Annotated in this window: 82 protein-coding genes and 1 tRNA gene (2 of these 83 running past the window's edge); 21 read left to right on the plus strand and 62 right to left on the minus strand. The window is 53.9% G+C overall.

Annotated elements, in window-relative coordinates; translation table 11 throughout:
- Together MKY64_RS18540 and ilvD are read left to right on the plus strand one after the other, a co-directional pair.
- Nucleotides 1-777, plus strand: the 3' portion of a protein-coding gene (locus MKY64_RS18540; protein ID WP_340954945.1) for an acyltransferase family protein. 264 nt of this gene lie to the left of the window's left edge; only the last 777 of its 1,041 coding nucleotides appear in the window; the start codon falls outside the window, past its left edge; the stop codon is at nucleotides 775-777.
- Nucleotides 778-1,036: 259 nt separating this feature from the next.
- Nucleotides 1,037-2,722, plus strand: a complete 1,686-nt coding sequence (ilvD, locus tag MKY64_RS18545; protein WP_036722581.1) for a dihydroxy-acid dehydratase — start codon at nucleotides 1,037-1,039, stop codon at nucleotides 2,720-2,722.
- Between the two features lie 210 nt (nucleotides 2,723-2,932).
- Here the strand turns inward: ilvD and MKY64_RS18550 are convergent, their stop codons facing one another.
- Complete coding sequence (locus MKY64_RS18550; RefSeq protein WP_036722582.1) at nucleotides 2,933-4,303, minus strand: polysaccharide deacetylase family protein; 1,371 nt, start codon at nucleotides 4,301-4,303, stop codon at nucleotides 2,933-2,935.
- A 223-nt stretch (nucleotides 4,304-4,526) separates the two neighbouring features.
- Between MKY64_RS18550 and MKY64_RS18555 the strand changes: the two genes are divergently transcribed.
- A complete protein-coding gene (locus MKY64_RS18555; RefSeq protein WP_340954947.1) occupies nucleotides 4,527-5,768 on the plus strand; it encodes an AI-2E family transporter in 1,242 nt (413 codons plus the stop codon).
- Here MKY64_RS18555 and MKY64_RS18560 read toward each other — a convergent pair.
- From MKY64_RS18560 to MKY64_RS18590, 7 genes are all read right to left on the minus strand, one after another.
- On the minus strand, nucleotides 5,717-7,534 hold the full coding sequence (locus MKY64_RS18560; RefSeq protein WP_340954949.1) for a peptidoglycan D,D-transpeptidase FtsI family protein: 1,818 nt from the start codon (nucleotides 7,532-7,534) through the stop codon (nucleotides 5,717-5,719). The genes MKY64_RS18555 and MKY64_RS18560 overlap by 52 nt on opposite strands.
- A gap of 525 nt (nucleotides 7,535-8,059) precedes the next feature.
- Nucleotides 8,060-10,129, minus strand: a complete 2,070-nt coding sequence (locus tag MKY64_RS18565; protein ID WP_340954951.1) for a methyl-accepting chemotaxis protein — start codon at nucleotides 10,127-10,129, stop codon at nucleotides 8,060-8,062.
- Nucleotides 10,130-10,258: 129 nt separating this feature from the next.
- Nucleotides 10,259-11,284 (minus strand): glycoside hydrolase family 130 protein, encoded by a 1,026-nt coding sequence (locus MKY64_RS18570; RefSeq protein ID WP_340954952.1) that lies wholly within the window; start codon nucleotides 11,282-11,284, stop codon nucleotides 10,259-10,261.
- A gap of 67 nt (nucleotides 11,285-11,351) precedes the next feature.
- Nucleotides 11,352-12,185: a carbohydrate ABC transporter permease gene (locus tag MKY64_RS18575; protein WP_340954953.1), complete on the minus strand. Its 834-nt coding sequence runs from the start codon at nucleotides 12,183-12,185 to the stop codon at nucleotides 11,352-11,354.
- A gap of 4 nt (nucleotides 12,186-12,189) precedes the next feature.
- Nucleotides 12,190-13,071 (minus strand): carbohydrate ABC transporter permease, encoded by an 882-nt coding sequence (locus MKY64_RS18580; RefSeq protein WP_036722590.1) that lies wholly within the window; start codon nucleotides 13,069-13,071, stop codon nucleotides 12,190-12,192.
- A 106-nt stretch (nucleotides 13,072-13,177) separates the two neighbouring features.
- The gene (locus MKY64_RS18585) at nucleotides 13,178-14,554 is read right to left on the minus strand and encodes an ABC transporter substrate-binding protein (protein ID WP_340958119.1); all 1,377 of its coding nucleotides are present in this window, start codon (nucleotides 14,552-14,554) and stop codon (nucleotides 13,178-13,180) included.
- A 309-nt stretch (nucleotides 14,555-14,863) separates the two neighbouring features.
- Nucleotides 14,864-15,628 (minus strand): response regulator, encoded by a 765-nt coding sequence (locus MKY64_RS18590; RefSeq protein ID WP_340954955.1) that lies wholly within the window; start codon nucleotides 15,626-15,628, stop codon nucleotides 14,864-14,866.
- Nucleotides 15,629-15,883: 255 nt separating this feature from the next.
- Between MKY64_RS18590 and MKY64_RS18595 the strand changes: the two genes are divergently transcribed.
- Together MKY64_RS18595 and MKY64_RS18600 are read left to right on the plus strand one after the other, a co-directional pair.
- Nucleotides 15,884-17,113 carry an AGE family epimerase/isomerase gene (locus MKY64_RS18595; protein ID WP_340954957.1) on the plus strand — a complete coding sequence of 410 codons (1,230 nt, stop codon included), beginning with the start codon at nucleotides 15,884-15,886 and terminating at the stop codon, nucleotides 17,111-17,113.
- Nucleotides 17,113-18,288, plus strand: coding sequence for a glycoside hydrolase family 130 protein (locus tag MKY64_RS18600; protein ID WP_340954958.1), 1,176 nt, complete (start codon nucleotides 17,113-17,115; stop codon nucleotides 18,286-18,288). Before MKY64_RS18595 ends, MKY64_RS18600 begins: the two co-directional genes overlap by 1 nt.
- Before the next feature lie 139 nt (nucleotides 18,289-18,427).
- Here MKY64_RS18600 and MKY64_RS18605 read toward each other — a convergent pair whose 3' ends face one another.
- The 12 genes from MKY64_RS18605 to alaS all read right to left on the minus strand — a co-directional run bounded on the left by MKY64_RS18605 (nucleotide 18,428) and on the right by alaS (nucleotide 33,600).
- Nucleotides 18,428-19,489 (minus strand): LacI family DNA-binding transcriptional regulator, encoded by a 1,062-nt coding sequence (locus tag MKY64_RS18605; protein WP_340954960.1) that lies wholly within the window; start codon nucleotides 19,487-19,489, stop codon nucleotides 18,428-18,430.
- Nucleotides 19,490-19,537: 48 nt separating this feature from the next.
- Complete coding sequence (locus tag MKY64_RS18610) at nucleotides 19,538-20,854, minus strand: ABC transporter substrate-binding protein (RefSeq protein ID WP_445671705.1); 1,317 nt, start codon at nucleotides 20,852-20,854, stop codon at nucleotides 19,538-19,540.
- Nucleotides 20,851-22,749: a cache domain-containing sensor histidine kinase gene (locus MKY64_RS18615; protein ID WP_340954964.1), complete on the minus strand. Its 1,899-nt coding sequence runs from the start codon at nucleotides 22,747-22,749 to the stop codon at nucleotides 20,851-20,853. Before MKY64_RS18615 ends, MKY64_RS18610 begins: the two co-directional genes overlap by 4 nt.
- Nucleotides 22,750-22,983: 234 nt before the next feature.
- On the minus strand, nucleotides 22,984-25,182 hold the full coding sequence (locus tag MKY64_RS18620; RefSeq protein ID WP_340954966.1) for a methyl-accepting chemotaxis protein: 2,199 nt from the start codon (nucleotides 25,180-25,182) through the stop codon (nucleotides 22,984-22,986).
- Nucleotides 25,183-25,527: 345 nt separating this feature from the next.
- On the minus strand, nucleotides 25,528-26,850 hold the full coding sequence (locus MKY64_RS18625) for a peptidase U32 family protein (RefSeq protein ID WP_036722597.1): 1,323 nt from the start codon (nucleotides 26,848-26,850) through the stop codon (nucleotides 25,528-25,530).
- A 258-nt stretch (nucleotides 26,851-27,108) separates the two neighbouring features.
- Nucleotides 27,109-28,041: a peptidase U32 family protein gene (locus MKY64_RS18630; RefSeq protein WP_339254849.1), complete on the minus strand. Its 933-nt coding sequence runs from the start codon at nucleotides 28,039-28,041 to the stop codon at nucleotides 27,109-27,111.
- Nucleotides 28,042-28,088: 47 nt separating this feature from the next.
- Nucleotides 28,089-29,135 (minus strand): endolytic transglycosylase MltG, encoded by a 1,047-nt coding sequence (gene mltG, locus MKY64_RS18635; protein WP_200869505.1) that lies wholly within the window; start codon nucleotides 29,133-29,135, stop codon nucleotides 28,089-28,091.
- Nucleotides 29,136-29,317: 182 nt separating this feature from the next.
- Nucleotides 29,318-29,623, minus strand: a complete 306-nt coding sequence (locus MKY64_RS18640; RefSeq protein ID WP_036722601.1) for a DUF1292 domain-containing protein — start codon at nucleotides 29,621-29,623, stop codon at nucleotides 29,318-29,320.
- A complete protein-coding gene (locus MKY64_RS18645) occupies nucleotides 29,616-29,924 on the minus strand; it encodes a DUF1292 domain-containing protein (RefSeq protein ID WP_036696606.1) in 309 nt (102 codons plus the stop codon). The genes MKY64_RS18640 and MKY64_RS18645 overlap by 8 nt, the downstream gene beginning before the upstream one ends.
- A 13-nt stretch (nucleotides 29,925-29,937) precedes the next feature.
- Nucleotides 29,938-30,354: a Holliday junction resolvase RuvX gene (ruvX, locus tag MKY64_RS18650; protein ID WP_200869510.1), complete on the minus strand. Its 417-nt coding sequence runs from the start codon at nucleotides 30,352-30,354 to the stop codon at nucleotides 29,938-29,940.
- A complete protein-coding gene (locus tag MKY64_RS18655) occupies nucleotides 30,354-30,629 on the minus strand; it encodes an IreB family regulatory phosphoprotein (protein ID WP_036696603.1) in 276 nt (91 codons plus the stop codon). The genes ruvX and MKY64_RS18655 overlap by 1 nt, the downstream gene beginning before the upstream one ends.
- Nucleotides 30,630-30,966: 337 nt before the next feature.
- The gene (gene alaS, locus MKY64_RS18660) at nucleotides 30,967-33,600 is read right to left on the minus strand and encodes an alanine--tRNA ligase (protein ID WP_340958121.1); all 2,634 of its coding nucleotides are present in this window, start codon (nucleotides 33,598-33,600) and stop codon (nucleotides 30,967-30,969) included.
- Nucleotides 33,601-34,107: 507 nt separating this feature from the next.
- Between alaS and MKY64_RS18665 the strand changes: the two genes are divergently transcribed.
- Nucleotides 34,108-34,184, plus strand: a tRNA-Pro gene (locus tag MKY64_RS18665).
- A gap of 110 nt (nucleotides 34,185-34,294) precedes the next feature.
- Here the strand turns inward: MKY64_RS18665 and MKY64_RS18670 are convergent.
- From MKY64_RS18670 to MKY64_RS18705, 8 genes are all read right to left on the minus strand, one after another.
- Entirely contained in the window at nucleotides 34,295-36,361 is a 2,067-nt protein-coding gene (locus MKY64_RS18670) for a family 43 glycosylhydrolase (protein WP_340954969.1), read from the minus strand.
- 30 nt (nucleotides 36,362-36,391) lie between these two features.
- Nucleotides 36,392-37,387 (minus strand): glycoside hydrolase family 43 protein, encoded by a 996-nt coding sequence (locus MKY64_RS18675; RefSeq protein ID WP_340954971.1) that lies wholly within the window; start codon nucleotides 37,385-37,387, stop codon nucleotides 36,392-36,394.
- Between the two features lie 70 nt (nucleotides 37,388-37,457).
- The gene (locus tag MKY64_RS18680; protein WP_036722606.1) at nucleotides 37,458-38,381 is read right to left on the minus strand and encodes a carbohydrate ABC transporter permease; all 924 of its coding nucleotides are present in this window, start codon (nucleotides 38,379-38,381) and stop codon (nucleotides 37,458-37,460) included.
- A gap of 12 nt (nucleotides 38,382-38,393) precedes the next feature.
- Nucleotides 38,394-39,332 carry an ABC transporter permease gene (locus MKY64_RS18685; protein ID WP_036722608.1) on the minus strand — a complete coding sequence of 313 codons (939 nt, stop codon included), beginning with the start codon at nucleotides 39,330-39,332 and terminating at the stop codon, nucleotides 38,394-38,396.
- Between the two features lie 81 nt (nucleotides 39,333-39,413).
- Nucleotides 39,414-41,093, minus strand: coding sequence for a hypothetical protein (locus MKY64_RS18690; RefSeq protein ID WP_340954972.1), 1,680 nt, complete (start codon nucleotides 41,091-41,093; stop codon nucleotides 39,414-39,416).
- Between the two features lie 116 nt (nucleotides 41,094-41,209).
- Complete coding sequence (locus tag MKY64_RS18695) at nucleotides 41,210-42,664, minus strand: response regulator transcription factor (protein WP_340954973.1); 1,455 nt, start codon at nucleotides 42,662-42,664, stop codon at nucleotides 41,210-41,212.
- Nucleotides 42,649-44,397, minus strand: coding sequence for a sensor histidine kinase (locus tag MKY64_RS18700; protein ID WP_340954974.1), 1,749 nt, complete (start codon nucleotides 44,395-44,397; stop codon nucleotides 42,649-42,651). Before MKY64_RS18700 ends, MKY64_RS18695 begins: the two co-directional genes overlap by 16 nt.
- Before the next feature lie 177 nt (nucleotides 44,398-44,574).
- The gene (locus tag MKY64_RS18705; RefSeq protein ID WP_235191752.1) at nucleotides 44,575-45,993 is read right to left on the minus strand and encodes an MDR family MFS transporter; all 1,419 of its coding nucleotides are present in this window, start codon (nucleotides 45,991-45,993) and stop codon (nucleotides 44,575-44,577) included.
- Between the two features lie 115 nt (nucleotides 45,994-46,108).
- Between MKY64_RS18705 and MKY64_RS18710 the strand changes: the two genes are divergently transcribed.
- Nucleotides 46,109-46,702: a TetR/AcrR family transcriptional regulator gene (locus tag MKY64_RS18710; RefSeq protein WP_051477801.1), complete on the plus strand. Its 594-nt coding sequence runs from the start codon at nucleotides 46,109-46,111 to the stop codon at nucleotides 46,700-46,702.
- Nucleotides 46,703-47,069: 367 nt separating this feature from the next.
- On the opposite strand, the gene MKY64_RS18715 is transcribed toward MKY64_RS18710, so the two are convergent.
- Together MKY64_RS18715 and MKY64_RS18720 are read right to left on the minus strand one after the other, a co-directional pair.
- Nucleotides 47,070-51,050, minus strand: a complete 3,981-nt coding sequence (locus tag MKY64_RS18715) for an endo-1,4-beta-xylanase (protein ID WP_340954975.1) — start codon at nucleotides 51,048-51,050, stop codon at nucleotides 47,070-47,072.
- 212 nt (nucleotides 51,051-51,262) lie between these two features.
- A complete protein-coding gene (locus MKY64_RS18720) occupies nucleotides 51,263-52,648 on the minus strand; it encodes an MATE family efflux transporter (protein ID WP_340954976.1) in 1,386 nt (461 codons plus the stop codon).
- 202 nt (nucleotides 52,649-52,850) lie between these two features.
- Between MKY64_RS18720 and MKY64_RS18725 the strand changes: the two genes are divergently transcribed.
- Nucleotides 52,851-53,030, plus strand: a complete 180-nt coding sequence (locus MKY64_RS18725) for a hypothetical protein (RefSeq protein ID WP_036722620.1) — start codon at nucleotides 52,851-52,853, stop codon at nucleotides 53,028-53,030.
- A gap of 474 nt (nucleotides 53,031-53,504) precedes the next feature.
- Here MKY64_RS18725 and MKY64_RS18730 read toward each other — a convergent pair whose 3' ends face one another.
- The 9 genes from MKY64_RS18730 to MKY64_RS18770 form a co-directional block, all read right to left on the minus strand.
- A complete protein-coding gene (locus tag MKY64_RS18730; protein WP_340954978.1) occupies nucleotides 53,505-55,973 on the minus strand; it encodes a glycoside hydrolase family 88/105 protein in 2,469 nt (822 codons plus the stop codon).
- Nucleotides 55,973-57,169: an FG-GAP-like repeat-containing protein gene (locus MKY64_RS18735; protein ID WP_340958123.1), complete on the minus strand. Its 1,197-nt coding sequence runs from the start codon at nucleotides 57,167-57,169 to the stop codon at nucleotides 55,973-55,975. Before MKY64_RS18735 ends, MKY64_RS18730 begins: the two co-directional genes overlap by 1 nt.
- A 112-nt stretch (nucleotides 57,170-57,281) precedes the next feature.
- Entirely contained in the window at nucleotides 57,282-58,082 is an 801-nt protein-coding gene (locus tag MKY64_RS18740) for a polysaccharide deacetylase family protein (protein ID WP_340954980.1), read from the minus strand.
- 77 nt (nucleotides 58,083-58,159) lie between these two features.
- The gene (locus tag MKY64_RS18745) at nucleotides 58,160-58,855 is read right to left on the minus strand and encodes a DUF1961 family protein (RefSeq protein WP_340954981.1); all 696 of its coding nucleotides are present in this window, start codon (nucleotides 58,853-58,855) and stop codon (nucleotides 58,160-58,162) included.
- Between the two features lie 107 nt (nucleotides 58,856-58,962).
- Nucleotides 58,963-61,716, minus strand: a complete 2,754-nt coding sequence (locus MKY64_RS18750; RefSeq protein WP_340954982.1) for an exo-rhamnogalacturonan lyase family protein — start codon at nucleotides 61,714-61,716, stop codon at nucleotides 58,963-58,965.
- Nucleotides 61,717-61,835: 119 nt separating this feature from the next.
- Nucleotides 61,836-64,202, minus strand: a complete 2,367-nt coding sequence (locus MKY64_RS18755) for an AraC family transcriptional regulator (protein WP_036722624.1) — start codon at nucleotides 64,200-64,202, stop codon at nucleotides 61,836-61,838.
- Between the two features lie 90 nt (nucleotides 64,203-64,292).
- Complete coding sequence (locus MKY64_RS18760) at nucleotides 64,293-65,903, minus strand: extracellular solute-binding protein (protein ID WP_445323315.1); 1,611 nt, start codon at nucleotides 65,901-65,903, stop codon at nucleotides 64,293-64,295.
- A 33-nt stretch (nucleotides 65,904-65,936) separates the two neighbouring features.
- Complete coding sequence (locus tag MKY64_RS18765; protein ID WP_036722627.1) at nucleotides 65,937-66,821, minus strand: carbohydrate ABC transporter permease; 885 nt, start codon at nucleotides 66,819-66,821, stop codon at nucleotides 65,937-65,939.
- Nucleotides 66,822-66,837: 16 nt separating this feature from the next.
- Nucleotides 66,838-67,809 carry an ABC transporter permease gene (locus MKY64_RS18770; RefSeq protein WP_036722630.1) on the minus strand — a complete coding sequence of 324 codons (972 nt, stop codon included), beginning with the start codon at nucleotides 67,807-67,809 and terminating at the stop codon, nucleotides 66,838-66,840.
- A 520-nt stretch (nucleotides 67,810-68,329) separates the two neighbouring features.
- Between MKY64_RS18770 and MKY64_RS18775 the strand changes: the two genes are divergently transcribed.
- Nucleotides 68,330-70,318, plus strand: coding sequence for a beta-galactosidase (locus MKY64_RS18775; protein ID WP_340954984.1), 1,989 nt, complete (start codon nucleotides 68,330-68,332; stop codon nucleotides 70,316-70,318).
- A gap of 421 nt (nucleotides 70,319-70,739) precedes the next feature.
- On the opposite strand, the gene MKY64_RS18780 is transcribed toward MKY64_RS18775, so the two are convergent.
- Nucleotides 70,740-71,900: a methyl-accepting chemotaxis protein gene (locus MKY64_RS18780; protein WP_340954985.1), complete on the minus strand. Its 1,161-nt coding sequence runs from the start codon at nucleotides 71,898-71,900 to the stop codon at nucleotides 70,740-70,742.
- Nucleotides 71,901-71,917: 17 nt separating this feature from the next.
- On the minus strand, nucleotides 71,918-72,187 hold the full coding sequence (locus MKY64_RS18785) for a hypothetical protein (RefSeq protein WP_340954987.1): 270 nt from the start codon (nucleotides 72,185-72,187) through the stop codon (nucleotides 71,918-71,920).
- 318 nt (nucleotides 72,188-72,505) lie between these two features.
- Here MKY64_RS18785 and MKY64_RS18790 point away from each other — a divergent pair, with 318 nt between their 5' ends.
- The gene (locus MKY64_RS18790; protein ID WP_036722636.1) at nucleotides 72,506-72,691 is read left to right on the plus strand and encodes a hypothetical protein; all 186 of its coding nucleotides are present in this window, start codon (nucleotides 72,506-72,508) and stop codon (nucleotides 72,689-72,691) included.
- Nucleotides 72,692-72,733: 42 nt separating this feature from the next.
- Nucleotides 72,734-73,222: a YfbM family protein gene (locus tag MKY64_RS18795; RefSeq protein WP_339254809.1), complete on the plus strand. Its 489-nt coding sequence runs from the start codon at nucleotides 72,734-72,736 to the stop codon at nucleotides 73,220-73,222.
- Between the two features lie 1,030 nt (nucleotides 73,223-74,252).
- Here the strand turns inward: MKY64_RS18795 and tyrS are convergent.
- A complete protein-coding gene (gene tyrS / locus MKY64_RS18800; protein WP_340958126.1) occupies nucleotides 74,253-75,512 on the minus strand; it encodes a tyrosine--tRNA ligase in 1,260 nt (419 codons plus the stop codon).
- Between the two features lie 584 nt (nucleotides 75,513-76,096).
- Here tyrS and MKY64_RS18805 point away from each other — a divergent pair.
- A complete protein-coding gene (locus tag MKY64_RS18805) occupies nucleotides 76,097-76,678 on the plus strand; it encodes an LOG family protein (protein WP_340954991.1) in 582 nt (193 codons plus the stop codon).
- A 104-nt stretch (nucleotides 76,679-76,782) separates the two neighbouring features.
- A complete protein-coding gene (locus MKY64_RS18810; protein WP_340954992.1) occupies nucleotides 76,783-78,288 on the plus strand; it encodes an amidase in 1,506 nt (501 codons plus the stop codon).
- A gap of 115 nt (nucleotides 78,289-78,403) precedes the next feature.
- On the opposite strand, the gene MKY64_RS18815 is transcribed toward MKY64_RS18810, so the two are convergent.
- Complete coding sequence (locus tag MKY64_RS18815; protein WP_036725642.1) at nucleotides 78,404-78,838, minus strand: MarR family winged helix-turn-helix transcriptional regulator; 435 nt, start codon at nucleotides 78,836-78,838, stop codon at nucleotides 78,404-78,406.
- Between the two features lie 119 nt (nucleotides 78,839-78,957).
- Here MKY64_RS18815 and MKY64_RS18820 point away from each other — a divergent pair, with 119 nt between their 5' ends.
- Together MKY64_RS18820 and MKY64_RS18825 are read left to right on the plus strand one after the other, a co-directional pair.
- Complete coding sequence (locus MKY64_RS18820; protein ID WP_036696539.1) at nucleotides 78,958-79,413, plus strand: CBS domain-containing protein; 456 nt, start codon at nucleotides 78,958-78,960, stop codon at nucleotides 79,411-79,413.
- A 203-nt stretch (nucleotides 79,414-79,616) separates the two neighbouring features.
- Nucleotides 79,617-80,819, plus strand: coding sequence for an ROK family protein (locus tag MKY64_RS18825; RefSeq protein ID WP_036725643.1), 1,203 nt, complete (start codon nucleotides 79,617-79,619; stop codon nucleotides 80,817-80,819).
- Nucleotides 80,820-81,463: 644 nt separating this feature from the next.
- Here the strand turns inward: MKY64_RS18825 and MKY64_RS18830 are convergent.
- From MKY64_RS18830 to MKY64_RS18890, 13 genes are all read right to left on the minus strand, one after another.
- Nucleotides 81,464-82,471 (minus strand): glycoside hydrolase family 130 protein, encoded by a 1,008-nt coding sequence (locus MKY64_RS18830; protein WP_340954995.1) that lies wholly within the window; start codon nucleotides 82,469-82,471, stop codon nucleotides 81,464-81,466.
- Nucleotides 82,472-82,541: 70 nt separating this feature from the next.
- Nucleotides 82,542-83,378 (minus strand): carbohydrate ABC transporter permease, encoded by an 837-nt coding sequence (locus MKY64_RS18835; RefSeq protein ID WP_036725647.1) that lies wholly within the window; start codon nucleotides 83,376-83,378, stop codon nucleotides 82,542-82,544.
- A gap of 14 nt (nucleotides 83,379-83,392) precedes the next feature.
- Nucleotides 83,393-84,295: a carbohydrate ABC transporter permease gene (locus MKY64_RS18840; protein ID WP_076079689.1), complete on the minus strand. Its 903-nt coding sequence runs from the start codon at nucleotides 84,293-84,295 to the stop codon at nucleotides 83,393-83,395.
- Between the two features lie 108 nt (nucleotides 84,296-84,403).
- Entirely contained in the window at nucleotides 84,404-85,792 is a 1,389-nt protein-coding gene (locus tag MKY64_RS18845; protein ID WP_340954998.1) for an ABC transporter substrate-binding protein, read from the minus strand.
- Between the two features lie 171 nt (nucleotides 85,793-85,963).
- Nucleotides 85,964-87,595 (minus strand): response regulator, encoded by a 1,632-nt coding sequence (locus tag MKY64_RS18850; RefSeq protein ID WP_340955000.1) that lies wholly within the window; start codon nucleotides 87,593-87,595, stop codon nucleotides 85,964-85,966.
- Nucleotides 87,596-87,598: 3 nt separating this feature from the next.
- Entirely contained in the window at nucleotides 87,599-89,407 is a 1,809-nt protein-coding gene (locus MKY64_RS18855; RefSeq protein WP_340955002.1) for a cache domain-containing sensor histidine kinase, read from the minus strand.
- Nucleotides 89,408-89,852: 445 nt separating this feature from the next.
- The gene (locus MKY64_RS18860) at nucleotides 89,853-90,860 is read right to left on the minus strand and encodes a glycoside hydrolase family 130 protein (protein ID WP_340955004.1); all 1,008 of its coding nucleotides are present in this window, start codon (nucleotides 90,858-90,860) and stop codon (nucleotides 89,853-89,855) included.
- Between the two features lie 872 nt (nucleotides 90,861-91,732).
- The gene (locus MKY64_RS18865; protein WP_340955005.1) at nucleotides 91,733-92,989 is read right to left on the minus strand and encodes an SGNH/GDSL hydrolase family protein; all 1,257 of its coding nucleotides are present in this window, start codon (nucleotides 92,987-92,989) and stop codon (nucleotides 91,733-91,735) included.
- Entirely contained in the window at nucleotides 92,923-94,311 is a 1,389-nt protein-coding gene (locus MKY64_RS18870) for an FAD-dependent oxidoreductase (protein WP_340955007.1), read from the minus strand. The genes MKY64_RS18865 and MKY64_RS18870 overlap by 67 nt, the downstream gene beginning before the upstream one ends.
- Nucleotides 94,312-94,402: 91 nt before the next feature.
- A complete protein-coding gene (locus tag MKY64_RS18875; protein WP_340955009.1) occupies nucleotides 94,403-95,302 on the minus strand; it encodes a carbohydrate ABC transporter permease in 900 nt (299 codons plus the stop codon).
- Nucleotides 95,303-95,315: 13 nt separating this feature from the next.
- On the minus strand, nucleotides 95,316-96,215 hold the full coding sequence (locus MKY64_RS18880; RefSeq protein ID WP_340955011.1) for a carbohydrate ABC transporter permease: 900 nt from the start codon (nucleotides 96,213-96,215) through the stop codon (nucleotides 95,316-95,318).
- Between the two features lie 68 nt (nucleotides 96,216-96,283).
- Nucleotides 96,284-97,702, minus strand: a complete 1,419-nt coding sequence (locus MKY64_RS18885) for an ABC transporter substrate-binding protein (protein WP_340955013.1) — start codon at nucleotides 97,700-97,702, stop codon at nucleotides 96,284-96,286.
- A gap of 145 nt (nucleotides 97,703-97,847) precedes the next feature.
- Complete coding sequence (locus MKY64_RS18890) at nucleotides 97,848-99,071, minus strand: glycoside hydrolase family 130 protein (RefSeq protein WP_340955015.1); 1,224 nt, start codon at nucleotides 99,069-99,071, stop codon at nucleotides 97,848-97,850.
- Between the two features lie 230 nt (nucleotides 99,072-99,301).
- On the opposite strand from MKY64_RS18890, the gene MKY64_RS18895 reads away from it, so the two are divergent.
- Nucleotides 99,302-100,810: an FAD-dependent oxidoreductase gene (locus MKY64_RS18895; RefSeq protein WP_036725667.1), complete on the plus strand. Its 1,509-nt coding sequence runs from the start codon at nucleotides 99,302-99,304 to the stop codon at nucleotides 100,808-100,810.
- Here MKY64_RS18895 and MKY64_RS18900 read toward each other — a convergent pair.
- The 5 genes from MKY64_RS18900 to MKY64_RS18920 form a co-directional block, all read right to left on the minus strand.
- Entirely contained in the window at nucleotides 100,797-101,627 is an 831-nt protein-coding gene (locus MKY64_RS18900) for an AraC family transcriptional regulator (RefSeq protein WP_036725668.1), read from the minus strand. The genes MKY64_RS18895 and MKY64_RS18900 overlap by 14 nt on opposite strands.
- Nucleotides 101,624-103,255: a response regulator gene (locus tag MKY64_RS18905; protein WP_340955019.1), complete on the minus strand. Its 1,632-nt coding sequence runs from the start codon at nucleotides 103,253-103,255 to the stop codon at nucleotides 101,624-101,626. Before MKY64_RS18905 ends, MKY64_RS18900 begins: the two co-directional genes overlap by 4 nt.
- Complete coding sequence (locus MKY64_RS18910; RefSeq protein ID WP_340955021.1) at nucleotides 103,242-104,999, minus strand: cache domain-containing sensor histidine kinase; 1,758 nt, start codon at nucleotides 104,997-104,999, stop codon at nucleotides 103,242-103,244. Before MKY64_RS18910 ends, MKY64_RS18905 begins: the two co-directional genes overlap by 14 nt.
- A gap of 268 nt (nucleotides 105,000-105,267) precedes the next feature.
- Nucleotides 105,268-106,875, minus strand: a complete 1,608-nt coding sequence (locus tag MKY64_RS18915) for a GAF domain-containing hybrid sensor histidine kinase/response regulator (RefSeq protein WP_340955023.1) — start codon at nucleotides 106,873-106,875, stop codon at nucleotides 105,268-105,270.
- Nucleotides 106,876-107,024: 149 nt separating this feature from the next.
- Nucleotides 107,025-108,428: a transcriptional regulator gene (locus MKY64_RS18920; protein WP_340955025.1), complete on the minus strand. Its 1,404-nt coding sequence runs from the start codon at nucleotides 108,426-108,428 to the stop codon at nucleotides 107,025-107,027.
- 278 nt (nucleotides 108,429-108,706) lie between these two features.
- Between MKY64_RS18920 and MKY64_RS18925 the strand changes: the two genes are divergently transcribed.
- From MKY64_RS18925 to MKY64_RS18945, 5 genes are all read left to right on the plus strand, one after another.
- Complete coding sequence (locus MKY64_RS18925) at nucleotides 108,707-109,234, plus strand: hypothetical protein (RefSeq protein WP_340955027.1); 528 nt, start codon at nucleotides 108,707-108,709, stop codon at nucleotides 109,232-109,234.
- Nucleotides 109,235-109,456: 222 nt separating this feature from the next.
- Nucleotides 109,457-112,054, plus strand: coding sequence for a beta-L-arabinofuranosidase domain-containing protein (locus tag MKY64_RS18930; protein ID WP_340955028.1), 2,598 nt, complete (start codon nucleotides 109,457-109,459; stop codon nucleotides 112,052-112,054).
- Nucleotides 112,055-112,184: 130 nt separating this feature from the next.
- The gene (locus MKY64_RS18935) at nucleotides 112,185-113,039 is read left to right on the plus strand and encodes an AraC family transcriptional regulator (protein WP_340955030.1); all 855 of its coding nucleotides are present in this window, start codon (nucleotides 112,185-112,187) and stop codon (nucleotides 113,037-113,039) included.
- Between the two features lie 157 nt (nucleotides 113,040-113,196).
- Entirely contained in the window at nucleotides 113,197-113,793 is a 597-nt protein-coding gene (locus MKY64_RS18940) for a sigma-70 family RNA polymerase sigma factor (protein ID WP_340955032.1), read from the plus strand.
- A complete protein-coding gene (locus MKY64_RS18945) occupies nucleotides 113,732-115,039 on the plus strand; it encodes a DUF4179 domain-containing protein (RefSeq protein WP_340955035.1) in 1,308 nt (435 codons plus the stop codon). The genes MKY64_RS18940 and MKY64_RS18945 overlap by 62 nt, the downstream gene beginning before the upstream one ends.
- A gap of 136 nt (nucleotides 115,040-115,175) precedes the next feature.
- Here the strand turns inward: MKY64_RS18945 and MKY64_RS18950 are convergent, their stop codons facing one another.
- On the minus strand, nucleotides 115,176-115,343 hold the final stretch of the coding sequence (locus MKY64_RS18950; RefSeq protein ID WP_155991451.1) for a hypothetical protein. Its footprint extends 657 nt past the window's final position; only the last 168 of its 825 coding nucleotides appear in the window; its start codon lies off the right edge, out of view — the gene reads right to left on this strand; its stop codon occupies nucleotides 115,176-115,178.

The following is a 115,343-nucleotide window of genomic DNA, read 5'->3' on the forward strand; positions in this document are numbered from 1 at the left end:
CAGAGCCTTTACTCCCTACTTGACGCCTCCCTGTTTCATGTAAATAATATACAGCATTCCTTCTTCGCTCCTTATCTGCTGCTCTGGTTCCTGGCCAGCCACATCTGCTGGCGCCTGCTGATGCTGGGCATGAGCCGCTGGACCCGCAGCGCCCAGCTGGCCTTCGCTGTTACCGCAGGGGTGGCCGTAGGTTATCTGCAACTGGACGGGATCTGGTTCAGCATCAGCCGCACCTTTGTCTATCTACCTTTTTTTGTGATCGGGTACCATTTCTCCTTCGGGGCTTTCGTGAAGCTGTATCAGCGGTATGTCAAAAGCTTCGCCGCCGCCGCTTCGCTCCTGCTGCTCCTTGCTATCGGCCTGCTTGGCAGTAATCTCCCCATAGGCTGGCTATACGGCAGTATGACTTATATGCAGCTTGGCGCCCATGAATGGTACGCGGGTCTGTTCCGGCTCGCGGTCTATGGCCTGCAATTCATCGCTTCTCTGGCATTTCTGGGCCTGGTGCCTTACGGGTTAAGCCGCATGACCGGCCTGGGACGCCGGACCCTCTATGTTTTTCTGCTGCATGGCTTTGTGGTTCGCACGGCGGTGATTTCCGGATTGTATACCTATATCGGCAACCCGGCCGGAGCAGCGCTGCTGCTCGCCGGTGCAGTAGGATGTACAGTGCTGCTCGCCCAGCCTGCGGTCAGACGTCTGCTGAACCCGCTCGTGGAGCCGTCCGTAGAGTGGATGCTCTCCCTGCAGCGTGCCGCCATCCGGCGCTCTCTATAGAATGAAGCTGGCATTCTATATCAATTTGCCGAAGTCTATCCTATACGGAATAGGCTTCTTTCTGTATATTAGCCCAGACTTTACATGCGTGACCCCCCGACAAACTTCACACTGCCCGGTAGAAAAAACAGGATTTTTGTGATAGACTCTCTATTAACGTTCGTAACCAATCACCGCAGGGTACGTATATTTCGGGATTGCAATGCGTTAATGCGGCACTATATTCGCTTTACCAATATTGTTAGGGGGAAAAGTCATCATGGCAAACAAGAAAATGCGATCAGATATGATCAAAAAAGGCTTCGACCGCGCTCCTCACCGCAGCCTTTTGCGGGCAGCAGGCGTTAAAGAAGAGGATTTCGGCAAACCGTTCATCGCGGTCTGCAATTCCTATATCGATATTGTTCCGGGTCATGTGCATCTGCAGGAATTCGGCAAAATCGTGAAGGAAGCCATCCGTGAAGCCGGCGGGGTTCCATTCGAATTCAACACGATCGGCGTTGACGACGGGATTGCCATGGGTCATATCGGTATGCGTTATTCGCTGCCAAGCCGCGAGATCATTGCCGACTCTCTGGAAACGGTAGTATCCGCGCACTGGTTCGACGGTATGGTGTGCATTCCCAACTGTGATAAAATCACCCCGGGCATGATGATGGGCGCACTGCGCGTCAACATCCCGACAATCTTCGTCAGCGGCGGGCCGATGAAGGCCGGCGTAGACAGCAAAGGCAAGAAGCTCTCCCTCACTTCTGTATTTGAAGGCGTTGGCGCGCATCAGGTCGGCAAGATCAACGATGCTGAGCTGCTCGAACTCGAACAATACGGCTGTCCTACCTGCGGATCATGCTCCGGCATGTTCACTGCCAACTCCATGAACTGTCTGGCTGAAGCTATGGGCCTTGCGCTTCCGGGCAACGGCACCATCCTGGCCGTAGCCGAAGAACGCAGAGACTTCGTCCGCAAGTCAGCAACCCAGCTCATGGAGCTGATCAAGCTGGACCTGAAGCCGCGTGATATCGTAACCCAGGAATCGCTGGACAATGCCTTCGCGCTGGATATGGCAATGGGCGGCTCGACCAACACCGTATTGCATACCCTGGCACTTGCTCAGGAAGCCGAAATCGATTATCCGCTGGAACGCATCAACGAAGTAGCCAACCGGGTTCCTTACCTGGCCAAGCTGGCTCCGGCCTCCGATATCTTCATCGAAGATGTGGACCGGGCGGGCGGCGTAAGCGCCGTGCTGAACGAATTACTGAAGAAGCCGGGCGCAATCTTCGGCGATTGCATGACGGTTACCGGCAAGACACTGGCCGAGAATGTAACTGGCCATGAGATCCAGGATACATCTGTTATTCATACCATCGACAACCCCTATTCCCAAGTTGGCGGACTGGCTGTACTCTACGGCAACCTGGCTCCTGAAGGCTCCATCATCAAGGTGGGTGCCGTGGATGCTTCTGTTGGCGGCTATCACAAAGGACCTGCCATCTGCTTCGACTCTCAGGAAGAAGCACTGGAAGGTATCGCGAACGGCAAGGTCAAAGAAGGCCATGTAGTCGTTATCCGTTATGAAGGTCCGAAGGGCGGACCGGGCATGCCGGAAATGCTGGCGCCGACTTCGCAGATCGTCGGTATGGGCCTGGGCGCCAAGGTCGGCCTGATCACGGACGGACGGTTCTCCGGTGCCTCCCGCGGGATCAGCATCGGCCATATCTCGCCGGAAGCGGCTGAGGGCGGACCGATCGCTTTTGTAGAGGATGGCGATATCATTGAGCTGGACCTCAACAACCGCAAGATCGAGCTGCTGGTTGACGAGGAAGTGCTGGCGGTCCGCCGCCAGGGCTGGAAAGAATTCGAGCCGAAGGTGAAGACCGGTTATCTGGCCCGTTACTCCAAGCTGGTTACCAATGCAAGCAAGGGCGGCGTGCTGAAGATCTAATCGTTAGAGCCGCAGCCTTAAGCAAATGTTATGATGATATGAGCAGCACCAACCGCAAATTCGGTTGGTGCTGCTCTTTTTGCTGCAGGAATTGAAGCTTTGAGGAGAAGAATGTTGCATCATGTGCAGGAACTAAAAAACCGCCAGCCCAAAATAGGCCAGCGGAGATTGTAATCAATATAAGTGCGTTAAACTGCGTATGCTTCGTCGTCAATGAACTACCGTTGCTCCGGGAAGCTCAGCTTCAAGCGTTCGTTCCTCTTCGTGTACCCGCTCCACATGCTTGTGCGGAAGCTGACGGTTCATCTGGTCCAGAAGCTGCGATACCGGCATCAGTATCATCTTGGGTACCAGTTGGTCACTGCGTTCCTTAAGTCTTGCGCCGCCTGACGGATGAATCACACTCATGAGAATACTAAGGTAGAACTTGGTGCTGCTGGCGAACAGTCCGCTGGGCAGATCCAGTACGATGAAGCCGAACTTCTCCGGCCCGCGGTTGATCATGCTGACTCCGTAGAGCGCTTTGGCTTCAGCTAGCTCCACATCACCGCAAATCCGCTCGGCCAGCACCGGCAGATCCTTCTCCATCCGGCGGATCAGGCGGATCGCAAGCTGGGCAGTGGAACGGGAATGAACTCCCAGCTCGAATAGCTGCCTGTTATCGAAATGCAGCTCGATCACCTTGTCGCCCTTGCTTAAGGTCTCGCCATTATCCATGTGGACCGTTCTGCCCTGGTACTTGCGCAGCCGGTAATGCAGGAACGGGTCTTCCTGCGAGATTGTCTTGATCTGGAACAGCAGTTGAAAGAGCTTCTCCCAGCCCAGCCATAAACCGACAAGCAGCCGCTTGCCGAAGGACAAATGCGTGATCGGGGAGCGCTGCACCGCCTTGATCATCTCGTCAATTCGGACGCTGTGCAGTCCGCGCCGCTCGGCCTCGGCCAACATCCGCTCCAGCGCAATCAGCATATGCTCCGGTGCATTCGGATCAGCGCCGATCGTCGTACCGCAGTCATGCAGCAGCAGCACCTCCCCCGGGCCGAGCTTCGCAATAAGCTTCTCGGTCAGCTTCTCCGCTCCAAGCTTCTCCTTCCAGTCGCCGAACATCGCCGACCACAGCACAATCTGCACCTGACGGCGTTTGGAGAAGTCGAACAGGTTCACGATTCCCCAAGGAGGACGGTAATACGTGCTGCGCTCGCCGGTAATGGAGAAGATGATCTCGTCCGTCCGGTCAATCTGCTTCCTCACCGTGGCGGGACGCATCAGCCAGTTCGTTTTGTGCACATAATTATGAATTCCGATCAAATGCCCTTCGTCATGCATTCGCTTGATGATCTCGGGGTGCTGCTCCGCGTGCGAGCCAACGACAAAAAAGGTCGCCTTCGCATCGTAGCGTTTAAGCAGATCGAGCAGCAACGGTGTATAATGCGGGTCTGGCCCGTCATCAAAGGTCAGGCCGTAATCTGTACGCCCAATTCCTTTACGGAAGACACGATAACCAAATAAACGGCTGATCATACCGGGAATAAAAGCATAAAAGGTTGAGATATAAAATAGCCAGAGCAGCAAAGTCTGCATGTACAATCACCGCTTTTCCAGAGTTGACTTTGGCTCGCCTTACGTCTGTTAGGAGATAGATGTGATACGGCCAAGTAGAGTGAGTAGAAGCGACAGCTTTAAAAAACATCACCTCCTAGTTTAACACAGCTGCCAAAGAAATAGACGTTTTTTATTAAAATCGTGTACAATGAGTTGAAGTGCAGGTTACAAATTCATCTTCACAAAGGGGTCGTTTAAATCTATGCTGCCGCTGTACAGAAAATATTGGCGCACCTTTTTCGACATTGGGCTGCTTGTTCTAACCGTATATTTAGTGATGCTCGGCTTCAGTAAATTGTACCAGCTGGCTGCGCCGGTGTTCCTGTCCTTTTTTGTATTTCTGCTGATTGAGCCGCTGGCCCGCTTCCTGAACCGCAAGGGAATGGCCAAGCCCTTCGCCTCCGCGATCTCCGTGGTACTCTTCCTGGTCATCCTGCTGGGCGTCCTGTTCGGTGCCGGACTGCTGATTACGACCCAGGCGATTCACCTCCAGAATAATCTGCCCAAATATACATATGTGGTCCAGCAGCATTTCGCAGAGACTACGACCTATCTTCAGCACAAAATCGATTCACTTCCATCCGATGTGACAGATAAGCTGAACGGTTATTTCACAGATGCCACCAATATTCTCTCGAAGTGGATGGTCGCCTTCTTCAAATATATGGTCGGAGTGCTTGGCTCTTTCTCTTCCTTTATGGCTAATTTCGGGATTGCGATCATTCTCGCCTTTTTCCTCAGCATGGAGATTAAGGACTGGCGCCGAATTGCCCACGAGAAGCTGCCGAAAACGTTCAAGACGGCCTACGCCTTCCTGCAGGGAAATGTATTCAAGGCTATCGGTTCTTATATCAAAGCACAGATGATCCTGATCAGCATCACCTTCGTCATTATTCTTGCTGGCCTGCTGATTCTTCGGACGGGCAATGTACTCACCATCGCGCTGGTCTGCGCCGTGGTCGATCTGCTGCCGCTGCTCGGGGTACCTGCGGTGCTGATCCCTTGGATCATCTATCTGTTCATTGTTGGAAATACTTCGCTTGCTATCGGGCTCATCGTTCTGCTGGCTGTAGTAATGGTGGTTAGACAGCTGTTGGAGCCCAAAATCACAGGGAATTCGATCGGTGTCTCCTCTGCCTTCCTGATGCTCTCCTTCGTGATTCTGTCCTCCTCCCTGTTCGGGATAGCAGGACTCATTCTGTCGCCGATTCTGCTGATTCTCCTCAAGGAGCTGCTCCAGCAGGGATATCTCCAGCAGTGGATCTATCTGCCGCAGGAGGAGTTCGTCGTCTCGCCCTTCGCGGCCTCGGGAACCTCTACGGCAGGCGCTCCCGTAAGCAGCAGTCCTGCCGGGAATGCCGAGTCTAATGAGCAGCCTGCCGGTCCAGGCCCTCAGACCCCGGTTGATCCGCCTTCCAGCCCCGACAACAGCTCGAACACCTGACCGAACAGGCGGGTGGCGGCCTGCGGACTGTCTGGAGCCACATTCTCTATCGCCACAGACACCGCATATTTCGGATGGTCAACCGGACCATAGCCGATGAACCATTGATTGTTGCGCGGCGTGCCATGCACCAGCGTCTGGGCCGTGCCTGATTTGCCGGCGAGCGGCCAAGCTGCAGGCTTCAGCATCCGGCCTGTGCCCTCTGTGACTACACTGCGCATCATGCCCAGCAGCACACGGGCAGTGGCCGGAGCGATCCGCCCCTCCGGCGCTGGCGCCAGATGTCCCGGAAGCTCCTTAAGCGTCTGTCCATTGGCAAAAGCAACCCGCTGTAGAATCCGCGGCGCTCTCACCTCACCGCCATGCAGCAGTGTGACGACCAGATTCGCCGCCTGCAGCGGAGTGATTCGCACATCGCGCTGGCCGATCGCCGTCTGGACTCTCGCCCCGCCGTCATCCGGCAGGAGCGTGGTGAAGATGGTTCCCGGCTGCTCTCCGGCCAGCGGCCGGAGCAGCGGCAGACCGAGCGTATTCTCCGCCTGCCACCCGATGCTCCGGCCCAGTCCAAGGGCAAGGGCGGTAGCTTGAAGCTTCAGACCGCTCAGCCGCTCGGCCAGCGTAGCAAATACAGTATTACAGGACACGGCGAACCCTTGCTTAAGCGTAAGGGCGCCGTGTCCTTTGCCGTGGGGACATGACAATCCGTATTTCCCATATGCTCCTGCACAGAAGAAAGGCTCCTCCGGTGTGGTGAGCCCGGCTTCAAGTGCGGCAGCGGCCGTAACAATTTTGAAGATGGAGCCCGGAGCGGCCGCTTGAAGAGCACGGTTGTTCCATTCTCCCCCTTGCGGTGAGACCTGCTGCGGATTGTAGAACGGCAAGGAGACCATCGCTGCGATATCACCGCTCCGGCTGTCCATTACCACAATCGCCCCTTCCTTCACCCCGGCTTCCGCCGCCAGCTGCTCAATGCTCTCCTGAAGCTTCAGATCAATTGTGGTATATAGTGACAGCGGATAATAGGGGTTGCCCGGCGCCTTGACTGTGATCGGGCTTCCCGGAACCCGTTTGCCGCGCGCATCAACCTGGGCAACGGCCTCCGTGTGCCCCACGCCCTGCAGCAGCGGCTCCAGCGTCTTCTCCAGCCCGTCTGTGCCGGTTCTTGGAATTCTCAGTCCTGTAGGGGATTGAGTGACAGCTTCGCCTGAAGCTTCAGACAGATAGCCGAGCCACTGTCGGCCGGATGCAGAACCGTTATATCTGCGGGCAAAAGGCAGCGCCCGGACACCTTCAATCGCAAGCGCCTCCACTTCTCTGGCCTGCGGCAGGGTCAGGGCCAGCGGCCCCGTGCCTTGGCCGGAAGGCCAGAGCAACGGCTCCTTCAGCCCCAGCCGTCTTGCCTGCAGCTGGCTGTAGCTGACGCCAAGAATCTCCGCCAGACGGTGAAGCTGCTGGTCATCGTTATATTCACCTGCACCATGATGCCGTTGAAGCTCTTCCTCCGGCGGGAACAGTGCAGCGGTCCAGACCGTCTCTCCAGCCAGCGCCCTTCCGTGTTTGTCATACAGCCGTCCTCTTCCGCTGTCCAGCACCGTCTCCCGTTCACTTTGCAGCTCTGCCATCTGAGCTACTGTGTAACGGGTACCGCTTACTACACTATCCTTCAGCAGCAGCTGTACCCAGGCCAGCCTGATCATCAGGCCCGCCAGCAGCATACACAGGATCAGGCATCCCCAAAATATGCGTGTATGAATCAGCTTGTGCAAATTGCTATTCCTCCATCCAGTGGACTGAAAAACCTTGGCTACTAGCAGCTCATCAGATTTAAAAGTGTGAGAATCACTTTAACTAATTGCTTGCTGAGGGTTAGCAGCGCCCCGATTAGGTTCCAAGGGGGAGGCTTAATTGCAATCTGTACAACTAAATCGCCGGATATGCCGCCGAATCTCTGTTTAGTTGTATTTCGTGCAATTAAAATGCCTCTATACCTGGATTTTCGCCCATTCGGGCAAATTTAGTTGTATGGAATACAGTTAGGAGAGGCAGGCCTTCCTTTTAACTGTTTTTAGTTGCACCGAATACACTTATCTCTCATGGTTCGTTACAAACTGAATATTTAGTTTAATCCATGGGGTTCTTTACTTGCTAAAGGTGGCTTCCTTCCAGAATATGAGCTCCCTCGTTCGTTACACCGAGTCCTCCATTTTAAATCTGATGCTGTACTAGTATACCCAGCTCTAAAAGCAAAATAACCGCTTCCCATAAAGGAAAGCGGTCTGAAGAAGTTAGGCTCATACATTGAACTTGGATAATCGCTCCCGCAGTCTGGAGGAGGCATTCTCCAGCTTACTGGAGAGGGTAACCAGATATTCGCTTACATTCTCCTGTTCTCCGGTAAGGGAGGCTACCTCTTCAGAGGCGGCCGAGGATTCTTCGGCGAATGAGCTGACATTACCTATCGTCTCTGACAGGACCTGCTGCGAGTGGTTCAGGCCGTCAATCGAAGTAGATACCGAATCCAGCCTGGTAATCAGCTGATGCATCTGCCCCTGTACACTAATGAAGATCTCACTGGTGTTCTGAACATAGTCCATCTGCTCCCCGAACAGCGGCGCAACCTCGGACAAGGCGTCTACCGTCTCATGCATATCCCGCATGATCCGGTCCGTGATCTCGCCCACCACGGCAATCGAACGCTTGGACTGCTCCGCCAGCTGGCGGATTTCATCGGCGACAACCGTGAAGCCTTTGCCCGCTTCGCCTGCCCGCGCCGCTTCAATAGTGGCGTTCAGCGACAGGATATTGGTCTGTTGGGTGATGCTCTGCATGACCTCCAGCACCTGAATGACCGATGAGGCGGTATCCTTAAGCTCATTCACCTTAAGGACCAGCTTGCCTGTCCTGTCGCCAGTCTCTTGCGTTCTGCCCAGCAGCTCCTGCAGCTTGACTACCCCTTCCGCACTGGCTTGCTCCACGCTATGCGCAGTTCCGCCAATCTCATGGGCTACTGCAATGACAGCTTCCATCTTCTCCGAGATCTGAGCCGTCATCTCATTACCCCGGTCCGCCTCCAGTGAGAGGCTGCCGGCACCGCCGGCAATCTCTTCCGTGGCTGCGGCAATATCCTTCGCTGCCACCGCTGTGTCCCGCGAGGCATTGCCAAGGGCTTCCGCTGCTTCCGTAACCTCACGCGCGGTCTCATTGGTGTGGACGACCAGCTCTGTAATCTGCTCCATCATCAGGTTGAAGGAGCCGGACAGCTGGCCTATCTCATCACGGGTGACGACATCGGTGCGTACGCGCAGATCCCCATCTGCCCCCTTGACCATCAGATCCCGCAGACGTGAGAGCGGACGTGAGACCATCCGTACCATCCAGAGTCCTATCAGTACGGCAACGGCAGCAGCGGCGGCCACCGCTATGTAGGTTGTGTTAAGGATCCGTCCCGCATCCTTGGTCAGATTGCCGGAAGGCACCACACCGAGCAGTCTCCAGCCGGAGGTATGCAGCGTACCGTAGACCGCAAGAATGGATTTGCCCTTCTCATCCTTGGTCGGCAGGGAGCCGGAGGTGTCGCTTAATCCCTTGAACAGGGTTCCCCCCAGGCGCAGATAGGTGTCCGTCTCCTCTTGCTGGGAAGAGGCAATAAGCTCATCTGTGGCAGTCAGCAACTGGATATAGGAACCCTGACCCAGATCAACCATTTTCAGCTGGCTGTCAAGCTCTGTACTCTTAATATCGCAGACCGCCAGATAACCGGTGTGACCCGCTTCCGCCGCCACAGACTTAGCGAAACGCACCACTCCTTCAGCCTCTCCCTGCTTCAACGCTTCGGTAATCCACCGGCTCTGCGGCTTCTCCTGCAGCTGCTTGTACCATGCTGCATCACGGATAGCCGCTAGGAAATCATTATCCACTTCACCAGCTCCGGCTGCGGGCAACGCTTCATCCAGCGGAACCAGATACACTGCCTGCACGCCGGGTACAGCCGAGAGCCATTGATCGAGCTCCCCGTTAATCGTCGTGGACAGCTCTGTACGCTTCGCAGAATCTGCGGCAGCAGGGCCTGCCAGTGCGACCGCCTGCTGAATATCCTCATTGTAGAACAGCTGACCCAGATTATCTTCATAGCGCAGCAGGACGACATCCAGCTTCTCAGCCGTCTGCTCCACAGTCTGCTGATTAGCAGACAATGCATTGTTCTCAATCATATGTCTGGCCACAGCGTAAGAAATATAACCCAGAGACAGCACAATTCCCATGGTCGCGATGAAAAAAACCAGAAAGAGCCGCATCCCCAGCGACTTGGAGGGATGCAGCCGAGAAAGAATAGAGGTACTCCGAACTGTTGACCTGCTCAAAAAACCACCGCCAGATTCTATGTATTCTTGGTATTCATGACCCTATTCATGATATACCATCAGCTCCTTGGTGGCTGTGATTTTGTTGTATGCAGCAAATTACGTCAATGGCGGGCAGAGGATTCCGGCTTACATTCTGCCAGGACCGGCATCATCGCCAACCTCTTCATGAGTCTCGATAACGTAATTGACGATTTCCTGGACAGTGGTGTAGGCAACGCCGACATAGGTGTCCGCAGCCCCGTAATAGATGGCAATCCGGCCGGTATCCGCATCGCTGAGCGCAGCACAAGGGAAGAGTACATTGTTGACGAAGCCTCGTTCCTCATACCATTCTTCCGGGGTCAGCACGAAGTTCCGGGAGCGGTATTTCACTCTCGAAGGCTCATCTGCATCCAGAATCACAGCGCCCATGCTGTAGACGAGACCGTTGCAGGTCCCGGTAACCCCGTGATAGAACATCAGCCAGCCTTCCGAGGTCTCAATGGGCGCAGGTCCGCCGCCGATCTTGGTGCTCTGCCACCAGCCTTGTCCGCCCTTGGTCATAACATGCCGGTGCTTGCCCCAATACACGAAGTCCGGGCTCTCACTGAGGAAGACATCGCCGAACGGCGTATGTCCGCTGTCGCTTGGACGGGAGAGCATGACGAAATTGCCGCCTATTTTCTTCGGGAACAGTACACCGTTACGGTTGAACGGCAGGAACGGATTCTCCAGACTGACGAAGTGCTTGAAGTCCTGTGTCTTGGCAACGCCGATCGCTGCCCCGTAGAAATCCGTGCACCAGATGATGTAATACGTATCCTCCACCTTCACCAGACGGGGATCATATGCGTAACGCGGCATATACGGATGGCCTGCCTCGTCCTTGAATTGGATCGGCTGCTCATCAATAATCCAGTCCAAGCCGTCCGCGCTGCGGCCCATCCGCAGATGGGGGCGGGTCGTGTGATCCTCCACACGGAAGACTCCCAGGAAGCTGCCCTCGTAAGCGATCACCGCGCTGTTGAAAATACGGGCGACCCCCTTCGCCGGATTGCGCTTGATCACCGGATTATCGCTATGTCTCCAGACCGGATTGTCATTCCCGGCAGGTCTGTCCTGCCAAGGCATATTCGGCAGACTTTGGCTGGCCGTCAGTTTAACTTCTCTCATAATAGAATCCCTCCAATGATAGTTGCAGCAGCCGCTGCGGTGGTGTGTTGCTCCCCGGCTTGCCGCTTTATTTGACCGACCCTTGGGCGAAGCCGTTATAAATGTATCTTTGCAGCGCTACGAACGCGATCAGCGTCGGAATGATGGCGATCATAATCGCGGCGCAGATAACCTCCCACTGGGAGCCGTAGGGTCCTTTGAATTTGAACAGTGCGGTAGAAACGACCTGCAGGCTGCTTTTTGGCATATACAGGAACGGGGTATAGAAGTCATTGTAGATATTAACACCCTTCACGATGATCACCGTCACAATGGCCGGACTCAGCAGCGGAAGAATGATTCTCCAGTAGATCGTCCAGTAGGAGGCACCATCCAGCATTGCGGATTCATCCAGCGATTCAGAGATCGAGTCCAGGAACTGCATGAAGATATAGACAGCGATAATATCGGTCCCCAGATACATCAGAATCGGCGCCCAGCGGGTATTGAACAAATCCAGAGCATTGATAATCTGAAAAGTTGCTACTTGTGTAGTTACTCCGGGAATCAGCGTAGCCAGCAGAAAAGCCCCCATCAGCGCCTTACTGCCTCTGAATTTGAAGCGGGCCAGAATATAAGCCATCATCGAGCCGGTAAGCGTAGCGCCCGCAATGGAAATAAGGACGATAATGATCGTGTTCATGAAGCCGAGCAGCATGTTCCCGTCTACGAAGGCTTTGGTGTAATTGGTGAAATTCAGCCAGTTCTCGGGCAGGGTCAGCGGACCGGTTGAAGCGTATTCGGCATTGGTCTTTAAGGAGGCGAAGAAAACAACGACAATCGGGATCAGCGCCATCAGCGCACCCAGCACCAGGGAGAGATATTTGAAGAAGGCCGCCACGTTATATTTGAAGGTGTGCATCGCTCTATTTCTCCTCCTTGATCAGAATGCGCTGCAAGATCGTGACAAGCACCACAATACCAAGCAGTACCACAGCCATTGCAGAAGCCAGCCCCAGCTTGCTGTATTTGAAGGCCACATCGACGGTCTGGATGACAAAAGTGCCGCTGCCGTTGGAGCCGCCGGTCATCACGTACGGAATCTCAAACACACCGATCGCCCCGCTGACCGCGAGGATCAGATTGAGCTGCAGGATGCGCTTGATGCTTGGGATGATAATATGCCGGAACTGATGCCAGCGGTTAGCGCCGTCTATCTCCGAGGCTTCATAGATATCGCTGCCGATCGAGGAAATTGCGCCAAGGAAGATAATAAAGTTCATCCCCATATACCTCCATACCGAGGCAAAAGCGAGAGAGATGTTAATGAGCTGCGGATTCAGCAGCCATTTCTGTTGCAGCGCCCCGAGTCCAAGCAGATCAAGAATGGTATTAAGAGTGCCTTCCGGCTTGAAGAAGAACAGGAAGATGAACCCGATCGCCACACCGTTCAGCAAGGTCGGAAAGAACAGAATCCCCTTGAACCAGTTCTTCATCCGGACATTGAAGCTCAGAATCGTGGCAAAATAAAGCGCCAGCCCCATCTGGACAAAGGTGGCAAAAAAGTAATACAAGCTGACCTTGAATACGGCGAAGTACTCCGGCTTGGTAAAGATCGTCTTGTAGTTGTCAAAGCCGATATACTCCATATTTTTGCTTAGCCCGTTCCAGCTGGTGAAGCTGTACTGAAACATTTTAAACACAGGTAAATAGGAGAACGTCAGCAGCAGAACTACGGGTACTAGCGAAAATAAAAAGATGATCAAAATCCGTTGATTTTTATAGCTCATGTTAGACAATTTGGGCACTCTCCACACCTCCAGAAAACTTACTGCTCTTAAGTCCGCTTCCATCCCTGCAAAAGTGAAGGGGACTATGCCGTTACGGCATCTCCCCTTTCTTTTGTTCTTTAATTTACTTGGCAGTCACAATTTTGGCTCTGGCTGCTTTCCATTTATCATTCAGTTCTTTCATAATGTCATCATAGGATTGCTTGCGGTTGCCAATCGCCGCCTCGATAATTACTTTCTTGAAGTCAGGCTGCCAGAGACCGATTTCAGCTTCTTTATCAATGGCATCCACCCAGCCCTCTTCACCGGCTTTGGCTGGAGCAAGCGTGTCAAAGGTAATGTCAGTGCCTGCAAATTGCTTGAGAATTTCAGGCAATTCGGCTCCTTTTACCGGACTCATGCCCCCGCCTTCCACTGTCGGATAACCGGATTCATTGATGAACCAGTCTACCCAGGCTCTGGCGGCCTCTTTGTTTTTACTGTGAATGCTAACCCCCAGATTATAGTCGTCAGACAGAGGCACCAGGATCTTGTCGGCGTTGGTAGGGAATGGCATGAAGCCTATATCATCCGGGCTGGCAGCGAGCCCTTTGATCTGACCGATCGCCCAGGAGCCAAGCATCATGGTACCGATTTTACCGTTCGCCAGATCTGCCTTGGAGGATTCCCAGTCTGTTGTAGTAGGGTCCTCTTCAATCAGACCGTCTTTGGCCGCATCGTACATTACCTTGTACAGCTCGTAGTGCGGCTGGCCTGGAACGAAGTTATCGTCGGAGGCCACCTGGCCGATGTTGACATATTCACGGTCTCCGGCAACGGTAGCCAGATCCGCTTCCCACTGGGTCAGCGTCCAGCCCGCAGCATAGTTCGTGTAGAGAGGGACGGCATCCGTCTTCTCCTTGATGCTCTTCAGTGCGGCGGAGAACTGGTCAAAGGTTCTTGGAACCTCGGTCACTCCGGCATCCTTGAAGACCTGCTTGTTGTAGATCACGCCGGAGAAATTAACCGTAATCGGAATGCCGTAGGAAATCCCGTCTACTGTCCGCTCTTCCAGGCCTGTATATTGCTGCTCCAGGTCAGACTTTTTACCCAGCGGCTCGAAGAAGTCCGGCAGATCCTTAATCGCTACGCTGGTTGGCAGCAGCAGAACATCCCCGTAATCACTGGTGCTCATGCGGATTTTGATCTGATCCTCATAGTTGGATAAGGCTTCGAAATTCACTTTGATATTCGGATATTTCTCATTGAACTTGGCGGCGTAGTCTTTGAACACGGTATCCACGATATCCGTCCGCTGCGTAATCACCGTAATATCACCCTTGAGATCCTTGGCGGCATCTCCCTCTGGAGCGGCTGTTGACTCCGCAGTGGTACCTGTGTTGCCGCCTGCATTGGTTGCTGCCGCATTAGTGGCGTTATTGTTGTCAGATGCACAGCCGGAGAACAGCCCGGCCATCAGTGTCAGCGCTGCCAACCCGGTAACTGCTTTGGTTTTTTTCATCATATTTCTGACCCCTCTCTTCATTTAGAACGAAATAGGTTAATAACAAAACAATAACAATATGATCCGTTATTCCAATAAACAGAACTTAAATCATCCTGTCTTCACCTTGGATTCGTTTTTGTTATCGCTTACATTGCAATTATAGACCGTATAACCCCTCAAAACGATGGTTTCAATTGCTTTTTCTAGTCTTCAATTTGTTATTTTTGTTATATAAAAAATACAATAAAGAAAAACACTGCTCAATCACCTCTGGGGAGGTGAAGGGCAGTGCAAATGTGTTCGTATCATTCTAAGAGACGCATATCATGATCTGTACCGGCCTTTATACTCCTTGGGCGTCATGCCGCACATCTTTTTGAACAGCTTATTGAAATAGACCGGATCACTGTAGCCGACTTTGTCAGCAATCTCATAATTCTTCAGGTCCGGATGATGGAGCAGCATCTTCTTGGCCTCCACAATGCGGATGCCGATCAGGTAGTCCGTAATGGTCTGCCCTGTCTTATGCCTGAACAGCCTGCTGATATAACTCGCATTCATTCCCACGGCCTCAGCCAGCCGCTCAAGCTCGAAATTAAGCCCGTATTCCAGTTGAAGAATACTCTTCATCTGCTCTACCACATAATGCTCCCCGCCTTCAGAAGGCTGATGCAGCACTTCATCCGGGAGAGCAGCCGCAGGCGTCTGCTTAGTCGCTTCTACGCTTTTGAGCAGATCATATAATTGGGCCTTATCAATGGGCTTCAGCAGATAATCAAGCACACCGAAGCGCATCGCCTTACGGGCGTAGTCGAATTCACTGAAGCCGCTCAGTACAGCTATTGGCAACTGCTTGAGATGCGCTCTCGCCTCTTCAATCAGCTTGAATCCATCCATTCTTGGCATCTTGATATCTGTAATAAGAAGATCGATCTCTTCCAGGCTTAGCTCCTGCAGATGGTTCCAGGCCTCAAGCCCGTTGCCGTATGAGCCGATTACCCTGACTTCCACATCCATTCTGGAAGCAATCTTCTCAAGCCCGCGGCGAATCACTTCCTCATCATCCGCAATCATGATCCGGATTACCACCTTATCGCCCCCGTCATTTGATCCGCTATGATAGCGTTATCAATAATTATAAACTTTACAGATCCAATAGAAAATGTGTCCATATCCACTTTTATAGTCTTCAATTTACTTCATCCATTTCCCGCTTGAATTCCAGCCCGAAAAGGGTTATAACATGGTTATATATAGTTATTATTATACACTAACATAATAATAACAATTATAAAAAGACAACTCCCATACCAGCAAGCAATATTAAGGAGTGAACAGAACAGGATGAACAATGCAACCGAAGTGTGGCGCACCCGGCTGGAAGCTGAGCTGTTAGACAACATTCTCGGCTTCTGGATGAAGCAGACCATCGACGAAACTCATGGCGGCTTTATCGGTGAGATGAACAACCAGCTGCAGGTGATACCCGGTGCAGACAAAAGCCTTGTACTGAATGCACGGATTCTCTGGACATTTGCAAGTGCTTACAGAATCTATGGAACGGCAGAATATTTGACTATGGCGGAACGCGCCTATGATTATCTCATTCAGTATTTCACAGATCCCGAATTTGGCGGATTCTTCTGGATGGTGGATGAACACGGCGCTGCTTCCCAGCCTAAGAAGCAAATCTACGGACTCGCTTTTGTCATCTATGCCTTGGCTGAGTACCATCATGCCACCGGCCGGAAAGACGTCCTGCGCCAAGCAACCCAATTGTTCCATTTGATTGAGAAGTACGGTTATGACCCTCTTCACACAGGGTATATCGAAGCCTTGTCACGGGAGTGGGAGATGACCGATTCCCTAAGCCTCAGCGCGAAGGATATGAATGAGAAGAAATCCATGAATACGCATCTGCATGTACTGGAAGGGTACACCGGCTTGTACCGGGTGTGGAAGTCAGAGCTTCTTCGTAACAAGCTAACTGAGCTGATCGAAACCATGCTGGAGCATATTCTGGATTCGGACGGCAAGCACTTCCATCTGTTCATGGATGAAGAGTGGCGGGTGAAGTCAGAGCTTATCTCCTTCGGCCATGACATAGAAGGAAGCTGGCTGCTCTATGAAGCTGCGGAGACCCTTGGGGACGAGGAACTGCTTGGGCGTGTACGTAAGGCATCCCTGTCGATGGCCGAAGCTGCGCTGGCAGAGGGGATTGAAGTGGATGGCGGAATCTGGAATGAGGCCGATCGTAGCGGCTTCATCGATAAAGCCCATGAGTCCAGAGACTGGTGGCCGCAGGCTGAAGCCATGGTCGGATTCTACAATGCGTATCAGTTAACCGGAGATTCGCGGTTCCTGGAAGCCGCTGAGAACTCATGGAGCTTCACAGAGAAATATATTATTGATCATAAGCTGGGCGAGTGGCACTGGGGTGTAGATGAATCCCTGCAGCCGCTGGCTCATACTCCCAAGGTGAGCGCCTGGAAATGTCCCTATCATAACAGCCGGGCCTGCTTCGAGATGATTAGACGGCTTGGCGAACCATTACATGTAGAGGAGATTATTTAATGAGCACAATCTTTGAACAACGGAAGCAGGCGTTGACGCAGCGCTATGAAGCTCTCATCGGCCGCACCAATGAGAAGCTGCCTTACGGCAACGGTATTTATGACCGCTACAAGTATCCCCTGCTCACTGCGGAGCACGCCCCCCTGATCTGGCGTTACGACTTCAATGAAGAGAGTAACCCTTATTTCGCAGAGAGAATCGGAGTGAACGGCGTATTCAATCCCGGCGCCATTGAGCTGAACGGCAAATTCTACATCATTGCCCGTGTGGAAGGCCATGACCGCAAATCCTTCTTCGCTGTTGCCGAGAGCAGCAGCGGGGTGGACGGCTTCCGCTTCTGGGATCACCCGGTAGTGCTTCCCGAGACCGCAGACCCGGATATTAACGTCTACGATATGCGCCTTGTGCAGCATGAAGACGGCTGGATCTACGGCCTGTTCTGCAGCGAACGCAAGGACCCGGACGCTCCCCCTGGTGATTTGTCCAGCGCAGTTGCCCAGTGCGGCATTGCCCGCACCAAGGATCTCAAGACCTGGGAGCGTCTCGCCGATCTTAAGACCGGCTCCGCCCAGCAGCGCAACGTGGTCCTGCATCCAGAGTTCGTTGACGGCAAGTATGCCTTCTACACACGCCCGCAGGACGGGTTCATCGACGCCGGTTCCGGCGGCGGCATCGGCTGGGGCTTATCGGAGCAGATTGAGAACGCTGTTATCACCCGTGAGACGATTATAGACCAGCGCTTCTACCATACCATCAAAGAAGTGAAGAACGGTCAAGGCCCGGCCCCGGTCAGAACCCCTCTCGGCTGGCTGCACATCGCCCATGGTGTCCGGGGCACCGCTGCCGGACTGCGCTATGTGCTGTATGCCTTCTTGTCTGATCTTGCAGAGCCTAACCGCGTAACTCATGCCCCAGGCGGGCATTTCATTGCTCCGGACGGCGAAGAACGCGTCGGTGACGTATCTAACGTTGTCTTCTGCAACGGTATAATCGCCCGTGATAACGGCGAGGTCTTCATCTATTACGCTTCCTCCGATACCCGCATCCATGTAGCCACCACTACCATAGATCAACTGCTGGATTATGTCGTGAATACTCCTGAAGATCCGCTTCGTTCCTATGCTTGCGTACAGCAGCGTATCGCTTTGATCGAACGGAACCTGCAATTGAAATAACGCAAACAAGCGGAAACGGTACCGTCCTTTTAGAGGACGGTACCGTTTTAGCGAGAAATAGAAGGATAAGTTATCGTGTGCAACATATAAATTCTTATATTTAAGCTAAAGCTCCACTTTGTGGGGTTATTTTGCTGCTTCAAGCCCGGGGATTTCCCACAGAGTCGCGATGGACGATATCTGCGGAGATCAGAATTTTCTCCAGCGGTACAGCGGGATTCTGGATACGGTTCAGCAGCTTCTCTACAGCTGCCCGGCCCATAGCCTCCTTAGGAACATGCACGGTTGTAAGCGGAGTAACCCCCCGCAGGGAATCCTCGATATTGTCAAAGCCTGTGACCGAAATATCAGCGGGAATAGCAAGCCCGGCTTCCCGCAACACTTCGCTAACAGCAAGAGCGGTGAAGTCGTTCGCGCATACGAGCGCTGTAGGCAAGGTATCCGACTCTTGTCGTGCGGCGACCCAGCGTCTGAATTCTTCACGGAGCGCTTCGTCATACATCCCTTCCAGCAGCAGCTCATCATCGATAGCCGGGGTCTTCAGCTGACTCTCCTCCAGCGCGCTGCGGAACCCGATCCAGCGGTCACGGAAGCTGCGGGAGTAACGGATACTGCCGACAAAGTGAAATAACGTATGTCCGGTGCCAATCAGATGATTGACGAGCCGGGTCATCGAATCGATGTTATTCGCAAATACCGTATCACACGGAATTAAAGCATCCTCATGGTCGATCATGACCAGCGGAAGCCCGATCCGATGCACTTCTAGCAGCAGTGAGGTGGAGATCTGCCCAACTCCGATCAGACCGAGCAGGCCGTCCGGATTAAGGACATTTACGAAATTATCGGCCCGGTGCTCTGAGATGATCACCATGCCCAGCCCCTCCTGATCCAACGCCAGCGCAATGCCATCTACAATTTTCCCCCAATATAGTGAATCCTGGGTCTGAGAGCGGATATTGGGCATCAGCACCAGCACGGACTGCTTATTGCGGTCTTGCTCTCCAGACAGAGAACGGCGCTTGGGACTTTGCACATAGGCGTTTTTTTGGGTGAAATATCCAAGCTGAGAGGCGGCTTGAATCACCCGCTCACGGGTGGTCTCATTGACCCCCTCCTTGCCGGAGAGCGATTTGGATACGACGAACTTGGAGACCCCAAGATGATCGGCTATTTTTTGCATCGTTACTTTTTTGGCCACAACACTACCTCCAGAATTTGATCTTGCTTACTGCGCAGCCCCCGGCGGTTACGGGACAGACTGCTGACTCATGCGCGCTTCCTTCCATTTCGCATTCAACTGGTCAAAGGACTTCTGCAGATCCGGTGCCGCGAGCACATCCTGAATATAATCGCCCGACCAGAAGCTCAGCTTCGTCCGGTTCGCCAGATCAATGAAAGCATCCGTCTGCACCGTAGCCTCAACCAGCTTTGGGTGATAGGAGAGGAACTCGCTGTATTGCTGTAAAGCGGGTTCGTCCGAACCCTTCGCCGGAAGAAATCCCCAATCTCTCGAATACGACGTTTCTGTAATGAAATACTCCAGCCAAGCCATCGCAAGCTCTTTATTGCGGCTGTACCTGCTAACCCCCATGAACCAGTCGGGATTCAGCGCAGCATAGTGGACCTGGTGATTATCATAGGGAAAAGGAAAGAAGCCGATATCCTCCGGTGAAGCACCTGCATCCATAATCTGCCGGATGGTCCAGTTCCCCTGGAGATACATGCCCGCTTCTCCTCTGGCCAGCCTGGCTTTGGAGATCTCCCAGCTGTTGGAGAATAGCTGTTCCTCGACATAGCCCTTGGCCAGCATCGTCCTGGCAATTCCCAGAGCCTGCCCCCATTCGTTACCGATCTGCCAAGGTCTGTCCTCATGGACCATATCATTCAAATAATCAGGGTTACCCGTCATATAATTAACCAGGTTATTGCCCCACTCCCGCAGCGGCCAGACTGCCCCGTAATTCATATACAGCGGGATAATGCCCGCCTGCTTCAGCTTGGCACAGGCCGCGTAGAACTCATCCAGCGTCTGCGGTACCTGCTCAATTCCCGCCTGCTCAAAAGCCTTTTTGTTGTAGACGATTCCGCTCGTAGTCGTACCTGTAGACAGACCGTATCGCTTGCCGCCAAAGGTTGCAAAGGTCGTGAATCGCTCCTGCGCCGCCAGCTCCCCGCTCAAAGGCTCGAAGAAAAGCTCCAGCTCCTTCGCAGGCAGATTGACCGGCAGCAACAGCACATCCCCTGTATCCTTGGTGGACAAGCGGACCAGGATATCCGTGGCATAGTTAGACAGCCCCTCGAATTCCACATGCGCCTCAGGATACCGCTTCCTGAAATCATCCGCGTAGTCCCTGAAGGTCCCATTCTCAATCAGGTCAATCCGGTTCGTCAGCATCACAATGGTCCCGGACAGCCCGGAAGCCGCTTCCTCTCCGGCAGAAGCCGCCGGGACCGATGCCGGCCCTCTACTGCTCCAGCTGCTACAGCCGCTTGCCAGCAGGAGCAGCATTAGCAGCAGTACAGTATACACCGGAAAGCATACAATCCTCCATCTCAAGCTCATTCCTCCTTAAAAGGATCTTCCCTTCCATTCCCGGCGGCAAGCCCCGGCAGCGGTAATGACAAGATTACATCCGTCCCCTCGCCCGGCTTGCTGAACACCTCAATCCCATAGGCCGGACCGTAATGAAGCTGAAGGCGCTGGTGTACATTGGCCATGCCAATCCCTCCATTAATGCTCTTCTTCGGGGGGAGCTCGTGCCGGAGCCGCTCTCTTAACTTATCTAGTGTAACCTGATCCATTCCGCAGCCGTTATCATGGATATGGAACAGAAGCTTCTGCTCTGTATACTCACACTTGATGCTCAGCTGCATCCGGGACTTGGTATCATCCAGCCCGTGATAAGCAGCATTCTCAATAATCGGCTGAAACACCAGCTTAATCATGGAATAGCTGTCAAGCGCCTCTGGAACATCAATCGTCAGCTCAAATCTGCCAGGATACCGGCTGCCCAGCAGCTCCACGTAGTTACGCACATACAGCAGCTCCTGTTTCATCGTCGCCCAGCCGCTCAAGTCACTGGTGCTGTAGCGCAGAAGCTTCCCCAGAATGGAGATCATGTCAGCGGCTTCCACATCATCATTAATCTCTGCGGTCATCCGGATGGTTTCAAGCGTGTTATAGATAAAATGCGGATTGATCTGGCTCTGAAGCGCCTGCAGCTCCGCCTCCTTCTTCTGCTCCTCAATCTGATAAATATCCTGAATCAATTGACGAATACGGGCCAGCATCCGGTTGAATTGATGCCCCAGGAGACCAATCTCGTCACGGCGTTTAATGCGGAAGGTCACATCAAGGTCACCGTTCTGTACCTTTTTCATAAGCTGGATCATCTGGGTTAGCGGCTTGGTCAGGGCAAACGACAGAATGAGCGAAATGATCAGGGCCAGCACAATGATGATTAGAGTAGCGCCTATTGTTGCATTGCGGGTCAGCTTCACTCCACGGGTCAATTCGTCCACCGGTATGGAAATAATCACCTTCCAATTCGTCTTGGTTGAGCTTGAATAAATATTAAGCCGGTCCTTGCCGGATACGGTGTCATAAAAGCTCCCGGAGCTCCCTTCCGCAGCACGGAATAAGGAGGACCGGGAAATATCCGCAGTCAGCAGCTTCTGCTCACTGTCATAGATGACTTTGCCCGCTTGATCCACAAGGATAGATTTCCCCCGGGTCACCTTGTCCAGCTCCGCCACCTGATTCTCCAGATTACTGAAGTTAGCCTCCACTGCGATCAGGCCGGCTGGCTTCCATAGCCCGTCCAGAATGGGACGCACCACCGTAAAAGCATATCGGGTACTCTGCAAATTGCTTGTATATGCCTGTGTTCCCAACAGGGTCGCTTCTCCGCCGGAGCCCTTTACCTGCTCGCTCCAGAACCTGTAGCTCTGCTGCAGATCCAGCCGAACTCCCCCATCCTTGGCAGAATAATAACCATTCCCGTAGGCATCAAAAATATAGACCGAATTGGTTCCCCGCTTAATATTGTTAATAAATGATATATTCTCTTCGATGCCGCGCTGAATGGACAGCAGGAGATCCAAATCACCGGGAGCCACCTGAGCCGTGTCCTGCTTGCCTTCCATCATCTGCTTTTGCTCATAATAGCGGTTCGAGCGGATCAGGTTCTGCTTAATCTCATTGACGTAAGCGGGCATGGAAGAAATCCGTTTCATATCTTCTATGTAATCATCAATGGAATCCATCATCTGATCAATCAGCTTCTCGGAATAGGCGATCGTGTTCGCCTGGATGGATTCGGAATAGCTCTTGAAGCTGATCACACTGATGAAGGACAGCGGGAGCGTAATAATGACCAGAAATACCAGGAACAGCTTGCGCTCCATGGACATGTCCTCGATATAAGACCACCAGTTGTGATTGCGTGCTGCTCTCATTCGGCCTTCTCCCAGGTTCAAATTACATAACTAATCCAGCAAACAACAATAACAAAACCCTAACAAAACCATTATACGCATTCGCTTAAGGATGTACAAGGACCTATAACCCTGCAAGGCCAACTATGCCAAAACCCCAAAACATATAAATTCTTATCTGTTGAAAAGGGCGTCACGCAGCCAAATATCGGCTTGCGTGACGCCCTTGCTTCAGATCCGGAACGGTTCTGATGTTTATTTGATCGTAAACAGCGACAGCTTGCTCTCCAGCTGGGTGGAAGCCCCTTGCAGCTTGTTCGACAAGGCTACCAGATGGTCACTGACATTCTGCTGCTCACTGCTGAGGGATGCTACCTCTTCCGAGGTTGCCGAGGATTGCTGCGCTACCGCACTCACATTCCCCATAGCATCGGACAGCACACCCTGTGAATGGTTCAGACTGTCGATGGCCCCTGTTACAGACTCCAGACTCATAATGAAGTCTTCCATCTGACCCTTCACGGACACGAAGATCTCACTGGTACTCTTCACGGACACCATCTGCTGCTTGAACAGCGGAGCCACTTCAGACAGTACAGCAACCGTCTCATCCATCTCAGCTACGATCTTATCTGTAATTCCGGCGACCAGAGCAATGGATTGCTTGGATTGGTCGGCAAGCTGCCGGACCTCCCCTGCGACTACCATGAAGCCACGGCCGGCTTCGCCTGCTCTCGCTGCTTCAATCGTTGCATTCAGAGACAAAATATTCGTCTGCTGGGTAATATTCTTCATCACATCCAGCACCTTGATTACAGAATATACCGTTTCCTTGAGGTTGTTGACTCTATCCACCAGAGCAGAGGTCATTTCCCCTGTGCGTCCGGTCTGATCCAGCAGCTCTTCCAGCTGTACAGCACCCTGTCCGCTGGCTTCCCCAACTCCACGGGCTGCCTGATCCATCTCAGAGTTGGCTGCAATAACACTCTGCATCTGCGTAGCAATCAGGTCAGTCAGCTCATTGCCGCGCTCGGCTTCCTGGGCCAGACTTCCCGCACCACCGGCAATCTCTTCCGTGGCCGCAGCAATCTCCTTGGCGGAGATCGCCGTCTTGCGCGAGGCATCCCCCAGCTCACCCGCAGTCTCAAGGACTTCGCGGGCTGTATCTGTAGTCTGGGCTACCAGCTCCGTAATCTTACCCATCATCATATTGAAGGAGGCCGACAGCTGGCCGATCTCATCCTTCGAGACATACTGCGTGCGGACACTCAGGTTACCTTCGGCTCCCTCCAGCATCAGGTCCTTCAAGCGTGCCAGCGGCTTGGCGATCATCTGGACCATCCAGAAGCCGACAACCATAGCAAGCAGGGCTGCCGCTCCGGCAGCAAGGAAGGTGGTAAACAGAATCGGCGTGGCAGCTTGAACCAGTTCTCCGGTAGGAACTACACCGGCAAGCTTCCAGTCTGCCTTCTGCATCGGGTTGTATACAGCAAGGATATCCTGGCCGTTCTCATCCTTCGCTTCCGTGCTTTCATTGTTCACCTTGCTGTCCTTGATGAAATTCAGTACGGTGGCTTTGCCGTCCTCTTCAGGCTGCGAGGAAGCTACTACCGTTCCATCCGGGGCAACGAGTTGAATCCGCGAGCCATCGCCAAGCTCTACGCTCTTGAAGGCTTCTTCCAGGAGGGTGCTCTTCAGTTCCAGCATGACTACATATGAGGCATTGGAGCCCAGATTCTTAAGCGTTCTGACCATGGCCAGATTCTTGCCGCCGCTGCCTTCAACGGCTGTAGGGAACCAGTAGTTCTGGGCGGATTTGGCTTCTGCCGTATAATAAGGCTCATAAGAGCTTGAATTCTTGACCACGGTCTTGTACCATTCCTGTGCTCTCACATCATCGCCTGCGAGACCGGTGCTTCCGCTGGAGACGATCCCCATCTCAGGGTCCTCCGGAATAAGTGATATGGCGACGATATTGGCATCTGTTGTAGTCTGGCTGGACAGCTTCTTGCTGATCGCATCCGTAGCCACGAACTTATCATAGCTGCTCTTCGCTGAAGACAGCTCTGTCAGATTCGCCTGCATCTGTGTATCAAAATATAACTGAAGTGCGAGACTCTCATACTGCTTCAAGGTAATGTCCAGCTTCTCTGAGGTCTGAATAATCGTCTGCCGGTTCGCTTCAGACACATTATCTTTAATTGTATTCTTCGCTTTGTTGTAAGACAGAAGTCCTAAGAACAGGACCACCACCACGATAGAAGATAAGAAGATCAGGAACAGCTTCACCCCTACGGATTTGGTCGGGTTCACCCTTTTCACCTGGCGTAGCGAGCCGTTCAATACTGTCTTGTAATTTCTCTTCTCTGCCGTGTTGCTTGTTATCTGTGAAGCTTCTGTCTTCTGGGCCTTAGCCTTTTGTGTGCTCTTTGGCTTTTTACTGTTTTTCGCCACTTTTACCCTACTCTCCTTCGTTTTATCTGTCTTGTTGTCCGGATTGGGAGCTCCCATAACCATCACCTGCCTATCGCCTAGAATGGAAGATATATGTAAGCGTTACCTGCCCTATATATCGGCACAAAGTCTCATTTTTCTTAGCATTATTTGCAAATTGCTTCAATACTCATATATTTTTGTCGAATTGCATAGGCAATTTGATGCAAAATAACCCCACAAAGTGGAGCTTTAGCTTCGATGCTTAATCAGATACTTTGCGGGGGCCCCAAAACACCTCCTTTTTTAGCACGCAAAAAAAGGGATGCCCTTGTGTAAACGGGCATCCCTTAGTTTGTAAAGCCATTATTTTCGCTTGCGCATCATATCAAAATAAGCAACAGGCTGATCTACCTTCATCCGCACACGCTGAAGCGGGTGACGGGCCACATCCAGCGGATTGCCGGCCTCATCCCACAGCTCTCCAACGGTCTGCTTGAAGAAGGTGTCATCCGGGCCGAAGAATTCAACTTCCTGTCCCGGCTTGAAGTTATTGCGCTGCTGAACGAGCGCCATCCCGCTCTCTGCGTCATACTCCAGCACCAGTCCCGCGAAATCATACGGAGCCGCCTTCTCTTCCGGTTCATAGATGTGATCCTCATGGTCCGGTGTGTCGTAGAAGAAGCCAGTATTCAGCGGACGGTTAGCCGCCTTCTGCAGCTCCTCCAGCCATTCGGGCTTCAGTACATACCCTTCCGGGTCGGCCATGTAAGCATCTATGGCTTTGCGGTAGGCATTCACTACGGTCGCCACATAGTGAATCGATTTCATCCGGCCCTCAATCTTGAAGCTGTCGATCCCGGCTTCAATCAGGTCGGGAATACTCTCCAGCATACATAGGTCCTTCGATCCCATAGTGAACGGGTTATCCTCGGGCTGATGCAGCGGCAGCTGGGTAATTCCGGGCTGCAAGGCCTGAGGCGCCTCAGCTTGCTCCTCTTCGGATACCCAGTTCCCTTCGGGACGGGCATCTTCGAACAGATCATACTTCCAGCGGCAGGATTGGCAGCAGCCCCCGCGGTTGGAGTCACGGTCGGTGAAGTGGTTGGATAACACACAACGTCCGGAGTACGAGGAGCACATCGCACCATGGATGAAGCTCTCGATCTCAATATCCACATGCTGCTTGATCTCGGCGATCTCCTCCAGACTGGTCTCCCGGCCTAATACTACGCGCGGCAGACCTTCCTCCTTCCAATAGGACACTGCCTGCCAGTTGAGCGTGGACTGCTGGGTGCTTAGGTGCACCTCAAGACCCGGCACCAGGCGCAGGGCAGTATCGACAATCACCGGATCGGCTACGATAATCGCTGCAATTCCGGCCTCATATAAATTACGCAGGTATTCTTCAATCCCCGCGACATCTTCATTGTGAGCATAGATATTGGTGGCTACGAATACTTTGGCACCATATTTCTTGGCAAATTCAACGCCCTCGCGCATTTCCTCGAAGGTAAAGTTATCTGCGCCTGAGCGCAGGCCGTACTTTTGTCCTCCGATATAAACTGCATCCGCGCCATAATGCACGGCGAATTTCAATTTCTCTAAGTTTCCTGCCGGAGCCAGGAGCTCCGGTCTGTCCAGACGGTAACGCTTGCCCTTGAACTGGGGCTTGGTCATGGTTCCCATTCCTGTTCTCCTTTCGTTGTCTCATCTTCTGCAAGATTTAAAAGCATACATCGGGTGGTACACGCTGCTGCGGTGAATTTGGACTTTCGGCCGCTGTTAGGTTTGGATTTCTTCATTTAAGCTGCGGTCCGCAGTTGAAATCCAAACCTAAAGGCGGACGCTACCCGCTCCTGCAGTTCCAAATTCCCCTCCGCCGCTGAACCCAATGATGATGGGATAAACCTTACAAGAGCTGAGACAATACCTTTTATTTATATATTAATATACCTGCTCTTTATAGAAGAAGCCGAACGACAGTTCACGCTCAGGGTCCTGCAAGGCACGGACCTCGTCCAGCCAAGACTCCTCGAATGCATATTCAGCCGGATCAGCGGCGTAGACGTCCATGGCGTGACGGTAAGCCTTGACGACAGCCACATTATAAGCCACCGGCTTCAGCAGACCCTCGATCTTCAGGCTGTGTACGCCAGCTTTTAACAAGAAATGAAGATCCTCCAGAATGCAAATATCATCCGAGCTCATAATATGCGTACCGTTCTCGTCTTCATAGATCGGGAACTTCTCATTCGGACGCTCCGCTTCAATCAGGAACAGCCCGCGCTCCTTGCCCAGGCTTCCGCCATCGCTTGGACGGCCCTGGTGGGACATATAGCTTGCAACCAGCTTGCGCTTGGAATGATAGATATTCGTCATGCCATGTACCTGAACCTGGGCTTCCACTTCCAGATGAGGGACCATCTCGGTCATCTCATCCATATTCAGCTCGCGTGCCAGAACGACCCGCGTGGCTCCCTTGCGGCCCCAGTAATTGGCTGTAGCATAGTTGGTCGAGGTCATTTCCGCATTCCAGTGCAGCTTCATTCCCGGCGCTTCGGCTTTGACGGCCGCCAGTACGGCGGGATCACCGAACTCTACCCCATCCACACCCAGCTCGCCGATCGCCTTCACATAAGCCGGAAGCTCCTCCAGCATGGTATTTGGAATCAATCCATTGATGCTTACATATACCTTACCGCCCCGGGCATGTGCCAGTTTAACTACTGCGGCCGTATCTTCAAGTGTAAAATGTCCGGCAAGACGCATACCAAAGCGGTCATCGCCGACCAGCAGCGCACTCGCTCCTGCATCCAGCAGCGCTGCAGCTTCTTCCAGAGAAGCCGCTGTCGCCAGCAGCTCCGGTGTGTTATTCATTGTGTTACCTCCTGTGCGTTGCTCATCCTTACTATTGTAGCGGGTTCTTACGGATTTTGTTTACTTTTTTGAATATTGGCTAAATGTTCCTTGTAGGTTCTGGCAAATAAATGCCCCTGTGAGCCGTCCTTCTTAGTGACATAGAAGAAATAATCCGAGACCTCCGGCGTCATAGCTGCTTCAATCGACGCCAGCCCGGGGCTGCTGATCGGTCCAGGCGGCAAGCCTGCCTGCTTATACGTATTATAAGGACTATCTACCTTCAAATCCTTCTCATACAACCGCTCTTTCTGCTTGTCCAGTAAGTACTGGACGGTAGCGTCGATCTCCAGCTTCTGCCCTTTATCCAGTCTATTATAGATAATACCGGCCACCAGCGGACGTTCCTTGTCTACTACCACCTCACGCTCCACCAGTGAAGCTACGGTCAGCAGCTCATGCAGGGAGAGCCCGCGGTTCGCCAGCTTGGCCTTCCACTCTGGAATCGTATCCAGCTTCTTCACCAGCTGCTCCAGCATCGCCCCGATGACTTCCTGCGGGGTGCTGTCCTTAGCCAGTTCATAGGTCTCCGGGAAAAGGTACCCCTCCAGCCGGTGGCGCAGCAGCGGATTGTCCGGAATCTCAAGCTTGCTTACGGCTTCCATGCCCTTACCGGAATCAATCAGCGCAAGGAAGACCTCCGGCTTCTGATTCCATGCAGCGGCCAGCTTCTCTGCCACCTGGACCGCAGTATACCCTTCAGGAATTGTAAAAGTAACGGTAGCTTCCTTCACAACATCTCCGGCATTCAACCGGCTTATCAGCGTATCGTAGGAGTCGCCGGGGCTTACCTGATACGTGCCGGCCTTGAAGCTGGAGCCTTCCTGGACCCATTTCAGATAGCCTTTGAAGAACAGGCTGTGCTTGATAATGCCCTCTTGCTCAAGCAGGTCGGCGATTTGCGAGCTTCCCATACCCTTCTCTATCGTAACCGTTACGGCCGGCCCTGCGGGCTTGACCGGCTGCATTCCATTCCAGATGTACCATGCTCCTCCTCCTGCAGCTGCTGCCAGGACCAGAATTAAGATAAGCACAGTGCGGATCACGGCTTTCAAATGTTACGCCTCACTTTCCGACTATAAAGTATAAAATTGTATTGTCCAAAATTCAACCTATTTTTATAGCATAAGCTTTTTTCAGGCAAACGGAAAGATCCTTTCGCTCCTCATAAGCAAAAAGAGCGCGGAAAATTTCCGCCCTCTTCCGTATCTGCCATACATGAAGTTGCTACAGACGCCTACTCGCTATCCGCAGGGAAGGTGAGCTCATCGTACAGCTCGGAAATATCCTCCCACTCTTCATCGTCCATAATGCTCTCCAGTTCCGGAAGTCCGTCCGGAGAAACTACGATGCGCAGAATTTCCTGCTCCGCAGCTCTTCCCGATCCGGCCAGAACGGCATAAGCACGGTCACCCACAGCAAATTCTGCAATAATATCGTAAACGGAAGACTTGCCCTGCTCATCCTCCAGTTCTACTGTTTCTCCATATACTTCCTTGAGCTTAGAAGTCCATACCGCCTGATCAGCGGAAAACTCAGTCATTCTCTGCTCCTCCATCAAGCTCGTCAACCAAGGTATTGAAGGTCTCCTCTACGATGGCCCACTCCTCGTCGTTCTCAATCATGAAGAGCTGCAGATCGTCGCCGTCTTCCTCGTAACGGAACGCGTAGACCTCATCTGTCTCCTCATCCTCGGAATCAAGCGGAACCACCATCATATACTTGGCATCCGATCCGTCCACTTCAAACTTCATGATGACCTCAAATTCCTCTTCATTACCTTCCTCATCGGGAATATAGATAATTTCCGGTTCCTCTTCTTGGCCGATCTGTTCGTTTGTCATATCCGCACACCCCTCACCTTTTACTGTTAGCATCCAAAAAATTTTGCAAAATCAGCGCTGCGGCCATTTTGTCCACCAGCCCCTTGCGTTTCTTCCGGCTGACGTCCCCGTCTATCAGCACCCGCTCAGCAGATACCGTCGTCAGACGCTCATCCCAAAGGTGTACGGGTAAATCGAGTTGCTCCCGAAGCTTATCTGCGAATTCGATGCAAATTTCACCACGGGGTCCTACGGAGCCGTTCATGTTCTTCGGCAGCCCGACAACAATCTCGCCGATTTCGTACTCCTTGACCAGTTCACGGATACGTTCGAATTCATTGCCGTTTCCGCGCCGCTCAATAGTCTCCAGAGATTGTGCTGTCCATCCGAAAATATCGCTTGTGGCGACACCGATTCTGCGGTCGCCGTAATCCAGTCCCAGCTTCTTCATCATTTGGGCTGGTCCACCCGATGATTGGCCAGATAGAAACGGACCAGTTCTTCGATCAGCTCATCACGCTCTTTCCTCCGGACCAAACTTCTCGCATTGTTGTGGCGTGGAATGTAAGCCGGATCTCCTGAAAGAAGATATCCTACGATCTGATTGATCGGATGATATTCTTTCTCCACCAGCGCGTCGTACACGGCGAGCAGTATTTCCTGGGGAGAGGCTTCCTTTTCGTCGCCCTTCACATTGAATTTGACCGTTTTGTCCATGGAGTCCATGTGGTGACACCTTCCTTCTGCAAAATCACCCTGATTCGGGCGGCTTCGCAAAGTTGCTGCTGTACAGCTCACTTGCTGCCCTCATCATAACATATTCATGCCCCAACGAGGAAATCCTGCCATGGTTAAAGCGCTTTTTTTGGCATTTTGTCTACAAAACCAGATGTTTTTTTGGGTTTTAAGCTATTGCAAGCCCTGGGTCAATAATGAATAACCCCAAAAAATATACATTGTGTGAATAAAGCAGCGGCACCGAGGAAATGCCCTCAGTACCGCTGCTTCCCAACCCTTGATAGAAATCCACAGTTTCTTACAGACAAGAATCACTGCATACTGCTTAAGCCTGTGCGGCTACCAGTTCCTCTGCCTTCTTCAGGGCTTCGCCCAGCTTGGAAGCGTCCTTGCCTCCGGCCTGCGCCATATCCGGACGTCCGCCGCCGCCGCCGCCGCAGACGGCAGCGATCTCTTTCACCAGCTTGCCGGCGTGGAAGCCCTTCTTCACCAGCTCCTGAGGCACGGCGACCACGAAGTTCACCTTGTCCTCCATTGCAGCACCGAGCACCAATATGGCCTCCGGGAGCTTGGACTTCAGTTCGTCCGCTGTCGAGCGCAAAGCATCGATATTGCCGGCTTGCACAGAGACCGCAAGAAGCTGCGTTCCTCCGCCTACTGTGACTACACTGCTGGTCAGCTCTGCTGCGAAGGTTGCGCTCAGCTTGGACTGAAGCGATTCATTCTCACGGCCCAGCTCGCGTACCTGGGCATGCAGCGCCTCGATCCGCTTCGGCACATCGGTCAGCGACGATTTCAGCAGGGCTGCCGATTGCTTCAGCAGGTCCAGCTGACTCTCCGTGAACTGATAGGCATAACGGCCAGTCACAGCTTCAATCCGGCGCACCCCGGAACCGATGCCGCTCTCGCTGAGCAGCTTGAAGATTCCGATCTGCGCTGTATTAGACACATGGCATCCGCCGCACAGCTCCAGGCTGTAGTCGCCGACTTGAACGACACGGACAACATTGCCGTATTTCTCTCCGAAGAGGGCCATCGCTCCCATGGCTTTGGCTTCATCTATCGGCTTATTCTCAATGACTACAGGAAGGCTGCGCCAGATCTGGGCGTTCACGCGCTGCTCGATATCGCTGAGTTCCTCTGGAGTGATGGCTCCAAAATGCGAGAAGTCGAACCGCAGGCGTGAGCCTTCTACTAAAGAGCCTGCCTGATTGACATGGCTGCCGAGCACTTCCTTAAGCGCCTTGTGCAGCAAGTGAGTGGCCGTGTGGTTCTTCACGATATCCTCGCGCTCCGCCCGGTTCACTTCGGCACGGACGGTATCGCCTACCTTCAGATCGCCTGCTTCCACCGTAACCAGATGAACATGCTGTCCGTGCGGTGCTTTGAATAGCCCAGTTACCTTAGCTGTCACCGATCCGCCGGTCAGAACGCCGGTGTCGCTGACTTGGCCGCCGCTCTCTGCATAGAACGGTGTTGACTCCAGGATGACCTGGCACTCAGCGCCTTCGCTTACTGTATCCTGAAGCGCACCGTCTACCACAATTGCCAGCACCTTGGACTCTGTTACCGTGTCATTATATCCAACAAATTCACTTTTAACCGTCAGCTCGGCCAGGGCACCGCCCTGAATCTTCATGCTGGCGCTGTCCTGACGGGCAGCTCTCGCCCGGTCACGCTGCTCCTGCATCGCGGCATCGAAGCCGGCGCGGTCAACGGCAAGCCCCTGCTCGGATGCAAAGTCCTCAGTCAGGTCAAACGGGAAGCCATACGTGTCATAGAGCTTGAATGCATCGGCACCGGCAATGGTGCTCAGGCCGTCCGCTTTGGCTTTGGCGCTGATCTCCCCGAGGATCGCCAGACCATCGGACAGCGTCTCGTGGAAGCGCTCCTCTTCCAGACGGATGATTTTGGCGATATAATCGCGGTTCTCGACCACGGAAGGATAATAGACTCCCATAATCTCTCCAACGGTCTCAGTCAGCTCATGCAGGAACGGACGGTCCAGTCCCAGCGTCTTGCCGTAGCGTACGGCGCGGCGGAGCAGACGGCGGATAATATAGCCGCGTCCTTCATTGGAAGGAAGCACGCCGTCCCCCACAGCAAATGTAACGGTACGTACATGGTCAGCAATGACTTTTAGCGCGATATCCTGTTCAACATTATCCTTGTAGGTTACACCGGCAAGCCCGGCGGTCTTCTGGATAATCGGCTGGAACAGATCGGTATCGAAGTTGGAGTCCACATCCTGCAGAATGGAAGCGAAGCGCTCCAGGCCTGCGCCGGTATCAATATTCTTGTTGGGAAGCGGCGTATAGCTGCCGTCCTTATTATGGTTGAACTGCGAGAATACGAGGTTCCAGACCTCCAGCCAGCGTTCATTCTCACCGCCCGGATACATCTCCGGATCACTCATATCACTGCCGTATGCTTCACCACGGTCATAGAAAATCTCCGAGCACGGGCCGCACGGGCCTTCGCCGATATCCCAGAAGTTCTCGTCGCCCAGCTTGATGATGCGTTCTGCGGGCAGGCCGACCTTCTCATTCCACAGCTTGAACGCTTCTTCGTCCTCAGCATACACGGTAACGGAGATCCGGTCGCCGTCGAAGCCGATCCACTCCTTGCCGGTCAGGAATTCCCAAGCCCAGGTGATGGCCTCTTCCTTGAAATAATCGCCGATGGAGAAGTTGCCCAGCATCTCAAAGAAGGTATGGTGGCGGCGCGTCTTGCCCACATTCTCAATATCATTGGTGCGGATACATTTCTGCGAGTTCGTCAGGCGGGGATTCTCCGGAATCTCCCGGCCGTCGAAGTACGCCTTCAGCGGCGCCATACCTGCGTTAATCCACAGCAGCGAAGGGTCATTGTGGGGCACGAGCGAGGCGCTCGGCTCAATACGGTGGTTCTTGCTCTCAAAAAACTGCAGCCATTTGGAACGGATTTCACTTGCTTTCATCATGTACAGCTCCCGTCTCTTCATTAAAATGCGGCACGCTGGCCGGAAAACACATTCTTGCCGTAACCGTTACACGAAAAATCAAAAACAAAAAACGCCCCTGAATGAAATTCAGGGACGATGATTATCGCGGTACCACCCTGGTTATCGCCTTAATCCGTGTACACGGACAACTGCAGACGATCGCCTTGTGCGGCTGTTAACGGGTGCCCCCGGCGGGATTGTCCCCGCACTCCGAAATCAGCTTTCGGCCGGTCTGTCTCCCAGGTTCTCACACCCGATGCGGACCATCCGCAAAGGAACCTGTTCTCTGATGAAGCATTCTCCGGCGTACTTGTTTTCATCAACGCTTTGTCCGATTTGCTTTTTAACATTTCAAGTATAGCCAGCGGGTGGATATCTGTCAATCACAGGCCGTAATTTGCCGCAACAGAAGCCCATAATCGCTATGAAAAAGGTTATTTACAGCGCTTACACACAGGCGTATAATTTAATTATTCATAGCGTCGAGACGTAGCTCAGCTTGGTAGAGCGCTTGCTTCGGGAGTAAGAGGCCGCAGGTTCGAATCCTGTCGTCTCGACCATAACTAATTAAGATTCGCGGCTTTGGGGCCGCGATTTTTTGGCGTTTAAGAGCGAAGTACCAATATAAGCTTTATTTTCACTCTCCTTGTGGGTCTGTCATCATCCCGTGTTACTGTACAACAACAATTATGGTTAACCGTTCATACTCCGGAAGCAATTCCTCTTCTTCTGTCATATCAAGCACCGGTGAACCGTCAGAGCGGAAATGTACAGGACGTATGCTTGCATGCCGGAACCCGCCGTTAACCTCACAAGCATGGTACACGTTGAACCAATTACCATCCTCGTCCTGCACGAACGAATTATGCCCGGGGCCATACTGGCCCGGGTGGCTCAGCGAATGCATCCATGGATAATTGGATTTGCGCCAGGCTGCCGGATTCAGCGGATCGCCAGCCTTTATTAGTTCCAGCATGCCGACCGTATAGGTAGGCCCTACACTTGATCCGGAATATACCATATATACGGCATCCTCGTGTTTCAGCACATAGGGCCCTTCCGCTACACCAGAGGCTACCTTACCGTTACGATCCCAGCCATATTCATTTTGACATATTTTCACGGGATCACTGGTCAACCGCCATGGCATGTCCGGGTCCACTGTGGCGATATACAGAGAGGCCAGCTCTTGAACTTCCTTGTGCCACTTCGGCTGCGACCAGCATACATAAGATTGTCCGCCATATTCAAAATAAGTCATGTCCAGATTAATGTTGCGTTCCCGTTCCGCCAAATCACCTAATACCTTTCCATGTCGGTCCAGCACTCGTAACGGTGTCTCCCAATGGTCTCTGTTTAGCGGATCATTCCCGGTAAGCACCGCTACATGCGCCTGAACACCTGTCCAGCTGTTATTGACACTTATCGCCAAAAAACAATACAATCTTCCATGAATAAGATGCAATTCTGGCGCCCAGTGTTCCCCTCTCCGCTCGCCGTCTGGAAGGGTTCCATCCCATAATAGAGTTTCTGCAGCCTGTCCATCCTGAAGCCCTTCAAGGGTGTCTGCGGAGCGGATATAGATTCTTCGCTGTCCGTCATCATCCGTAGAAATGAAGTAATACCGGTTATTCAGCCTGATGATCTGCGGATCTGGCCGTGTCATCATCATGGGGTACGGGAAGCGGTGACGAAGCACTTCTCCATCCAGCTTGTAAGTACCGGGCTGTGACAAATTTACGGTGGCAAGTGCAGCAGGATCAATGATGAGCCGCTTCTCATTGACACTGCCATCGGAATATACGGTTGTCACACGCCAATGGTCCGGCAGCGGATCTCCCGCCTGCAATTCAATAACCGGCACACTCACCGATACATTGCATACCCGTCCCAGCTTGTTTTTTAGATAGGTCGCTTCTGATCGAGTCAGTGCAATCCGTTGTCCTGTTAGCGCACCCTTCATACTCAGTTCTTGGAGTTGAACCGGAAACCCCTCTCCCGGCTGACAATCAATTAAGGTGATAAAATCCTTCGTCATTCCAAAATAAGATTCGCCGCCTTCATCTTTCCATCCAATCCGGTATAACCTAGTAGCAGCATCCAGTTCACAAGAATAATCCAGGATAACCTTGGAGCTTAATACTACGCGGTCCTTCTCTTCATAATGAACGAAGTCTTTGGTTTCAAAGTAGAGCAGCTCACCTGGCCGATCTCCCTTTCCTTCATAATTAAGCGGAGTCGCTAAAATTCCAAAGCCCCCATCGGTAAGCCGGAAGCACCGCGGCATACCTAGCAGCCTGGTTTCCCCCTGTACTGAATGATAATAATCGGCTTTGGCGAATAGTACGCCATAGTTATCGTTAAGAGCTTCATAGCCTTCCCCTGTCATGTCAAGCGCCAGATGAAGGCTACTCGCAACAAAAAGGCTGTAGACATTGGCATTCTCATCCGGCTCACGTGTGTAACCGGCCAGCCAGCAACTGCGTTCTCCCAGCATGCGCACGGTATATGTGTAAGACTCCTTCAATGTAACTGCGGTCAGCTGTATTTCCGGACCCAGCTCATCTACAGGTGAGACGAGTCTCCCCGGCCCGGCCCATACATCCGGCTGCGAAGACTTCCATTCCACAGCTTGTCCGCTAATGGTGGAGGGAAGCACCGTGCCGGGAGGCAGATAGTAGGGCAGCAATAAGGGAGTGTCGCTGAAACTCCAATTTCGAATGTGAGGATGATTCATGGCAGATAGCCGCCTTTCACTAAGATGGATTCAGGATTTCACAGAACGAACAGGAGGGAACTCTTTCCCCCACCTGTCCAATATTGTCTCGTACTCCGATTGGGTAATCGGCAGAATTGTGCCATGCCGTTTCTTCAGATGGCCGAAGGCATACTCTCCCGGTGCGGGTATGCGCCAGCAGTCTCCGGTAGTGTCACCGATATTCGATGTAAGAATCGGCAGATAGCCCTGTTCAGTGGCGTATTGATCTACAAGCAGCCCCCATTGCTCATCGTGGTTGAACTTGAAGAACTCCGGTCCTTCCACATCTTTGCCGGTCAAACCAAGCCCTAGTGACTCCAAAGTTGAGATGATCTTCCATTCTCCCAAAAGATGATCGCTCGACTCAATCGTGATATGACCATCGCCAGAAGCACGGTAATATCTGCCCTCGGCTCTGATGATTGTCGTATCGATAACAGTCTGATGTTCCCCCCGGGTGATAAACAGCTCTGCCTCCGTGAACGTGCGGAAATCTTGTGTTTTGCTGGCGTAAATATGCAGCCCCCTGCCCATACCGTCAGCAGCCTCTCTGCTGGAAGCCCAAAACACCAGATAATCCTCTGCTTCCTCATCATAGATCGCTTCTGGAGCCCAGGCGCAGCCGGCTTCCTTGGGAGCAACCTCCACCCTCCGGGGCTCCGACCATTTCACTAAATCCGGAGATTCCCAGACTATAATAGAGCGGCTTCCAGTAACCGTTGCATTCGAATCTGTCCACCCTCCCCGGTGATAAATGCTAAGATCGGTTGCTAACAAATAAAAGCAGCTGCCGTCCCCACTCCGAAGTAAAAATGGGTCCCGTACCCCCCGTTCTCCAACGGTAGAGTACAGTACGGGTTGTTTGTGGTTTAAATCCTGCCAATGCAGACCGTCCTGGCTAACCGCAAAGTAGATCTGCTCACCGTCCTCTTGTTCTCCAATGAAATGGGCAAACAGATAAGCATGTAAAGCTTGCTTGCCTGGCAAAAAAGCTAGTGTATCCATAAGAACCTCCCCCAAGAACAAGAAGAGCGCTCCTGCACCCTACTTGTTGTCTGATCCAGTCAATATCCATTCATCCTTTAACTGATCCCAACAACACTCCTTTAATGAAAAAGCGCTGCGCGAACGGATATAAGATGATCATCGGAATGGACGCAATGACCATAGCGGCAAGCTCAATGGTATGAGCCGTGACCAAGCCTTGTCCTCCGGTATTATTCAGTAATTGTGCTACCGCAAGGTTGGAGCCGTCCACCGTATTCATCATGTTCTCAACCGCGCGATTCGACTGAATTAATCTGAGGATGACATACTGTAAAGTCTGCAAATGGTTGGATTGTGTGAAATAAAGTGTTGTACCGTAATCATTCCATATATTCACTGCTGTAAATACGGATAGTGCTGCCATGACCGGTTTCGATAGCGGTAAGACAATCCGGAAAAAGATTCTGAACTCACTGGCTCCATCCATCTTCGCCGACTCAAATAAAGAGTCCGGGATGCCCTTGTAATTCGCATTAAAGATGATGACATTATAGAAGCCTCCAAAAATACTCGGCAAAATGTAGACGAGGTAATGATCGTATAAGCCCAGCCAGTTCATCAGCATAAAGGATGGAATCAACCCGCCACTGAAATACATGCTGGCAAAGCCAATCACCACGTAGAACTGTTTCCCTTTTAGATAAGACCTGGAGAATGCATACGCGAACATCGATGTATAGAGCATGGATACAACCGTAACAATAATCGTCCGCGACGCCGTAATCCAAGCTGCCTGAAGGATTCCCGGATCAATCAACACCTTTTCCCAGCTGGCCCATGTCCATTCTCTCGGCCATAAGAAGATTGGACCGCGAAGCAGATCCTCTCCACTGTTCAGGGAACTGATGAGGGAGAACCAGAACGGGTAGATAGTTACAGCCATAAGAATCACCATAATGATGATTGTAGACAAATTAAACGTACGTTCTCCTAAACTTTTCCCTCCAACCATACAACGTCCTCCTTAAAACAAACCTGTCTTAGTCAATTTATTGGAGACAGTATTTGCACCAACCAGAAGCAACAGGGCAAACACAGTCTTCATCAACCCTATTGCCGTCGCCGAGGCAAATTGGAATTGCAGCATTCCCGTTTGATAAACATAAGTATCTATAACCTGGCTTGCCGGTAGATTCAATGTATTCTGTAAAACATAAATCTGGGTGAAATTATTGTTTAGCATGCCGCTTACGGCAAATATGACCAAAACCATCAACGTAGGCATGATTCCGGGAATCGTAATATGAAGCATTCTTTTCAAACGGCCCGCTCCGTCGATGGCAGCCGATTCATATAGACTCTGGTCGACACCGGCAATGGCCGCAAGATACAGAATGGCACCCCAGCCGAGATCCTTCAGCAGTCCAGTTCCAATGGCTATACCCCAGAAGTACTTCGGTTCCGCCAAAAACTGCAGCGGTTTGTCAATAAGATGGAACTCCAGCAGCAAGTAGTTAACTATACCGTCAGTATTCAGCAGTGTAATAAAAAGTCCGCCAAAAATAACCCAGGAGAGAAAATGGGGTAAGTAGGTTATGGTCTGAACCAAGGATTTGAACTTGGGAGACTGTATTTCATTGAGAATCAGGGCAAAAAAGAGCGTTACCGGTATTCCTATTAAACCGCTTAGCAGGTTGATCCCTAAAGTGTTCCGTACCATCGGCCAGAATTGAAAATTATGAAACACCCTGGTGAAATGCTGAAAATGATTCCAGTCACTTGTAAAGATTCCCTTGATGCCCATAGCGGGTTCGTAGCTCTTAAAAGCCATCAGAAGACCAAATAACGGAGTAAAGTTAAACACAAAGATCAATACCACTGCTGGAAACAGCATTAATTTGAGTTCAAACTGCGTTTTGAAATCATATCCCAGCCTGTATCCTTTTCTACGCTTGGATGGCATACTTACCCTCCTATCTCTACATTAAGAGTGCCAAAGCATCATGTTGTTCCACGTGCTTTGGCACCATTCATCCTCTGGTAATCAGGAGTTGATCCCTTTAACCTCTACTCCATACTGCTTACTCTTTTCTTTAAAATATTTATCCCGCTCATTATCCAAAGCCTCGATGCCAAGCTTCTTTAATTGTGCGATCATTTCATTATATTGCTGCTCAAACTTCGCATCATTTTCCGACATGATTATTTTAGCGATCTGGGCAGTTTTGTAGTTCTTAATCTGCAATTCATCATTGGCAAATTGACTGTCGGCAGGGAATAGATCCTGCGGCAGACTGAGTGCCGCATTATTATAGATCTGAATTTCTTCAGATTTGCCATAAGCCGAAGCAACCCGGTTGGCAGTTACAGCCGCCATGTCTGTTTCTTCGGTCGGAGCAGACTCTAGACTATAGGAGAAGGAGGTATTATTAAATGGCCAGAATGCACTCACGCCCGTAGTCATATACTGGGTCGCATCCTTGAGCCCCTGCTCTGTCTTCACTACATGTCCCTGATCGTCCAGATTATAATGAACACCTTCAATCCCGTAGTTGTGCAAAAGCATACCTTCTTTACTGCTCATGAAGCTTATGAATTTAGCCAGCTTCTCCGGTTCTTTGGCAGATTTCGAGACAAAGGTATGCATCCAGCCACCGCCTGCCCGCTGGTTCTTCGCAAGTACAGGCTTCGCTCCCTTATCCGAAAGAATAGGACCGGAGGATGTCCAGTAATTATTGAGCTGGAAGGAAGTATTGGCCATATTACCGATAAAAGTAAAGACTCTGCCCGATGCCATATCGGCCTTCACTGCAGCATTATCCACCGTCATCTGTCCAGGTTCAAAATAGCCTCCCTGCATCGCCTTGTACAAGAAGCTCAAGGCCTCCTTCGTTTCCGGTGCCAATAGCGGGTCTCTGTAGTTACCATTCTGATCTACCGGCATGGCCCCGAAGGTGCTCTTCAGGAAGTCGAATGTAGGCTCCTGATAGCTTTTGCCATCGACCAGAAGCGGAATCACCGCAGCCCCGGATACCTTCAAATTCATATCTTTAATCTTTTGATAGGCGGCAAGCAGACCGGATTCCGTCTTGATGTCATCAAGGGTCAAACCTGCCTCTTTGAGAATATTGCCATTCACCACAATCCCATTGTTATCCGCGTAATCAATAGTATCGATATAGAATTGTCCGGAAGGAGGATATTGCTTTCTGGCATCCTCTGAGTTGATATGGCTTGGGAAAGCATAGAAGCCGCCATCCCGGTCAATGATCGTCTGCTTCACATCCGCCGGAAAATCCTTCAGCAGATGAGAATCCGGATCGTATTTTTGCAAAAATTCATCCAGTTTCCACACTTTATCAGCCTCAATCAGCTTTTTCCCCAGTACATCACTTGTTATGGTCAGCAAATCCGGGAAGTTTTCACCTGAGGAAACCAGCATCAAATTCAACTTCGTCTCTCCGTCTTGTGCCGGTATGTTGAAATCAAAGGTTAAACCGGTCTTCTCGGTGATTATACCTTGAACAGTGCCGGGATCGGTGCTCCATGTGGATGGAGGATTCCAGAAATCCACTGTCGAGAACCACACTGCTTTGCTTACAGCTGGTGCCGAATTTTGTGTCCCTTCCGGTTTGTTAGCGGTTTCATTTTTGCTCGTTGAACCACACCCCGTTAGTGCCAAAGCCAGTGTCAGAACCGGAGCCATCATATACTTTAGTTTCATAGCCTTTTGTGACCTCCCTTAATCTGTGTGTTTGGAACATCTCTATCGTAGCTCAGATTCATGAGGATGAAGATGTCTGAATTTTTCTATTTTGGTGTTTTGTTCTTCTTTCAACGTTATATTTTCCGGTATTGGCTAGGCGTGATTCCAAAGTTCTTCTTAAACAGCTTATTGAAATGGTAATAATCCTTATAGCCAATTTGCTCGACCACCTCTGCCACAGACAGGGAGGAATCTCCAAGTAGTTCCTTAGCCATACTCAAGCGCTTATGCATGATGTATTCCGAATAGGTGACTCCCGTCTCCTTCTTGATCAACGTGCTTAAGTAGCCCAGGCTGAGATGAAACATTTTGGCGATTTCACTGAGCGACAGATCATGCATATACCTGCTGTTGATATAGGCGATAATCTTCTCGACGGCCTCATTGGAAACGTGGATATCTTGCTCACTCAACTGCTCCAGCAACGACTTCATTCTGGTAAACAGCTGTTCCGGCGTATGATACATTCGAATAATCTGTTCATACGATAAGAATTCCAGCTCATTGTCCGGGCTTAATTGATGATGATACTTATGAATAATGGAGATCACCTGATTATAGATGATTGCAATCTGATCAATGTATATAAGGGAATGGCGGCATTCCTCGCTGATCTGCTCCAGCAGAACCTCCACTTGAATGTTATCCTTTTCCTTAATGGATTGCTCCAGCTTTAATAGACATTTTCTAATCAGCGTGGAGATAACAGGCGGTTTGTAATGCGCGAGTTGTTCGGTTTGATGAAAGCATGCGCTGAACATCACAATCTCCGATTCTTGATACAGCCTGGAGATTGGCGTGGTAGCTCCCCCTATACCGCTTATCCCGATATACCTGGCATCGGACAATTCATTGGTAATAAAATCGAGTAGCTCCAAAGGCTCCATATGCTCGTCATAATTGAGCAGCAGCGAAATTTTATCATAACCCGTTCGTAAGGAGGTGACACTCAAATGGGGATATTGATGCCTCCCTTCCGCTATTCCAGGACTGGAGTCTGCGGGATACAGGCAGCATATGAAGCGATAATCCGGAAGCACTGCGGTGACTTCTTGGTTGACCTGAAAATCCTCGATTGTGAATTTGTTCGCCGGATTCAGCCACTCAAATAAATCTCCCAGCAACAAATTATATTCCTCGTAAGCCTCCCGTTTTCTATTCATCTCTACGGTAAGTCTATGGATAGCCTCTTCCAGTTTGATGGCATCAATCTGTTTGACCAGATAGTCGAATGCCCCATAACGGATCGCTTTCTGAGCATATTCAAAATCGGTATATCCGCTTACAAGAATAACCTTCGTCTCTAACTGCAGCCCTCTTATTCTCTCCAGTAATTCAATTCCGCTTAATCCAGGCATACGAATATCGGAAATGACCAGATCCGGCAATAGCTCGGTAATCATCTCCAAGGCGTGCTGACCGTCATACACCTCACCGATAATCTCATAACCCAGACTGTTCCAGTCAATCATGTGGGCAATTCCGTACGCTACCCAAGGTTCATCATCAACAATCAGGACTTGAAGCATAGTTCTCCCTCCGTTTCTCCGGGCTCCTCCATGATCGGTACCGTCAAGATCACCGTGGTCCCTTCGTCTACTTTGCTCTCGATCGTCATTTGGGCATTTTCTCCATAGAACAGCTTTATTCTACGATAGATATTGGCCAAGCCGATGCCCACGCCTCCGTCATTCATCACAACAGGACCTTCAAACCGGTTTAATTGTGCCCTCACCTCTTCCAGCCGTTGCCCGCTCATTCCTACGCCATCATCTTTGACTGTGAAGCAAACAAGCTCATCTGTCAGCAGGTTTACCTGCACAGTAACCAATCCAGAGCTGACCTTTGTCTCCAGTCCGTGAAAAACTGCATTTTCTACGATCGGCTGCAGTAATAATTTCAGAGTGTAGAGCGATTGCAGGCGCTCTTCCGCTTCCACTCGAATTTGTATTTTCCCTCTAAAGCGGTAATCAATAATTCTCGAATATTCCCGAAGGTAGAGCAGCTCTTCACCTATACTGACAAATCCGGCCCCTTTAATGGAATAACGAAACATCTTGGATAGAGAAGAGGTGATTTCCGCGATATCCTCAGCTTTATGAAAAAGGGCAATCGCACGTATGCATTCTAAGGTATTGTACAAAAAGTGAGGATTAATCTGATTCCTGTAGGCCGATATCTCCATTTTCTTTTTCATCAGCTCTATATCAAAGGCTTTTTGCTGAACGACCTGGATATCCCGGCTTAGATGATCGATGTCATCGAGCATCTGGTTCAAGCGGCTGCCCAGGACTCCGATTTCGTTGTTGAACGTCACTGAGAACCTTCTGTCCTTCCCTTTTTTCGTGTAGGATTTCACAAAATCAAGGAGCGCTTTGACAGGCTTAAATACCTGATTATAGAACACAACCAGGAAGAGCAGCAGCATGGAAAAGATTACAATATAGGTAGCAATATTAAGGTTCTTGATGGTACTCACATCCTGGAGCACTTCGGCCTTGGGCAGGACGCTAATAATCTTCCAGCCGGTATTTTTAAGAACCGCTTCCTGAACCAGATATTTATGACGATTAGAGTAATTCTCAGAATGAAAAACTTCGCCGTAATTTTGCGGAGCGGTTCCCGCAATGATGACATCCTTCTCGTCCAGCAGCAGGAATTTGGAATGGGGGGATTGCTTCGATGTCTGTAGCAGCTCATTAAAGCGGGCTCCATCCATTAGAAATACGCACATTCCCCGGTAATCCTTTAACTTGATATTATTCTGCAGATTATAGACAGGAACAGATATCGTGTAGTAGGAGCTGTTGGGTAATATGGAAGTAGTATATTCAATGACAGATGCCTGATTTTTAGGTGTAATATTCGCCTTTTCCCCTAAATTGGCAATCAGCTTGCCCGTGTTGTTATAGAGCAGTATCCCTTTAATGTCTTCTTTCAAAGAAAGTGTACTTGAAAATTGGGAGACAATATCATCGTCCATAAGAATATGTGTCAGTGCATCGTTTGTGCTCAGATATTGCTGAAGCGTCGGACTGTACAACAAGGAGTATGAAATACCATCCATATCTTTATAGAAATTCTTCATGGTTGCTTCCAGCTGAAGCATCAGCTTGTTAACGGATTCCGTAACCTTGTCCTCGACAATACGCTGCGCGATATAATTAGAAATGAGAAAGGATACTAGCAGAAAGCTTAGCATCAGCACATTCAGATAGATAATCTGTTTCACCAGGCTAACTCTTTGAAACCGCTTGATCATATACACATTCCTCCAATCTGCCTGCAAAGATAGCGCTTTCTATACATTCCAGAGTCATCCTTACGCGCTTTGTCCGATATTATACCTTGAATTCAGATAAACGGATACACCACTCTACCATTCGCAACAATGGATCTCAGGGAAATGAAATATAATTGCACTTGCGCACCAGCCGCACTATTTCCTTATTCTTGGCAGGAAGGCAGCCGGAATTAACGCCACAGCCGAGAAGGCAATCGTCCACATAAACGTATGATCGAAGGCAACGGCCATTGCGGCCGGGTCAGGAGTCAGGACGGAATTCAGCTTATTTTGTAAAATAATTGCGATAACTGATACGCCGAAGGCACCGCCAATCTGCTGCATAATACGGGTGGTGCTGCTGGCGTGCGGGATTTGCTTCGAGGACAGACCGATATAGGCAGAAGCCATAACCGGCAGAAAAACAGCTCCTAATCCAGCCCCCCTCACGATAAGAACCGCACTCAGAAAATAGTAACTCGTATCTGCGCCAAGCTGCGTCAGCGGCCAAGTGCCAAGGATGGTAAGGACCGTTCCTACAAGAACCACGGGTCTCGATCCGATCTGATCTGTCAGTTTGCCGGCCAGCGATCTGGTCAGCAGCATCCCGATGCCTTGGGGAACGAGCAGCAGGCCGGACATAAGCACAGATTCACCGCGGACTTGCTGGAGATATAGCGGCAGCAGCAGCATCGCCCCATAGGTCGTCAATCCGGATAGAAACAGCAGTGACGAGGACACGGTTAAGGAACGTACCCGGAACAGCCTGACATCAATCAACGCTTCATCTCCCTTGCGGAAGGCATGGATCACGAATACTGCTAAAAGCGCCACACCTGCTATAACGGGAACAAGGACCGCAGCATGACCGAAGCCGTGGTGGGAGCTGACTTCTCCAAGGCCGTACAGGGTAAGCACGATAGCCGGAGACAGTATCAGCAGTCCAGGCACATCCAGCCGCAGCGTCCGGGCATGGTGCTCTTCTTTGGGGAGCCCCTTCCACGCAACAATTATGGCAGCCAGGCAGAGCGGAATATTGACAAAAAAGATCCATCGCCAGCTCAGATGATTGACGATCAGTCCTCCCAGCACCGGTCCCAGAATGGGCCCAAGCAGCGCTGGCATAGCTATGGTCGCCATTCTTTTGCCCATATTCTGACCTCCATAGGCACGTACGGCCAAGGTCTGCATAATCGGCATCAGCAAGCCCCCGCCGATCCCTTGAAGGGTACGGAAAATAATCAGGCTCTCCACGTTCCACGCCATGCTGCACAGCACAGAGCCGAGCAAAAACAGACTCAGCGAAAATAGCCACATCTTCCTTCCCCCAAACCGTTCCACAGCCCAGCCTGTTATAGGAATAACCATCGCAAACGACAGCAGATATCCGGTCATCACCCACTGAACAATGGATACCGAGGTGTTAAATTCCCGGACCAGCGTATCAATCGCCACATTGGTTATCGTCGTATCGAAGATCGGAGCCAGAATACCAAGCATAAGAATCCACATCAAATTCTTGGCTGCTGCCTGCTGTTCAGCTGGTTCAAGTGCTGGTTTAGCTTGATTTTGCAAGTTGATCATCTCCCTTTGGTCGCTAATAAGAAACTTAAAGTTTCTTAATTGAGCCTATGATATACTATCCTCATAAGAAACGCAACGAAATTCTCCAAAGGTGGTTGAGACCGGTATGTCCACTTCTCAAGAACAGGATAAATTGAAGAACAGACGCAGAGGCAAGGAGCTCGAAGCCGCTATACTCCAGGCCGTACGGGAAGAGTTGACAGAGCAGGGGTATTCCAATCTTACGATGGATAGTGTGGCCGAGCGGGCGGGAACAAGCAAAGCCGTACTCTACCGCCGGTGGGCCAACCGTGCTGAGCTTGTGCTTGCTGCTATCCGGGAGCGTGTGCCCCTGCCGCTGGAGGAAGTGCCGGATAACGGGAACTTGAGGGATGATGTATGCGGGGTGCTGCGGGCCATGAACCAGAATAATATTCAAGTCATGTTGAATGCTTTCTACGGACTTGTAGCAGAAATGGGCAATATGCCGCTTGCCTCCTATATTTTCCCCCATGGGCGTCAAAACAGGACCATGTCGATTTTGCTGGAGCGGGCTGTTGAGCGGGGAGAAGTATCTGCCGAAGCCGTAACCCCCCGAATGCTCACTTTGCCGTCCGATCTGGCCCGCCATGAGCTGATGCTCTATAACGCACCCATGTCAGAGGAGACGATCGCCAATATTGTGGACGAGGTGTACCTTCCGCTGGTGTTAAAACGGTAATTCTTCATTCCCGTCCATTAGTTTTACGGCTTAAGTCATTCGCCCTTAATTTCTTTGTTGTGGAGCTAATGTTGCATGTATTGCAACTCGGCATCTAGGATAGGGGCATTCCCGGGAGATTGTTGCAGGAATTGCAGGATTATCTTCGCTAAGCCGCTTCAAGACAGGATATTCCTGCTTTTTGTACAACAATACGAGAAATGGTTGTTGTAATGTGAGTGAATGTTGTAGTTTAAGCAGGATTTTTGAATCGAATTATAAGTTGGAGTTGGAGGAGCAGCACGATAATCCGGCTGCAACCACAAACAGCCAGTCACCGGCAATCTGCCCGGCGGCTGGCTGTTTCTCTGTCTTATTAGAAGTAACTTTACAGCTTCCAGATCCGGTACAGAATTACCGCTGCTTCCGAACGGGAGAGGGTGTCCCCCGGAGCAAGCTTATTGTTCTTACCGTTCACTACGCCGTATTTCAGCAAGGCTGACACGCTGTCCTTGGCATAGGCGGAGATTTGACCGGCATCGGTGTAAGATGCTATCGATCCGCTGCCTTCAGCCGTGATTCCGGCCGCCTTCAGGGCACGCGCCGCAATTACCATCATCTCCTGGCGGGTGATGACGCCCGCTGGCTTGAAGGTATTGCCCGCATAGCCTGTGACGATACCGAGCTGCTTCGCGGCCGCAAGCTCCTTGCTGTATGCCGCATTACTCTGGACATCGCTGAAGCCTGCAACTGCTTCAGCAGCAGCCTTAAGCTCCAGCACCTTCACCAGCGAGGCTGTGAAGTCTGCTCTGTTCATAGGAGCGGCAGGCATGAAGCTGTTGCCGTCCGGAAGGATATCGCGCGCAGCCATGGCAGCAGCTGCCTGCTTCGCCCATGACAGGCTGCCGAGATCTGTAAAGGCCGGCGGAGCGAAGGCTGCGGCAAATGTACCGAACTCTGTAGTACGGAACACCAGCGCTTCCTTCACTGCATCATAACGGCTGTTCACCACAGCAGACCATGCGCCGTTGCCGGTGAGCGAACGGACCAGAAGAGACTCCAGACTGTCAAGCTCTGCTGCTGACGCTTTGTAAGGAATAGAGACGGTCATCTCGCTGCTGCCAGACAAGGCTACCTTCTGCCCGCCTGCAAGCAGACTCAGCTCCACCACCGGACGGCTGCCGGTCTGCTGGAGAGCAGTGGCATCCAGGCCTTCGGCTGTGGAATGCTTGACCCGGATGCTAACATATTCAGTGGTTGCTGCAATCCCTGCGAGCTGCTCACTTGGAATGGACAGCGTAGCAAGGCCGTTCTGAAGGACAAGCAGGAACTTCTCCTGCGTCTTCAGGCCTTGAAGCGGCAACTGGGCTTCATAGGAGGCCACACCTGTCTGGTTCGCCAGGTCGATGATAATCTGCTTCCGTCCGTCTGCTGCCGGGGCCGCCTGCTTCAGGGCTTGCTGCCACAGCTCAGCCGTAACTACGGCCTTCGCCTCTGTGCCTTCGGTCTTCACGACAGGTCTGAGCGTCACCACACCATCCTTGCTGTCAATCTGCGCAGGCTTAGGCGCAGGCGTGCTGCTGCTATAGCTGGTGCCGCCAGAGACTGGTGCAGGTGTGGCTGTTGGTGCAGGTGTTGCTTCCGGTTCCGGCGTTGGCGTTGGCGTCGGCTTCGTCGGGGGCTCAGCGCCGTCTTTGGCCTTAAGCGTCAGCACGCCGAAGACGGAGGTGTCCTGATAGCCGTTGCCGGTGGTATCATTCCAGGCGGCCACACTTTGCCGGACGCCGTTCTTGGCATCGTTGATCTGAGTGTCGAAGCCGACCTTGGTTCCGCCGGCTGGCATGATTGTTTTGAACGGAAGCTTCATTTCAAGCGTATAGTTAGTTCCGGCTATCTTGGTTGCCGACTCGAAGCCTGCACCAATGGCTGCCGGACTGAATGAGGCTTCATTGTCGTAATTGACCCGGTATTGTCCGTCATCGCTCTCATAGAAGGTCGTGCGGCCGAAATTTTCATCCAGGAAAATCTCTACAGAGTCCTGCTCCCATGCATTCACATTACTCTTATCCAGCCCAGCATCACTTACCTGGACCAGCACATACAGATTCTGGTCATCCCATAGGGTACGTGCGGTTCCGCTTGCGCCCTGCCAAGCCATCTGATAACGGTTCACAGCCATCTCAGGCGCAGAGGCCCAGATTCCATCCGCTGTTCCGTCAATAACCGGCGTGCCGTAGACTGCCTCTGACACGTTGGCTTCTGCCGTATTCGGCTCATGCTCAGCCATGAATTTGGCCGGATCAATGACCGCGTAGTAAGCCGGCTTCGCCTGCAGATCCCTGTCGAACAGCAGCGGGCTTGACTCCGCTCTCCAGCTTGTGCGGTCATCCATGCCCCAGAAGGTTACCCGCGCAATATGGTCGGCATGGGCCTTGTAGAGATCCATCAGCCTCGCATACAGATAGCCTTGAGCAATCCGTTCCTTCTCTGTCTGCGTATTCTGGCTGCCGGCCTGAATATCCAGTTCGGTAATACTGACCTCTACGCCAAGGGAGATGAACCTCTCCAGCGATAGCTTGACGTTATCTGGATTCGTATTGATATTGTAGTGCGCCTGCATCCCCACACCATCAATCAACAGCTTGCCGGGATGGGTCAGCGCGTACTTGTCATTCAGTTCCTTGACCATACTGTAGATGGCCTGGGCCTTGTTCTGGTTATCGTCATTGTAATCATTGTAATACAGCTTGATATCCCATTCCGGATGCTGGTCCAGCACCTCTCTGGCCGCCAGGAATGCCTGCTCCAGATAATCCGGACCGATGGCTTCATACCACGGAGCCTTACGCAGCGCCGCTTGCCAGTTATTCGGATTGGACGGGTTATCGTTCATTGCCTCGTTGACTACATCCCAGGAGATGACCCGGTCTCCGAAATGCTCCATAACTCCCTTGATGTGCGCTCTCAGGTTAGCGAGTGCTTCGTCACGCCCCAGCGGAACGCTAAGGCCTGCTGCATCCGTGGTCAAGTTCATCCAGTCAGGCGACTGCTGATACCATACCAGCACATGCCCGTGCATCTTCATGCCTTCGGCAAGCACCTTATTTACCATCGCATCTGCCGCTGTAAAAGTGAAATTGCCCTTGGTTGGCTGAAGCGCATCCGGCTTCATGGCATTGCCTGCGGTAGCAACATTGTGATGCATCTTCAGCAGGTCCAGCCGTACGCCTTCCAGATCCTCGGCGGATAGCGCGTTGCCGATCAGGAAGTCATTTTGATAGGCTGTTTTTAGCGGAGTCAGATCTCTCTGAATATCCACCGGAGCGGTACCAGTATGCTCGAAATTAATATCATCGATATAAAAGGAAGCGGTTGCATTATTGGAACTCTCAATGTACAGGGTCAGATATTCGCCGCCCACGCTGTTATAGCGGTAGCTGCCCTCATATTTCACCCAGCCGTCAGCCGTACTGATCGTCTTAGGGGACAGGGTCACATAACTTGCACTGCTGTCTGTGCCTACTTGTGTAGACAGCTGGAGCTGTGCGCTAGCCGGTTCGATCAGCTTCACCCAGGCAGACAGGGTATATTCGCTGCCCTTGTCCACGTACTTCTCCACACGCAGGGAAGGGCCGTGCCAGGTATTGCTTCTGCCCTCGACCTTCAGGGAATATGAACCGCCCTCGGTATGATTCGCTTCATTCGTTACGGTCAGCGTCTCGGTTCCGGCTCTGCCGGTGAAGCCGCCCTCTTGCTGATCTTCAAAAGTCACTGTACTGAACGCCAAAGCCGGTTCACGCACAGGCTCTTCCCCGCCGCCCGGAGTAGACTCTGTCGTTATCAGAAGATCGCCAAGGTAAAAGGGTACTGAGGCTCCCTTATCGTCTGACTGGATGCGCAGCTTCTGCTCCGCGTCCACCGTAAAGGTCTTGGTCAAGGTCACGGCTTGACCCGCATGATATTCGCCACCGGCGTAATTGCCATAACCGTCCAGTGTCAGCATCACTGCCTGTGCGTCCTTCGGCACAGTTACGCTGCCATCCACATAGACCACCGCTGTTACGGTATAGGTGCTGCCCTTCTTCATGCCCATATCCGAGAGGTTGAAATCAGCCGCATCCCAGCTATCCTTCCGGTTGCTTACGTGCAGCGCTGCCCCATCGCTATTTCCGTCAAAAACAACGCCCTTAACCGCCTCCAGCTTGGCGCCTCCCGACTGAACTGCCTTACCTGCGCCATTCGCAAACGTTTCGTGATATACCGTGGTCTGTGCCTCGGCTGCCTGAGCAGCCGGAAGATATCCGCCTGCCGGAAGAAGCAGAAGGGCTGCCAGCAGCACCAGAGAGACTTGCTTGATTATTCTCTTCATGCGTTGCACTCCTCTGTATGAATTTGGGTTTCAATGAGTTAAGCGCTTACAGCTAATGTGGAAGCCTCCCCCTTCACCACCCAAATCGTAGCATACGGACCAAAGTGCGTCTTACCTGAAACTAAAGGTTGTACCGTGCTTTTTATAGATGATTCCGGCTGACTGCATAGCAAAGAAGACCCCTGAATTAGGAGTCTTCTAACCGGCAGTATCTATATCAGCTTGTGCGCATACCACTTCTTGCCCCGGAAGCGCCAGAGGAATACCGCTCCGCGCACTGCCCATTCGCAGTTCATCGCCAGCCATACACCCAGCACTCCATAGCCCAGCACGATCCCGAGAATATAGCCGAAGACCACCCGGAACAGCCACATCGTCAGCATCGAAGCGATCGAGGTGAAGCGGGAGTCTCCCGCTGCCCGCAGCGCGGACGGCAGAATGAAGCTGAAGGCCCAGAGCGGAATCTGGGCAATCGCATTGACCAGCAGCACCACGAACAGATCATCGATAATCTCCGCAGGCGGGGAGAAAATAGAGACAAGCGGGTGGAACAGCGGCATCAGGATCAAGGCCACCAGGGCGTAAGAGGCGGAACCGATCCACAGGAAGGACTTGATGAACTTCCGGGCATCCGCTACATCCCCCCGTCCGATACACTGGCCGACCACGGTTACAATCGTCAGCGACAGCGCACTGGCCGGAATCTGAAAGACCATCGCCAGCGATCCGGCAATCGCATTGGTGGCGATGGCATACGTGCCCAGACTGACAATGAAGATCTGCGTCAGCAGCTTGCCGCCGTTGAAGAACATCTGCTCTGCGGCGAACGGTACGCCGATGAACATGATTTTGCGCAGCATCGTAAGCGGAACATGGAACAGGTCGCGGACCTGCACACGCAGCACCGAATCGAACTTGAACAGATAGATCAAGGCACAGGCCATCCCCACATAACGAGCAATATTGACCGCAAGTGTCATGCCCAGCACACCCATGTCCAGCAGGTTAATGAAGACAACGTTGAGGATAACATACAACACGTTCATAATTAGCGACAGCATCAGCGAAGCCCGCGTCCGGCCCACGCCCCGCAGCGCACCGCATACAGCCTGAACCACGGCAATCCCCAGATACGAAATGCTGCTGCCGATCATATAGACCCGGGCATTGTCCAGCACATCGGAGGAGGCCGTCCCGAACAGCAAATTCAGAATTGGCGTATGGAAGGACATCAGCAGCAGACCGATTCCCACCGCAAGCAGCGAGACCGAGGTAACCGATCCGGCCGTGGCCTGGGAGACCATGCGGTCATTCCCGCTTCCTTTATACTGCGCAACCACCACCGTCCCCCCGGTCGCAATCGCCACAAATACATTGATCAGAAAAATATTCAGGGAATCCACCATATTCACCGCACTCACTGCCGCCATACCCGACGAGCTGATCATCGCAGTGTTGACCAGATTCAGCCCGATAATGAAGGCCTGGTCAATGAGAATAGGCAGAAACAAGGCGATAATTTGCCGGTAATCCATGCTGTCTCCGGACAGATATTTTTCCAGCCATTTCTTGGCCGGTTGAGGAGCTTGAAGCTGCATACATTGATCACATTCTTTTCTGTAGAATAATTGCAGGCGTACTATACATTCCTTCCAGTTTACTACAGATCCCGCTTCAAGTCTGTGATAAGAGTGGAATTCGTTCAGATTACCGGATAACATTCCCTGCTCCCTAAGTAAAATCCTGGGTCCGGCCGAAATATAGAATGAGAGTATTTACATTCGGAAGGAGGAGCCTATTATGAACAATGAGATCGTTAAAAGTCTGATCCAGCAGGTGACGGAAGAAGTGTTATCCGAGAATCAAGCTGCCTTGGAGCAGAGCGGAAACAGCCAAGCCAGCATTCAACTAGCTGTGCAATTGTCCGCCGTTACCACCCTTAAGATCCTTGAAAAGCTGGAGCTGATCGATAAGGATTAACCGCACAGCCTGCCTGTGCTACATACCCGTAAGGCACTCCGCGCAAAAAAAACCGCAGGAAGCGAATTTCCGCCTGCGGGGTTTTTGCGTGGCTATGGGGGATTCAAGGGTAGTTGTGCTCCTCATTCTGACGGCTCAGAGGGATTTATCCCTTTCATTTTCGCTCACCGCCCATTTTCAGCTGAATCAATGGGATTTATCCCTTTCATTTCGGCTCATCATCCACTTTTAGTCGCATTAATGGGATTTATCCCCTTCATTTCGGCTCATCATCCACTTTTAGCCGCATTAATGGGATTTATCCCTTTCATTTCCGCTGTATTCTGTATACACGCGATTCCCGGGTTCTGCGGCTGTACGGCTACATGAAGAAGAGGCTATCGAACTCAAGCAGATTGAAGATAACTCTGCATGAGTAGCGATAGCCTCTGATTGATAAATTACTTTTTTCAGCTACCTTCATTACATTACAATTTACATGCGCTGCGCCTCCAGCTCCCGCCTAAGCTCAAGCGCTTCAATACCGGCCAGCAGCACAATGCCGATTCCGTGAGTATCGTTGAGCTGCCAGGTGAGCTGTTCCTTGTAATACAGTTTGTTGAAGGAATACCCCGATCCCCGGCAGACGCCATAGACATTCCCCTGATGGTCGATGCAGTATTCGCCCAGTGCCGTCCAGCCGCGCAGCGCTGCATCGGCATATGGATACGGCTCTGTCAGCCAACCTCTGCGCACACCGCGCGCAAAAGCATATACGAACATCGAAGAACACGATGCCTCCGCATAAGATTCGGGATCAGTCAGAACCTGATGCCATAATCCTTCCGCATCCTGCAGCCGTAAATAACCTTCGCACAACAGCCGGTAATAATCCAGCAGTTCTTCCCGCTGCGGATGCTGCTCCGGCAGTACCTCCAGCAGCTCAGTCAGCGAGAACAGTACCCAGCCATTGCCTCTTCCCCAGGCTACCCCGTTCGGCTTGCTGAATTTGTAATCATACACATGATGCATAATGCCAAGCTCCGGCTGGAACAGCCGATTACGGTAATGAAAAAACTGCGACACTGCATCATCCAGATAAGCGGTATCTCCCGTCAACAAATAATACCGGCTCAGGAACGGAGTGCTCATATACAGATCATCGCACCACATCGTTCCCTGCATGAAGTCGGTGGTGCCCCGTGTCCGGTAGAGCGCCCCCTCCTCATCGCGGGACTGCGTATTTTGAATATACCGGGCGATATACGCCGCTGTTTCGGACGCTCCATGCAGCGGCTGTTCGGCATGAGCGGCGAGCATCACCGCACCGAAGGAGCCGCAGTCATCCAGTGAGTCCATGAGCGCCAATTGCTGGTTAATACCCGGAGCACCATAGCGGCTGCGGTCCCAGAGCGAATAAGCATGGAGCCGGGTACACTGCTCAATATGTCCTCTGGTATATGCGGAATAATGAGGATCGCCCAGAGCCTGACCGGTACGCAGCAGACCATAGAGGGTCACCCCCAGCGGATAATTCCAGCGTCCGTACAGCGCACTCTCCAGATAGGGCCTGACTGCGCCACCAGGACGGTCCACCCGCCAAAAGCATTCCTCCGTCCCTTCACCGAAAGGAGCATCCATAGAAGCCGCTTCCGCAGGTTGCGGTACCGCCGATTGCAGAAACGGACCCAGGTACAGCCATGGACCGGTCTGCCCTTCCACCGGGCAAGGACTCACCAGCTTCACTGTGCCGTGGACTCCACTGGCGCCAGCTCCCTTATTCAAGGTTCCCTGCGGAGAGCAGCAGGGTGAAGCTTCCGCAAGAGCCGCGCTACACTCCGCTTCCACCTGTACCTCTGATGTGTTCCCAGCCTCCGCCGCTTCCAGGCGGAAGTCCCACCCGGGGCCGCCGCACACGGCCTCGACCAGCAGGTCATGGCTGCCGAAGCTCAGCGGCAGCACACACTCAAGGCCGGCACTCGCTTCGGGCTGGATGGCGGCAAGCCTGCCATCCACGCAGACCTTGAGTGCCGCTACATCCCGGCTGCGGAGGACCAGCCGGACGTTCATTCCGCCCGGCGCACTCACCGCCAGCCTGCTCCAGGCCAGCGCCTTCGCGCCGGGCACCACGCCGAGCACGCGCGCGAGGTTCCCGCCCTGTGCCTTGGTATCCGGCCATCCGGCCGCCGGATACCAGGCACAGCGGGCCGCCAGCGCAGCTTCGGCGGCCTCCGCGGCTTCGCCGCAGCGCACACTTCCGCGCTGCGAAGGCTCCGCGCGGTGCGCCGCAGCCTCTCCCTCAGAAGCGCCGCCGCCCTCCGGCTGCAGCGTCCATCTGCTCTGCTGCGGCGCGCTGTAGATCCAGCCCTCGCAGCCGCTGCGCTCCGCAGTCGGGGCCAGAAAATGCAGCGGAGCCCCCTTCACGCTCCCGGTGCCAAAAATCCCGCCGCAGCCGGTGCCGACGGCGGTACACTCCAGCAGGAACTGATTCCAGCCTGCCTTCAGCCCGGTACGAAAGAATGCCTTGCGGTCCGGGAACACATCATCGTTCAGATTGGACGCGAACACGGCAATGCCGTTGACATAGACTGTCACCGGACCGAAGCAGCTGAGCGCGAGCGGGATTTCGCAGTCTGCATCGCTCCACAGCTTCCCCCAGGCATAGACAAATTCCCCGTCCCGCAGCTCAGGCAGCCGTTCTTTCAGATTCATCTCATACCGGCAATCCGGCAGGCGCGGGAAGCTGTTCTCCAGATGAACGCGGTAGACCGGAGGCTGCGGCGGATTTGCACCAATATAGCGATTCGCTATGATGGCAAGCATCGCTTCCGTATGCTCTCCGGCTGTGCGGACGATGGAATGACGCGGATGAAAGTAGGCGGGAACATTGGCCTGCTCGGCATCACCCTTCACGTCATGCCCTTCCTCTGCACTCACCGCTGCATTCTCGTCCCTGCCCCCCATCACAACGCCACCTCACCGCCGGGGTACAGGGTGGAGCTGTACAGCCGTTTGGGCTGGGGCAGTTGCTGCCCGGGATAGACCGCTTGCAGCGGAAGAGCTTCACCGGCATAGACAGCGGCCAGCTCATCCGTATAAATAATAACCTGCTCGGTTCCGCTGCCCAGCAGATCGCCGTGCACGGCGTAGCCCTGCTCGGCGAACTCGGCAACGATATTCATATAGCCGTCATAGAGTGCGGGAAGCACAGCTTCGCCCCGACGGTACGCCAGAATATAGTCGGGTGCATCCGGCCAGAACCGGCTGACGGCTTCGACAATGGTCAGCCAGCCGTCGGTGGTGCGCTCTTCCTTCCACAGCTCCCGGCCGGATTGGTCCAGCAGGAACATGGCATCCTTGCCCCGCAGACCCTTGCCGTCATCCTCGCGGACCAGACGGTCAAGGCCCGCAATCTGCAGGCCGGGCAGGTCGGGGCGGAACCACCCGAGCGCCAGATGCTGGGACTCGACAGAGCCTTCGTACCGCCATAGCTCGCGCCCGTTACGGTCGTACATCACCGTCACACTACCGCCGATGACCAGCTCCGGTACCCCGTCTCCATTCACATCGCCCACCCACAGACAGTCGGCATGATCGTCCAGATCCTTGCAGCTCCATAGCCGCTTGCCCTCCGCACTCAGCAGATCATATCCGGCCATCACCTCATCGCGCCCGTCACCGTCCAGATCGTACACCCAGGGATAGTGCCCTACATTGCCCTGATGGGTCCAGAGCAGCCGGAAGTCCCGATCTAGCGCCCACAGCTGATGGTAGCGGTCTTTTAGAATGATGTCGGAAGGATAGCTGCCGCCTGACAGGTTGGCAATAATGATGCAGTCATGAGCCTCCTTCGCCGGCAGCGGATGAACCGCTTTGACTTTGCCCGTCGCCCCCTCCAGAATATGCAGCTGGTCCTTCATCACACACAGCACCTCCAGCGCCCCGTCACCATCGATATCGGCAATCTGGGCCGGATAATCGGAGCCTTGGCTGCCTGCGTTCGAATCCGGCTTTCCCGTCTGCCACAGCAGACGGCCATCGAGATTATAAGCCGTCAGGCACTGCACCTGATGCGGAATATAACGTACATCCTGGCGGTTATCCGGCTGCACCAGCAGCAGTTCAGCCCGGCCGTCCCCGTCCAGATCGCCGAGCAGCATTTTACATCTTGGACCGGCGGCAGAGATATCCAGCCCGGCCAGCCGGTGCAGCTTTTGACTATGATCCTTATGATTCACAATACATCCTCCTTCACTCTATCCCTGTTCTGTATCAGCCTAGATCCACAGTCTGTCCCCCGGGCACCTCGACTACCGTACCGTCAATCTCCAGCCAGACAGCAGCCGCTCTCGGATTATAGACCCAGTCCCTTGCCGCCGAGAACAGCAGCCCCCGGCAAGCCTTCATGTAATGCACCAGCTCCAGATTAGTTGCATACCAGATGTCGCCGCGTCCGCCCGCCATGGCGCAGAAGCGCTCCATCAGCTCCCAGTTGTTGTCATTGTCGAACTCGTAGCTATGTCCCCACACATACATCAGGTACAGATACTGCCGCTTATGCAGCCCCACAAAAGTCTCCCCGTGAGCCAGCAGCTCCCGGTTATGATGACAGGTCGCCTGCCACTCCAGCCAGTCCTCCGGGAGGGCGAACCCGCCGGTAGACTGCACTGTGCGGGCATACTCAATGCCCAGGTGCGGCAGCAGCGCCTTGATCTCCTGCGTATAGGAGCCGTTCGGGTAAGACATGCCGCGCACAGGCTGGCGGACCAGTCCTTCCAGCACCCTGCGGTCCTCCATAATCTCCTCCACGACCAGCTCCTGCGGGCAGCGCGCCAGCGTCGGATGGCTCCGCGTATGCATGCTGACCTCATGTCCGTGGTAGAGAGCCGCAACCTCGTCCGCCCTGATGCGGTCTCCTTCGCCAAGCAGCCCCGAATTCAGATGGAAGCTGCCCTTGATTCCATACTGATTGAACAGGCCGACCAGCCGTTCATCCGCCCGCCTTCCGTCATCATAGCTCATGGTCAGCGCCTTATGACGGCCTTGCGGATAGCAGTAATACACTCCCGGCATTGCAGTTAAGCCTCCTTCGAATAAAATCGTCCGTCCCTAAGAGGGACGCATATGTTCATCCGCCCAGCCAGCGATCCTCACGGAGCATAGACAATCAGATCGCTATATTCCGCAATCAGCGGGGCCATCTGGCGGAAGCCTAGTCGGCCTGCGCCGAGCAGCGGACCGAAGGACGAGCCGTCATCCACCCAGTGCAGCACCGGCAATTCATTAATTGTGAAAGTCACAGCAGTCCCCCGCTTCACCACAAGCATCCGGTAGTCAGCAGTCATATCGGAGGTATCAGGGAGCGGATCGGCTCCTTGGGCGACAAGGTGGAAGCCGTAGCTTTTGCGCAGATTACAGGTATGAAAAGCCCGCTCCTCCTCCCACATCCGGCGAAAATACGAGATATGATAGGCATCCATCTCCCCATGATGGTACTGGTCATATTCGCCCGTGCGGACCGGCAGGGACGGGTCGAACAGATCCTTGCCCCCGGCACCGGCAGCCGCGAAGAACAGAATGGCCAGCCCCGGCTCCCGCAGCGGACGGAATCTCCAGGAGACGGCAAGCTCAGCCGGAAAAACCTCAGGGCACCAGAAAACCACATTCGCCTTCTGTCCTTCCTCAGCCCCGCGGGTGCTCTCAAGCCTTAACCGTCCCTGCGGAAAAGTAACTGCGCCATCGCCTTCCATACGGAAGCCTTCCACCTGTGCGGAACCCTCCAGCGTATTGCGGTAGATCTCCCGCCAGCCGTCAGGAACACCTGCATCAGCCTGCTGCGTAATCATTGAACCACATCTCCTTTCCCGGCACCCGCACGCTTGTCAATTCTGGCACCAGCCCTCGCACTAATCCCAGCTTCTGAACCAGTTCCTGAACCAGCTTTCTCACCAGCTCACGCGCCATCCCTAGCACTTCCGCCATCTTCCACATTAGCTAAGGCACTAGCTGCATCACCCGCTCCCGACACTCCTTCACGTGCAGGCAGAGCTTCAGCAATCAGCTCCAGCGCAATGATCGTATTCAGCGACCACTGCGAGGCTTCATTCGTATTCATCCAGTCAATCTCATCGAGCGCTTCTGTATACGTAACCCGCTTCACTTCCTCCTCCAGCCGTAGCTTCCCGAACGGATTCTCAAGCAATATGCTCCAGCAGCGGTCCGCCGTCACCCGATCGTCCTTGACCCATGCGCCGTAGGCGGCAATAGCCACACTCAACACCGGATGCTCGAAGCGCTGCTTGCCTGTAATCGCGCCCCCGGATCTACGCAACTGTTCTTCCTCAGGCAAGTTATAGAAGACACCGAACTCCGCCAGCATGTCCTCCCACTCCGGGTCCTCCAGCATCATCGCCAGCTCGAACCACACCTGCGGACCACCCATGCAGATCGCCAGATGCCGTCCCCAGTTGTCATCGCCCATTGGGCTGAGAATACCCGTTGCGGGGTCGTATCCATAGGTTGGGCCGGAGATCAGCCGCAGATTGGCCGCTTTGATGCGGTCTATGCCTGTGAGGATTTTGTCGCGGTAGGCCGTATCCTCATAACGTTCCCAGCGGGTCATCCAATTGGAGCTGAACGCGGCCCAGTCCGGCCCCACCCGCACATGCGTCTTGAATTCGTCCTTCGGAAAATAAGCCCGCATCGGGTCCAGCGTCACCGTAGAATAATCCGCATCCTTCACACTGTCCATGATGTCGCCGGTCCGCTCATCGCCGGTCAGATAATAGTAGTAGCGGTGCAGTCCGGCCATGGCAATCCGCGCCTCCTTGCAGCCGCAGCCCCAGTGCACGACATTATGCCGGGAGCCAAGGCCCGCATATTCTCCGAAATGATACATATCCACCTCGCTGGTATGCCGGGTCATTGCTTCAGCCATCCGGTAAATATCCGCACGTCCGGTCCGCAGGAAGCTTACCCACAGCCACATATTCGGCACCAGCTCGGCGTTCTGCCAGGCACAGCCGCCCAGATCATAATTCCAGACATGGCGGACCGGATCATAGCTGTGCATGAAGTCGCCGTAATCCCACAGGCCGTACCACTTCCGCTGCTCAATCTCCTTCTGGTAAAAACGGGTGATCCCGTCCAGCCGGTCCTCCAGGTATGCCTTGGCCGGCGTGCTCCGGTCCGGCAGGCTCCACACCCCAAACGCCCGGCTGCGGTGGTAATACTCGGGCTCACAAACCAGCAGCGGCGTTTCATCCGCCTGCTGCTGCATCTGCTGAAGCCGCACAGAATCCGGTGTCCGCGTGGTACACCACAAGGTCAGTTCATTCGTATTGGCGATGCCGTAAGGGGTGGCCCGCAGCTCCTCCGCGCCTTCATAGGAGGACTCGACATGCGTCTTCGTATCGTAATGGCGCAGGTCCATCGCCGGAGCCTCCGGCGTCCAGAACCAGACGGTTAATGCCGCTTCAGCGCCGGAGGTACCGCTGATCTCCAGCCCGGACGGGTGCTTCTGCCAGAAATCCTTCACTCCGGCAGCCAAGCCTCCGCTGTCACAGCCGATATAACCCAGCCCTCCGGCCCTCCGGCCTTCAGCGCCCTTAATCCAGGTGCAATCCGGCCCTGTACGCTTGTGAACGGCATAATGCTCGGAGGAAGACTGCACCAGCCGGAAGTCATTCCATACCGCAGAATCCTGAAGCAGGCTGGTGAAATAGGCATCCTCCACGGGATCGAAGTGCTGGCTCTGCCCTTCGAGCTGCCCGGCGAACATCCCGGCATATTTGCCCCGGGTTCTGCGGGTCTGGAGCGTCTTGGGGGATTCGCTGAAGATTCCCCCGCTGCCCGCCAGCCGGACATGACGGTTGTACAGCGGACCGCTGAGCGGCACCTTGAACAGCAGGCCCAGCCCCTTGATGAAATCCTGCTGCGGGTTGCCGTCATAATGGAAGGTATGCACCAGCCGGATGGACGCAAGCCCGGCATAGAAATAGAGCCGCAAAGTATAAGGAAGCCATTCCCTGGCTCCCTTTGTGCTTCTATGCCGCCCGTCCAGCCGGATCACGGCACGCACCGGTCCCCGCTCCTCCAGACTGGCCTTCAGCGTCACTCCGGTGAACCGCTCCTGCCGCAGCGTCAGCTCCCCGCTGAGGATGTCCCGCTGCTCGCGGAGACAGACCAGCTCGCTTCCGCTGCACACCATCTTACCCGAGCCTAATCCCAACCACGCCTCCGCAGCTCCATAATATCCATGATCGCCGTCCGGTCTCCCGGATTCCGCCGTGTCCCGGCGGATGATCCGCGAGATCACACCCGGGCCATGCTTGACCACGGTGCAACGAATGCTGCCGGTATCGACGATATAAGACTCCTCCGTCTCTTTCACGGATACCTCGAAGGCTGCTGGCACAGTGTTCTGCCCGGCAGAGCGTTCCAGCGTGTATCCTGCCGTACTCCCTTCTGGGCATACGGCAGAATGCAAAGACCATTTGATGCTGCCGTCCGGCCAATACGCAGCCGGGCGGCTCTGCAGCGGCAGACGGGAGCCATCGTCAGCCCCGCCGCCAAGACATAACGCGGCCAGTTCGCCGCGCTTCAGATCGCCCTTGGACCAGGGTACACCCCAGGTCACCCCCGCAGCCGCAGCAGGCGGGTTCAGCCACCGTAGCTGGACTGGCAGGGCTGAGGATAAAGAGGTCATCTTCTGTCATCTCCTAGATGGGACATCACCCGGACGAATGAACCGTTCCCGGAGCAGGAGGCTTGCGGACGCCGGGATCACAGGAAGTGAGCCGCAGTCATTCTGGAGCCGGTCCCTGATTACCGGGTCCCGTTCTCCTTCTCCCCCTCCTGCCGGCTCAGCTCACGGTAACGTGTCGGCGTGATGTCCTCCTGTTTTTTGAAAATCCGGTTGAAATAGCTCTGCTGATAGCCGACCTGCAAGGCGACATCGTTCATCTTCAGATCGGTGTCCCGCAGCAGCTCCTTCGCCTTGGTGAGCCGCAGTTCCGTTACATAATCGATGAAGTTCTGCCCGGTGACCCGCTTGAACGACTTGCTGAGCAGAAAAGGGCTGGTGCCTGTATAATCCGCACAGCTGTCCAGCGAGATATTGTCCATATAATGCTGCTGAATGTACAGCATCGCCTGGTCGATCGTCCGTCTGATCCCGGCGTCCGACCGTTCACACAGCTCCTTCAGGAAGGGGGCAGTCACCTGCGTGCGGAACCAGGAGAGAATCAGCCCTGGCTCATGAATCTGCGAGAGACTGGCATACAGATTCCTGCCGCCGAATAACTGGCTCTGGGCCATCCCGGCCTCCAGCACCGCATGAAGGATCGCGCCGAGCAGATGCAGCATGCCCTGCTGTACGTCGATCACCTTCGCGCCGCCTGCGGAGAGCGTCTCCAGGAATTCCTCCAGCAGCCGGTCCGCCTCCTCTGCTTCACCGGTCCGCAGCGCCTGAATCAGCCCGCGCTCCAGCGCGAAGGAATACTGCGGCAATGGGGCGCCCTGCCCCTCCCGCTCCAGCTGCTCCAGGCTGATGATCTGGTTCCCGCCTCCGTACCTGCTGTGGCTGGCCGCCTGCTTCGCCGCCTCGAACGCCCGCGGAATCGCGGAGATGCTCCCGATCCTTGCACTGTACGCCACCGTGGCCTGAAGCTTAAGCATCCGGCTCAAGGTAGCCGCCAGCTCTTCACCGAAGGCGCCCACGCGGGCCGGATCAGGGCCGCTTCCCGGTTCCATCAGCAGCATACCGGAGGTGAGGTCATGCAGATTGACCGTCTCCGCCCGGCCGAAATGCTCACGGGCAAGCTCCAAGGTAATATTGACGGCCGCGAACGATACCAGACTCTCGTCGCCGCTGCGGAACTTGGCCTCCAGGCTGGAGATTCCGGTCAATTGGATATACAGCACCACGAACGTACAGTTCTCCACTTCCCACTTATACTGCTTCATCCGGCTCAGGAGATCCTGTTCGGAATAGGCATACAGATACCCCTGGAACAGCTGGTGCAGGAAGCTCTGCTGCACATGCGGAAGCTGCTCCGAGAGCGTGTACTGGAGAGCATGCTGCTGTCCGTGCAGGTTCTGCCAGTGCCGCTCGATCAGCGTCAGCTCATCCACCCGGTCCCCGGAGGCCGCATGCTCAGGGAGCAGCGTCTGAAGCAGGCGGCGGACCGGCGAATAGATTCTGCGGGAAGCAATCCAGGACAGGACCGCCGCCAGCAGCAAGGCGCACAAGCTGACCAGGATAATCATCCGGGACAGCCAGACCACTGGAGAGGTTACGCTGGAGATCGGAGAAGCCGACACATACCGCCATTCACTGGCAATCCGCGAGAAATCACCATAGGTCACCGCATAAGTAACCCCATTCCAGTCATACAAAAAGGATCCGCTATCCTGGCTGCCTTTGGCTGTAATCGCCGTCCGCAGCGCCGTAACCAGCGGCGTGGGCGCATCCATCCCGCCCCCCGAGATGAACAGTCCGCCGGATTTCTGCTCCATGAACACCTCCCCCGTGTTGTACGGGGTCATGGTCCGCAGCATCGCGGATACCTTCTCTGTATCCATCCGCAGCAGCAGCGCCCCGAAGGGCTCCCGGCTGCCGCCGGGGATATGGTGCACCAGCGTCAGCTCCTTCTGCTCCGGGTTCACCGGATCAAAAGCCCATTCCGTCCAGTACGTGCTCCGCTCCTGCTTCAGCAGCTTCCCGTACAGCACTTCCTCCTCCGCAGACAACGTCCCGTACTCCGTTCCGAAGCGTACCGGCTGATTACCGGCCAAATACAGTTCAACCTGCCGCACCATGGAATTGGAACCCTGCATGACTACCAGCGTCTTCGTAATATCCCAGGCCCGTTCATGATTCCGGGTGAAATCCATGTTGCTCAGTCCGTAATCGAACTTCGGATCGAACGCCCAATGGGCCAGCATCAGCTCCAGATTGGACAATTGATCATTAATGTTGTCCGCCCGCTGCTCAATCTGCCGGTTATGCATCCGCAGCAGCTCCTTCTCAAGACTCCCCCCGGCCATAAAATAGACCAGCAGCCCGATGATCAGCCCGGGAATGGACGAGACGATCAGCACAATAATGAGATTATGGCGGTAATAACGGCCTTTGCGTCCCGCCCGGCCTCCGGTATACCTGTTCCGTGCTCCTGCCTCTTCATTCTCCATTCGTTTCACCAGCCGAATCCTTAGTTTAGAGTTGCAGCCATGCAGCCGCAGCGGGGACAGACCGGCCGGAGACTGAAGCAGGACCGGACTTTACTTGCCGCCTGAGGCGTACAATTCATTCATTTCCTTCACAAGCTCATCCCCGCCAGTCTTCCGCCATACCTCAAAAGCGGACTTCAACCCGGCCTCATCCATCTGGCCGACAATGAATTTGATACGCGCATCGTTGATTACGTTATCCAGCTGCGAGCCTTTTTGCGTATAGACTGCCGAGATCAACGCCTCCGCCGGATTGGTCACAATCGTCGCTTCATTCGTCTTCTGCACCTCGGTCTGCTTCAGCCGCAGCGGCGTCTGCTTCACCTGCTTCGCCTTGTCCTCAGGGATAAACGGCAGCATCTGGTTCAGGCCTTCCACTTCCGATTCCAGCAGAACGGTATCACTGGAGCGTTCGATATATCCGTCCACCAGCTTGTAATGCACCCCTTCAAGACCGTAATTCAGCATCGTCTGCAGATCCTCATCATTCAGCCGGTCCAGGAAGGCCAGCACCTGCTTCAGCTCCTCCTCGGTTTTGACCGAGGACTTCGGAATCGCCAGCATGCCGGAGAAGCCTGAGGTCGGAAGCGTATGCAGCGCGCCGTCCGCTCCATTCACACCGCCGATAACATCCATATAATGGCGTTCCGGCTCGTCCTTGCCTTCTTTTAGAAGGGCCGCATGAATCTTGTCATCCAGCCGGGCTGCGTTATCGACCACATCGACAATGACGCCGGCCTTGTTGTTGACGACCGGATCATTCCATTTAGAGCTGTCCATCACCGCGAAGTCGGCGTTGATCAACTGCTCGTCGTAAAGCTTTTTCATGAATTTAAGCGCTTCCAAATAACCGGGGTATTCATGCTCAGGCACAAGCTTCCCTTCCTGCACACCCCACTTGTTCGGTGCTCCGAACCACAGCTTCATCGTATCGAAGCCGCTGGCCCACTGGCCGGTCCACTTGACCAGCACCATGCCATACGTATCCGCCTGGCCGTTGCCGTCCGGGTCCTGCTCCTTGAACGCTCGCAGCATATTATAGAAATCGTCCACGGTCTTCGGGGTCTCCAGCCCCAGCTTCTCCATCCAGTCCTTGCGGAACACCACACCGTTGCGTCCCAGCGCCCGCCCTCTGTAGATTCCGTAATTCTTGCCGTCGATGGCCGAGTTATTCAGAATAACCTCCTTCGCCCCGCTGAGATTCGGATAATCCTTGAGATACGGACCCACCTCCCAGAAAGCGCCGGATCTGGCCGCATTGACGAAGCTGGACGCCTTCACGTCACCTACATACATAATATCAGGCAGCTTGCCGGAAGCGAGCGTAATGTTAAATTTGTCGGCATAGGATGCATTCGGCACCCATTCGAAATGGATTTTGGTGTTCGTCAGCTCCTCCAGCTTGGCGGCGACCGGACTGCCGTCCTTCGGATAATTGGTTTTGAAAATCGGCAGCATCAATGTCAGCGCAAGCGGCTCCTCAGCCTTGGCGGTGCCGTCCGCCTTCCCGCTATCCCCGGCAGGCTCCTTCTGTCCCGCTCCCGTATTCTCCCCATTCCCGCCGCAGCCGGACAATACACTTAGAATCATAATCATAGCCAGCAGCATGAACAACCCTTTTTTCACAGACCGTGAACCTTGGCTCCGCTTCATCTTCTTCATCACTTGGCCTCCCTTTATATGTTGACTAACCGGTTACCCTTTGACTGAACCCAGCATCACCCCTTTGGCAAAATGCTTCTGCAGAAACGGATACACGCACATAATCGGCAAGGTGCCGACCACGATGACGGCCATTTTGATCGACTGCTCCGGCGGCTGCACGAAATTCGGGTCCATGGAGCTGAGATCCCCCGCTGCCGACTGGGACAGCATGACGATCTGACGCAGCATCACCTGGAGCGGCCACTTGGATGGATCATTAATATAGAGCAGCGCCGAGAAGAAGTTATTCCAGTGTCCGACCGCATAAAAGAGGGTGAACGTCGCCAGCACCGGCTTCGACAGCGGGAGCACAATCCTCCACAGCAGCCCCAGCTCCGTACAGCCGTCGATGCGTGCCGCCTCCTCCATCTCGGCCGGAAGCTCCTGGAAGAAGTTCTTCACAATAATCAGATTGAAGGCGCTGATCGCCCCCGGAAGAATCAAGGCATTCAGCGTATCGAGCAGATGCAGCTCGCGGATCACCAGATAGGTGGGAATCATCCCGCCCCCGAACAGCATGGTGAAGATGACCAGATTGAGGATCAGATTGCGGCCCATCAGGTACCGCTTCGCCATCGGATACGCCATGGTAACCGTGAAGAACAAATTGACTGCCGTCCCGATCACTGTCACGTACAGCGACACCCCGATGCTCCGGACAATGGTATCTGTGGAGAAAATAAACCGGTAGGCGTCCAGCGAGATCGTCGTCGGAATCAAAAAGACAGCGCGCTTCGTAATTTCCGCCTCGGTGGCGAAGGAACCAGCGACTACAAACAGGAACGGCAGGATGGCTGCGATCCCGATGATGCCCAGCACCACGTAATTAAAGACGTCAAAGGTGATCTCTCCGGCGCTGCGGTAACGTTTAGCCACACATAATGCCTCCTTTTCAATATAATCCGGATTCGCCCGACTTCTTGGCGAGCCAGTTGGTGCCGAGCACCAGCACGACCCCGATGACCGATTTGAACAAGCCGATGGCGGTGCTGTAGCTGAACGCTCCCTGGGTAATCCCCAGCGCATACACATAGGTATCGAAGACCTCGGCCACCTCACGGTTCAGCGCATTCATCATCAGATAGATCTGCTCGAAGCCGTTATCCAGAATCGTACCCATCCGCAGAATCAGCAGAATAACAATCGTGCTGCGGATCGCGGGCAGTGTAATATGCCAGGTCTGGCGCCAGCGGCTGGCCCCGTCCACCACGGCTGCTTCATATTGCTCCACATCGACACCGGCCAGAGCAGCGAGGAAAATAATCGTCCCCCAGCCGCATTCCTTCCAGATGGTCTGCAGAATAATCATCGGGCGGAACCAATCGGGATTAGCGAGGAAATCAATTTTGCGCCCGGTAACCGTGAACAGGAATTCATTGACCGCACCACCCTGTGTCGTAAGGAACACGTAGGAGATACTGGCGACGATGACCATCGAGATGAAATGGGGCACGTAGATCAGCGTCTGAATCGTCCTTTTATAGAAGGAGAGCCGGATCTCATTGAGCAGCAGCGCCAGAATAATCGGTGCCGGGAAAAAGAACACCAGATTATACAGCGACAGCACCAGCGTATTGCGCAGCAGCATGAAGAAATCAGGGTTCTGAAAAAACGTGCGGAAATGCTCCAGGCCGACCCAGCCGCTCTTCCAAAAGCCCAGAAAAGGCTGATAATCCTTAAAGGCGAGCAGCACTCCCCACATCGGCACATATTTGAACAGCAGGAAATACAGGAGTCCGGGGCTGAGCAGAATGTAAAGCCATTTGTCCCGCTTCAGACGTCTGAAGCGCTGCTCGCGCCTGCTGCGGCGGAAGCTTGTGCCCGTGCTGATCTCTGCTGCCCCCATTGCCGCTCCTTGCTTCATTGACATTCACCTCCGTATGGATAAGCAGCCCCTGCTACTACACTTCACTACATTGCCGTGGCTGCGCTTTCTATTATGGTTGGCGGGTGTTTTTCCGGCAATCGGACTTTTTGGACAGCGCTTTGAACGCCCTCTGCGCCGCTTCCGCAATAAAGTCCAAAACCGGCAAAACTTTACTATTGCATGTGGGGGGCGGACACTATATAGATTGAAATGATAATTACATTTTTGGGAGAGTCGTGACTCCAGAGAAGTTTTGGGCTTCCGGCCGCTGTTGTCTGCAGATTTCTTGATATATACCGTTTTTAACGGTTGAAATCCGCAGCCAGCTGATGCTTACGATGCGAGCTTTCCTGCGGAAAGCTTTCAGGCGGTCGCTACCGCTAATGCAGCTCCAAAATTCCCCTCCGTCACTCCTCCTCAAATTTATGTTTTCAAATTCAAACTATATAGCTTGGGGACTGGGGGTAAAAAGATAAAATCATACAGAGCCCGTATGGGCTTACGGGAGGTCAAAAGAATGCAGCAAAAGTTATATTACGGTGCCGCGTGGTACCCCGAGCTGTGGGGGGAGGCTGAACGGCAGCAGGATCTTCAGCTCATGCAGGAGACCGGGATTAATCTGGTACGCATGGGCGAGTTCATCTGGTCGCTGCTGGAGCCGGAGGAAGACTCCATCGATGTCCGGCCGTTCGCTGAGCATATCCGGCAGCTCCATGCCCATGGCATCGACACGGTTATGTGTACGCCCACCGCGACCCCGCCAATCTGGCTCACTCACGGGCACCCGGAGCGCCTGTTCGTCCGGGCAGACGGGGCGCTAATGAGTCACGGGTCCAGGCAGCATGTCTGCACGAATAACCCTTATTTCCGCCAGCGGGCTGCGGTAATTACGGAAGAGCTGGCCCGTGTGCTGGGGCAGCTCCCGGGTCTTGCCGCCTGGCAGCTCGACAACGAGCTGAAGGCACATGTGGCGGAATGCATGTGCGGGGCCTGCCGCTCCCTGTGGCATGAGTGGCTGGAGCACCGTTACGGTAGCATCGGCGAGCTGAATGTAGCGTGGGGAACCGGCGTATGGAGCCACACCTACCAGCGGTTCGATCAGGTGCCGCAGCCGGTGGCTACGCCTTTTCTGCATAATTCATCGCTCGTCACCCAGTACCGGTTGTTCCAGATGGAGAAGGTTGCGGAGTTCTCAGGGGAACAGGCGGCGATCATCCGCCGCTATTCGGCGGCTCCGATCACGCACAACAGCAATGTCCCTTTTCATCTGGACAATGAGCAGCTGTTCCGGGAGCTTGATTTCGCTTCGTTCGACACCTACGCCTCTCAGGCCAACAGGCACGCTTATCTGCTGAACTGTGATCTGTGGCGCGGGTTCAACCCCGGGCGGGATTTCTGGCTGATGGAGACCGGCCCGGCCTATGCCGCTTCGCTTACAAGCTACGGCGAGCCGCACCCGGACGGCTATCTCACCGCTGAAGCCGTGGCCGCCTACGCGCTAGGGGCAGGCGCCTTCTGCTACTGGCTGTGGCGGCAGCAGCGCACGGGCAGCGAGCAGACGCATAGCTCGATTATCAGCGCCTGGGGCCAGCCTGCGCTCGGGTATGACAATGTGCGCACAGCTTCCGCCGCCAGGCTGCGGATCGAGCCGCACATGCTGAATACCCGGCCGGTGCAGGCCGAGGTGGCGATTACTTATTCGGACCGGGCCAAGGCGTTCCTGGCCACGGAGCCGCACCGGCAGCTGAACTACCGTTCCCTGCTGGGGGACTTTTACAGACGGATTCTCGATCTGGGGATTCACCGTGACCTGCTGCCGGAAGGCGGCGATTTAAGCGGCTATAAGCTGCTGTTCACGCCTTACATCCATTATCTGTCGCCGGAATATATGCAGAAGGCGCTCGCCTTCACAGCGGCTGGCGGCATCTGGATCGTTGGCCCGCTTAGCGGAGGCCGCACCGCCGAGCATACCCTGCATACAGATGCTGCTCTGGGAGAACTGGAGCGCTTCGCAGGTGTGAACACTACCTTCGTCTACCCGATGGAGGGGACGGGCAGCATCGGGGAGGCCTTCGGCTGCTCCGCACCGCTGTCGCTATGGAGCGCCGTCTTCGAGCCGCTGCCGGGCGGAGCCACCGTGATCGGCATGATCACGGAAGGCCGGACGCCGGGCCTGGCCTACCTGACCGAGCAGCCCTATGGCCGGGGAGCCATCGTCATGCTCGGCTCCCTGCCCTCGGGCAGCGAGGGCGACAAGCAGCTGTGCGCACTGATTGAGCATTATGCCGCCCGGGCCGGAGTCACCCGGCGCAGTGATGTCACGCCGGGCACCATTCTCTGCCCGAGAAGCGGCGCTGCCGGGGAGCTGTGGACGCTCGTCAACATGGACGGCCTTGGCGGCAGCGTCACCCTGCCGCGCAGCGGGCAGGATGTGTTGACCGGCACTCCTGTGCCCGCCGGTCCGCTGCCCATTGGCGCTTATGAATACAGGCTGATCTCGCTGTAGTAGTGGAATATCCTCCTGCCGATGGCGGAGAACGCTGCCTCCCAGCAAACAAGTGGAAAAACGCAGCTTGCTATGCTGGTTTCCAAGGAATTTCCGGAAGCAAGTGGATAAACAACAACTAATTATGGTCGTTTAGGCCAGTTTGGGGGAAACGGGTTCATTTAAGTGCTGTTTATCCAATTGCTGTCCTGGCATAGGACCGTTGCCGGTCAGCAGGTGGAGTTTATCCAACTCTTTCCCTCCCGCATCATACGCGAGGTGTCTAGTCATACGGAGCGTGAAGCTTACGCTGGCTGGGCCCCTCCCCCTTAGCGGTGTTTCACCAGCAAGAGGAGTGTTACCTGTGCCCATGCCGGACACAACACAAAAACACCCGGCAGCTTCTCCCGCCGCCGGGTGTTTTTCCTTTTACCATATCTGCTTATACGTTAGTCTTCTCTGCTTCTTCCGCCTGCTGGAGCAGCCCGATCTGATGCAGATGATTCAACAGCTGCTGGTAATGGTCGGCCTTCTTCTGGACGGTAAGAACCAGCTTACGGAACTGGTCTGTGTCCTGGCCCGATTTCTCCAGAATACGCAGCAGGTCGCTATTGATCTGCTCCACATCCTCCATGCTGCTCTCCTGGGACTCCTGGATTGCCTCCAGATGTTCGAAGACCTGCTCCTCCGCGACTACGATTTCATTCATATATACGGTGGACTCACCGATCTTCGCCGTGGTCTCGTTCATCGCGAGCATTCCATCCCCGGACTTGCTGTGGATCTGCTCCATGACGCGGGTCATTCCTGAGAGTGAACCCATAATCTCCTTCACATGGCTGCGGGTGCTGTCAGCAAGCTTGCGGATCTCCGTGGAGACAACGGCGAAGCCGCGTCCATGCTCACCAGCCCGCGCCGCCTCAATCGCCGCATTCAGCGAGAGCAGATTCGTCTGCTCGGCAATATCCGTAATGATCTTGGCCAGCTGCTCAATGCTGTGGAAATGCTCCCGCAGATCCTCATTCAAAGCAACGAACTCAGTAAATACCTCCGAGGCCTTCTGCATTTCCGCAGAGATCTGGATATTGGCTTCCTTGGCAAATTCGATTTTGTTGGATGAGTAGGACAAGCTGCCATACATTTCATTAATCAGATCTTCAGTCTGTCCGTTGTTGGTCTTCAAATGTTCCAGGAGCTGCTGAGTCCCGGCGATTTGGCCGATCATCTCCCCGCCGCCTGCCCGCAAGGCCTCGAAGTCCTCCACCAGTTGGGCCTCTTCCTTCAGGATAGCTCCAGTCTCAAGGCGGATCTGCTCCGCCAGGGCATATGCATGTTCCCCATAAGACACCGTGCCTGAAGCATGTACAGACGGTTCTACGCTATCGTTACCGCTGTGAGGTACATGTGCGTTAGTGCCTGCTTCCTCTACTGCGGCTTTTCCCTCTGCTATAACCGTTTCTGTTAATGCAACCGTATCCTTAGCTGCGATCACACGCTCTGCTATGGCTCTCTCCGCTAACCCGCTTGTATTACTCTGACTTTGAACGCCTTCAGCAGAGGGGGTTCTCCCCCAAGCTGTGCGCAGTTTGCTTAACCACTCCATCCGATTTCAACTCTCCCTTATTCAACCAGCAGCAGAATCATAGTCTGATTGGCATGCTTAGTATAATATTGCTCTCCATAGCTGATGAAGCCTGTAGTGTTACCGCAGAACCCAAGCATCTTCTCGTCAAAAGCTCCCCAAAGACCGTCCCGTGTAAACAGCTGGTCCCGCAGCGTACAGTTAATATTGAGGACAAACGAAGGCTTGAACGGACTGCCGCCCAGCGTCTCCTCCAGCACTGCCAGCGGATCGGCTGAACTCAGCAGCTCCACATAAGTACTAGACATAATCTGACTGTAAAATGTGACAGAGCCATCCGGATGAACCGCCTCCCTCCAGATGGTGCCTGGCCTCGTCCAAGGTGTTAAAAGATACAGCAATCATTATGTATACCAAACCTTCCTTTGCGGAATTTTCTCCCGCATACTGTTACTGAAAAATTAAGTTATAATTTTCAATACTACTCATGGTAAAGCCAGAACCGGGTTCATTGTCTGTGAACAATGTCGCAGCCTGTGCCGGGTTCCCATGTAACAAGGTTGAGCCGTTCCTGCAAACCCTGTATCATGAATATATCACAGATCACAGAAAAGAGGCCTCGGCATATGACCTATTCCCAACGCTCCACCCACCCTGCCGCCGCATCCGACTACACGTATCTGGAATATCAGATCAGCATAGCTGCCGATGAATTAGCAGTCGCGGTGAAAGCGCAGGACGAGCCCCGGGCAGAAGCTATCCGGCTTAAGATTGCTGAACTCGAAGACAAGCTTGCGCTGCTTGAGGATTAAGTACAACTACTCTATCCCCACCACGGAAGGAAGGCTGATACAATGGCTATACGCGGATATTACTTTGCAATGGAAGATGAACTGGTGCAGCAAATTGCCGCAGGCAGCACCCCGCTGGCGAGCTTGAACATAGACAAGTACCCGGGACTGGATATCGACCGTACCTGGGAGGCGATTCACTACCTGCTCTGCGGTGATATATCGGATGGGCCTGCGCCGCTTGGATATGTGGTTCCGCTGCATTCAGACCAGGGTATTGAGTTCGGGGCATACGGGGCATTCTGCCTGCGTGCCGGACAAGTGGCCGAAGCGCTTGACGCTATTTCCCGGCTGGATGAAGCTCAGCTGCGCTTGCGTTATGATTTCCGGACCATGGCCGAGGAGGAGGTCTACCCGCTGGACCCTGATACGGTGTCTGACGATGATGCGGATGCTTTCTTTGCCTATCTGCTCCAGTTCTTCACCGAGATCCAGCGGTTCTACAGCCAGACTGTCGCTGCTGGTAAAGGCATTATTTTCTATTTGTTTTGAAGCCTGGCTCTCTCGTCAGATGGCGCGCTGGACTAGGTGGTTTATGGCGAGTGAGGTGCGTGCGCTGAATTCAGGGGCATTTGTGCCCCTGATTCCCGTGTCTAGCCCGCATTCGGCGAAATCAAGGGCACTTATGCTCCTCATTTGCTCGTTTCAGCCGTTTGTGCCGAATTCGGGTGCACTAATGCACCTGATTTGCTCATTTCGGCCGCTTGCGCCAAATTCGGGTGCACTAATGCTCCTCATCGGCCTACCTCTTCCCACCCGGCAGCTATTAGAGGGATTTATACACTTGATTTCCTCACTCAGCCCACTTCCAGCAAGATTAGAGGGATTTATACACTTGATTTCCTCATTCAGCCCACTTCCAGCAAGATTAGAGGGATTTATACACTTGATTCTCTCATTCAGCCCACTTCCAGCAAGATTAGAGGGATTTATACACTTGATTTCCTCACTCAGCCTACTTCCAGCAAGATTAGAGGGATTTATACACTTGATTTCCTCATTTAGCTTACACCCAGCAAAATCAGAGGGATTTATCCCTGTGATTTCACGACGCAGCCACGCTTCCGGCCTACGGTGATCAGGGGAGGAAGGCGGGAGACCGTCTCACCTTCCGCGACCACCAAAAAAGGCTATCCCTGTCACTGCTGACAGTGGGATAGCCCAATCACTCAGTTACTTCACACCATTCTTACTCTAGCTCAACCTAAGTCATCTATCTTACTTTAGCTCATCTAGCTCAACCTAACTCATCTATCTCACTCTACCTAATCTAGCCAAATCTAACTCTTCTGTCTCACTCTAGCTCACCTAGCCAAATCTAACTCTTCTGTCTCACTCTAGCTCATCTAGCCAAACCTCACTCATCTCTGTCTCACCCTAGCTAATCTACCTCACCCTAGCCACCATCAACCTCGTTCCAGTTCACCCTCAGCCTCGCTCCAGCCTAACAACGCTCCAGATCTGGCTCAACATCCGGCCCGCTCTACTCGCCTTCCGCAAACCATCGCCCGGCAGCTTGCGCTTAGACCAGCTTCACCAGGCTGTAATTCTTCTTGCCCTTGCGGACGATGATGAACTTGCCGCCGATGGCATCTGCAGCTGTAATCTCCGTCTCCAGCTCATTCACACGCTCCCCGTTAATCGAGATTGCGCCTTTAGTAATATCCTCACGCGCCTGGCGTTTGGATGGCTCCACTCCCAGGTCCACCAGCCAGTCTACAATGTTCTTGGTCTCAGTGCCCGCTGTGAAGGTCGGCATTTCCTTGAAGCCTTCCTCGATTTCGTCCGCAGTCAGGGAGCGGATATCGCCGCTGAACAGTGCCGCGCTGATACGTTTGGCCTGCTCCAGCAGCTCCTCGCTGTGCACAAAGCGGGTCATTTCCTCGGCCAGCGCTTTTTGCGCTTCGCGTTTATGCGGCTCAGTGGCTACCTTCTCCTCAAGCGACTCAATCTCTTCCTTGCTCAGGAAGGTGAAGTACTTCAAGTATTTAACCACATCACGGTCATCGGTGTTCGCCCAGAACTGGTAGAACTCGTAAGGGGTAGTCTGCTTCGGATCAAGCCAGATGGCGCCGCCGGCGGTTTTACCGAACTTCGTACCGTCAGCCTTCAGCATGAGCGGAATGGTCAGGCCGAAGGCTTTGGCTTCGTTGCCTTCTTTTTTACGGATCAGATCGAGGCCGCTCGTAATATTGCCCCATTGGTCCGAGCCGCCGACCTGAAGCTGCACATCCTCGTTCTGGAACAGGTGCAGGTAGTCAATGGACTGCAGAATCTGGTAAGCAAACTCCGTGAACGAGATGCCGCTGTCCAGACGGCTGGCGACTACATCCTTGGCGAGCATCGTGTTGATGCTGAAGTTTTTGCCGAAATCACGCAGGAAATCAATGACGTTCATATCCTTGGTCCAATCATAGTTGTTGACCAGCCGGACCTGGTTGTCGTTGTCAGTCAGGAACAACTTCTTCATCTGGGCCGTCAGCGCATCCACATTCTCCTGCACCTGCTCCAGCGTCTGCAAAGAGCGCTCACTCTGGCGTCCGCTCGGATCGCCGATTGTTCCCGTAGCTCCCCCGATCAGAATCACCGGACGGTGACCCGCCAGCTGGAAGCGCCGCAGCACCATGAACGGAATCAGGTGGCCGATATGCATACTGTTGCCCGTCGGGTCCACGCCGCAATACAGTGACACCGCCTTACTCTCCGTCAATTCACGCAGTCCGTCCGCATCTGTCTGCTGGTTAATGGCATCGCGCCACAATAGCTCGTCGATAATGTTCAACATGTACAGCCCCTTTTGTGTAAGTGATTGTTCTATATCCCTTGGTATCCGTCAAAAAAACAGCAGCCCTACCGCAGCAGCCTCAGAAGCTTAAGCCCGCCACGCACCCAGCCAGCAAACCGCACAGACAACAAAAAAATCGCCCCTTGTCTATTCAGACACAGGGACGATTATCATTAACCGTGTTACCACCCAAATTGCACAGACCTGATGCTGCACGCAGGTCCATACCACTCTCAGGCGAGTTATCGTTCGCTTAGCTCCGCTTGGCATTACCCAAGATACTCCCGAGGCGTAATTCGCAGTCCGCTTGTATGTACCGGGTTCCATCGACCCCCGGCTCTCTGGGAACAGGGACAAGGCTGCTACTGGCTCGTTCAACGTATACCAACTATAAGATTACAGAAAGTATAGCCGCTCCGCAAAAGGTTGTCAATGCAGAGCACCACCGCAATTAAACCGCCTGCTCCGGCAACGAGAAAAATGTTACATGCACCTGAATCCGTGATACATTAGGTAGAGGAAACAACCGTTCTTCAAAGCACATTACAAATTATCTTAAGACAAAGGAGAGTCAGCAGCTTATGAAGAGTATCGCAGTGTTCTGCGGTTCCAGTGAAGGGGCTTCGCCCGTATACAAGGAATCCGCTATTCTACTCGGCAAGGAGCTTGCCGCACGTAACATTACGCTGATCTATGGCGGAGCTACTGTAGGCTTGATGGGCGCTATTGCAGATAGCGTGATGCAGGCGGGAGGCCGCGTGATTGGGGTGCTGCCGCATTTTCTGAAGCAAAGAGAAATCGAGCACACCCGTCTGACAGAGCTGATTATGGTAGACTCTATGCACGAACGGAAGCTTAAGATGTCTGAGCTGGCGGACGGATTCATTGCTATGCCCGGCGGCCCGGGCACGATGGAGGAGTATTTCGAGATTTTCACCTGGGCTCAGCTCGGCCTGCATCAGAAGCCCTGCGGACTGCTTAATGTGAATCATTATTATGATCCGCTGATTGCCCTGTTCAGCAACATGGCCCGGGAACAATTCATGCAGGAGAAGCATCATTCCATCATGCTGAACGCTACCACGCCGGAGGGCATTCTGCAGCAGTTCGCAGAGTATACGCCGCCTCCAGTGAAGCAATATCTTACAGAAAAGCGTACTTGAAAAGTCTCTGCCCTCCTTATAACGCAATATACTATGCGCGAGACTGCAGCTATAGCCTGACCACTATGTAGCCTGCCTGATCCTGCCAGAAAGAGGTTATACCTATGTCGTTGTCTGCTTATTCCGGTTATGATGCGCTGGGGCTTGCCGCTCTAGTAAAGGCACGGGAGGTCTCGGCGCGTGAGCTTGTGGAAGCCGCCTATGCCCGGATGGATGAGGTGAATCCGCTGCTGAATGCGGTGGTGCGCACCCGCCGGGAGGCCGCGCTGAAGGAGGCTGCGGAGATGCCCCTTGATTCCGGGGATACCCCCCGTCCGTTCGCCGGCGTCCCCTTCCTGCTGAAGGATATCTCCCAGGCGATTGGCGGCGAACCGCTGACCTCGGGCGCTCTGCTGATGAAGGACAATGTCGCGAAGCGGGACTCTAACTATGTGGCCCGTATCCGGCGCGGCGGCTTCATTCCGCTGGGCCATACGAATACGCCGGAATTCGGGCTGAAAAACATCACCGAGCCCCTCCTTCACGGCCCGGCCCGCAATCCCTGGAACCCCGCCTGTTCACCCGGCGGCTCCAGCGGCGGTGCGGCGGCGGCGGTTGCCGCCGGGATCGTGCCGGCCGCCGGAGCCAGTGACGGCGGCGGCTCCATCCGCATACCGGCCTCGTTCACCGGCCTGTTCGGGCTGAAGCCGACGCGCGGGCGTACGCCGGTCGGCCCGGGGATCGGCCGCCAGTGGCAGGGCGCGTCGATTGATTTTGCGCTGACCCGCTCTGTGCGGGATAGCGCCGCGATGCTGGATCTGCTGCAGGTGGTGCAGCCGGAAGCGGCTTTTCAGACGCCGCTGTATCCGGGCGTCTACCTGGACGATTTGCTGAAGCCCGCACAGCGGAAGCTGCGGATCGCCTTCACCACCGCTTCGCCGGTGGGAACACCGGTATCCGCTGAGGCGGTAGAGGCCGTGCGGAAGACGGTCAAGTGGCTGGAGTCCGAGGGCTATGAGGTGGAAGAGAAGCTGAGCCCGGTCAACGGGGTCCGGCTGATGGACAACTACTATACGATGAACGCCGGAGAAGTATCCGCCATGTTCCTGTCGCTTGAGAGCGCCATGGGCCGTGCAATTAAGGCAGAGGAAGTGGATATTGTCACCTGGGTGCTGGCCGAAGCCGGGAAGCAGGTCTCGGCGGCAGAGTTCGTACACAGTCTGCACGAATGGGATGTAGCTGCTGCGCAGATGGCCGCGCTGATGGACCGCTTCGATCTGTATATTACTCCGGCTAATGCAGACTCTGCCCCGAAGATCGGAGAACTGACCCAGACCACGGCGGAGACAGAGAAGCTGATGCAGGTCAGCGGGCTGCCGAAGGACGCGCAGAGGCGGATGATCTACGAGATGTTCGAGCCGAGCCTAACGTACACGCCCTTCACCCAGCTCGCCAACCTGACCGGCCAGCCCGCCATGAGCGTTCCGGTGCATCTTACGGCCGAAGGAATGCCGATAGGCGTCCAGGTCATGGCCTCCAAAGGGCGCGAGGACCTGCTGCTCCAGCTCGCCGCTTGTCTGGAGCAATCCCCGCTGTGGGTGGGGATGAGCGGGAATGCAGGCTTTGCTTGATGCCTGTTCCGTTGCCTGAATACTATGAAAAGGGCCGTCCGCAGCGTGAAATAACGTTGCGGACGGCCCTTTTGCTGTGATCTCTCCGGGAGCTTCCAGAGACTTCCGCGAACCATCAGCCCTCCTCCAGAAAAGCCGCATTGAACTTCCGCAGCAGCTCCCCGAAAGAATGCCCCTCCTCCTCCGACCAGCCCTTTAGCAGTTGTTCGATCATCTCCTGCCGGACCTGCCGGTTCTCCTCCAGACTCGCTTTGCCCGTCTCTGTAATCTGCAGCGAATAAGCCCGCCCGTCCACAGGGTCCGGTACCCGGGTGATGTACCCCTTACTCTCCAGTGAGGCAGCCTGTCGGCTGACCGTAGAAATATCCAACTGAAACTCATCGGAGATTGCCTTTATCCCGGCAGTTCCTTCACGAGAGGCAATGTGATGCAGCAGCAGGTAGGCCGCACGATCCAGATTACCTATTTTTTTGAACGTGGTAATTGAAGTGAGACGGCGGAACAGAACCGCCATTTCCAGCTCTATTGTCTCAATTGAATGTTTGTCCATGCCGGTTGCCCCTCTTCTCTTTTATTCATTGACTTTACTCTTTCCACTTGTATAATACAAGTATATACTTTCATGATACAACTTATTTCTGCAAAAGCTAATTTTCAGGGGGAACCGGTATGAAAGCCCATGAATTCATGGTCCGTCAGGTGTACAAGGTTAAGCAGGAAGACACCGTACGGACTTTTATTGAGAAATGTATTGCCCACCGGATCAGCGGTATGCCTGTCGTGAATGACCGGAATGAGATTGTCGCCTACCTCAGCGACGGGGATATTATGCGCTATATCGGCAGGCATGAGGATCTGATTGTGGATTCTTTTTTCCAGATTAATGTGTTCGTCGGGGATAATGATCTGTTCGAGGAACGGGCGCAGAAGCTGCTGGGTCTGAACGTAATGGCTATCGCCAAGAAGAAGGTCATCACTGTACATGCCGAAGAAGATATTGAAGCCATCGCCACCATCCTCGGCAAAAAGCAAATCAAAAAGGTTCCCGTTGAACGGAACCATGTGCTGGTCGGCATCATCAGCCGCGGCGATGTGATCCGCCATTCCTTCAAGGCGCTGCTCTAGGATTAACAATCCTCGCCACTAACGCCTGCTTATCCTCATATGCTGCCTGACCGTCCTGTGTCTCTCCCCGGCAGCGGCTACATATTCGAAATGGCGCTTACACTCTCCTTGTGATAGTTGCGGCACCCTGCTTTTTATGTCATTGTTGAAGCAGATGTAGTCCATTCGTCAGGTATAGTCTTTTCATAAGGAGAGAACCATCTGTGCTGCCTATTCATGAAATCATCGCCAATCCCAAAGCCAGAGAGATCTATTTCACGGTCAGAAAACACGGTACCGTCTCCAAGCAGACCCTGCTGGACGAAAGCGGACTGACCATAAGCACGTTAACACGCATCCTGGATGAACTGTTGTCCCAGGAGCTTCTGGTTGAGGTCGGCTTCGGCGAATCCACCGGAGGACGCCGCCCTACCCTCTATGAGACGAATCCATCTTACGCTTATCTGCTGGGGCTGGAGATCTCCCGTACCCATGCCAAGCTTGTGCTGACAGACTTTCATCTGCGCTTGCTGGGCGAGCATACCTGGAGCATGGATGCAGGGCTTACCCCCGAGCTTCTAATGGAGTCGCTCCACAGACAAGGCTTACAGATGCTTGACGCAGCCTCTGTCCAGCTTAGCCGGGTCGCCGGTCTGGGCATCGGCGCGGTTGGTCCGCTGGACCGCACAGCCGGAGTTATCCTGAATCCGGCCCGTTTTCCTGCAGAGGGCTGGTCACAAGTACATATCAAGGAACAGCTGGAGCAGCGCCTGGGGGTGCCTGTCTATCTGGATAATGGAGCCAATACGGCACTGCTCGGCGAATACTGGGCCGGCAGCAACCGGATGCAGCAGCACCTTCTCTATCTCCATGCCGGAATCGGCCTGCGCTCCGCTATTATGAACGATGGGCGGCTGCTCTACGGCATAATCGATACCGAGGGAGCGGTCGGGCAGATGATCATTGACCGCGCGGGAGTACCGCCGCAGCTTCCCGGCGGCAACGCCGGGGCCTGGGAGAGCTATGTGTCGGTCCGGACGCTGGAGGGACAGGCCCGCGAGGCCTGGCGGCTGGACAGCAGCACAAGCCTCCGTGCTCTGGCAGAGCATGCGGAGGCTTTGGAATTCGTCCATCTGCTGGAAGCGCTCCGGGAGCGCGATCCTGTGATGGTCCGGTTATTTGAAGAGATGGCCGTACCCTGCGGCATCGGACTGGCGAACCTGATTAACATCCTCCACCCGGAGGAAGTCATCCTCGGCGGCCCGCTGTTCCTGGCCGCAGATTTCTACGAGACTGCCACCCGGATCGCGCTGGAGCGGACCTATTACCGCGGACAATATAACGTCCGCTTCACCCGGAGCAGCCTGGGCGAGCGTGCTGTCGCAACAGGCGCATGTGCTCTGGTGCTGCACCAGTTGACGAGCTGAGAGGGCGTACCGCATTCCCGCCCTGCGCCTGCTTTAGGCCGGGATAAGGTGCACTTCTGCACCTTACTCTGCCCAACGCCAACTTGAACTCAAGTGCACTTTTACACCTCATTCTCACCCATCGCCAACTTTCGGCCAATTCAGGTGCACTTTTACATCTTATTCCCGCCCCAACGCCCGCTTTCAGTTAGCGGGTTTGGCTGGGTTCCGGCAAGGTTGCACCTTTTGCAGGATTTCTCTACATTGGTTACTGGCTGTGGAGCTATTGTTGCAGATTTTGCAGGAATTTCGGCGAACCGGTGCTAATTGGATCTGTGTTGTTGCAATTTGTGCAGGATTCCTGCGCTGGCTGCTCCTATGGGGCTGCATTGTTGCACTTTATGCACAATCTGCCTACGGTCGCTGCAATTGAGCTAGAAATGTTGCATTTTAAGCACACTCCCCGCTCAAGTCGCTCCCATTGAGCTGCAATGTTGCACTTTTTGCACATTCTGCCCACGGTTGCTACTATCGTACTAGAATTGTTGCACTTTATGCACACTCTCCGCTCAAGTCGCTCCTATTAAGCTACCATTGTTGCACTTTATGCACCATCCCACCACTACCGCTCCTCATTCCCTCCTTCAGCCAGCTTCCAGCTCCATCTATTCCCCCGGCTCCAGACAGAGCCGGAGCAGATCATCTACATGCGCAGTCGCCAGGCATTCTACCGTATCCGCAGAGCCGTAATAGATCTTGACCTCACCGTCATCCTCCAGAATCATTCCTCCGGGGAAAATCACATGATTACGGAAGCCCCCGCCAATCTCATAATCCGTCTCCGGTGCCAGCAGCGGCTGCTTGCTCATGCCAATTACCTTGCGGGGGTCCTCCAGATCCAGCAGCATAATTCCGGCGGTGTAGCGCTTCTTCCAGGTGTCTTCCCAGCCGTGCTTGCCCCGGGCCGGGTCTACATCCACCGCATGGAAGGTGGTCAGCCAGCCCTTGTCCGTCCGGACGGGAGGCGCGGCCGGACCGACCTTGTCATTGGCAAACGGCACCTGCTCGACGGCGAGCAGCAGGCTGGAGTTGCCCCAATGCACAAGGTCCGGCGACTCGGAGATCCAGGCGTCGAAACGATCCCGGCCGCCGCGGCTGTACACCGTGAAGGGACGCTCCAGCCGGACGTATTTGCCGCCAATCAGCTCGGGAAACAGCACCATATTGCGCAGGTCCGGTGTGGACAGGCTGAGTACCTCGAAGTGTTCCAGATCATCGGTGACGGCAATTCCGCCGCGGATGCCATGGCGTGTATCCACGGCAAAGCACATATAACAACGGCCGCCGAGCACTGTCAGGCGCGGGTCGTAAGCACGGATAATTTCCTCATCGTGCATTTTGAACACCGGCTTCGGGCTGGCGGTCCAGCTCAGCCCGTCGTCGCTGTAGGCAATGCCGAGATCCGTGGTGTGGTGCGGCTCAAGCGTCTGATCGGCCAGTGAGCCGTAATCATTGCGGAAGATCATCACATATTTGCCGTTGAATTTCGTTACACCGGCATTGAATACCAGTGCGGTGGGGTAAGGAACCTTCGCTGCATCCAGCACCGGATTCCCCGGATACCGCCGGATGAACGGGGCGGATTGCAGAATCGCCGGAATGTGTAGTGTCATGGGGTGTACCTCCTTAAATGTTGAATGTTGATTGTTTCATGTTGTCTATAGTCTGTGCAGAGCCGTACAGCTACCCCTTCAGGGAACCGGCGGTCATCTGCATGAAGGATTTGTTGGCGAACAGATAGGCGACGAGAATCGGCAGAATGGACAAGCAGGCGCCCGCCATCATGTAGTGGGTCTGGGAAGCGGCCGAAATCCCGTATTTCAGGTTCGCCAGCCCGACGGTCAGCGTCTGCAGCTCCGGCTTCGTCATCGTGAACACGAGCGGCAGCAGATATTCATTCCACGCGCCGCGGAAGGTGAACAGGGCACCAACGCCAAGTCCGGGTCCGAGCAGCGGCAGAATGATCCGCCAGAAGGTCCGGCCCGGAGAGCAGCCGTCGATCAGCGCCGCCTCGTCCAGCTCGCGGGGAATCCCCTTCATGAAGCTGAACAGAATGAAGAAGATCGAAGCATGGGCGGAGATCAGAATCAATATAACGCCCCACAGGCTGTTGTGCAGATGAAGCTTAACCATCAGATCGAACTGCGGACGCAGCACAACCGCCCCTACAGCCACGAACATGGTGAACGATTGCAGTCCGATATACAATTTTTTGCCGGCAAAATCCATCCGGTCCACTACATAAGCCGCCATGGATGATACCAGAAGCGTGCCGACCACTGCCGCCAGAGAAACCATCAGGCTGTTCAGCGTATATCTGGAGAAATTCGCCTGCGACCAGGCTTCGGCATAGTTCGAGAAGTGCCAGCTCTCCGGCAGGAAAGTCGCTCCCGCAGTAAGCTCAGCATTGGTCTTGAAGGAGCCCAGGATGGTGATCACGACCGGAATCAGGGTGACAAATGCAACGGTCAGCAAAAAAATCCACAGGATGATTTTGCCCAGTATGGTTCTTAGTCTCATAATAGCCTCTCTCCTCAATCGGTCTGATTCATGCGTCTGGATGCGTAGAAATAAATGAGTGATATCATCCCTACAATGACCGCAGACACAAAGGCGACCGCACTGCCGTATCCGAACTCCTGGACCTGAACCGCCGCGCTGCCCCCGCCGACAGGGAAAAATAATTTGTACAAATACAGGAACATGACCTCCGTCTTGCCTACAGGACCGCCTTCAGTCAGTACCATGATGCTCTCGTAGCCCTTCAGGGCTGTGATGATCGCCAGCATAATAACCATCTGCATGACAGGCCCGAGCATCGGCAGGGTGACATAGCGGAACTGCTGAATTTTCCCTGCCCCGTCCAGAGAAGAGGCCTCATACACATCCTCGGGAATATTCTGCAGACCGGCGAGGAAGAGCAGCATGTAATTGCCGACCGCCCCCCAGGCCGCAACCAGGATGACAGTGAGCATGGCATATTTCGGCCCCAGCCAATCGACACCGGAATCAGAGATGCCTGAGCGGATCAGGAACTGGTTGAGAATTCCGTTATACGAGTTGAAAATCGTGAAGAAGACTACAGCCATTACGGCAGTACTGATGACGGTCGGCATGAAGAAAATCCCCCGCAGCAGCTGTCTGCCCCGCAGCCCCCGGTTCAATATGGCGGCCAGCAGCAGGGCCAGCGGAATGGTGATCAGCAGCTTGCCGCCTGCATAAACAAATGTATTCACCACCGAATCCCAGAACTGGGTGTCCTTCAGAATGCGGCTGAAATTGGCCAGACCGGTAAACCGCGCCGTTCCGAACCCTTTGTAATCATAGAACATATAGCGGAACGCCCAGGCAATCGGGTAAATCCCGAGGACCAATGTGAGCAAGGCACTTGGAAAGATAAAGCTGTATGAAAATAAGGCATGTTTTGTTTTGTTCATCTGGTTTCTTCCGGCTCCTTTCCTTTACGGCCAGAGCAGAGGGATGAGGAAGCTGCTCCCTCATCCCCCGCTATCCCGGCCTATATATCTCTATCCCTAACCTTTTGTCTATTTGGCGAACTTGCCGCCCAGAGCGGCGGGATCGAAGCTTGCATCCGGCTCGGCCTTCACGCCGTCATTCGCAATTACACTGTCCAGTGCAGCATTATAGCGTTTGTTCAGATCAGCGATAATCGCCTTCAGGTCGCCGCCATTCAGCATATATTTGAAGAAGGCGTCATCCGATTTCATCCCTTCCGGTGCTACAGACGGATAGACCGGCCACACTCCATCGTACTTGTTCGGCAGGAAGCCTTCGATGCCGTTCACATCCGGTGTCTTGGCTGCTGCGCTGATGGACGGAACCATGGAGATGCCGAAGCCTTTTTCCTGATAATCCGTCAGCACCTGATCGCCGTACATGAACTCCATGAACTTCCAGGCTGCTTCTTTGTGCTCTGATTTCGAGCTGAGCGCCAGCCATTGGCCCCCGAGGAAGCCGGAAGCCCCCTTCACATTGCCGTCGATGGTCGGAACCGGAGCGGCCGCCCAGTCAATCTTGGCCGGGAACTGATTCTTGTAGACGCCCGGCTCCGAGGAGTAGGACATGTACATTCCGATCTTGCCTTCCGCAAACTGCGCCCGCAGCGGATCAATATCCAGCGATTCTACACCCGGCAGCATACTGCCGTCGTCCTTGATCTGCTTAAAAGCATTGATGATCGGCTCGAAGCCGCTGAAGTCATAGCGGGCCGTCTTGAAATCATACCCGAAGCCGCCATAGCCGCTCATCTCCGCAACCACCCGCGCTGAACGTGCGAACGCACTGCCGGGATTCTTGAAGTTAAGGGCGAAGCCGTAGGCGCCGTCCGCTTTGCCGGCTTCGGTCAGTTTCTTGGCTGTATCCACCAGCTCCTGTAAGGTAGTCGGCGGATGCTCAATGCCCGCTTTGGCGAACAGATCCTTGTTGTACACCAGACGCATGGTCGTTCCGTAGTTCGGCAGACTGTAACGCTTGCCGTCAAATTCATTCAGATCCGGCATGGCCGGGAATTTCGTCTTCATCTCATCGCTCAGGAACTCGTCAATCGGAGCGAGAAAGCCTTTTTTGTAGAAGGTCTGGATGGTATTCTCCTTCGCCCGGATCACATCCGGCGCATCCGAGGTCTGGAAGGACAGATCGAGTGCGGTATCGAAGTCATCGCCCTTGACGACCAGCTCCACTTCAATCCCGTCAGGATTGGATGCGTTGAACTCGGCTACCTTCTCCTTTATAAAATCCGCATCGTGGCGGTCGCCTGTCCAATAGCTGATTTTAGTTTTTTCCCCCGAACCGGCCTTCGCCCCTTCTCCCTTGCCTTCAGCTGCATTGCCGCCGCCGCTGTTACCATTGCCGCAGGCTGCCAAGCCGAGTGCCAGGACCAGGCTCAGAGATGTCATTAGCGTACGCTTCATCATTGGTAGTGCCCCCTTATATACCCTGCTGTATTCGCTTACAACTTGATTATAGTTCTATAGGCGGATTCAGATAAGGCGGGTAAGCCCACATTAAGGGCAGATTTCTGTAGGAGTTGTATACAAACAGGGGAGGCAATCTCCGCCCTGCGGAAATTCCTCCCCTGCTGATTGCTATTCTTTTCCAATATAATGCAATTTGAACTCCGACGGAGTCATGCTCGTATATTTCTTGAATACCTCACTGAAATAGCGCCTGTGCTCATACCCGAGATCCTGGGCGATCTCCTGAACCTGCCGGCCGCTGATCAGCATCGCCTTCGCCTTCTCCATCTTCTCATGCATCACATACTGCTGGAACGAAATTCCCTGCACCTTCTTGAACAGATTGGAGAAATACCCCTGGCTAAGGTTAATCTGCTTCGCCATCTGCTCCAGTGACAGCCCCGTGTCCAGATGACCATGGATGTATTCGACGGCTTGGCGGATAATCCGTGTGGACTCCAGAGAACGGGCCTCCGTAACCAGCGCACAGGCCTCCCGGCACAGCCAGGACAGCAGGTCCCGGATATCTTGCAGGGAAGGATGCATCTGGTTCTTCAGGGCGGAAATTCGGAGCTCCAGCGGCTCCACCTGCCCGTAAGGGAACTGCTCCAGCAGGACCCGGCAGATCCTGGAGCTCAGCTCATAGCCGACACTTTCCACATAACGCGGCTCAGGCCACAGCCCGCTGTCCAGCAGCTCCGCGAACAGCTGGTCCAGCACCTGCAGGCTTTTGGCGGAATTGCCGGAACGCAGGGCGAACAGCAGCTCCTGCTCGGCGGCGGCGGAATAGCTGTGAAGCGAGAGTGGTTTATTCTCGATATTGCTGTAATGATATACCCCGTTGCCCCCGGTATAGAAATGATACCCCAGGGCGCTCAGCGCCTGCCTGTACGCCGTACCCAGCCCCTGAATCGCCGCCGTGCCCAGCCCCACGCCAATAGAAATGGTATGACGCGAGAAGCGGCTTACATTCGTGCAGCAGGCCTCCGTAATCAACGCGGCGGTCTCCGGGTCCGAGCCGTTCATGATGCAGACGTACCGGTCTGTCGCCTCCCGGATAATAATGCCGCGGGTCCAGGCGGAAATCGTCTCTTCGAGAATATTGTGCAGGCTGAACCTCAGCAGCTCGACCTCCTGCACAGGCTGGCCGCTCAGCTTCTCCGCGAAATGATCGATCTCGGCGACAAACACGAAGAAATCATGCTGGTCCAGCGGGATATCAAGATAGGCCCAGCGGGAACGGGCATCTGTCTCTGTCGTCTGGTGGTGCAGCAGGAAGGTGAGATATTCCTGGCGGAGAATAGGCAGACTTTCCCTGATTCTCGCCTCCATCACAGCAAGTCTGGCCGTCTCCTGACGCTCCTCCCGGCACAGCTCCCTGGCCTTCAGCACTGCATTCACAATCTCCTCCAGGGAAAAGGGCTTCTTCACGAAATCAAGTGCCCCCAGCCGGATCGCTTCCTGGGCATAAGAGAACTCCGAGTAGGCGCTGAGAATAATAATCTTGCAGTCCGGCAGCACCTCCAGAATCGCCCGGGTCATCTGCAGGCCGTCCATTCTTGGCATCCGGATATCCGTCAGCACAATGTCCGGCCGGGTCTCGCGGATGATCTGCAGCCCCGCTTCGCCGTCAAGCGCCGTACCGGCGACCTCAATACCGTACTCCTGCCACGGCGGCTTGCGCGAGACCATCTCCACCACACTTTTGATATCGTCGATTACACATAATTTGAACCTTTCCGGCTCCAGCTTCCGTTCCATCCTTCAACTCTCCTCCCTAGGCGGAATCCACAGATCCGTCCGTGATCCCTTACCTGGCTCTCCGCCCACATCCATACGGGCTTCATCCCCGTAATACAGCGCCAGCCGGTGCCTGATATTGAACAGGGCATAACCTTTCCTCGACTGCGGAGCCGTGGCCATCCCCTGCTTGACCTGTGCAGCATCAAGTCCCCGTCCGTTGTCGGTAATGCAAATATGCAGCATCCCCTGCTCCCGGCTGACCGTGATGTCTATCCTGCCTCCTATGGTCCGGTCGCTGAAGCCATGCTGAATGCTGTTCTCCACCACCGGCTGCAGGATAATCTTCGGCAGCAGGCAGGACAGCAGGGCCTCGTCCTCTACCGTCACCGTGTATTCGAACAGACCTTCATAGCATTTCTGCTGAATGGCGAAATACTGCCGCATATGGGACAGCTCATCCGCAAGGGTAATCAGATCCTTGCCGCCGCTGAGTCCGATCTGGAACATCTGCGACAACGACAGGATCATCTCATTTACATCGTCATTCTCGCCCATGACCGATTTGCAATAGATGGTATTGAGCGTATTGTACAGAAAGTGCGGCTCCATCTGCGCCGTAAGGGCACGGATCTCTGCATGCCGTTTGCCCTCCTCCTTGGTCTTCACATCCGCGATCAGCGTCTTAATCTCCGACATCATCCGGTTGAACTGAAAGCCGACCTGGGCAACCTCATCCTCATAACGGCTCTCATACACCACACTGAGCTGGTTCTCTTCGACTCTGCGCATCAGCCGCCGCAGCTTGAACAGGGGCTTCAGCAGTACAGATGTTAGCTTATTCGAAATGAGCCAGGTCGCCAGCAGGAAAACAACGATGACATAGAGGGTGATCCGCTGCACCCGCTGCAGCTTGCCCAGCAGCTGGTCCCGCGACTGCATGCCGGAGATGATCCAGTCGTGTGATACGGCTGAGCTTGTATAATTCACCAGATATTCCTTGCCGCCATAGCTGTAGTAGTGATCCTGCGGATCGGCCGCTTTCCCGGCTTCTGCAAGCACCGGCTTCCAGGGGAACCTGCCCCGGAACGGCCAGCGGGACTCCACGACAGCTTCTCCTTCCCCGCTCACCAGATAATAATTTCTCCCTGCTTGTTCTCCGCCTGTATTCAGCAGCTCATCGATCCGGTTCTCCCTGATATTGACCACAATAAATACATTGCTGATCGGCGTGTAAGGGTATTCATAAATTCCCCGGACTACGAAGGAGACCACCCTCTGGCTGCCTGTAAACAACCGGTCATAATGTCCTTTGGCCCAGTAGCCGCCCGGCTGCTCCTTGCTCAGATCATATAATTCCGAGCCGTAGAACGAGTTGTCCTGGGCCCGGATCTGCGTAGTGGGATAGAAATCGCCAATCGGGGTTACGATCAGCACACTCTCAATGATCGGCTGATTGAACATTGCCTGAGAGAGGACATATTGCAGATCGGACAGGTGTACATAGTAATTCGACACATCATGGCTGAACACATCGAGCATCATCTTGCGGTACGCATCGCTCAGCATCAGGGACTGTACAGACAGCGCTACATCATTTAGGCGGGAATCCAGCAGTTGGGCCGTTTTGCTTACGGTCTCCCGGCTGCCGGCGTAAGCATTATCCTCGATCTCCTGCGCGGCAATCCAATATGAGAAGGTGCCCATTGCACCGATGGACAGCGTGATCAGTACGATGAACGAGAACAAAATCCTCTGTTTGATGGATATCCGGTAATACCTGCCGGCGATCTGCCGCCCGAGCTTGCGGCCATAGGCTGTGAATGTATTCATAGCTTTTCCTTCTGAAGCATGTACCTTGTACCTCCCTTTGGTTATCGGTTCTTGTCACTTGTACGATACGGCTGCTCCGGCCCGGCGTCAAGATAGGGCGTGAGATTTCAGCGGATTCCGCTGCATATGTACATAGGCAAGAGGCCCCCCGTATAACGGAAGGCCCCCTGCCTATATAACCGGTCTATATAAATTGAACTAATGATTTTTGGGTTTTAGGATTAACCGTGACTCCAGAGAAGTTTTGGACTTCCGGCCACTGCCCTTCTGCAGATTTCTTGATTTATCCCGTTTTTAACGGTTGTAATCCGCAGACTGCTGATGCTTACGATGCGAGCTTTCCTGCGGAAAGCTTTCAGGCGGACGCTACCGCTCCTCCAGTTCCAAAATTCCCCTCCGCCACTTTTCCCTTAACTTGAATTTTTTAGTTCAATCTATATAATTATCACTTTTTTTCCTCCAGGCAAAGCCTGAGCAGATCGTCTACATGGGCCGTGGCCAGGCATTCCACCGTATCGGCTGCACCGTAATAGATTTTGACCTCGCCCGAGTCCTCCAGGATCATCCCGCCGGGGAAAATGACATCGTTACGGAAGCCACCTGAAGTTTCATACGCCGCCTCCGGCACCAGCAGCGGGGCTTCCGCCCGGCCGATAATCTTGCTCGGATCTTCGAGGTCCAGCAGCATAATTCCGGCAGTGTAGCGCTTCTTCCAGGTGTCCTCCCAGCCGTTCTTGCCCCGGGCAGGGTCGAGGTCCACCGCATGGAAGGTGGTCAGCCAGCCCTTGTCCGTCTTCACCGGAGGCGCACCTGGACCTACCTTATCGTTAGCATAAGCCACTTGCTCCACGGCCAGCAGCAGCTTATGGTTCCCCCAGTACTTCAGATCGGGGGAATCGCTCATCCACATATCGAAGCGGTCCCGGCCGCCCCGGCTGTAGACCGGAAGCGGGCGCTCCAGCCTTACATACTTGCCTCCGATGGTTTCCGGGAAGAGCACCATGTTGCGGTTATCCGGCAGCGACAGGCTTAACACTTCAAACGAACGGAAATCGTCAGTAACAGAGATCCCTCCGCGCAGCCCGTGGCGCGTATCAACCGCGAAACACATATAACAGCGGTCTCCGACGACACTCAGGCGCGGGTCATACACCCGGACCACCTCTTCATCATGCCAGGACCAGCAAGGCTCCGGCTGTACCTCCCAATGGACGCCGTCATCGCTGAAGGCAAGCCCCAGATTGGTAGTATGATGGGGAGCCACGATTCCCTTGCTCTCATCCCCGTAATCATTGCGGAACACCATGACATATCTGCCCTTGAATTTCGTCACCCCGGCGTTGAATACCATCGCCGGTCCATAGGGTACATCAGAAGGCTTCAGAATCGGGTTAAGCGGATGCCGGACCATCACCGGACTTGAAGTCAGCGTTCCTGTTGTCAGATCGTTCATTGTGCAGATTCCCCTCTGTAAGTTAATAGATGAAAGCGTAATCAGTGTCTTTGCATCCCCTATTATGCATCATCTTGCATAGTTAATCTATAAAATGTTCACATGAAATCTTCCATTTTCAGCTAGTAGAGCATAGAGCACAAGGACTGAATTTAGTTAATAATTATGGTAACGTTAAAGTTGCATTTGAACCGAGTATTCGGCGATAGTTGTATTCTGTACATCTAAAAACCGTGAAAAGAAAGGTTCGCCTCTTCTAGCTGTACTTTGTACAACTAAATCTGCCGGAATGGGCGATAACCCAGGTAGGGATGCCAGTTTAAATGTATGAAATACAACTAAATGCATATTCAGCGGTACATCAGAAGATTTAGTTGTACAAAATACACTTAAGCCTATTGCTGGTACTTAATCGGGTCATAGCAAACCCTCAGAGTGAGATTGGATGCTCTACTGGTGCAGCATCAGATTTAATATTGTGAATATGGGACCATTACCGGACCTTAACGAGCCAGCGTCTCATTCGCGCAGCAGTCATTCGGATGCTTAGGCGCTCGAACGATAGTAACTGCATTTTGTACATTAGAATACTGTAAAAAAGACTTCGAAAGTGAATCTATTGTATTCCGTACAATTGAATGTGGAACAAAGGCCAGTTTTCACCCAAAACACAACATTCTACTGTATGAAATACAATAGAATCTCATTTTACGGCCAGTAATCCATTTTCTATTGCAGGAAATACAATCACCTACTTGAATGTAAGAGCAGAAAGCGGTAACGGGTGCAGGATCAGCCCAACATCTAGCTTGATGTTCATGCTCAGCCTTTAACACCCCTGAGGTTCAACTTACAATTTTAAAGTTGATGCTCTACTGGTGCAGCATTCCGCCCTGAAGCGCAGCCGCCAGTCTGCCGCTGAAGCGGCTACCCAGCAACTCATAGCCTTCGGGACCGGGGTGCAGACCATCGGTCAGCAGCTCTCCGTCCGATGGGCCGAACCACTCCAGCCCATCGAGGTAATGCAGATGGTGGTCTCCCCGCGCCTGCAGCAGCGTCACTGTATCCGCGATCTCCCGGCGCATCAGCGGCAGGGTGAAGCCGAGCGGATTCTCCTCTGTCTCACGCTCCGTTCCGTAAATAGGCGAGATGACAACCATAGGTGTCTCTGTATGCTTCTCCCGGATGGTCTCCAGCAGACCGATCAGCAGCGGCTTGAACATCCGCGGGCTGGAGGACACTGCGCCGTAGATGTTCACACCGACGCACAAGGTAATCAGGTCAGCCGGCAGATCCCGGATCAGCCGGCCCGCCATCGGCTCCATCAGGCAGTTGCCGGAGAAGCCTAGATTGGTCAAGTGATAGCCGATCTCCCCGGCGGCGATCACCGGCCAGGTGCGCGACGGGCTAGAAGCCGCTACGCACTGGGTAATTGAGCTTCCATACGTCACCCAGCGGGGCCGCCGATCTGCCAGCGGTTCGGCAACAGCATTATCATCAATCGCGAGACCGCTGATCGTCATGCCGGTGTTCTGCGGCAGATAGATTTCCAGCTCCTTCACACCAGGGGGAAGTCCGGTGAAGCGGGCCTCTCCAGCCCCCGCAGCAAGCCTGAGCGTCTGGACCAGACGGCCGTCAGCAACGCAATCCAGCGAAGCCTCCTCCGCCAGCGGTTCAAACCAGAGGAGAAGGACCCCGGAATCGGTGGTCAGCCGCAGCCGGATACCGGAGCAGATCTCCGCCTTGCCGCCGATCCCATCCGGCGGATATAGATCATAGTCCCGGAACGGAATCCGCCAGGGCTTGATCCCCTCCTGCCGGTGCTCCAGTGAGACCGCCCCATGAAACCAATCCTCCAGCAAAGGGAGGCTCCTTACGTTCTTCAAGTTCTTCCCGTTCCCCACACTCTTCCCGCTCTCCAGGCTCTTCCCGCTCTTCACACTCTCCGTTCGCTCCGCGCTCTTCACGTTCTCCAAGTTCTTCACGCTCTTCACGCTCTTCACACTCTCCGCGCTCTTCACGCTCTCCACGTTCTTCACGCTCTTCACATTCTCCGCGCCGCTCACTGCGCCTGCCCCGCTTCCGCATCCTGCTCCGCCGCCCCCGGAACGAAATTCTCCCCGAGCCACACATCCTGCTCCAGCAGACGCTGCTGAAGCTCAGGAATCGAGATACTGCGGGAGTCCGTGCCGTCCCGGAGTGCAAGCGTTGCTGCTGTGCCGCAGGCTTGGCCCATCGAGAAGCAGTTCGGCATGACGCGCAGGGAGCCTTGCACCGCCCGGTCCGAGGACACCGAACGTCCCGCCACCCACAGATTGCGGATGCCCACCGGCAGCATCACCCGGTAAGGCACCCCGTGGGAGACTCCCGGCGGCAGATGATTGAAGGTCATATCACTTTTGCTTGTCGCCAGATGAATGTCAATATAGTAGGCATTGCGCGCTATATCGTCAGGAAAAGAACGCGCGGCCACGAAGTCGTCCACAGTCAGCGTATAATCGCCCTGGATACGCCGCGTCTCCCGGATGCCAAGCTGCTCTCCGCTTGCCACCAGATGCGCCTGTTCGAAGCCCGGCACATACTTGCGGAAGAATTCAAGCTGCCGCAGCACCGTCCGGCGGCCTTCAATGGCTCCGCGTGTCAGGTCCTCAGCCTTCGTTCCGTCCACCCCGAACACATGGCCGAAGTTAACGCCGACCAGCTGATCGCTCACCCAGGCCAGGCCGGAGATCGATTTGCGGCCTTCCGGCAGCGCTCCTTCCAGGATGGCCTGCTCCACCGTCCGGTGCAATTGACCTGTATCTCCGGTCTCCGCCAGGAAGCGGCTGAATCTTGGACGGTCTACATTCGCCAGCAGATAACACATGCTGCCAGGCTGAAGCTCCCCGTCTCCGCCCCCCTTCTGGAACGGCACACCCGACAGGGCAGCAATGTCGCCGTCCCCGGTGCAGTCGATGATATAACGGCAGCGGATGAAGGATCTTCCGGATTTGTTGACAATCATTACGCCCTCTATGGTCTGGCCGTCCGGCGACCGCACTACATCGTAGACAAAGGTGTGGAACAGCGGCGTCACACCGCTCTCCAGTACCGCATTGTCATAGACGCGCTTCAACACTTCAGGATCAATCGGCACCCAGTCCAGCTGTTCGCGGTATTCCTCCTGATAGCCCGGATCACAGGCCTGCTTCATCCGCTCCATCAGCTTCAGGCCCAGGCCGCGGATAATCGGCTTGACCTTGTCCGTATAGGGGCAGAAGGCAGGCACCAGCGCCACGGTTCCCATTCCGCCCAGATACCCGCGCTGCTCCACGATCATGGTGCTCGCCCCGCCTTCGGCCGCCGAGATGGCAGCGGCAATCCCTGCCGCCCCGCCGCCGATGACCAACACATCCACCTCGCGGGAGACCGGCACCTCTGCCTGCGGTACTGTAATATGTCCGTAATTCATTGTTATCCTCCTAAAAGTTTTGATAGCGTAGCTTCACCTGAATCCACCTCGCAAAACTCGCTTCGGAAGCATAAGCTTATCTTAAAGTTTATTACCCCTTCACCGAACCCGCCGTCACCTGAATGAAGGTTTTATTCGCCAGAATATACGCCAGCAGCATTGGCAGGATGGACAGACAGGCCCCGGCCATCATCAGGTGAATCTGCATCGCAGCCGAAGAGCCATAGCGGAGATTCGCCAGCCCGACCGTCAGTGTCTGCAGCTTCGGATTGGTCATCGTGAACACCAGCGGCAGAATGTATTCGTTCCAGGCATGGCGGAAGGCGAACAATCCGGCCACCCCAAGCCCAGGGGTCAAGAGCGGCAGAATGATGCGGAAAAAGGTGCGGATGAAACCCGAGCCGTCCACCATTGCGGCCTCATCCAGCTCCCGGGGAATCGCTTTGAAGAAGCCCTGCAGCATGAAGAAGGTGCTGGAATGGGCGCTGACCAGAATCAGAATAACCCCCCACAGCGTAGTATTCAGATTCAGCGCAACCATCAGATCGAACTGCGGGCGCAGGACAATGGCCCCGACTGAAATGAACATCATGGACGCCTGCACCGTTACATATATTCTTTTCCCCGGAAAATCACGCCGGTCCACTAAATAAGCAGCCATCGAGGCCACCAGCAGCGTCCCCACCGTCACCATTACGCTCATAAATGCACTGTTCCAGGTATAGCGGGCGAAATTGGCCTGCTTCCAGGCTTCAGCATAGTTATTGAATTGTAGCTTGGCGGGAAAAAGAGTTCCGCCCGTCATCATCTCAGCCCCGGTCTTCAAGGAACCGGTCAGAGTCATCAGCAGCGGAAACAAGGTCAGGACCGCCGTTGCCAGCAGGAAAAGCCACATCACTGTCCGGGTTACGATTCTCCCGGCAGTACCGGGCGTCCGGTCCACCGTCTGCGGCCGCCTTCCGGGCTGCTTGGATATCACAGATTCGTTCATATGGATAAGCCTCCTAATACACCTTGTTCATTTTGCGGCTGAAGAAGAAATACAGGCCGGTTACCGCTCCGACAATCACAGCGGTGGCGAAGCCCACGGCGCTGCCGTAACCGAGCTGCTGCGTTACCGGTGAACCGGTGGATACAGGGAATAGCAGCTTGTAGAGATAGAGATACATGACTTCCGTTTTGCCGATCGGTCCGCCTTCGGTGATGACCATGATGCTCTCATAGCCCTTCAGGGAAGCGATAATCGCCAGCATAATGACCATCTGGGCTACCGGAGCCAGCATCGGAAGCGTAATATTCCAGAAGCGTCTTCCGGCGTTCGCTCCGTCGATGGACGCGCTCTCGTACAGGTCCTGCGGAATGCTCTGCAGCCCGGCGAGAAATAGCAGCATATAGTTCCCGACGGCACCCCACACCGCCACAAGAATAACCGTCAGCATGGCGTGCTTCGGACCAAGCCAGTCGACCGGCTGGGAGACGAGATGCAGCTTCATCAGAACTGTGTTAACCATACCGTTATAGGAATTGAAGATGTTATAAAAAACAACGGAGATGACCGCAGTACTAATGACTGTCGGCATAAAGTAAATTCCCCGGAGCAAATTCGACCCGCGCAATCGGCCGTTGAGAATAACAGCCAGCAGCAGCGACAGCGGCAGGGTCAGCAGTAGCTTCCCTCCGGCATAAATGAAGGTGTTGCCGACCGACTCCCAGAACAGGCTATCCCGCAGCAGCCGGCTGAAATTGTCCAGCCCGATGAACAGCGCCTCGCCATATCCGGCATAATCGTAGAACATATAGCGCAGCATCCAGAATAGAGGATAGATGCCGAGAGTGAGCGTCAGAATGATGCTCGGTGCAAGGAACAGGGAATTCTCCCCAAGTCTTTTCCATTTATAGATCATGATTGGTCTCCTTCAAGGATAGCAAAGGGGCTGATCCGGGAATCCCGTACAAGCCCCTCTGTAACCCGTTATTCTCCCTGCGGCTTCATTGGATCAAACGCCGGGTCCGGCGTAACGGTAACCTCGCCCTTCTCCACTGCTTTGGACAATGCGTCATTGTATCTTGTATTCAGGTCAGCCGCAATGGCCTTGGCATCTCCGCCCGAGAGCATATATTTGAAGAAAGCATCCGCATAGGTAGCGCCTTCCGGCGTGACGTTCGGCACAGCAGGCCAGAGCGAGTCATGCTCACCGACCAGGAAGCCTTCCATACCGCCAATTTCCGGCTTCTTGGCCTGCTCCACAATGCTCGGCACCACCGCAATCCCGAAGCCCTTCTCGTGATACGTCTTCAGAATATCGTCGCCATACATGTACTGCATGAATTTCCAGGCGGCCTCCTGATGTGCCGATTTCGCGCTGATCCCGAGCCAGGTACCGGCGGATACGATCTCCGAGGTTCCCTTAATCTGCCCGTCCAGCGTAGGGGCCAGCGTACCTGCCCAGTTGATCTCTGTCGGGAACTGGTCCTGGTATACGCCCGGCTCCGTCGAGAAGCTGAGGTACATGCCGATTTTGCCTGCGGCAAATTGGGCGCGCAGCGGGTCGATATCCAGCGTCTCCGCACCCGGCAGGATGCTTCCGTCCTCGTACATCTGCTTGAAATATTCAATAACCTGAGAATAAGGTGCGAAGTCAAATTGTCCTGTCTTCAGGTCAAAGCCAAGACCCTGGTAGCCGCTTAAGGAGAGAATCTCGCGAATCGAACGGTCAAAGGCTGCCTTCGGACTTTTGAAGTTCAACGCAAAGCCGTATACGCCCTCCGATTTGCCGGTTTCAGTGATTTTTTTGGCGTCATCGACCATTTCCTGTAGCGATGCTGGAGGATTAGCGATGCCTGCTTTGTCAAAGAGATCCTTGTTGTAGATCAGGCGCAGGGTGAGACCGGTATTGGCCAAAGAATATACCTTGCCGTCAAAACGGTTGACACCATCGATCAGCAGACTGCCGAATTTCGTTTTGATCTCATCGGTCAGGTAACCGTCAATCGGAGCCAGATAGCCTTTTTTGACAAATTCGGGGGTATTGCCGCTCTTCAGACGGAGGATATCCGGTGCCTGGTTGCTGGTGAAGGCAATGTCAACGCTCTGCGCGTAATTCTCAGACATGACTGTCAGTTCCACCTGGATATTCTCGCCGTTCGTCTCATTGAACTTGTTGACCAATTCCTTGATATATTCCTGGTCATGACGGTCATCCGTCCAGTACTTAAGCTGTACCGGCTCACCTGTTTCTGCTGCGGCCGAAGCTGTGGGACTCGCTGTTGCCGCTCCGGGTGTCCCCTCTGCCGCACCGCCGCTCTTATTATTGTTAACGTTCCCGCCGCAGCCGGCGATTCCGGCGGCCAGCATGAGGCTCAGGCTGAGACCCAACCATTTTTTCTGCATACGTTCTACCCCTTTGATTAACATTTGTATTGTGAGCTCGTTCTCTATTATAGGCTACCCCTCCCGCAAAAGGAGTGCGGCAGACTCACTCTTGAGGGACAGAATTCTATTCTTTGCGGCAGGCGGCAGCGGCCGGGCTCTCCCGTTACAGCAGGATGCCGTTCTCATCAAATGTCCGGATGTACTCCAATAACTCCGCAAAATGAACCCAAGCGATACCCGCCTTCTGATCCGCAGCGCCATAAGACATGATTAGATCCTCCCCCATGACAATGCCTCCTGTGGTAAACAGACAAGGCGTAGGGTAATCCTCCGGCATCTCCCAATCCCGCTCGGCATACATCAGACGTTCGGAGCAGCGGTGGATGATGACCGGGAAATCATTCTCCTGCTCCCTGAGGATCATGAAGGACTGCGTATATCCAAACTGCACATTCTTCTTCCCGTGATAAGCTACCAGCCACTCCTGATTGCCCAGGGCGACCGGCGGCCAGCTTGCCCCCACTCGGTTCTCCTCCCAATCGAACAGCGGACTGGCCAGCAGCCGGTGGACTGCCGCAGGTGAAGCGAAATCCGCGAATGATTCCGCCGCTGCCAGATAAATGGAAGGCTTGCCCGCCTGCTCCCCTCCGGCAAAGGGAAGGACATTCATTGGCCGGTGCAGCATCACATATTGCCATTTACCTACAATCCTCATCTGCTCAGGAAACAGGAACACATCACGGTTATCGCTGATATGCCCCTCGGTAAGCGGACCTACGTACCCGAAAGCGTCTTCATATTCCCCTTCCTTCAGCTTGGCTAAATTCAGCTTGTACAGAACGCTGACCGTATCATTCGCCCGGGCTGATTGAATGAACGGGTCCGAACCCTCTCCGGCAAAAATCCAATCCGGCACGTATTCAAAGCGCGTCTGGACCGGAGGCTGCTGGCTGCTAAGCCAGTAAGGGCCAGGGGGAAACGCCCGGCAGGCCACCGTGACATACAGCTCGTTCCCGACATAGAAGATACGGGGGTCCTCCACACAGCCGTTGGCATAATTCCGCACTCTTTTTCCGTAAATGTCCGTAATGTACAATTCATGCTCTTCATACCCGAGGGCCGGAGCCAGAGCAGGTCTTGAAAAGTCCGCCTCCCAGGTCTCTCCCCCATCCCTGCTCCGCGCATAGCCCAAAAAAATCGGATAGGGATCATGGCAGCCCTCTCTTCTCTTCTGCGGCCACGGGCCCGTTGCCCGAAACAGCATATGAATGTCATTCGAGTCAGGGTCCTGGATGATCGCCGGATTTAGAACCATTTTGTCGGCCCAGTCACAGCCTGGTACAGGTTCAAGCGCCGGTTTGTCCAAATAGCGAAATTGTGGTTTCATAGTTCCTCCTGGTTTACCTCCTGAAGCAGGGGCATATTCCGTTTTTCAGCAAACAACTTATCATAGGCTATCCGCGAATTCAAAAGACTTTTCTCCTGAAACCCGCCTTCCGGGCAAAACAGTAAGATCCGTCAAATGAAACAGGAAGATCCATCATTCACGCGGGTCCGGGCAGCGGCTTATAATCATTTTTGCAGGCAAAATCGTTACCAAGGAGGAGGGTACGCCGGATGAAACAATATGATCTTGTCATATACGGCGGAACGGCTGCAGGCATTACAGCGGCTGTCCAGGCATCTATTATGGGCAAAAGTGCGGTAGTCATCGAGCCGAGCCGGAGAATTGGGGGCATGACCACCGGAGGGCTGGGTGATACGGATGTAGGAATGAAAGAGGCAGTCGGCGGCTTATCTCTGGAATTCTACCAGCGGATCGCGCAGAAATATGCGCAGGACGGGGCTTGCTGGCTGTTCGAGCCTAAGGTTGCGCTTGAGGTGCTGCAGGACTGGGTGGCGGAGCATAACCTTGAAGTCGTCTGCGGGGAAAGGCTGGAGCTTAAGAATGGGGTGACCCGGCAAGGCTCAAGAATCACGTCCATTACTATGGAATCCGGGAAGGTCTATCACGGCAAAATGTTCATTGACGCCTCTTACGAGGGAGACCTGATGGGCCATTCCGGTGTGTCTTATGTGGTCGGCCGGGAGCCGAACGCACAGTATGGAGAGACATTAAACGGCATTCAGCCCGGCCCTGAACTGAACGAGCTCCCTCCGGGAATTGACCCCTATGTCATTAAAGGAATGCCTTCAAGCGGACTACTCCCGCGTGTAAATGCGGACCGTGGCGGCGATGCCGGCGAGGGAGACCGTAAGCTGCAAGCCTATAACTTCCGCATGTGTCTGACAGACAATCCGGGCAATCGCCTGATGATCAGCAAGCCTGAGGACTATAACGAAGCCGATTATGAGATTCTGTTCCGGGCCATTGAGCAGGGGCAGCGCTCACGCTTCTTCAAGCTGAACCGGGTCACTGCGGACAAGACCGATTCCAATAACAATAGCGGCATTTCTACGGATTATAACGGCATGAACCACAGTTATCCGGAGGCGGATTATGCGGCGCGGGACAAGATATGGGAGGCCCACCGCATCTACCAGCAGGGGGTTGTCTGGACGATCCAGAACCATCCGCGGGTGCCGGAGGAGATCCGGGAGGCCTACAAGCCGTGGGGCCTGCCGCTTGACGAATTCGGGGACAGCGGCCACTGGCCTTCCCAGCTCTACATCAGGGAGTCCCGCAGAATGACCGGAGATTATGTGGTGACAGAGCATGATGTAAGGCGGGAGCACCCGGTGCCGGATTCGGCCGGAATGGGCTCCTTCGCCATGGATTCGCATCATACGCAATACTATGTGAACGAAGACGGGCATGTCAGCACGGAGGGCGGATTCTATATCCGATTGGCCGAGCCTTATCCGATCAGCTACCGGGCAATGGTGCCGAAGCGGAGCGAATGCACCAACCTGATCGTACCGGTATGTCTGTCGGCCACTCATGCGGCCTACGGCTCCATCCGGATGGAGCCGGTCTTCATGATTCTGGGGCAATCGGCGGCAGCCGCTGCTGTACTGGCGCTTGAGGGGAACGGCATGGTTCAGGATGTGGAGTATGGACAGCTGCAAGCGGTACTGCTTGAGTTCAATCAGGTGCTGTACACCACCGGACTCAGCCAGGGTTGAACCGGAAGCCGAAGCTGCGCCGGTACTCTCCCGGGGGAGCGCCATACCGTTCCCGGAACATCCGGCAGAAATGGGCGTAGCTCTGGAAGCCCGCATTGTCGGCAACCTGCTCCAGTGACAGTGTGCTGTAGAGCACCTGCTGCTCGGCAGACTTCAGCCTGACATCAATGCAGTAGGCGAACGGCGATTGGCCAAAAGCGGCTTTGAACAGGGAGGAAGCGCGGGAGATACTTAACCCGGCGGAGGCGGAGATCTGCTCCAGGCTGAGCGGTTCATGGGCATGATTGTCAATGAACTGCTTCAGCCTGTAGGCGGTCTCCGCCCCTTTGGTGCGCCGCCGTGCCTGAACGATCTGCTCCAGCGTCAGACAGAACGTTCTAAGCAGATAATCCAGCAACTCCTCCTGATGCTGCATTACTTTCCTCTTCTCGCCGGCAATATGCTTCCATAAGGTAATGACCGTATCGTCGAAGCCGATATTCGTCCGGGCCGGCAGCCTGCGGTCCTGCCACCAGGAATCCAGCCACTCCCCTTTGCCGATCAGGAAATAATCCGAGGCGGGCTGAACTCCCCCAGAGCCTGGAGCGCTGCGGGGCTGTACAATCAGCTCATACGGCTGATCCGGAGCATAGATCAGCAGATCCCCGGGGATGATCGTCTCGTATTTTCCGTCTACCAGAGCACGGCAGGTCCCTTCCATCTGAAGTCTGAAGAGATAGAAGGATAAGCCGTCCTGATACTGAACGGAGTGAGGCTGGGTATGTGTGAAATAGTTAGCATACAGGATGCTGCACCGGTGCGGATCGGACGCTGTCAATGGTAGGGCTCCTCCTGGCGGTCCGGGTGGTACCCCGCCCTGAACTCCGACGGTGTCTGCCCGGTGATCTTCTTGAACATCTCGCTGAAGTATCTGCGCTCCTCATACCCCACAGCGAAGGCCACCTCCTGTACCTGTGCCCCTTCCACCAGCAGCAGCTTGGCCCGGTGAATACGCTCTGCGGTGATATACTGGGTAACGGTCACTCCGTTCACCTTCTTGAACAGGCTGGAGAAGTAGCTGGTGCTGAGATGAACATGCGCCGCGCATTCACCGACACTGATATCCTCGGACAAGCGGCCCTTAATATACTCTACCGCTTCATAGATCACCTTCTGCCCTTCGGACAGGCTGCTCCTGCGCACCAGGGCGGCCCCCTCTGTACACAGTTCCAGCAGCAGCCGCTGGAGAGTCGCAAGCGGCAGCCCCGCTGTTCCCTGCACCGCCCGGAACCGCTGGATCAGCGGCTGAATCTCCCCGTACGGAACCAGCTCATAGAAGGTGCGGATCGCTGATGCGGCCAACTCCTCATACAGAACGAGCAGATAATCGGGATTATGCCCGGAGCTCAGACTCTGCAGCGTTTCTGAAATGGCTGACAGAATTGCGCCTGTCCGGCTGACATTGCCGGAGCGCAGTGCCAGCAGCAGCTCGTCCTTGTACTCCAGCGCCAGCGGCTCCTGGCTTCCGTTCTGGTGAACATCATCATACATAATGGCCGCGTTGCCTCCGGTGAACAGATGGTGGGCCAGCGCCCGGTGCGCCTGGCGGTAGGAATCCGGCAGCTCGCTGGTCTCCTCCACCCGGCCTCCTACACCGGCAGATACCGTGAACTTGGTATACCGTTCAATGTTCTTGCAGCAGCGTTCGGCAATCTCCACTGCACTGGCCGGACCACAGTCATTCATCACCGCAAGATAGCGGTTATGCTTGGCCCGGAACACCACGCAGCGCGTATGCCCGGCAATGGTCTCCTGGGTGATATTCAGCAGGGAGAAGCGGATCAGCTCCACCTCGCGGATCGACAGCTCTGCCGCCCGCTCCTGAAAGTGATCGATCTCCAGCAGCATCACCACGAACCCCTTGGGGTTCAGATCGATGCCTAAGAATTCCCAGCGCGCCTTCGCCTGCTCCCACGACGTTCGGTGGCTGACCAGCAGGGCGAAATATTCCTGCCGCAGCACCGGCAGACTCTCCCGCAGCTTGTTCTCCATCTCCCGGAGGGTATCCTGTCTGGAACGCGCCTCCATAATCTCCGACTTCGCCCGCAGCACCGCCTTCATGATCTCCTCTTCCGTGAACGGCTTGACCACGAAGTCGAATGCGCCGAGTTGTACCGCCTGCTGCGCATATTCGAAGTCGGCATACCCGCTGACCAGAATAATTTTGCAGTCCCGGTGGTGTTCCAGTACGGCACGCAGCATGGCCAGCCCGTCCATCCTTGGCATACGGATATCCGTAATGACCAGATCCGGGCGCAGCTCCGCGATCAGGTCCAGCCCATCCTCACCGTTGGCCGCTGTTCCTGCCACCCGGATGCCGTGCTCCGCCCAGTTCATGCAGGTCAGGCCTTCCACCACGCTTTTAATATCATCAATGATACAGAGGGTTACGCTATGATCGTCCATCCTGATGCTCCTCCCGTTTGGGTAAAGATATAATAACCGCCGTCCCCCGGCCCGGCCCGCTGTCCACCCGTAATGCTGCACTGTCCCCATAGTAGAGCTGCAGCCTGCGGATCAGATTGGATACGGCATAGCCCTTCTCCGATTCCCGCCGGAACAATGCACGGACCGCCTCCTCGTCCATACCAGTTCCATTGTCGCTGACCTTGATACACCAGCGTGCTCCCTCATCGAAGACTTCGAGATCAATTATCCCCCCGCTCTCCCGGTTGCGGAAGCCATGCAGAATACTATTCTCCACCAGCGGCTGCAGCAGAATGCGCGGAATCGGGAGGGTAACCAGCGCTTCATCCTCGACATAAATCTCATAACGGAACAGCCCTTCATAGCAGCTGCATTGCAGTTCCAGATACATGCGGACATGCTCCAGTTCCTTAGACAGCGTAGTGATCTCCTGCCCCTTGTTCAGCCCGAGCTGGAACAGACGGGACAGCGACATGACCATGCTCTGCGACTGCTTCACTTGCTTCAGATTCAGCTTCCAGTAGATCGTATTCAGCGTATTGTACAGGAAATGAGGGTCCATCTGCGCCGACAAGGCCTTGATCTCTGCCGAGCGCTTATTGGTCTGTGCCTGTGTGACCTCTCCGATCAGCACTACGATCTGCTCCAGCATCTGGTTGAACCGCATCCCGACCTGGGCCAGCTCGTCTCCGCCCCCGCTCTCGAATCTTGCCGTCAGATCATTGCTCTCCACCCGCTTCATCACCTTCATCAGACCTTGCAGCGGACGCAGCAGATAACGGGTAAAAGCTCCTGATACCATCATGGTAACAGTAAAAGCGAAGAGGGCTACCACCACGAGCAGCCATTTCACATAGATCATATCCTTCAGCACACCGGACTTGGACTGGATCGTGGTCATCGTCCAATCAGCAATACCCAGATGCGCATAGTTCAGCAGATACGATTCGCCTCCCAGCTTGAAGGTATTGCTGAGATTCCGGCTGCTGCTGATCATGCCGGTCAGATCACTGCCCTCCACCGCCTGCAGAACGAGCGGGTCCTTCACAGAATAGACGGGGCTGCCTGCCGCGTTCAGCAGGAAGCTGCGCGCCCCTCCGCCGGTATCCCCGCTCACCAGCTTGCGGAAGCCGTCTTCACGGATGTTGACGATAATATAGACCCCGCGGACCGCTGTATCAAATATAGGCTCCAGAATCAGTGAAATAACCCGTTCCTTCCCGGAGAAGAGCATGTCCTCATGGCCTTCAACCCATGTATTCTTCTTCTCCTGTTCGATCCGCTCATATAGTAAGGTATCCTTGAACTCCGTCAGACGGTTCCGGTTCATCGAGGAAGGGTAAAACTCCCCGATCGGCGTGGACACATAGATCGAATGGATCAGCGGCTCCGCAATCCGCGCTTGTGAGAAAACGTTATCAAGATCATTCAGATGAGTATAATACCGGCCTGTATCCCCGGTGACAACATCCCGCATCATATCGTGAAAAGGCTGGCTGATCATGAAGGTCATCATAATCAGCATCAGCTTGTTCAGCTTCTCATCGATGATCTGCGCTGATTTAACAACGTTATCCTGGGTAAGCTTCAGCGCATTCTTCTCCAGAGTCGCCGCCGAGATGGAATACGACAATCCCCCGGTCATCAGTACGGAGAGGAGGATCACGGCTAAGAATGCAGTTTTTAATTTACTGCGGAATGATTGCTTCCGGAAATAGTTCAAGTCGTTCACGCCTTCCTGTGTGCAGATGCCCTGCTCTTCGATTATGTCACCTGAACGTTCGGTCCGACAATACGCAGCGGATGAAATAGTGAATTCACCGTATGCGGAGCATGAATCTACCGTATGTACAGGGCAACCCTCCGCCTCCCTCTCCGCCTGCACCAAATAGCCTGTTTGAATTCCGGCAGGCACCGGCTTCAAACAGGCTATATTAAGTATGGCTATGAATATCTCACTGGTTGCAGAACACCAGGAGGAGTATGCGCCATCAGGACTCCGGCTTACTGTGCTTCAGCAAAGCCAATATGTTATTGAGCAGATGCACCTTACGGATGGGCTTGATAATGATGGAGGAAAACTGCGCTTTGGTCTCCTCGTCCAGATTCGTCCCCAGGGGAGCAAGCAGAATAACGGGCAGCTTCCTGCCCGGAACAAGCTGACGCATGTGCTTGGCAAGCTCTGTGGCTTCTGTCCCCGCAATATCCTTATCCATAAGGATTAGATCATAATCGTTATTGGCCGCCAGAAGCTCCAGGGCCTCTCCGGCAGTCCGGGCAGAAGACACTGCCACGCTCCAGTCCTCAAGTACCGAAGAGATGACATCCAGACTGGTCTGATTATCATCCACAACCAGAATCTTAATTGCGTCAAGCACATCCTTCTCAAAGGGAATCGAGGGCAGGCTTGTATATTTCTCAAGATACAGCGTGACCTCCAGCTTCGTCCCTGTCCCTTCCTGGCTTTCCGCAGAGATCTCTCCCCCCATCAGCTCCACCAGCTGTTTACAGATGGCCAGCCCCAGTCCGGTACCTCCGTAATGATGCAGCTCGCTGCTCTGGTGAACCTGGGTATATTTGTTGAACAGCAGCTTCAGCTTGTCCTGCGCTATACCTATACCAGAATCCGTAACCGTGATCCTAATCCCTATTTCTTCACGGTGAACAGGCAAGGATTTCAGCTCAATCAGAATTTCCCCGGCGTGGGTGAACTTCAGGGCGTTGCTTACGATATTCATGATGATCTGGCGTATCTTGGGGGAATCCCCCAGAACATACAGGGGAATCTCCGAATCCACATTCAGAATAACCTCCAGGTTTTTCTCAAAAGCCTTGGTGGAGAACAGATAGACGCTCTCTTCCAGTGCGGTGATAATATCGAACGGTTCCTTTTCAATGAGCAGCTTGCCCGCTTCCATCTTGCTGAAATCCAGAACATCGTTCAGGAATTGCAGCAGCTTGGCATTGCTCGATTCAATGATCTCCATGTAATACTGCTGCTGCTCGTTCATCTCAGTCGTCATCATCAGATCGGTCATGCCGATAATGCCGTTCATCGGGGTGCGGATTTCATGGCTGAGCATGGCGAACAGATCCATTTTCGTTTGTCGCCGCTGTTCCAAATCTTCAAGCTTCCGTTCCAAGTTCATAATATAGGTGAAAAAATAAGCCATAGCGCTTAAGAGGTCCAGGTCTTCCTTCGTATGCCGCCCGGCAGCAGGGTCCAGCAGGCAGATCGTTCCCAGAGATTCGCCATCCTCAGTGAGCAGAGGAACGCCAATGAATGAATGTACTCCCTGTGTGTGTATGAATTCAAGTGCAGGGGACGCGGGCTGTTTATGCGTATCAGAGACCAGTAACGGTCCATTGTCATTGAGAAGGATCAGACTGCCAATAGCATCAAACAACACAGATCCATGTGTATCCGGCCCCAACAGCTCTTCCCGGTTGAACACCCGCAGCAGGGGATCTGAGCTTACACCATGCACCGAAATCAGAATCGTGTTTGACTTGAAAAGTTGGCTTAACAGCTCTATCATCCGGTCTGCGGCATCCTCTATATTGCGAATCGCCGAACTGCCGGTATCGTTCATCTCCATCGTCGTTCCAGAACCCCATTTCCAAAACCTAAATATGTTACCATAAACTTGACTGGTCCTTATCATAACAGAAAAAACACAGCAACAACCTGCAAAATCCACAAAAATAGGCTGAGGAAGGAATTGGATGGGATGAAAAAGATACTTCGTTACTCCCGCAGGGATTCTGTGGTCCTCTTCCCTCCGGTGTGGGCCAGCTGGACTTTATTGATCAGACGCTTATACCGATCCTGCTCTTCCGCTGAAGCGTGCGGCCGGAATTGCTCGAATAATCTTACACAGCGGATCACACAGGCTATGCTGCCAAGTGCGGCGGAAGCCTCCAGGCTCCCGAAGATATAACGTATCCCCTGCTCTATCTTCTCTGCTTTGAGAGAGTACAGCGCCAGCTCATAGAGCAGTACCGGATATTGCTCCGGCGTCTCCCTGCCCGGAGTTCCTTCGGCTTGCCCGAGCGCCGTTCCCTCCGGCGTAAGCAGCGGCTGGAAGCGGCTGATAAGCTCATCTACCTTCCAGCCATACCGGTTAGCCGCTTGAACTGCCTTAAGCAGCCCGTCCAGCAGTCCAAGCCCGGGGGTGCCGATAGATTCCATCACCTCGGGAAGAGCCTCCAGCTCACCGCACATCAGGCGGTATAGAGACTTGTAGACTGTTCCCAGCCTGCTGAACTGCGCCCGGATCTGCTGAACCTCTTCCGATTCCTCGACAATCCAGCTCATTTCAGTGTAAAGGCCCACATATTCCAGCGCCCGCTCATATTCACCGGATTCCTCGCATACCTTGGATTGCAGCCAGTAAGCATACAGTATATAGAAGCAAAGAGGTCTGGGCGCCTGCCTCAGCTCCTTCTTCTTTTTCGTTTTGTAGAATCTGATTTCGTACTGGATAGATGTCTTATGACGGAGCTCCTCTGCCAGTAGTCTGGCCTTCTCCCAGTGCTGTAGAGCAATATAGATATCCGCCAGCTGCCGAAGCGCTTCCAACTGGTCTATTTCCTCCAGGCGCTCTACAAAATATTCAAACCGGGTCGCCGCACGGAAATCCGCCTCCGGGCTCTGTCCGATCCGGATCATGAACAGCCGGTACTGACACAGGGCCAGCCGCTCCGAATGCTGATATTTCTCAGTGTCGGCTACCCCTTCATACAGCAGTGCCGCTGCCTGAAGCTTGCCTTGCCCGTAGAATTCCTCCGCCGTATCGAACAGGAGCGGGGCATATGTAATATTGTCCATGATGATTTGAACCACCTGCCGGATACACTCCAGCTTGTCCAGCTCCGCACAGCGGTGCAGGAAGGGTCCCAGCCGCCGCCAGTCGGGTGCGGAATGTACGACACATTCATCTATATATAACTCATAAAATGTTCCTTCAGGAAGCCCCATTCCGGCGGTAATCCGGTCCAGCTGCTGCATGGCAATAGGACGGTTACCATTAATAATGCTGCTGAGCGTTCCCGAATTGACACCGGAGATTCCTGCGAACTGATTGATTGTCTGGCCTTCTTTTCTCAGAAAAGCAGCCAGTTCTGTTTGAATTGTAGTGTGCTGTTGCAAACCAATACCGCCCCTCAAGAACCAGATATTCTAGTAAAAATCCAGATATTCCTATATCATAAATCCCTTAATTAGGCAGGTCAATCTGGTTTGAACGGTTCAAAAGAGGTTGACAAAGACGGAATATTTGTTATATATACCCAGTTAAAAAATCTTTTGCAACATTTCTGCTGATCCAACGTTTATTAGGGTATAAACAAGTTTGAGAATATTCCGGCAGGGTAAATAAAGAGTGTAGACTCACGCCGTGTAAGATTACGCCAAGGGGGAAATTCATAATGTTAAAAAACAAAAACGTCTACCTGCTTCCTGTTCTGGTCCTGTTGTTCCTTTCCCTCGTGACTACGGCAAGCACAACCATAAAAACCGCTGATGCTAAGAGCGAGGGGGTGGCCCAGCATCTGACGGTGTATATACATTCCTTAGAGAATCATAACGGTCAGACGACCCTTACCGGGGATGAGATCGAATGGTATGAAGGCGCAGCCGCCGACGCAGTCTTCGCCCAGCGGGAGCCGGAATCCGCAGCCGAAATCGGCGGTGCCCCGGACGGTTACTATATCGTGAACGACAGCGACACGCTGACTACTTATACGGTAGCCCCGGATGCCAAGGTCACCATGCAGATCTATGACCGCACCGGCAAGCTCGAAGACCTGGATACGAACTGGAACGAGTCGCTCACTTTGGAGAAGTTCATTCATGAATTCGCCAAGACGGATGTATTCGATCTAAGCGGTTCGCCTTATCACCTCACGATCAAGGATGGCCAGATTGTATCGATCGTGCAGCAGTACACTCCATAAGGAGCTGCTATCTTAATCCCTTCCATAAAATAACCTCAAGCCATAGCCTGTTGCCCAGCAGCGGTTGTGGCTTTTTTGCGTCTAATCTCTCTCCCCAATCTAACCTTTTCACACATATTCAATCCTATCACTATTTACCCGAAAGCCCTTTATCTATAAGCTTAAATATAGGATATTCATCCAGCAGTAACCCTACAGAACCCATAGGAATGAGGATACAAAATGACAATTACACCCCATCAGCCTCTGGCGGCCCCGATTCAGGGTAAGCCCTTGTACGAGGAATACCGCATGGACCAGGTCCGTGTGTCCGATCCGTATATCGCGAACGCCTTTGCCAAGGAGATCGAATATCTGACCAGCTATGATCCAGACCGTCTGCTGGCGGGCTTCCGCGAGAACCGGGGACTGCCGAAGCGTGCCGACAAATATCCCGGCTGGGAGAACACAGAGATCCGCGGACACACGCTGGGCCACTATCTGTCGGCGCTGTCCCAGGCCTATGCCTGTACGCGGGATGACGCGCTGGCGTTCAGGCTGAACTATCTTCTGGGAGAGCTGGCCCTGTGCCAGCATGAGAGCGGTTACCTGTCCGCGTTCGAGGAACGCCTTTTCGATCATGTAGAGAACAAGCAGCCGGCCTGGGTCCCCTGGTATACGATGCACAAAATCATCGCCGGACTCACCGCGTCCTACTCTGCCACCGGCAGCCAAACGGCCTATGACCTCGCGGATACGCTCGGTGACTGGGTGTACCGCCGCACAGCCTCCTGGTCTGAAGAGGTTCATCAGCGTGTATTATCGGTGGAATACGGCGGGATGAATGACTGCCTGTACGACCTGTACAGAATCACCGGAAAAGCAGGCCATTTAAGCGCCGCACATAGCTTTGACGAGCTGACGCTGTTCACTCCTGTTCATGAGGGCAAGGATATTCTCAAGGGCAAGCACGCCAATACCACGATTCCGAAATTCCTCGGTGCGCTGAACCGTTACCGGACGCTCGGGGAGAGCGAAGCCTTTTATCTGGAAGCGGCGGTGCAGTTCTGGGAGATGGTTGTTCATCATCACAGCTACATCACCGGAGGGAACAGCGAATGGGAGCACTTCGGTGACCCGGATATGCTGGACCGGGAACGCTCCAACTTCACAGCGGAGACCTGCAACACCTACAATATGCTCAAGCTGACCCGCGAGCTGTTCAAACTCACGGGAGATACTCGTTACGCCGACTTCTACGAGAACACCTACCTGAATGCCATTGTGTCCTCACAACACCCACATACCGGGATGACGATGTATTTCCAGCCGATGGCGACCGGGTATTTCAAGGTCTACAGCTCGCCGTTCGAGCATTTCTGGTGCTGTACGGGAACCGGCATGGAGAGCTTCACCAAGCTGAATGACAGCCTGTATTTCCATGATGCGGACAGCATAGTGGTCAACCAGTACCTTAGCTCTACCCTGGATTCTGCTGCGCACGGCCTGATGCTGATCCAGTCGGCCAATCTGCCTTATAGCGATATTGTAGAGTTCAAGATCTCAGTGATGCAGCCTCAGACTCAGTCCACCACGCTGAAGCTTCGTCTGCCGGATTGGCTGGCCGCAGAACCTGAGCTTCTATTGAATGGGCAGCCTGTGAACTCAGCGGTCAGCGGAGGTTACCTCTTGACGGACAGAGTATGGGAAGACGGCGACACGCTTCAGCTCAAGCTGCCGATGAAGCTGACACATTTCAGCCTGCCGGATGCCCGTCAGGTGGTCGCGTTCAAGTATGGGCCGGTGGTGCTGAGCGCCGCTCTGGGCCAGAGTGACCTGTCCGTGTCTGCTACAGGAGTGGCTGTAAGTGTCCCGACCCGCAACATGCTGGTGAAGGACTTCATCACAACGGTGAACGAGAGCCCGCAGGAGTGGCTGGAGCAGCTTGCGGACCGCGTAGTCCGGCTGGAGCAGGAAGAACTGGCCTTTGCACTGCGGGGAACGGATGAGGATCAGCGGCTGGTCTTCACCCCGCATTATAAGCAGCATAGTGAGCGTTACGGCATCTACTGGCGTCTGGTAGAGGCGGATTCGGCTGAGCTGCAGAAGCATATTTTACAAGGGAAAATCCGGCAGCGTGTGCAGGACGCTACACTGGACAGCCTGCCTGTCGGCAATGATCAGTATGAGCTGGAGCATGGCATTGAGGGAGAGAACACCTCTGTAGCCACCTGGGACGGATATAACATCCGCAAAGCGGAGAACGGCGGCTGGTTCAGCTACCGGATGAAGGTGGCACCGCGCACGGACAACTACCTCTCAGTCACTTATTTCTCAGGAAATAATGGTAAGAAAATAGCGATTTATGTAGATGCGGAGCTAATTGCGAGCGAGGTCCTGCATACGGATGAAGCCCGCAGCTTCTACGAGCGGAGTTATCTGATTCCTGCTGAAGCGGTTGGCGGCAAGACTGAGGTGGAAGTCAAATTCGTGGTTCCGGGTAAGGAGAATGGCATCTTCGACCTGCTGCGCATGATGACCGGTTATGATCACAATGCCGGACTGCGCCAGCTTGCCTTCAGTGAAGGAACGTTGTCTACCTCCTTCAGCAGCGGCATAACCACGTATAGCCTGAGTGTTCCGCTAGCGGCACGCCTGGTACAACTGAACGTTACACCTCACCATCACAATGCCCTGGTCTATGCAGACGGGATTCTGATTGAGGATTCACTCCCGCGCGAGATCAAGCTGCCGCACAGCCGCACTGAGGTGAAGCTCACGGTCAAGGCGGAGGATCATGTCACCGTGCAGGAATATAAGCTTCAGATTGTGAAAGAATAACAGTTGGCATAATGCAATACACTGTTCCACACAAGGGTTATCTCGGATGCAGCTTCTGCTGTATTCAAGATAGCCCTTATTTGATATGGTAATAGGATAAGACTATTTCCACACCGAGGGGGATTATGACATGACTGCATTCACACTGCTGGTAGATAAGCCGGTACATCTGGAGATGACCGGCAAATTCGTGGCCCCCTCGGCGGAGTGGATTCACTTAAGCCGGATTTTGCAGGATTATGAGCTGATAGTTATGACCGAAGGCGTGCTCTACCTGGCGGGTGACAACCAGCAGTTCACCGTCTCCAAAGGCGAGTTCCTGCTCCTGCCTCCGCTTACCAGACAATACGGGTACAAGTCTTCAGACTGTAGCTTTTATTGGCTGCATTTTCATGCTGCGAACGGTAGTCAGACTGCGGGCCCCCCTCCGTCAAACGGCGACAAGGAAGAATATGTAATTCACCTACCTCAATACGGAACCCTGCGGAATGTCGAGAAAATCATCGTCATGATGAAGCAGCTCCAGGACTCGGTGCGGAGCTACAATCAGACGGTGCTGGGCAACTATATGTCTACCGTTATTCTGTGCGAGCTGTACAGCCAGACCCTGCCAACCGATGCCGATCCGTTCAAAAGAACCAAGCAGGAGCAGCTCTACAACGATATTGTAGATTACATCAAATGGAGCCGCAGCGAGCATATTAAGGTATCACAGATCGCCGCCTATTTCGGCTATAACGAGAAGTATCTCTCCCATCTGTTCACCGTCATCTCCGGGATCTCCCTGAAGCAATATATTCTGCAGCAGAAGATGGAGCTGGCGAAATTCCTGCTGACCGACACCAACCAGAACGTCAGCGAAGTGTCATTGCAGCTAGGCTATAAGGATTGCCATAATTTCATGAAATCGTTCAAAAAAATTGTCGGCCTTACTCCCACCGAGTTCCGCAACGCTTATGCCAAGCGCCTGCTGTTCTATGAATGAGCGTGAGAGCATTCGCCAGCTCCTGCCTCTTCTTCGCTCCCTCCACAGCCCTTCCAGAGACTAGGAATTTCTCTGGAATAGGCTGTGGATATTTTTTTGAGAGCATAATGAACTTTCCGGGCGGCTACGCACTCTTATCTGTGAAAGGGGTGAGCATATGAATATAAGACGTCTTGTCAGAGCCGCACAGCGCGGTAACAAAGAAGCATTATTAGAACTGATCCTAGCCGAACAGGACGCTTATTATCGTCTTGCCTATAGCTACATGAGGAATGAGCATGACGCGATGGATGTAATGGAGGATATGATCGTCACGCTCTATGAGAAGCTGGCGCAATTGAAGAAGAGTGAGGCCTTCTATAGCTGGAGTAAAACCATTCTGGTCAACCGCTGCAAAACGGTCCTCCGCAACCAGAACCGGTTCGTTCCCCTGGAGGAGGACGAGGCGCCGGAGCCTGCAATGGAGGCATGGACTGCCACTAACCCGTACCGCGATACCGAATCTGAAATGGATCTGTCCGTCCTGCTCGCACATTTGAATCCCCGACAGCGGGAGGCGATTGAACTGCGTTATGTCCACGATCTGCCGTATCAGACCATTGCCGATATCACCGAAGCGCCGGTCGGCACGATCAAGTCCAGAATATCGCAGGGAATACAGAAATTAAAAGCTATGATTGGAGGTGACCGTTATGAGAACGATCGAGGAGAGATTACAGGAGCATCAGCAGACCATGACGCCGTCAGAACTTGAAGGCAGATTGCGGAAGGCGCTGGAGCAGGCTCCGGTTAGACGGAAATCACGGGCTGGACGGACACGGACCTGGGCCGCCACAGCCGCCGCAGCCATGTTACTGACAGTGGGCGTCTATCAGTATCCGGCGTTGGCCTATTACGGCGGGAAGCTGTTCAGTCAGACTGAGCTGAATACAGTGAACTTCGCTCAAGTGGTTAAGCAGGGTTACGGACAAACGGTCAACCAAAGCAAAACACTTAAGGACGGGACCGTCTTCACCATCAAAGGTGTGATTGCAGACGATAATAATCTGCTGATGCTTTACAGTATACAGCTTCCGGCCGGCCGGGTGTTTGATGAGACGGCCTTCTCGAATTACTCCTTCAATAATATTAAAGGCTTGTTTACTGACTCTGATCCTATCGGAGGCGGCGGAGATTACAGCCCGGACAAGACCCGGTACGAGGGTGTTTACAAATTTGAGCCGGTCAGCCCTTTTTCCAGAAATTTAACCGTGAATTTCAATGCAAAGCTGACAAGCGGAGAACTGGTTCAATTCCCTATTTCTTTCAAATATGACCCGAACCTTGCCATGAAAAGCCTGCTCGTTGCGGATATTGACCAGGCTGTAGCGGTGGATCAGGGAACCGTCTACTATGACACGATTACGGCTTCTCCTACGTCAACCATCGTAAAGGGACATTATAAGATGGATAATGGAGAAAATCCAAGATTCTCTGCTGTAACCAAACTGTATGTGAATGGGACGGAAATGAATTCCCGGTCGATGCGGGGGACGAATTCCAGCAAAAAGGGAACCCCGGAATTTATAATTGAATACGATGTGCTGCCCACAGACAAGCTGCAAAGTGTTGAACTTGTACTGGATAATTTCAGCGGATATCAGAAGGTCGGGCAGCCGATCCCGCTGGCCTCACCCTCAGACCACTCCGTTACAGTCGGCGAGGAGAAACTCTGGATTCGCAGCGTCTCCCGGACTGCTGACGGCTATGATATTGTGGTCGCCGGGAAGCAGTTCACTATGCTGGATAAGGATACTTTGGCTGTTCAAGCCGGAGGAGCCGCCGTTCCCGTCAGTTCGATATCCGATTCCCGCCCGTGGGACCTCAAGAACGGTAATATCCTGTGGGAACGCACATACTCCTTCCAGACCACAGAGAAGCCGGAATTCCTGGAGATGGACGGCTTCCACTATATTAAGTTCTATAGACACACTATTCCGGTTCCTCTAGGGGACAAATAAAACAGTTCGTGCAGGAACGTAGTTAGCCGATGAAGGCAGCGGCTGATCAGAATCCAATAAAAGCCTTTAGCCCCACGCTGCAAGTGGGGCTAAAGGCTTCAAGTTTTTATAGGCTTTATATCTGCTGATCAGATGATTACTGCAAATAAGCTTTGGCGATCTCAAGCAATTCCTCCTTGGTAACCCCCTTGGTAGCCTCAATATAATAAACGATGTGGAAATCACTGCTGGGAAGATTGTGAATGAAACGAATCCCTTGGCTGCCGCTTGTATATAAGGAATATAGCATTTCAACACCATCGAC

Source organism: Paenibacillus sp. FSL R7-0210 (assembly GCF_038009085.1).
Taxonomy (GTDB): Bacteria; Bacillota; Bacilli; order Paenibacillales; family Paenibacillaceae; genus Paenibacillus_AQ; species Paenibacillus_AQ silagei.

Bases quoted from the DNA above. Each gene is read 5' to 3' on its own strand.
- MKY64_RS18905 (WP_340955019.1), bottom strand. From the start codon at position 103,255: ATGGACGATCATAGCGTAACCCTCTGTATCATTGATGATATTAAAAGC.
- MKY64_RS18700 (WP_340954974.1), bottom strand. From the start codon at position 44,397: ATGATCAAGCGGTTTCAAAGAGTTAGCCTGGTGAAACAGATTATCTAT.
- MKY64_RS18785 (WP_340954987.1), bottom strand. From the start codon at position 72,187: ATGTCTAGTACTTATGTGGAGCTGCTGAGTTCAGCCGATCCGCTGGCA.
- MKY64_RS18940 (WP_340955032.1), top strand. From the start codon at position 113,197: ATGAATATAAGACGTCTTGTCAGAGCCGCACAGCGCGGTAACAAAGAA.
- MKY64_RS18810 (WP_340954992.1), top strand. From the start codon at position 76,783: ATGTCGTTGTCTGCTTATTCCGGTTATGATGCGCTGGGGCTTGCCGCT.
- MKY64_RS18630 (WP_339254849.1), bottom strand. From the start codon at position 28,041: ATGAATAACACACCGGAGCTGCTGGCGACAGCGGCTTCTCTGGAAGAA.
- MKY64_RS18770 (WP_036722630.1), bottom strand. From the start codon at position 67,809: ATGAAGCAAGGAGCGGCAATGGGGGCAGCAGAGATCAGCACGGGCACA.
- MKY64_RS18690 (WP_340954972.1), bottom strand. From the start codon at position 41,093: ATGAAACTAAAGTATATGATGGCTCCGGTTCTGACACTGGCTTTGGCA.
- MKY64_RS18885 (WP_340955013.1), bottom strand. From the start codon at position 97,702: ATGCAGAAAAAATGGTTGGGTCTCAGCCTGAGCCTCATGCTGGCCGCC.
- MKY64_RS18780 (WP_340954985.1), bottom strand. From the start codon at position 71,900: ATGGAGTGGTTAAGCAAACTGCGCACAGCTTGGGGGAGAACCCCCTCT.
- MKY64_RS18890 (WP_340955015.1), bottom strand. From the start codon at position 99,071: ATGAAACCACAATTTCGCTATTTGGACAAACCGGCGCTTGAACCTGTA.
- MKY64_RS18575 (WP_340954953.1), bottom strand. From the start codon at position 12,185: ATGCACACCTTCAAATATAACGTGGCGGCCTTCTTCAAATATCTCTCC.
- ruvX (WP_200869510.1), bottom strand. From the start codon at position 30,354: ATGAAGAAGCTGGGACTGGATTACGGCGACCGCAGAATCGGTGTCGCC.
- MKY64_RS18625 (WP_036722597.1), bottom strand. From the start codon at position 26,850: ATGGGAACCATGACCAAGCCCCAGTTCAAGGGCAAGCGTTACCGTCTG.
- MKY64_RS18550 (WP_036722582.1), bottom strand. From the start codon at position 4,303: ATGCAGACTTTGCTGCTCTGGCTATTTTATATCTCAACCTTTTATGCT.
- MKY64_RS18740 (WP_340954980.1), bottom strand. From the start codon at position 58,082: ATGCCGGGAGTGTATTACTGCTATCCGCAAGGCCGTCATAAGGCGCTG.
- MKY64_RS18685 (WP_036722608.1), bottom strand. From the start codon at position 39,332: ATGCCATCCAAGCGTAGAAAAGGATACAGGCTGGGATATGATTTCAAA.
- MKY64_RS18935 (WP_340955030.1), top strand. From the start codon at position 112,185: ATGACTGCATTCACACTGCTGGTAGATAAGCCGGTACATCTGGAGATG.
- MKY64_RS18850 (WP_340955000.1), bottom strand. From the start codon at position 87,595: ATGGAACGGAAGCTGGAGCCGGAAAGGTTCAAATTATGTGTAATCGAC.
- MKY64_RS18600 (WP_340954958.1), top strand. From the start codon at position 17,113: ATGAGCACAATCTTTGAACAACGGAAGCAGGCGTTGACGCAGCGCTAT.
- MKY64_RS18755 (WP_036722624.1), bottom strand. From the start codon at position 64,202: ATGGAGAATGAAGAGGCAGGAGCACGGAACAGGTATACCGGAGGCCGG.
- MKY64_RS18725 (WP_036722620.1), top strand. From the start codon at position 52,851: ATGAACAATGAGATCGTTAAAAGTCTGATCCAGCAGGTGACGGAAGAA.
- MKY64_RS18710 (WP_051477801.1), top strand. From the start codon at position 46,109: ATGTCCACTTCTCAAGAACAGGATAAATTGAAGAACAGACGCAGAGGC.
- MKY64_RS18680 (WP_036722606.1), bottom strand. From the start codon at position 38,381: ATGGTTGGAGGGAAAAGTTTAGGAGAACGTACGTTTAATTTGTCTACA.
- MKY64_RS18745 (WP_340954981.1), bottom strand. From the start codon at position 58,855: ATGATTACGCAGCAGGCTGATGCAGGTGTTCCTGACGGCTGGCGGGAG.
- MKY64_RS18595 (WP_340954957.1), top strand. From the start codon at position 15,884: ATGAACAATGCAACCGAAGTGTGGCGCACCCGGCTGGAAGCTGAGCTG.
- MKY64_RS18615 (WP_340954964.1), bottom strand. From the start codon at position 22,749: ATGAGAGCAGCACGCAATCACAACTGGTGGTCTTATATCGAGGACATG.
- MKY64_RS18895 (WP_036725667.1), top strand. From the start codon at position 99,302: ATGAAACAATATGATCTTGTCATATACGGCGGAACGGCTGCAGGCATT.
- MKY64_RS18925 (WP_340955027.1), top strand. From the start codon at position 108,707: ATGTTAAAAAACAAAAACGTCTACCTGCTTCCTGTTCTGGTCCTGTTG.
- MKY64_RS18915 (WP_340955023.1), bottom strand. From the start codon at position 106,875: ATGGAGATGAACGATACCGGCAGTTCGGCGATTCGCAATATAGAGGAT.
- alaS (WP_340958121.1), bottom strand. From the start codon at position 33,600: ATGAAAGCAAGTGAAATCCGTTCCAAATGGCTGCAGTTTTTTGAGAGC.
- MKY64_RS18930 (WP_340955028.1), top strand. From the start codon at position 109,457: ATGACAATTACACCCCATCAGCCTCTGGCGGCCCCGATTCAGGGTAAG.
- MKY64_RS18855 (WP_340955002.1), bottom strand. From the start codon at position 89,407: ATGAATACATTCACAGCCTATGGCCGCAAGCTCGGGCGGCAGATCGCC.
- MKY64_RS18875 (WP_340955009.1), bottom strand. From the start codon at position 95,302: ATGAACGAATCTGTGATATCCAAGCAGCCCGGAAGGCGGCCGCAGACG.
- MKY64_RS18585 (WP_340958119.1), bottom strand. From the start codon at position 14,554: ATGAAAAAAACCAAAGCAGTTACCGGGTTGGCAGCGCTGACACTGATG.
- MKY64_RS18645 (WP_036696606.1), bottom strand. From the start codon at position 29,924: ATGACAAACGAACAGATCGGCCAAGAAGAGGAACCGGAAATTATCTAT.
- MKY64_RS18750 (WP_340954982.1), bottom strand. From the start codon at position 61,716: ATGACCTCTTTATCCTCAGCCCTGCCAGTCCAGCTACGGTGGCTGAAC.
- MKY64_RS18815 (WP_036725642.1), bottom strand. From the start codon at position 78,838: ATGGACAAACATTCAATTGAGACAATAGAGCTGGAAATGGCGGTTCTG.
- MKY64_RS18835 (WP_036725647.1), bottom strand. From the start codon at position 83,378: ATGAGACTAAGAACCATACTGGGCAAAATCATCCTGTGGATTTTTTTG.
- MKY64_RS18805 (WP_340954991.1), top strand. From the start codon at position 76,097: ATGAAGAGTATCGCAGTGTTCTGCGGTTCCAGTGAAGGGGCTTCGCCC.
- MKY64_RS18655 (WP_036696603.1), bottom strand. From the start codon at position 30,629: ATGGACTCCATGGACAAAACGGTCAAATTCAATGTGAAGGGCGACGAA.
- MKY64_RS18715 (WP_340954975.1), bottom strand. From the start codon at position 51,050: ATGAAGAGAATAATCAAGCAAGTCTCTCTGGTGCTGCTGGCAGCCCTT.
- MKY64_RS18570 (WP_340954952.1), bottom strand. From the start codon at position 11,284: ATGAGAGAAGTTAAACTGACGGCCAGCCAAAGTCTGCCGAATATGCCT.
- ilvD (WP_036722581.1), top strand. From the start codon at position 1,037: ATGGCAAACAAGAAAATGCGATCAGATATGATCAAAAAAGGCTTCGAC.
- MKY64_RS18610 (WP_445671705.1), bottom strand. From the start codon at position 20,854: ATGAGCTTGAGATGGAGGATTGTATGCTTTCCGGTGTATACTGTACTG.
- MKY64_RS18795 (WP_339254809.1), top strand. From the start codon at position 72,734: ATGGCTATACGCGGATATTACTTTGCAATGGAAGATGAACTGGTGCAG.
- MKY64_RS18880 (WP_340955011.1), bottom strand. From the start codon at position 96,215: ATGATCTATAAATGGAAAAGACTTGGGGAGAATTCCCTGTTCCTTGCA.
- MKY64_RS18775 (WP_340954984.1), top strand. From the start codon at position 68,330: ATGCAGCAAAAGTTATATTACGGTGCCGCGTGGTACCCCGAGCTGTGG.
- MKY64_RS18760 (WP_445323315.1), bottom strand. From the start codon at position 65,903: ATGAAGAAGATGAAGCGGAGCCAAGGTTCACGGTCTGTGAAAAAAGGG.
- MKY64_RS18720 (WP_340954976.1), bottom strand. From the start codon at position 52,648: ATGCAGCTTCAAGCTCCTCAACCGGCCAAGAAATGGCTGGAAAAATAT.
- MKY64_RS18695 (WP_340954973.1), bottom strand. From the start codon at position 42,664: ATGCTTCAAGTCCTGATTGTTGATGATGAACCTTGGGTAGCGTACGGA.
- MKY64_RS18860 (WP_340955004.1), bottom strand. From the start codon at position 90,860: ATGAACGATCTGACAACAGGAACGCTGACTTCAAGTCCGGTGATGGTC.
- MKY64_RS18870 (WP_340955007.1), bottom strand. From the start codon at position 94,311: ATGAATTACGGACATATTACAGTACCGCAGGCAGAGGTGCCGGTCTCC.
- MKY64_RS18555 (WP_340954947.1), top strand. From the start codon at position 4,527: ATGCTGCCGCTGTACAGAAAATATTGGCGCACCTTTTTCGACATTGGG.
- MKY64_RS18830 (WP_340954995.1), bottom strand. From the start codon at position 82,471: ATGACACTACACATTCCGGCGATTCTGCAATCCGCCCCGTTCATCCGG.
- MKY64_RS18945 (WP_340955035.1), top strand. From the start codon at position 113,732: ATGAGAACGATCGAGGAGAGATTACAGGAGCATCAGCAGACCATGACG.
- MKY64_RS18790 (WP_036722636.1), top strand. From the start codon at position 72,506: ATGACCTATTCCCAACGCTCCACCCACCCTGCCGCCGCATCCGACTAC.
- MKY64_RS18640 (WP_036722601.1), bottom strand. From the start codon at position 29,623: ATGACTGAGTTTTCCGCTGATCAGGCGGTATGGACTTCTAAGCTCAAG.
- MKY64_RS18670 (WP_340954969.1), bottom strand. From the start codon at position 36,361: ATGAATCATCCTCACATTCGAAATTGGAGTTTCAGCGACACTCCCTTA.
- MKY64_RS18675 (WP_340954971.1), bottom strand. From the start codon at position 37,387: ATGGATACACTAGCTTTTTTGCCAGGCAAGCAAGCTTTACATGCTTAT.
- MKY64_RS18735 (WP_340958123.1), bottom strand. From the start codon at position 57,169: ATGCTGCTCGGCGATCTGGACGGGGACGGCCGGGCTGAACTGCTGCTG.
- MKY64_RS18845 (WP_340954998.1), bottom strand. From the start codon at position 85,792: ATGATGAAGCGTACGCTAATGACATCTCTGAGCCTGGTCCTGGCACTC.
- MKY64_RS18840 (WP_076079689.1), bottom strand. From the start codon at position 84,295: ATGAACAAAACAAAACATGCCTTATTTTCATACAGCTTTATCTTTCCA.
- MKY64_RS18730 (WP_340954978.1), bottom strand. From the start codon at position 55,973: ATGGGGGGCAGGGACGAGAATGCAGCGGTGAGTGCAGAGGAAGGGCAT.
- MKY64_RS18820 (WP_036696539.1), top strand. From the start codon at position 78,958: ATGAAAGCCCATGAATTCATGGTCCGTCAGGTGTACAAGGTTAAGCAG.